132 protein-coding genes, 1 pseudogene and 1 riboswitch (2 of these 134 only partly in view) are annotated in these 113,608 nt (G+C 42.0%); of the genes and pseudogenes, 30 read left to right on the top strand and 103 right to left on the bottom strand.

Translation table 11 applies throughout. The features are described from left to right. The 19 genes from DBT49_RS02220 to DBT49_RS02130 all read right to left on the bottom strand — a co-directional run. Positions 1-1,176, bottom strand: partial view of an O-antigen ligase family protein gene (locus tag DBT49_RS02220; protein WP_070558627.1) — the 5' portion only. Its footprint begins 375 nt before the window's first position; only the first 1,176 of its 1,551 coding nucleotides appear in the window; the start codon lies at positions 1,174-1,176; its stop codon lies beyond the left edge, outside the window. Between the two features lie 4 nt (positions 1,177-1,180). Then, positions 1,181-2,281 (bottom strand): polysialyltransferase family glycosyltransferase, encoded by a 1,101-nt coding sequence (locus tag DBT49_RS02215; RefSeq protein WP_070558628.1) that lies wholly within the window; start codon positions 2,279-2,281, stop codon positions 1,181-1,183. Between the two features lie 4 nt (positions 2,282-2,285). After that, entirely contained in the window at positions 2,286-3,782 is a 1,497-nt protein-coding gene (locus tag DBT49_RS02210) for a lipopolysaccharide biosynthesis protein (RefSeq protein WP_070558629.1), read from the bottom strand. Positions 3,783-3,922: 140 nt separating this feature from the next. Next, on the bottom strand, positions 3,923-4,735 hold the full coding sequence (gene purR / locus DBT49_RS02205; protein WP_070558630.1) for a pur operon repressor: 813 nt from the start codon (positions 4,733-4,735) through the stop codon (positions 3,923-3,925). Positions 4,736-4,908: 173 nt separating this feature from the next. Next, a complete protein-coding gene (locus tag DBT49_RS02200) occupies positions 4,909-5,709 on the bottom strand; it encodes a metal ABC transporter permease (protein ID WP_070558631.1) in 801 nt (266 codons plus the stop codon). Continuing rightward, positions 5,652-6,362, bottom strand: a complete 711-nt coding sequence (locus DBT49_RS02195; protein ID WP_070558632.1) for a metal ABC transporter ATP-binding protein — start codon at positions 6,360-6,362, stop codon at positions 5,652-5,654. Before DBT49_RS02195 ends, DBT49_RS02200 begins: the two co-directional genes overlap by 58 nt. A gap of 13 nt (positions 6,363-6,375) precedes the next feature. Next, complete coding sequence (locus DBT49_RS02190; RefSeq protein ID WP_070558633.1) at positions 6,376-7,386, bottom strand: metal ABC transporter solute-binding protein, Zn/Mn family; 1,011 nt, start codon at positions 7,384-7,386, stop codon at positions 6,376-6,378. Positions 7,387-7,526: 140 nt separating this feature from the next. Continuing rightward, the gene (ispE, locus tag DBT49_RS02185) at positions 7,527-8,399 is read right to left on the bottom strand and encodes a 4-(cytidine 5'-diphospho)-2-C-methyl-D-erythritol kinase (protein ID WP_070558634.1); all 873 of its coding nucleotides are present in this window, start codon (positions 8,397-8,399) and stop codon (positions 7,527-7,529) included. 158 nt (positions 8,400-8,557) lie between these two features. After that, a complete protein-coding gene (locus tag DBT49_RS02180) occupies positions 8,558-8,791 on the bottom strand; it encodes a Veg family protein (protein ID WP_013668576.1) in 234 nt (77 codons plus the stop codon). A gap of 175 nt (positions 8,792-8,966) precedes the next feature. Then, a complete protein-coding gene (locus DBT49_RS02175; protein ID WP_070558635.1) occupies positions 8,967-9,668 on the bottom strand; it encodes an ABC transporter permease in 702 nt (233 codons plus the stop codon). Then, complete coding sequence (locus tag DBT49_RS02170; RefSeq protein WP_224786519.1) at positions 9,668-10,360, bottom strand: multidrug ABC transporter permease; 693 nt, start codon at positions 10,358-10,360, stop codon at positions 9,668-9,670. The genes DBT49_RS02175 and DBT49_RS02170 overlap by 1 nt, the downstream gene beginning before the upstream one ends. 49 nt (positions 10,361-10,409) lie before the next feature. Then, positions 10,410-11,171, bottom strand: a complete 762-nt coding sequence (locus tag DBT49_RS02165) for an ABC transporter ATP-binding protein (protein WP_070558637.1) — start codon at positions 11,169-11,171, stop codon at positions 10,410-10,412. 332 nt (positions 11,172-11,503) lie between these two features. Further along, positions 11,504-12,388 carry a 16S rRNA (adenine(1518)-N(6)/adenine(1519)-N(6))-dimethyltransferase RsmA gene (gene rsmA / locus DBT49_RS02160; protein ID WP_070558638.1) on the bottom strand — a complete coding sequence of 295 codons (885 nt, stop codon included), beginning with the start codon at positions 12,386-12,388 and terminating at the stop codon, positions 11,504-11,506. After that, positions 12,385-12,966 (bottom strand): ribonuclease M5, encoded by a 582-nt coding sequence (rnmV, locus tag DBT49_RS02155; RefSeq protein ID WP_070558639.1) that lies wholly within the window; start codon positions 12,964-12,966, stop codon positions 12,385-12,387. Before rnmV ends, rsmA begins: the two co-directional genes overlap by 4 nt. After that, a complete protein-coding gene (locus tag DBT49_RS02150) occupies positions 12,966-13,760 on the bottom strand; it encodes a TatD family hydrolase (RefSeq protein ID WP_070558640.1) in 795 nt (264 codons plus the stop codon). The genes rnmV and DBT49_RS02150 overlap by 1 nt, the downstream gene beginning before the upstream one ends. A gap of 116 nt (positions 13,761-13,876) precedes the next feature. Next, complete coding sequence (gene metG, locus DBT49_RS02145) at positions 13,877-15,877, bottom strand: methionine--tRNA ligase (RefSeq protein WP_070558641.1); 2,001 nt, start codon at positions 15,875-15,877, stop codon at positions 13,877-13,879. 108 nt (positions 15,878-15,985) lie between these two features. Then, entirely contained in the window at positions 15,986-17,248 is a 1,263-nt protein-coding gene (gene tyrS, locus DBT49_RS02140) for a tyrosine--tRNA ligase (protein ID WP_064292626.1), read from the bottom strand. A 330-nt stretch (positions 17,249-17,578) separates the two neighbouring features. Continuing rightward, complete coding sequence (mgtA, locus tag DBT49_RS02135) at positions 17,579-20,221, bottom strand: magnesium-translocating P-type ATPase (protein ID WP_070558642.1); 2,643 nt, start codon at positions 20,219-20,221, stop codon at positions 17,579-17,581. Between the two features lie 209 nt (positions 20,222-20,430). After that, positions 20,431-20,599: riboswitch (M-box (ykoK) riboswitch) on the bottom strand. Positions 20,600-20,733: 134 nt separating this feature from the next. Next, positions 20,734-21,360, bottom strand: a complete 627-nt coding sequence (locus DBT49_RS02130) for a cyclodeaminase/cyclohydrolase family protein (RefSeq protein ID WP_070558643.1) — start codon at positions 21,358-21,360, stop codon at positions 20,734-20,736. Positions 21,361-21,675: 315 nt separating this feature from the next. Here DBT49_RS02130 and glnA point away from each other — a divergent pair, with 315 nt between their 5' ends. Continuing rightward, the gene (gene glnA, locus DBT49_RS02125; RefSeq protein WP_070558644.1) at positions 21,676-23,013 is read left to right on the top strand and encodes a type I glutamate--ammonia ligase; all 1,338 of its coding nucleotides are present in this window, start codon (positions 21,676-21,678) and stop codon (positions 23,011-23,013) included. Positions 23,014-23,108: 95 nt separating this feature from the next. On the opposite strand, the gene DBT49_RS02120 is transcribed toward glnA, so the two are convergent. Together DBT49_RS02120 and DBT49_RS02115 are read right to left on the bottom strand one after the other, a co-directional pair. Further along, positions 23,109-23,816: a zinc metallopeptidase gene (locus DBT49_RS02120; protein WP_070558645.1), complete on the bottom strand. Its 708-nt coding sequence runs from the start codon at positions 23,814-23,816 to the stop codon at positions 23,109-23,111. 71 nt (positions 23,817-23,887) lie between these two features. Next, complete coding sequence (locus DBT49_RS02115; protein ID WP_070558646.1) at positions 23,888-24,853, bottom strand: alpha/beta hydrolase fold domain-containing protein; 966 nt, start codon at positions 24,851-24,853, stop codon at positions 23,888-23,890. 262 nt (positions 24,854-25,115) lie between these two features. Between DBT49_RS02115 and DBT49_RS02110 the strand changes: the two genes are divergently transcribed. Together DBT49_RS02110 and DBT49_RS02105 are read left to right on the top strand one after the other, a co-directional pair. Next, entirely contained in the window at positions 25,116-25,724 is a 609-nt protein-coding gene (locus tag DBT49_RS02110; protein WP_070558647.1) for a YkyA family protein, read from the top strand. Further along, complete coding sequence (locus DBT49_RS02105; protein WP_070558648.1) at positions 25,717-27,030, top strand: putative glycoside hydrolase; 1,314 nt, start codon at positions 25,717-25,719, stop codon at positions 27,028-27,030. The genes DBT49_RS02110 and DBT49_RS02105 overlap by 8 nt, the downstream gene beginning before the upstream one ends. Before the next feature lie 47 nt (positions 27,031-27,077). Here DBT49_RS02105 and DBT49_RS02100 read toward each other — a convergent pair whose 3' ends face one another. Together DBT49_RS02100 and DBT49_RS02095 are read right to left on the bottom strand one after the other, a co-directional pair. Next, the gene (locus tag DBT49_RS02100; protein ID WP_070558649.1) at positions 27,078-28,247 is read right to left on the bottom strand and encodes a pyridoxal phosphate-dependent aminotransferase; all 1,170 of its coding nucleotides are present in this window, start codon (positions 28,245-28,247) and stop codon (positions 27,078-27,080) included. Beyond that, entirely contained in the window at positions 28,244-28,738 is a 495-nt protein-coding gene (locus tag DBT49_RS02095) for an Lrp/AsnC family transcriptional regulator (protein WP_064292637.1), read from the bottom strand. The genes DBT49_RS02100 and DBT49_RS02095 overlap by 4 nt, the downstream gene beginning before the upstream one ends. A 214-nt stretch (positions 28,739-28,952) precedes the next feature. On the opposite strand from DBT49_RS02095, the gene DBT49_RS02090 reads away from it, so the two are divergent. Next, complete coding sequence (locus DBT49_RS02090) at positions 28,953-29,930, top strand: DUF1002 domain-containing protein (protein WP_070558650.1); 978 nt, start codon at positions 28,953-28,955, stop codon at positions 29,928-29,930. A gap of 386 nt (positions 29,931-30,316) precedes the next feature. Here the strand turns inward: DBT49_RS02090 and rlmH are convergent, their stop codons facing one another. From rlmH to DBT49_RS01915, 35 genes are all read right to left on the bottom strand, one after another. Further along, a complete protein-coding gene (gene rlmH, locus DBT49_RS02085) occupies positions 30,317-30,796 on the bottom strand; it encodes a 23S rRNA (pseudouridine(1915)-N(3))-methyltransferase RlmH (protein WP_070558651.1) in 480 nt (159 codons plus the stop codon). 377 nt (positions 30,797-31,173) lie between these two features. After that, the gene (locus DBT49_RS02080) at positions 31,174-32,457 is read right to left on the bottom strand and encodes a S1C family serine protease (protein ID WP_070558652.1); all 1,284 of its coding nucleotides are present in this window, start codon (positions 32,455-32,457) and stop codon (positions 31,174-31,176) included. An 88-nt stretch (positions 32,458-32,545) separates the two neighbouring features. Beyond that, complete coding sequence (locus DBT49_RS02075) at positions 32,546-33,376, bottom strand: MBL fold metallo-hydrolase (protein WP_013669254.1); 831 nt, start codon at positions 33,374-33,376, stop codon at positions 32,546-32,548. 19 nt (positions 33,377-33,395) lie between these two features. Then, entirely contained in the window at positions 33,396-35,054 is a 1,659-nt protein-coding gene (locus tag DBT49_RS02070; protein ID WP_070558653.1) for a DUF2207 family protein, read from the bottom strand. A gap of 15 nt (positions 35,055-35,069) precedes the next feature. Then, positions 35,070-35,969, bottom strand: a complete 900-nt coding sequence (locus DBT49_RS02065) for a two-component system regulatory protein YycI (RefSeq protein ID WP_070558654.1) — start codon at positions 35,967-35,969, stop codon at positions 35,070-35,072. A gap of 14 nt (positions 35,970-35,983) precedes the next feature. After that, positions 35,984-37,330, bottom strand: coding sequence for a hypothetical protein (locus DBT49_RS02060; protein WP_141745196.1), 1,347 nt, complete (start codon positions 37,328-37,330; stop codon positions 35,984-35,986). A 128-nt stretch (positions 37,331-37,458) separates the two neighbouring features. Then, positions 37,459-39,330, bottom strand: coding sequence for a cell wall metabolism sensor histidine kinase WalK (walK, locus tag DBT49_RS02055; protein ID WP_013669607.1), 1,872 nt, complete (start codon positions 39,328-39,330; stop codon positions 37,459-37,461). A gap of 6 nt (positions 39,331-39,336) precedes the next feature. Beyond that, entirely contained in the window at positions 39,337-40,044 is a 708-nt protein-coding gene (yycF, locus tag DBT49_RS02050) for a response regulator YycF (RefSeq protein ID WP_060777751.1), read from the bottom strand. A gap of 790 nt (positions 40,045-40,834) precedes the next feature. Then, positions 40,835-42,325, bottom strand: a complete 1,491-nt coding sequence (locus DBT49_RS02045) for a glucosaminidase domain-containing protein (RefSeq protein ID WP_070558656.1) — start codon at positions 42,323-42,325, stop codon at positions 40,835-40,837. After that, positions 42,322-42,681 (bottom strand): phage holin, LLH family, encoded by a 360-nt coding sequence (locus DBT49_RS02040; RefSeq protein WP_070558657.1) that lies wholly within the window; start codon positions 42,679-42,681, stop codon positions 42,322-42,324. Before DBT49_RS02040 ends, DBT49_RS02045 begins: the two co-directional genes overlap by 4 nt. Continuing rightward, on the bottom strand, positions 42,682-43,044 hold the full coding sequence (locus tag DBT49_RS02035; RefSeq protein WP_070558658.1) for a hypothetical protein: 363 nt from the start codon (positions 43,042-43,044) through the stop codon (positions 42,682-42,684). After that, positions 43,037-43,387 (bottom strand): hypothetical protein, encoded by a 351-nt coding sequence (locus DBT49_RS02030; RefSeq protein WP_070558659.1) that lies wholly within the window; start codon positions 43,385-43,387, stop codon positions 43,037-43,039. Before DBT49_RS02030 ends, DBT49_RS02035 begins: the two co-directional genes overlap by 8 nt. Positions 43,388-43,421: 34 nt before the next feature. Further along, positions 43,422-44,219, bottom strand: coding sequence for a carbohydrate-binding protein (locus tag DBT49_RS02025; protein ID WP_070558660.1), 798 nt, complete (start codon positions 44,217-44,219; stop codon positions 43,422-43,424). Then, complete coding sequence (locus DBT49_RS02020; RefSeq protein ID WP_070558661.1) at positions 44,219-44,539, bottom strand: hypothetical protein; 321 nt, start codon at positions 44,537-44,539, stop codon at positions 44,219-44,221. Before DBT49_RS02020 ends, DBT49_RS02025 begins: the two co-directional genes overlap by 1 nt. Next, on the bottom strand, positions 44,511-46,094 hold the full coding sequence (locus DBT49_RS02015; RefSeq protein WP_181646014.1) for a tail fiber domain-containing protein: 1,584 nt from the start codon (positions 46,092-46,094) through the stop codon (positions 44,511-44,513). Before DBT49_RS02015 ends, DBT49_RS02020 begins: the two co-directional genes overlap by 29 nt. Before the next feature lie 57 nt (positions 46,095-46,151). Continuing rightward, positions 46,152-47,351 (bottom strand): G5 domain-containing protein, encoded by a 1,200-nt coding sequence (locus DBT49_RS02010; RefSeq protein WP_258113487.1) that lies wholly within the window; start codon positions 47,349-47,351, stop codon positions 46,152-46,154. 59 nt (positions 47,352-47,410) lie between these two features. Further along, the gene (locus DBT49_RS02005; protein ID WP_070558664.1) at positions 47,411-47,701 is read right to left on the bottom strand and encodes a hypothetical protein; all 291 of its coding nucleotides are present in this window, start codon (positions 47,699-47,701) and stop codon (positions 47,411-47,413) included. A 6-nt stretch (positions 47,702-47,707) separates the two neighbouring features. Then, on the bottom strand, positions 47,708-48,151 hold the full coding sequence (locus DBT49_RS02000) for a carbohydrate binding domain-containing protein (protein WP_070558665.1): 444 nt from the start codon (positions 48,149-48,151) through the stop codon (positions 47,708-47,710). Further along, positions 48,151-50,172 carry a phage tail spike protein gene (locus tag DBT49_RS01995; RefSeq protein WP_070558666.1) on the bottom strand — a complete coding sequence of 674 codons (2,022 nt, stop codon included), beginning with the start codon at positions 50,170-50,172 and terminating at the stop codon, positions 48,151-48,153. Before DBT49_RS01995 ends, DBT49_RS02000 begins: the two co-directional genes overlap by 1 nt. After that, positions 50,169-50,885 (bottom strand): hypothetical protein, encoded by a 717-nt coding sequence (locus DBT49_RS01990; protein WP_070558667.1) that lies wholly within the window; start codon positions 50,883-50,885, stop codon positions 50,169-50,171. Before DBT49_RS01990 ends, DBT49_RS01995 begins: the two co-directional genes overlap by 4 nt. A gap of 2 nt (positions 50,886-50,887) precedes the next feature. Then, positions 50,888-55,987, bottom strand: coding sequence for a phage tail tape measure protein (locus DBT49_RS01985; RefSeq protein ID WP_111872380.1), 5,100 nt, complete (start codon positions 55,985-55,987; stop codon positions 50,888-50,890). A gap of 41 nt (positions 55,988-56,028) precedes the next feature. Next, on the bottom strand, positions 56,029-56,190 hold the full coding sequence (locus DBT49_RS01980) for a hypothetical protein (protein WP_168163174.1): 162 nt from the start codon (positions 56,188-56,190) through the stop codon (positions 56,029-56,031). Between the two features lie 41 nt (positions 56,191-56,231). After that, positions 56,232-56,588 carry a hypothetical protein gene (locus tag DBT49_RS01975; RefSeq protein WP_070558669.1) on the bottom strand — a complete coding sequence of 119 codons (357 nt, stop codon included), beginning with the start codon at positions 56,586-56,588 and terminating at the stop codon, positions 56,232-56,234. A 21-nt stretch (positions 56,589-56,609) separates the two neighbouring features. Then, a complete protein-coding gene (locus DBT49_RS01970) occupies positions 56,610-57,248 on the bottom strand; it encodes a major tail protein (RefSeq protein WP_070558670.1) in 639 nt (212 codons plus the stop codon). A 15-nt stretch (positions 57,249-57,263) separates the two neighbouring features. Further along, entirely contained in the window at positions 57,264-57,629 is a 366-nt protein-coding gene (locus DBT49_RS01965; RefSeq protein WP_070558671.1) for a hypothetical protein, read from the bottom strand. A 6-nt stretch (positions 57,630-57,635) separates the two neighbouring features. After that, the gene (locus DBT49_RS01960) at positions 57,636-57,992 is read right to left on the bottom strand and encodes a hypothetical protein (RefSeq protein WP_070558672.1); all 357 of its coding nucleotides are present in this window, start codon (positions 57,990-57,992) and stop codon (positions 57,636-57,638) included. Further along, complete coding sequence (locus DBT49_RS01955) at positions 57,974-58,351, bottom strand: phage head closure protein (RefSeq protein WP_070558673.1); 378 nt, start codon at positions 58,349-58,351, stop codon at positions 57,974-57,976. Before DBT49_RS01955 ends, DBT49_RS01960 begins: the two co-directional genes overlap by 19 nt. Continuing rightward, positions 58,326-58,652 carry a hypothetical protein gene (locus DBT49_RS01950; RefSeq protein ID WP_070558674.1) on the bottom strand — a complete coding sequence of 109 codons (327 nt, stop codon included), beginning with the start codon at positions 58,650-58,652 and terminating at the stop codon, positions 58,326-58,328. Before DBT49_RS01950 ends, DBT49_RS01955 begins: the two co-directional genes overlap by 26 nt. Positions 58,653-58,660: 8 nt before the next feature. After that, a complete protein-coding gene (locus DBT49_RS01945; protein ID WP_070558675.1) occupies positions 58,661-58,852 on the bottom strand; it encodes a hypothetical protein in 192 nt (63 codons plus the stop codon). 22 nt (positions 58,853-58,874) lie between these two features. Further along, positions 58,875-60,167: a phage major capsid protein gene (locus DBT49_RS01940; protein WP_070558676.1), complete on the bottom strand. Its 1,293-nt coding sequence runs from the start codon at positions 60,165-60,167 to the stop codon at positions 58,875-58,877. A 1-nt stretch (position 60,168) separates the two neighbouring features. Further along, a complete protein-coding gene (locus DBT49_RS01935) occupies positions 60,169-60,927 on the bottom strand; it encodes a head maturation protease, ClpP-related (protein ID WP_141745197.1) in 759 nt (252 codons plus the stop codon). Further along, positions 60,924-61,967 (bottom strand): phage portal protein, encoded by a 1,044-nt coding sequence (locus DBT49_RS01930; protein WP_256374762.1) that lies wholly within the window; start codon positions 61,965-61,967, stop codon positions 60,924-60,926. The genes DBT49_RS01935 and DBT49_RS01930 overlap by 4 nt, the downstream gene beginning before the upstream one ends. 146 nt (positions 61,968-62,113) lie before the next feature. Further along, complete coding sequence (locus DBT49_RS01925) at positions 62,114-63,781, bottom strand: terminase large subunit domain-containing protein (RefSeq protein ID WP_070558679.1); 1,668 nt, start codon at positions 63,779-63,781, stop codon at positions 62,114-62,116. Between the two features lie 19 nt (positions 63,782-63,800). Then, the gene (locus tag DBT49_RS01920; RefSeq protein ID WP_083300416.1) at positions 63,801-64,103 is read right to left on the bottom strand and encodes an HNH endonuclease; all 303 of its coding nucleotides are present in this window, start codon (positions 64,101-64,103) and stop codon (positions 63,801-63,803) included. 1 nt (position 64,104) lies between these two features. Continuing rightward, positions 64,105-64,446: a P27 family phage terminase small subunit gene (locus DBT49_RS01915; protein WP_070558680.1), complete on the bottom strand. Its 342-nt coding sequence runs from the start codon at positions 64,444-64,446 to the stop codon at positions 64,105-64,107. Between the two features lie 967 nt (positions 64,447-65,413). Between DBT49_RS01915 and DBT49_RS01910 the strand changes: the two genes are divergently transcribed. Then, on the top strand, positions 65,414-65,602 hold the full coding sequence (locus DBT49_RS01910; protein WP_070558681.1) for a plasmid mobilization protein: 189 nt from the start codon (positions 65,414-65,416) through the stop codon (positions 65,600-65,602). 336 nt (positions 65,603-65,938) lie between these two features. On the opposite strand, the gene DBT49_RS01905 is transcribed toward DBT49_RS01910, so the two are convergent. Both DBT49_RS01905 and DBT49_RS01900 read right to left on the bottom strand, forming a co-directional pair. Further along, positions 65,939-66,100, bottom strand: coding sequence for a type II toxin-antitoxin system RelB/DinJ family antitoxin (locus tag DBT49_RS01905; protein WP_168163175.1), 162 nt, complete (start codon positions 66,098-66,100; stop codon positions 65,939-65,941). Positions 66,101-66,113: 13 nt separating this feature from the next. Then, positions 66,114-66,350 carry a helix-turn-helix domain-containing protein gene (locus DBT49_RS01900; protein WP_070558682.1) on the bottom strand — a complete coding sequence of 79 codons (237 nt, stop codon included), beginning with the start codon at positions 66,348-66,350 and terminating at the stop codon, positions 66,114-66,116. A gap of 257 nt (positions 66,351-66,607) precedes the next feature. On the opposite strand from DBT49_RS01900, the gene DBT49_RS01895 reads away from it, so the two are divergent. Beyond that, positions 66,608-66,772, top strand: a complete 165-nt coding sequence (locus DBT49_RS01895) for a hypothetical protein (RefSeq protein WP_168163176.1) — start codon at positions 66,608-66,610, stop codon at positions 66,770-66,772. Between the two features lie 85 nt (positions 66,773-66,857). Here the strand turns inward: DBT49_RS01895 and DBT49_RS01890 are convergent, their stop codons facing one another. Further along, the gene (locus DBT49_RS01890) at positions 66,858-67,088 is read right to left on the bottom strand and encodes a helix-turn-helix domain-containing protein (RefSeq protein WP_070558683.1); all 231 of its coding nucleotides are present in this window, start codon (positions 67,086-67,088) and stop codon (positions 66,858-66,860) included. A gap of 253 nt (positions 67,089-67,341) precedes the next feature. Between DBT49_RS01890 and DBT49_RS01885 the strand changes: the two genes are divergently transcribed. The 6 genes from DBT49_RS01885 (at position 67,342) to DBT49_RS01860 (ending at position 69,911) form a co-directional block, all read left to right on the top strand. Beyond that, positions 67,342-67,848: an antirestriction protein ArdA gene (locus DBT49_RS01885; RefSeq protein WP_070558684.1), complete on the top strand. Its 507-nt coding sequence runs from the start codon at positions 67,342-67,344 to the stop codon at positions 67,846-67,848. A gap of 20 nt (positions 67,849-67,868) precedes the next feature. Further along, on the top strand, positions 67,869-68,171 hold the full coding sequence (locus DBT49_RS01880) for a hypothetical protein (protein ID WP_070558685.1): 303 nt from the start codon (positions 67,869-67,871) through the stop codon (positions 68,169-68,171). A 42-nt stretch (positions 68,172-68,213) separates the two neighbouring features. Next, entirely contained in the window at positions 68,214-68,540 is a 327-nt protein-coding gene (locus DBT49_RS01875; protein ID WP_070558686.1) for a hypothetical protein, read from the top strand. Between the two features lie 33 nt (positions 68,541-68,573). Continuing rightward, positions 68,574-68,837 (top strand): hypothetical protein, encoded by a 264-nt coding sequence (locus DBT49_RS01870; RefSeq protein ID WP_070558687.1) that lies wholly within the window; start codon positions 68,574-68,576, stop codon positions 68,835-68,837. Between the two features lie 97 nt (positions 68,838-68,934). Then, positions 68,935-69,642: a hypothetical protein gene (locus tag DBT49_RS01865; protein WP_111846116.1), complete on the top strand. Its 708-nt coding sequence runs from the start codon at positions 68,935-68,937 to the stop codon at positions 69,640-69,642. Positions 69,643-69,659: 17 nt separating this feature from the next. After that, positions 69,660-69,911 (top strand): hypothetical protein, encoded by a 252-nt coding sequence (locus tag DBT49_RS01860; RefSeq protein ID WP_070558689.1) that lies wholly within the window; start codon positions 69,660-69,662, stop codon positions 69,909-69,911. A 192-nt stretch (positions 69,912-70,103) separates the two neighbouring features. Here the strand turns inward: DBT49_RS01860 and DBT49_RS01855 are convergent. The 28 genes from DBT49_RS01855 to DBT49_RS01720 form a co-directional block, all read right to left on the bottom strand. Next, positions 70,104-71,530 (bottom strand): IS3 family transposase gene (locus DBT49_RS01855; protein WP_101560582.1). Its coding sequence is split into 2 segments (ribosomal slippage): positions 70,104-71,020 and positions 71,020-71,530, totalling 1,428 coding nucleotides; the frame shifts between segments, so codons are not numbered across the junction. Between the two features lie 284 nt (positions 71,531-71,814). Then, positions 71,815-72,069 carry a hypothetical protein gene (locus DBT49_RS01850; protein WP_070559431.1) on the bottom strand — a complete coding sequence of 85 codons (255 nt, stop codon included), beginning with the start codon at positions 72,067-72,069 and terminating at the stop codon, positions 71,815-71,817. Positions 72,070-72,239: 170 nt separating this feature from the next. Next, positions 72,240-72,503, bottom strand: coding sequence for a nucleotide modification associated domain-containing protein (locus tag DBT49_RS01845; protein ID WP_070559433.1), 264 nt, complete (start codon positions 72,501-72,503; stop codon positions 72,240-72,242). Positions 72,504-72,508: 5 nt separating this feature from the next. Next, positions 72,509-72,742, bottom strand: a complete 234-nt coding sequence (locus tag DBT49_RS01840) for a glutaredoxin family protein (RefSeq protein ID WP_070559436.1) — start codon at positions 72,740-72,742, stop codon at positions 72,509-72,511. A gap of 32 nt (positions 72,743-72,774) precedes the next feature. Next, complete coding sequence (pnuC, locus tag DBT49_RS01835) at positions 72,775-73,401, bottom strand: nicotinamide riboside transporter PnuC (RefSeq protein WP_070559438.1); 627 nt, start codon at positions 73,399-73,401, stop codon at positions 72,775-72,777. Then, positions 73,373-73,618: a hypothetical protein gene (locus DBT49_RS01830; RefSeq protein WP_070559440.1), complete on the bottom strand. Its 246-nt coding sequence runs from the start codon at positions 73,616-73,618 to the stop codon at positions 73,373-73,375. The genes pnuC and DBT49_RS01830 overlap by 29 nt, the downstream gene beginning before the upstream one ends. Before the next feature lie 4 nt (positions 73,619-73,622). Beyond that, the gene (locus tag DBT49_RS01825; protein ID WP_070559442.1) at positions 73,623-73,946 is read right to left on the bottom strand and encodes a hypothetical protein; all 324 of its coding nucleotides are present in this window, start codon (positions 73,944-73,946) and stop codon (positions 73,623-73,625) included. Continuing rightward, positions 73,939-74,361, bottom strand: coding sequence for a YopX family protein (locus DBT49_RS01820; protein ID WP_070559444.1), 423 nt, complete (start codon positions 74,359-74,361; stop codon positions 73,939-73,941). Before DBT49_RS01820 ends, DBT49_RS01825 begins: the two co-directional genes overlap by 8 nt. A 145-nt stretch (positions 74,362-74,506) precedes the next feature. Next, a complete protein-coding gene (gene dut, locus DBT49_RS01815; protein WP_083300471.1) occupies positions 74,507-75,163 on the bottom strand; it encodes a dUTP diphosphatase in 657 nt (218 codons plus the stop codon). Positions 75,164-75,246: 83 nt separating this feature from the next. Next, positions 75,247-75,465 (bottom strand): hypothetical protein, encoded by a 219-nt coding sequence (locus DBT49_RS01810; protein ID WP_070559445.1) that lies wholly within the window; start codon positions 75,463-75,465, stop codon positions 75,247-75,249. Continuing rightward, positions 75,449-75,850: a hypothetical protein gene (locus tag DBT49_RS01805; RefSeq protein WP_070559446.1), complete on the bottom strand. Its 402-nt coding sequence runs from the start codon at positions 75,848-75,850 to the stop codon at positions 75,449-75,451. The genes DBT49_RS01810 and DBT49_RS01805 overlap by 17 nt, the downstream gene beginning before the upstream one ends. Further along, positions 75,843-76,322 carry a hypothetical protein gene (locus DBT49_RS01800; protein WP_070559447.1) on the bottom strand — a complete coding sequence of 160 codons (480 nt, stop codon included), beginning with the start codon at positions 76,320-76,322 and terminating at the stop codon, positions 75,843-75,845. The genes DBT49_RS01805 and DBT49_RS01800 overlap by 8 nt, the downstream gene beginning before the upstream one ends. 2 nt (positions 76,323-76,324) lie before the next feature. Further along, positions 76,325-76,570, bottom strand: a complete 246-nt coding sequence (locus tag DBT49_RS01795) for a hypothetical protein (RefSeq protein WP_070559448.1) — start codon at positions 76,568-76,570, stop codon at positions 76,325-76,327. A 63-nt stretch (positions 76,571-76,633) separates the two neighbouring features. Beyond that, positions 76,634-77,107 carry a crossover junction endodeoxyribonuclease RuvC gene (locus tag DBT49_RS01790; RefSeq protein WP_070559449.1) on the bottom strand — a complete coding sequence of 158 codons (474 nt, stop codon included), beginning with the start codon at positions 77,105-77,107 and terminating at the stop codon, positions 76,634-76,636. After that, entirely contained in the window at positions 77,104-78,576 is a 1,473-nt protein-coding gene (locus DBT49_RS01785) for an ATP-dependent DNA helicase (RefSeq protein WP_111872420.1), read from the bottom strand. The genes DBT49_RS01790 and DBT49_RS01785 overlap by 4 nt, the downstream gene beginning before the upstream one ends. A 2-nt stretch (positions 78,577-78,578) precedes the next feature. Continuing rightward, positions 78,579-80,408, bottom strand: a complete 1,830-nt coding sequence (locus DBT49_RS01780) for a hypothetical protein (RefSeq protein ID WP_070559451.1) — start codon at positions 80,406-80,408, stop codon at positions 78,579-78,581. Between the two features lie 399 nt (positions 80,409-80,807). Next, positions 80,808-81,317, bottom strand: coding sequence for a DUF669 domain-containing protein (locus tag DBT49_RS01775; RefSeq protein ID WP_111872421.1), 510 nt, complete (start codon positions 81,315-81,317; stop codon positions 80,808-80,810). Positions 81,318-81,319: 2 nt separating this feature from the next. Then, complete coding sequence (locus DBT49_RS01770; RefSeq protein ID WP_070559453.1) at positions 81,320-82,018, bottom strand: AAA family ATPase; 699 nt, start codon at positions 82,016-82,018, stop codon at positions 81,320-81,322. Next, positions 82,015-82,521: a siphovirus Gp157 family protein gene (locus DBT49_RS01765; RefSeq protein WP_070559454.1), complete on the bottom strand. Its 507-nt coding sequence runs from the start codon at positions 82,519-82,521 to the stop codon at positions 82,015-82,017. Before DBT49_RS01765 ends, DBT49_RS01770 begins: the two co-directional genes overlap by 4 nt. Beyond that, complete coding sequence (locus DBT49_RS01760; protein ID WP_070559455.1) at positions 82,521-82,913, bottom strand: hypothetical protein; 393 nt, start codon at positions 82,911-82,913, stop codon at positions 82,521-82,523. Before DBT49_RS01760 ends, DBT49_RS01765 begins: the two co-directional genes overlap by 1 nt. 14 nt (positions 82,914-82,927) lie before the next feature. After that, positions 82,928-83,209, bottom strand: coding sequence for a hypothetical protein (locus DBT49_RS01755; RefSeq protein ID WP_070559456.1), 282 nt, complete (start codon positions 83,207-83,209; stop codon positions 82,928-82,930). A 62-nt stretch (positions 83,210-83,271) separates the two neighbouring features. Beyond that, positions 83,272-83,430 carry a hypothetical protein gene (locus DBT49_RS01750; RefSeq protein ID WP_168163195.1) on the bottom strand — a complete coding sequence of 53 codons (159 nt, stop codon included), beginning with the start codon at positions 83,428-83,430 and terminating at the stop codon, positions 83,272-83,274. Next, on the bottom strand, positions 83,427-83,753 hold the full coding sequence (locus DBT49_RS01745; RefSeq protein WP_070559457.1) for a helix-turn-helix domain-containing protein: 327 nt from the start codon (positions 83,751-83,753) through the stop codon (positions 83,427-83,429). Before DBT49_RS01745 ends, DBT49_RS01750 begins: the two co-directional genes overlap by 4 nt. Continuing rightward, complete coding sequence (locus tag DBT49_RS01740; RefSeq protein ID WP_256374777.1) at positions 83,741-83,866, bottom strand: hypothetical protein; 126 nt, start codon at positions 83,864-83,866, stop codon at positions 83,741-83,743. Before DBT49_RS01740 ends, DBT49_RS01745 begins: the two co-directional genes overlap by 13 nt. A gap of 14 nt (positions 83,867-83,880) precedes the next feature. Continuing rightward, on the bottom strand, positions 83,881-84,069 hold the full coding sequence (locus DBT49_RS01735; protein ID WP_070559458.1) for a hypothetical protein: 189 nt from the start codon (positions 84,067-84,069) through the stop codon (positions 83,881-83,883). 18 nt (positions 84,070-84,087) lie between these two features. After that, complete coding sequence (locus tag DBT49_RS01730; protein ID WP_070559459.1) at positions 84,088-84,327, bottom strand: hypothetical protein; 240 nt, start codon at positions 84,325-84,327, stop codon at positions 84,088-84,090. A gap of 89 nt (positions 84,328-84,416) precedes the next feature. Further along, positions 84,417-85,181: a phage antirepressor gene (locus tag DBT49_RS01725; protein ID WP_070559460.1), complete on the bottom strand. Its 765-nt coding sequence runs from the start codon at positions 85,179-85,181 to the stop codon at positions 84,417-84,419. A 16-nt stretch (positions 85,182-85,197) separates the two neighbouring features. Then, complete coding sequence (locus DBT49_RS01720; protein WP_070559461.1) at positions 85,198-85,428, bottom strand: helix-turn-helix transcriptional regulator; 231 nt, start codon at positions 85,426-85,428, stop codon at positions 85,198-85,200. Positions 85,429-85,583: 155 nt separating this feature from the next. On the opposite strand from DBT49_RS01720, the gene DBT49_RS01715 reads away from it, so the two are divergent. The 9 genes and pseudogenes from DBT49_RS01715 to DBT49_RS01675 all read left to right on the top strand — a co-directional run bounded on the left by DBT49_RS01715 (position 85,584) and on the right by DBT49_RS01675 (position 90,500). Then, positions 85,584-86,318: a helix-turn-helix domain-containing protein gene (locus DBT49_RS01715; RefSeq protein WP_070559462.1), complete on the top strand. Its 735-nt coding sequence runs from the start codon at positions 85,584-85,586 to the stop codon at positions 86,316-86,318. 13 nt (positions 86,319-86,331) lie between these two features. Continuing rightward, positions 86,332-86,511, top strand: a pseudogene (locus DBT49_RS01710) (hypothetical protein); the annotation flags it as partial. Positions 86,512-86,934: 423 nt separating this feature from the next. Beyond that, on the top strand, positions 86,935-87,486 hold the full coding sequence (locus DBT49_RS01705; protein ID WP_070559463.1) for a hypothetical protein: 552 nt from the start codon (positions 86,935-86,937) through the stop codon (positions 87,484-87,486). A gap of 62 nt (positions 87,487-87,548) precedes the next feature. Continuing rightward, on the top strand, positions 87,549-87,770 hold the full coding sequence (locus tag DBT49_RS01700) for a hypothetical protein (RefSeq protein ID WP_210386518.1): 222 nt from the start codon (positions 87,549-87,551) through the stop codon (positions 87,768-87,770). Positions 87,771-87,839: 69 nt separating this feature from the next. Next, positions 87,840-87,974, top strand: a complete 135-nt coding sequence (locus DBT49_RS01695; protein WP_256374778.1) for a hypothetical protein — start codon at positions 87,840-87,842, stop codon at positions 87,972-87,974. 153 nt (positions 87,975-88,127) lie between these two features. Continuing rightward, positions 88,128-88,331 (top strand): XRE family transcriptional regulator, encoded by a 204-nt coding sequence (locus DBT49_RS01690; protein ID WP_224785471.1) that lies wholly within the window; start codon positions 88,128-88,130, stop codon positions 88,329-88,331. 3 nt (positions 88,332-88,334) lie between these two features. After that, the gene (locus DBT49_RS01685; protein WP_070559465.1) at positions 88,335-88,841 is read left to right on the top strand and encodes a hypothetical protein; all 507 of its coding nucleotides are present in this window, start codon (positions 88,335-88,337) and stop codon (positions 88,839-88,841) included. Then, positions 88,834-89,235, top strand: a complete 402-nt coding sequence (locus DBT49_RS01680; protein WP_070559466.1) for a hypothetical protein — start codon at positions 88,834-88,836, stop codon at positions 89,233-89,235. Before DBT49_RS01685 ends, DBT49_RS01680 begins: the two co-directional genes overlap by 8 nt. 161 nt (positions 89,236-89,396) lie before the next feature. Next, a complete protein-coding gene (locus DBT49_RS01675) occupies positions 89,397-90,500 on the top strand; it encodes a tyrosine-type recombinase/integrase (RefSeq protein ID WP_111872422.1) in 1,104 nt (367 codons plus the stop codon). Positions 90,501-90,773: 273 nt separating this feature from the next. Here DBT49_RS01675 and DBT49_RS01670 read toward each other — a convergent pair whose 3' ends face one another. After that, positions 90,774-92,195 carry a LysM peptidoglycan-binding domain-containing protein gene (locus tag DBT49_RS01670; RefSeq protein WP_083300472.1) on the bottom strand — a complete coding sequence of 474 codons (1,422 nt, stop codon included), beginning with the start codon at positions 92,193-92,195 and terminating at the stop codon, positions 90,774-90,776. Between the two features lie 486 nt (positions 92,196-92,681). On the opposite strand from DBT49_RS01670, the gene DBT49_RS01665 reads away from it, so the two are divergent. After that, the gene (locus DBT49_RS01665; RefSeq protein ID WP_111872423.1) at positions 92,682-94,229 is read left to right on the top strand and encodes a ClC family H(+)/Cl(-) exchange transporter; all 1,548 of its coding nucleotides are present in this window, start codon (positions 92,682-92,684) and stop codon (positions 94,227-94,229) included. Between the two features lie 220 nt (positions 94,230-94,449). Here DBT49_RS01665 and DBT49_RS01660 read toward each other — a convergent pair whose 3' ends face one another. Then, positions 94,450-94,647, bottom strand: a complete 198-nt coding sequence (locus DBT49_RS01660) for a CsbD family protein (protein WP_070559469.1) — start codon at positions 94,645-94,647, stop codon at positions 94,450-94,452. Between the two features lie 187 nt (positions 94,648-94,834). On the opposite strand from DBT49_RS01660, the gene DBT49_RS01655 reads away from it, so the two are divergent. Then, positions 94,835-95,818 (top strand): biotin--[acetyl-CoA-carboxylase] ligase, encoded by a 984-nt coding sequence (locus DBT49_RS01655; protein WP_070559470.1) that lies wholly within the window; start codon positions 94,835-94,837, stop codon positions 95,816-95,818. Positions 95,819-95,918: 100 nt separating this feature from the next. Next, positions 95,919-96,473 (top strand): biotin transporter BioY, encoded by a 555-nt coding sequence (locus tag DBT49_RS01650; protein WP_013668916.1) that lies wholly within the window; start codon positions 95,919-95,921, stop codon positions 96,471-96,473. A 50-nt stretch (positions 96,474-96,523) separates the two neighbouring features. On the opposite strand, the gene DBT49_RS01645 is transcribed toward DBT49_RS01650, so the two are convergent. Beyond that, complete coding sequence (locus tag DBT49_RS01645) at positions 96,524-97,546, bottom strand: lipoate--protein ligase (protein ID WP_070559471.1); 1,023 nt, start codon at positions 97,544-97,546, stop codon at positions 96,524-96,526. A 182-nt stretch (positions 97,547-97,728) separates the two neighbouring features. On the opposite strand from DBT49_RS01645, the gene DBT49_RS01640 reads away from it, so the two are divergent. From DBT49_RS01640 to DBT49_RS01620, 5 genes are all read left to right on the top strand, one after another. After that, entirely contained in the window at positions 97,729-99,171 is a 1,443-nt protein-coding gene (locus tag DBT49_RS01640) for an RsmB/NOP family class I SAM-dependent RNA methyltransferase (RefSeq protein ID WP_070559472.1), read from the top strand. A gap of 73 nt (positions 99,172-99,244) precedes the next feature. After that, a complete protein-coding gene (locus tag DBT49_RS01635; RefSeq protein WP_168163196.1) occupies positions 99,245-100,087 on the top strand; it encodes a Cof-type HAD-IIB family hydrolase in 843 nt (280 codons plus the stop codon). A 66-nt stretch (positions 100,088-100,153) separates the two neighbouring features. Further along, complete coding sequence (locus tag DBT49_RS01630) at positions 100,154-100,936, top strand: threonine/serine exporter family protein (protein WP_070559474.1); 783 nt, start codon at positions 100,154-100,156, stop codon at positions 100,934-100,936. Next, positions 100,933-101,430, top strand: coding sequence for a threonine/serine exporter family protein (locus DBT49_RS01625; RefSeq protein WP_070559475.1), 498 nt, complete (start codon positions 100,933-100,935; stop codon positions 101,428-101,430). The genes DBT49_RS01630 and DBT49_RS01625 overlap by 4 nt, the downstream gene beginning before the upstream one ends. An 18-nt stretch (positions 101,431-101,448) precedes the next feature. Next, complete coding sequence (locus DBT49_RS01620; protein ID WP_083300474.1) at positions 101,449-102,456, top strand: alpha/beta hydrolase family protein; 1,008 nt, start codon at positions 101,449-101,451, stop codon at positions 102,454-102,456. Positions 102,457-102,572: 116 nt separating this feature from the next. On the opposite strand, the gene DBT49_RS01615 is transcribed toward DBT49_RS01620, so the two are convergent. Continuing rightward, a complete protein-coding gene (locus DBT49_RS01615) occupies positions 102,573-103,526 on the bottom strand; it encodes a nucleoside hydrolase (protein WP_070559476.1) in 954 nt (317 codons plus the stop codon). A gap of 184 nt (positions 103,527-103,710) precedes the next feature. Continuing rightward, complete coding sequence (locus DBT49_RS01610; RefSeq protein ID WP_070559477.1) at positions 103,711-105,129, bottom strand: leucyl aminopeptidase; 1,419 nt, start codon at positions 105,127-105,129, stop codon at positions 103,711-103,713. Between the two features lie 193 nt (positions 105,130-105,322). Between DBT49_RS01610 and DBT49_RS01605 the strand changes: the two genes are divergently transcribed. Next, positions 105,323-106,099, top strand: a complete 777-nt coding sequence (locus DBT49_RS01605; RefSeq protein WP_070559478.1) for an alpha/beta hydrolase — start codon at positions 105,323-105,325, stop codon at positions 106,097-106,099. Between the two features lie 70 nt (positions 106,100-106,169). On the opposite strand, the gene DBT49_RS01600 is transcribed toward DBT49_RS01605, so the two are convergent. The 9 genes in view from DBT49_RS01600 to cobK are tightly spaced (at most 39 nt apart) and all read right to left on the bottom strand, a layout consistent with a single transcriptional unit that may run on beyond the window. Continuing rightward, a complete protein-coding gene (locus DBT49_RS01600) occupies positions 106,170-106,937 on the bottom strand; it encodes a uroporphyrinogen-III synthase (RefSeq protein ID WP_070559479.1) in 768 nt (255 codons plus the stop codon). Continuing rightward, entirely contained in the window at positions 106,930-107,928 is a 999-nt protein-coding gene (hemC, locus tag DBT49_RS01595; RefSeq protein WP_070559480.1) for a hydroxymethylbilane synthase, read from the bottom strand. The genes DBT49_RS01600 and hemC overlap by 8 nt, the downstream gene beginning before the upstream one ends. Further along, positions 107,925-108,383, bottom strand: coding sequence for a precorrin-2 dehydrogenase/sirohydrochlorin ferrochelatase family protein (locus tag DBT49_RS01590; RefSeq protein ID WP_070559481.1), 459 nt, complete (start codon positions 108,381-108,383; stop codon positions 107,925-107,927). Before DBT49_RS01590 ends, hemC begins: the two co-directional genes overlap by 4 nt. Positions 108,384-108,422: 39 nt before the next feature. After that, positions 108,423-108,983, bottom strand: a complete 561-nt coding sequence (locus tag DBT49_RS01585; protein WP_070559482.1) for a cob(I)yrinic acid a,c-diamide adenosyltransferase — start codon at positions 108,981-108,983, stop codon at positions 108,423-108,425. Between the two features lies 1 nt (position 108,984). Further along, on the bottom strand, positions 108,985-110,493 hold the full coding sequence (locus DBT49_RS01580) for a cobyric acid synthase (protein ID WP_111872424.1): 1,509 nt from the start codon (positions 110,491-110,493) through the stop codon (positions 108,985-108,987). A 4-nt stretch (positions 110,494-110,497) separates the two neighbouring features. Beyond that, positions 110,498-111,205 carry a precorrin-2 C(20)-methyltransferase gene (gene cobI, locus DBT49_RS01575; RefSeq protein WP_070559484.1) on the bottom strand — a complete coding sequence of 236 codons (708 nt, stop codon included), beginning with the start codon at positions 111,203-111,205 and terminating at the stop codon, positions 110,498-110,500. Continuing rightward, on the bottom strand, positions 111,195-111,980 hold the full coding sequence (locus DBT49_RS01570; RefSeq protein ID WP_070559485.1) for a sirohydrochlorin cobaltochelatase: 786 nt from the start codon (positions 111,978-111,980) through the stop codon (positions 111,195-111,197). Before DBT49_RS01570 ends, cobI begins: the two co-directional genes overlap by 11 nt. 11 nt (positions 111,981-111,991) lie before the next feature. After that, positions 111,992-113,002, bottom strand: coding sequence for a uroporphyrinogen-III C-methyltransferase (gene cobA / locus DBT49_RS01565; RefSeq protein ID WP_070559486.1), 1,011 nt, complete (start codon positions 113,000-113,002; stop codon positions 111,992-111,994). Next, on the bottom strand, positions 112,995-113,608 hold the 3' portion of the coding sequence (cobK, locus tag DBT49_RS01560) for a precorrin-6A reductase (RefSeq protein WP_070559487.1). Its footprint extends 214 nt past the window's final position; the window shows 614 of its 828 coding nt (coding positions 215-828); the start codon falls outside the window, past its right edge; its stop codon occupies positions 112,995-112,997. Before cobK ends, cobA begins: the two co-directional genes overlap by 8 nt.

Below are 113,608 nucleotides of genomic sequence, written 5' to 3'. Positions count from 1 at the left end.
TTTGATCTCGCTTCTATCCAAGGTGGTGAGCTTGGTCATATCAACCTGGGCGGTAGCTTCTTGGTCTTTAATATTGCGGTATAAGTCAATGTCACTTAAACCGAACAAGAAATTTTGTGCAGCGGCCTTGACCCCGGCTTGCCAAATGGTAAAGCGCCCTGCTGAAACTTCAGCGTCCCCTTCATCGTGTTGAATACTTACGGGAGCGATAACCGTACTTTTATTTCCTCCAGCCTTGCTTTCCCCATGCCTCAAATCACTCCAACTGATTTCCCCAGTAACTAAGCGGGCAGCTGTTTGGGTCGTTGCTGGAATATAGGCTAAAATACTTTCCGCTTGATGTTCCACAGCGACAAAAAGAAAGAGCCCCAGCCCTGCCCCTAGGATAACCTTGCCCAGGCTTTTTAAGTTGGCTTGGTGTCTAACAAAGAGACGATAAATGGTATAGCAGGTGATGACTAAGCCAGCAGTTAAGAGGGTTAGCGTGGTGCCCCGCGAACTAGCTAGGACAAAATATAAATATTGAATAATGGCGTTAAAAACATAGAAAGGCTGGAAACTCTTCCAACTTGATCGCTTCAAGATATTATTCATTAAACTAGCTACAACACTTAACACACCAATAATCGACCCCATGTTAGGACTGGTGTAAAGGCCAAATAGGCGATTTTCAGTGAAACCTTGCCGCATCCAATTAATCCCAGTACCATCTAAAACCCAGTAGCGAATGTGAAAGGCAAAGAGCAATAGGGAAACAAAACCCAAAAAGCAAACGATACCGATAAAGACGTCGTTAAATCTTGCCATCCATTTTTTACTTGTTTGGTAATCTTCACTAGGATTAAAGGCATAGATCAGGAAGAAAGTTTGGGCCACATAGAACCAGTTAATTGCTGAATCAGGGAATTGATAAGTCAGATTCAAGAGGACCGAAATCGCAAAAGAGATTAAAAAGGCAAATAAAAAGGGCCAAAACTTTTGCTTAAACATTATCCGCCTGGTCAAGAAGTCCTTAGCCAATAAGTAAATCCCCCAGACAAAAACAATTTTCATGGGGACGTTCTCGATATCAAAACTGCTAGGAACTGCATATATAAGATTAATAATCAAAGTAATTATTTTAAATAAATGAACATTATTAATTATTGAAAAGATTTTATTAGCATATTCTTTCATTGAGCTATTGATCTCCTTTAATTTTAATCTCATACAATAAGTCTTCTAACTGCTTGCTGTTTTCAGGTACCTGTAACAAAGGCCCATAGATTCCCTTAAAATTCTTAGCCATAGACAAACTATTGGCTAATATTTTTTTAGTCTGCTCATCAACCCTTTTACCAATCGCATGATCAACCAGGCCGGCCAACATAATAATCGGCATCCTTTGTTGATAGAGTAAATAAGGTGAAAATACCGCGGTTGAATTCACTGCGGCTAAGGTCAAGTGGGAATGGTCTACAAACAAGAGAAAGATTTCCCAAGGCATGGTAGTTTGTAAATAATTCACCCGCCCATATTTATTTGCTTCAGAGCGAGGGTGTAACTTCACGTAGATCCTAATATTTAAGGAATCACATATGGCTTTTAAGTGGTTAAACAAGGTCAATTCATCGATTTGTGCCCCATCTTTTTTGAAGGGCTGGTCAAAATAAATGACACTTCCCTCAGTCACTTGGCTCATTTCTTCATCATAGGCTTGAGAAAAGATTGCCTTGATCAAGGGAAAAGCAGGATTCTTTTGGTCAAGAACAGGGATTTTTATCAACTCGCCTGAGAAATCATGCCACTGAACCAAATTGGGTTGATAGGCATAACAATTTTCCCATTGGCCATGAAAAATGGAATGCTTATTCAATTTCTTTTGCAAGGCATCATTGGCATTTTTGATTTCTATGGGTTTGGCGCCCAGATAAATCCCCATGCCATCTTCATAATAATGCAAGTGAAAATCATGACCTTTAGCAGCGAGGCTGCTATAGAGAAGGCGGCCAAAATAATTATCCCCCGGTAAATAAATATGGTCAAAATCATCTAGAGGGATCAAGTTCTTATTCCAATAAAGACGAGAAATTTTCGCCAATTTCCCGCCTAAGTTCTGATGGTTGATTTTAATCACTTCTAAGCCCTGGCCTAGCTTCCTGCTTATATCAATTAATAAATCAGCGTTAGCGAATTCGTTATAGATAAAGAGGGTCAGCTCTTCTCCAGATAAGCAATTCTTCCAGATATTAAGGCTATTGATAATATGAAGCGGCGTCCAAGCAACAATTGCATGTTTCATTAATCTAATCTCCTGAGTTTAATTTTTTACCAATAAAATCAGTGAACAAGGCCTTTATGGTAGGGATTTCTCTATAGACGAGTACGAAAGTAGTCACTAGGTAGAGAACAATCTTATAGAGAAGATTTTGCCAAATCAGTGGTCCAGTTGGGTGGGTAATATCATAAAACAAACCCACAGCGCTTACCAGAACTAATATAGCAATATAAAGCAACATATTTTTGATTTTAAAATTGACGGGTTCAATTTTTCTGGATAGGACGTAAATAATGATTGCGATTACGGTCCATTGGATCAAAAGCACGATGGCTGGGGTTAAGAGTCCTAGGTACTGGGTCAGTGTTGCGGTTAACAAGACACTTAGTAAACTCCCTGACAGGGTAGCAATAAAAATGTATCTAGTAGCCTTGGTATTATAGAAGAGTGTATTGACGTAGAAGAGGTAGACTGAACGGATTTGATAAGCCACCAGTATGATAGGAACTAGAGTCCAAGCCAGTAAATAGCCATCGGCAATAAAAATTTGGACAACCTCCTTAATAAATAAGGACATTCCCAAACTAATAATTAAATAAATCCGACTCAAGACATCCGCAAATTGAATGGCTTTTTTCTTGTGCTGACCACCCAGATCCATCAAGCTATAGAACCACGGAACATAGGCAGAATTGACACTATATTGCATGGTATCAATAATTAACATAAACTGTGAGGCTGTGGTATAGAGACCCGCACTGGCAGTCGACACCTGGTTATTAAGAAATAGTCGTGAGACAAAATCAGCAATTTGGGTCGACATCAAATGCGGCAGGAGTGGAATCGAATAGGAAAGCGCCTCTTTCAGGTAATTCCATTGGAAGTTAAAGCGGATGATGCCACGCTGATATAAACTAATCAAGGCATATAAACCAAAAGTAAAGCCGGTGATCAAGTAACTTAATAATTGCCCAGTGGCTCCCCATTGGAAAACGACAATAAAGAGAATATTACAAGCCACCATCATGGCAAAATTAAGCAAGCTGTTAATGGCATAGGCCTTGGCTTGTTCCATAGTCTGCAATAAGGTTTGATAAATATTATAAATCGGGTTAACAATAACGGTAATGATCCCCATAAAAATATAAGGATAAAAGGCGATCCCATCAACAAAGGGTTCAACCAGGATATCCTTAAATAGGATAATTAAGCCCCCTAAAAAGAGGCTATTGCCCATAATAAAGAGCATAATGGTCCCGTAAAAGGATTGTAATTGGGGCCAATTTTCCCGATAGCGGTAAAAATAACGTTGAACTGCACTATTTAGAGAAAAAGTGAACAATAAGGTTAATACCTGGGTCAATGAATTAACCACTCCAACAATCCCATAGTCTTCAGGAGTAAGGTATAAAGTATATAAAGGAAGTAAAATAAATCCAATCGCTTTTTGCAAAATCGAGGTGATCGAATAAATTCCAGAATTTATTAATACACTCTTTGCTGAAGAGGGTTGCTTCTTTGACATCACTTCGTCTCCTTTTTCTTCATCAAGTCACTATTATACCCTATATTAGAAGTAAAATAAAAAAGGGACAAGACTTTCTAATTGTTTTAAATAAAACTTTAGAAAGCTTTGTCCTAACAGTACATTGCTAATTATTCTCCCTAGTCAAACAATGACCCTAATTCAATCCCCGCTACATCTAAATTATCGTCTGTCTTTTTAACCTTGATGAGGGACTTATAGGGATAATCGATATAGTTCTTTTGATTATCAGCTTCGCCAAAGACCACCGCTCCGATGGTATGGCAGTCAAATTCTTCAACTAAACTGAGCATCCCATTCATGGTACCGCCCCCATTCATAAAGTCATCAACAATTAAAATATTTTGGTCGGCCGAGAGATTATTTTTGGTCAAGGCCATTTTTTTCACTTCGTCATTTCCCGTCACATAGGTTACTGAAACAGTAGACCCTTCCGTTAACTGGGCTTCCCGTTGAACGATGACAAAGGGAACATTTAAGAAATTGGCGACTGCTTGGGCCATGGAAATCCCCTTGGTTGCCATGGTCATGATCACATCAATAGACTGTCCATAATAAGCGGAAGCGATAATGTTACCAATATGGCGTAAATCATAGGGGTTGCCTAAAACGTCAGAGAAATAGAAATAACCGCCCGGTAAAATGCGTTGCTTATCAGTCAACTTAGCGGTTAATTGATTCATATACTCCATGGCCTTGTCTTTTTCCACTTTAGGGCGGAAAATGACACCACCACTGGCTCCAGCAATAGTTTCAACAATACCAATATTAGATAACTTAAATTGTTCAGCAATAATGCCGACATCTTCGGAAATGGATGACTTGGCTGCTTGATAGCGGTCAACAAAGAAGGGTAAGGAAATCGTTCGATAAGGGTTATTCAACAAATAATGGGTCATATCGACTAAACGATGACTACGCTTCATTTTCATACTTGTACTCCTTTACTTGCTAGCTTATTACATTATAAGCAAAATCAGAACAAATTCAAGAAATTTCCGTCGAAAGTCTGTTTTTTACTATAATTGTTTTTATATAACAGGAAAACGCCCATCACTTAACAATGGGCGTTTTATTATTGGACTCATCATAGAAACCGTTTTCTCTATCTTTTTACCAAGCGTAAGACAATACTTTCCAAGGCAAAAAGACAGACAAAGATAAAGGCAATCGTTGCTCCTGGAGGGGTGTCTAAGCCATAGGAAATCAGCAGACCTGAAAACATACCCGCTAAGGCAATGATAATTGCTAGGATAATCACACGATCAAAACTCTTCATCAAGCGCATAGCAATGGCCGCTGGCATGATCAGAATGGAAGAGACCAACAAAGTCCCAGCAATCGGCATCATAATGGAAATGGCTACCCCAGTCACGATCGAAAGCACCATAGAAATCAGGCGCGTAGGCAAACCCGAAGTATAGGCAATACTCTCATCAAAGGCTTCCACATAGAGGACCCGCTTAAAGGCGAAATAAGCAAGGAGAACAATGACTGCTAAGGCAATTAATAAGCGGACTTGTACAGGCGAAATAGTGACAATCGACCCAAACAAGTAGGCCTCGATACTGCTGGCTGATTCGACCCGTGACATTAATAGTAAGGCCAGGGCCATACCACCCGACATCAACATGGCAATGGAAATATCCGAATAGTTTTTGTAAACCCGGCGGAGATATTCCAAGGCCATGGCCGCGATCACCACCACTAAGATGGTCGTATAGATCGGTTCCACCCCTAATAAGAAACCTAAAGCCACCCCGGCCAGGGAAACATGAGCCAGGGTATCCGACATCAGGGACTGTTTTCTTAAAATAAGCAATAAACCCAATACCGGAGCGAAACAGGCTATGGCTCCACAGGCGATGAAGGCTCGGACCATGAAGTCATACTGAAACAGCGCCATGGTGACCCCTCCTCTCTAGTTAAATGAATGTGTTTATCGAAATAATCTTGTAAATGGATATCCTCGTGGGTCACCATGAGGATAGCTTTACCATGGCGGCGGGTATTGTGTTTCAATAAAGTGTAAAACTCTTCCCGTGAGGCCTTATCCATCCCGGTAGTCGGTTCATCCAGGACAAATAAGTCAGGATCCGTGGCAAAGACCCGGGCCAAGACAATCCGTTGCTTCTGACCCCCGGATAATTCTCCCACTTTTTCTTGGGCCTGTTCCCACATGCCTACTGAGTTAAGGGCCCGCTTAACGTGTTCATGGTCTTCATCAGTCAGGCGTTTAAACCAACGATCTTGTTGGTAACGGCCTGAGAGAACAAATTCATAAACTGTGCTGGGAAAACCAGCATTGAAGCTAGCCACCATCTGGGGGACATAGCCAATTTGTAATTTATTTCCATAGATATTGTTTTTACTGATCGTCACTTTTCCCTTGTCTGGTTGCAGTAGACCCAGGATATTTTTCAACAGGGTGGACTTGGCTGCCCCATTCTCCCCGGTTAAGATTACAAATTCCCCAGGGTCAACGGTAAAGCTGATATTGTTGAGAACTGGCTCACTATCATAAGAAAAGCGCAAGTCTTCTACTTGGATATAATGCATGCTAGCCTCCTATCTAATTAATGGTTAATTTTAAATGCTCGAGGTTTTCCCGCATCAAATTAATATAGGTATCGCCTGAAATCGGCTGGTCAGAACTGGCTGATTCGAGAGCATTGAGACTGGAAACCTTAACCCCAGTTTCCGCCGCCAAAGTCTCTGCGAGTTTGGATGAGGTGTTTTCTTGGAAATAAATCACCGGCAGATTATTTTGTTTAATATAATCAATCACCCCTGCCATGGCTTGTGGCGATGGCTCCGCATCATCACTCACTCCCGTTAGAGCAATTTGCTTTAAATTATATTCATCAGCTAAATACCCGAAAGCGGCATGGGCGGTCACAAAGGATTGATCGGGATGATTAGAAAAGGCAGTTTGATAGTCATGGTCAAGTGCTTCCAACTTCTCCAGGAAGGCATCGGTATTCTTTTGATACAGTTCAGCCTGGTCAGGGTCAACTTCTTTCATGGCGTCACAAATGGCTTGGGTCTGAATCATGGCATTTTTAGGACTAAGCCAGGTATGGGGGTCATATTCATGGGCATGGAGGCCGCCTTCTTCATGGTTATGGTCGCCTTCATGGTCATGATCATGATCGTGGTCATCTTCAGCCGTTAGGACCTCCCCTTCAATCGTTTCTACCGCTCCCGAAATGGGTTCAATATTGTCAGCGGACTCGACGACCTTGACCCGGTTAGTATCAATACTATTTAAACTACTTTCTACCCAAGCTTCCATATCATCGCTATTATAAACAAAGACATCCGCCTCTTGTAAGCGGGCCATATCCTTGGCACTGGGTTCAAAGTGATGGGCCTCTTGCTTTCCTGATATCATCACCTGGACATCAGCTTGGTCCCCAACTACCGCTTGGGTTAATAGCTGCATGGGATAAAAACTGGTCATCACAGTTAACTTGCCCTTACCGTTTTTATCTGCCGCTTCTTTGCCTTGGCTACAACCAAAACTAACCAGTAAAGCCAGCAGACTTAAGCAAAAGCCTATCTTTTTAATCATTGTTTTCATGATAAAGCCTCCTTACAAATCGTAACTCTTACGATTTAATATAGCACACATCCTCGCCAGCCGCAAGATAATCTCTCCTATTTAAAATAAAAAAAACTGGGGCTTTTGCCCCAGGTGAGCCCCAATAAAAGTAAGCAATCTTAACTAATATTTCTGAGATTTTGATTCATTCTTACCACATAAACCTCTTCGCAAAAGCCTTTTAGGCCATTATAAATCCGTTTAGCTTGTTGTTGCTGGCGGGTAAAGCCAATAATGGTCGACCCGCTCCCCGTCATGGTTACCCCTTGGGCGCCGAAATTTTGCATCCGTTCCTTTAAGGCTTTTAACTTGGGATAATAGCTAAAAGTAATGGCCTCTAGGGAATTGCCAACTTCTGCCATCACTTGTTGATAATCGCCGTTCTTAATGGCCTCGGTTACCGGACCCGCATGGGTGGAAAGCTTTTGGGGATGGTCTTTTAAGGCAGCTAACATCTTTGGGGTGGAAATAGAAAAAGCAGGTTTAGCTAGGACCAGCCAGCTTGAAGGTAAGGACGGTAAGGGTTCATAATTGCTGCCCGAACCGGTCATCCGACACAAGCCCCCTCTTAAACAATAGGGAGCATCACTATCAATGGTTACGGCAATATCCATGAGTTGGTCAAGGGACCAATCCAAATGCCAGAGGCGGTTTAGCCCGCGAATGACCGCCGCTGCGTCGCTCGATCCGCCCCCAAGTCCGGCTGAAACCGGAATATACTTGCGGATAGAGATAGTTACGCCCCGATCGAGACCGGCGAGTTCCCTCATTTTTACAGCAGCTTGGTAGGCGTGGTTACGTCGGTCCCGGGGCAGAAAATGTTGGTTAGACCGGATAAAAATCTCACCACTATCGTTTTCCTCAATGGCCAGGTAATCAGCCAGGTCAACTGAGGCCATGACCATATCAAAGTAAAAGCAGTCATCCTCTGCTTGATAGTAGATATCTTGGGCGAGATTAATCTTAGCCAGAGCTTTTTCTCGAATAGCCATTTTGCTTCACCCCTCTCTTTTACTGGTCTAATTATTCTTATTTTAACATGACTACTTGATTCCTCAACTGAGAAGGCAAGGGATAAAGAAAAGAGGTGTAAGTAGCATGGTTTTGCATGCTGCTTACACCTCTTCTCAATCACTAATTACGCACAATATTAGGGAAACTCAATTTCGATGCTTTCAGTTAATAAGTCGGTATAGCTATAGCATACGCGCTCAAACTGATTTTCATCTTGGTCGAGTTCAACAACAAATACGGCTGGAAAGGTATCACTTAAGATCCCATTACGGATAGTGATCCGTTTTCTCCCTGTTTGTTGCGTTACTTGGATCGGTTTACCAATATTTTCCTCTAAGCCTGCCTTAATACTTTGTAAATTACTTGGCATGCCATCACCCCTTGATAAGCCCATTATAACACAAAGTCAATCTTTTTACAATAGCACAATAAAAGCTTCATTGTCAAGGCCTCTAAAGCATTTTCTAAAAGGATTTATAAGGAGGATTTTCTCCTCAAAACACCAGCTAAAATCCAATCACTTGGAGGACAACTTCATCATATTCCTAACCTGCCATTAGCTGTTTTTTTAGCCCCTTTAAGCAGGAGTAGTTAAAAGCAAAAATGATAGCGATGTATACTAAAATGAATAAAACACTGGTCTCCCCCTGGTAAATCCCCTCTACCACTTGACCATAAGGGAAGACATAGCTAGCCTCCTTAAAGAGAGGTGGGTAAGCAGAAATAGGGGCAACCACACCAGCCATAAGCGGCAGGATGGCGGTAAAGAGGTTGGTAAAGAGATAGATATTATCGCGGTGGACACTTAATAAATAACCGGCAATCCCTAATCCTGCACTAAATAATAAGGAAAGCGGTAAAGCGGCCAGGCAGCGCCAAAAATATAAGTTGTCCACGCCAATCATCAGTAAGAGGCCGCCGTTGATCAAAAACATGATTAGACTTAACAAGAGACTAGTAGCAAACTTCCTACCCCAATAGCTTAAAGACCAGGGCTTATGGACCAGGACTTCCCGAAAAATTTGGCTTAAATAATCCACCACTAAAAGATAAGCCATGGTCGATAAGCAGAAGCTATTGGCCGACAAATAAACTGAGGCCATAGCCACTTGGGGATTAAGCCCCTTAGCATACTGTTGATTGAGGAGGAGGATAACGAGGATCTGAATAATCGGTAGGATCAGAAAATGGATAAGGATCAATTTCTTATTCTGTAAAAAGGGTAAGGATTTCATTTGAATCCGCATTAAAATCGCCTCCCTAAACCTTGCTTACGGGCTGACCTTAAGAGATAAGAGCCCAAAGTGACTGCCAGGACCAACCACAAGACTAAAGAAAAACCATAAGCCACTATCGATAAGTGGTCCCCCCGCCCTAAAAGGGCTTGAATCGGATAGATGATCGGAATCAGCCACTGGGTCCAGCTGATCCAATGACTGGCCAGGGCAAAAGTCCCCAGTAAGCCAGAAAGCAGCATGACAGGTAAGTGGAGTAATTCTTCATAAATAATTGCATTAGGGGTTAAAACAAAAAAGCCAGCAATGAATAAATCCATCACCACAGCGCCTAAAAAGAGCATCAGCACCTGAACTAGCATGGACAGAGTAAAGACTTGGATGCCCGTTTTAAAAACAAGGGCTAAGAGATAAGCTAAGGGAAAACTCAGTAAGCCAAAGGAGGCAGCTGGCAGTAATAAACTTAGTAAGGAATAGGCATCCCCCACTTGGGTGTTAATCAAATAAGGCAAGGTCCCTAAGTGACGCTGGTAGCCAATCGAACCTGTGGCGGTGGTGGCCGAAGTCCAGAGGCCAAAAACCCCACTCCTTAGCCACAAATCAGGGTCACTAGCGCTCCCAGACGCATAAAGGGCAATATACTGCAAACAGAAAAAAGTTAAGGTGCTAGTAATAGGCAGCCAGAAGAAATAAGAATTTTTCATATAGACTTTTAAGTGAAAGCTATACAGACGTAAAAAGCGACCCATGTAATCACCTCAATCGCGGCGCTAAGGCCAGATAGGATTCTTCCAGGGTAGCTGGTCGGTCAATATGTTCTACTCCCGACAATTTAACAATGTCTTTGACACTGCCCTGGTACTGGATCTCGCCCCTACCTAAAAGGATAATGCGTTTAGCTAAGCTCTCCACTTCGCCCATCATATGGCTGGTCAATAGGACCGCTAAGCCTTCTTGACTAGCCAAATCCCGAATGGTTTGATGGATGTCTTGTGAAATTTCCACATCAATTCCATTAGTTGGTTCATCGAGTAAAAGTAAGGCAGGTTTGCCCAATAAGGCCCGGGCAATATGGAGGCGTTGCTTCATCCCCTTGGAATAGTTTTCCACCGTCTTATTTTTTTGATCGGTTAGCTTAACGATGTCCAGGACACGGTCGACTTCAGACTTACGGTCCCTAGTAGGAATATTGGTCAAATCAGCAAAGAAGAACAGGTTATCTTGGGCTGAGACCTTATCATAAAAGCCCAAATCACCCCCAAAAGAGACTCCAATCAAACCATGGTGGGGATTGGCCAAGACATCAACCCCGTTGACAAGAATTGCGCCTGAACTGGGTAATAAATAGCCACCCAACATGGATAAGAGAGTTGTCTTCCCCGCTCCATTAGGCCCAATAATCGAGAGAATCTCGCCTTCATCAATGGTCAAAGACACATCTTTGACGGCCTGGAAGCTTTCCTTTTTATTTTGGAAAACTTTATTTAAGTGGCTAACTTCTAATACTTTAGGCAAATTACCATCTCTTTCCTACTCTATAACTTTTCAGTTTTAATTGTTATACATTTTATCATGGTCATTACATTAAATAAAGATTATCTTCGCTAGGGTGATGGGGTTACTTCCGGTTCCGTTAAATAAAAAAGTGGCCGGAACAAATGTCCTAGCCACTTATTAAAACACGAACTAGCTAATCAAATGTGCTCCACTCACACTTTCTAGTCGAGTTCAGACGCCAGACTTGAAGTTGCTTCAGAAAATACCAACACACAGTTATTCTGTGCTTATGGTATTTTCCTCCAGCAATTCAAGTCTCTGACGGCGTCCTCACATCCTTCTTAAAGCACTTATTTAAAACCAGCCTCATTCAAAGCATCACTTAAGCGACAGAAATCTTCAATGGTCAGTTGCTCAGCCCGGACCCTAGGATCAATTTCCGCGGCTTCAATGGCTGATTCTAAATCAGCTGGCTCTTGAAATTGCCCGGCAAAGAGGGTTTTCAAATTATTCCACAGGGTCTTGCGCCGGTGAGCGAAGGCCCCCTTGACGACCTTAAAGAACAAGTCCTCGTTTTGTGGTTGGACAGGAGGGACTTGCCGTCTTTTCAGGTGAAGGACAGCGGAATCCACCTTGGGCCGGGGTTTAAAGACGGTCTTTGGTACTTTGACAGCTATTTCACTCTGGCAGTAATAATCTAAGACAATAGTTAAGGCGCTATAAGCCTTGGTTCCCGCCTGAGCCGTCAGACGTTCGGCGACCTCATACTGCATCATGAGGGCAAAGTCAGAGACCTCTAAGTCACTTTCCAAAAAGTGAAAGATAATTGGAGTCGTTATATAGTAGGGAAGGTTAGCCACCACCGCTAGGCGTTTTGAATCAGGAAAATACTGGGCCACGCTAGCCTTTAAATCAGCCTCCAAAATATCTTGGTGGAGGACGGTCAGATTATCATAGTGTCCTAGTTCCGCTTCTAAGACCGGTAAGAGCCGGTCATCAACTTCAAAAGCTAAGACCCGGCCAGCACTTTCACAGAGAAATTCCGTTAAGGCTCCAATCCCCGGACCAATTTCAATAACATCAGTTTCTTGGTCAATGGCCGCGGCTTCCACCATTTTTTCTAGGATTTGGGGTTCCATAAGGAAGTTTTGTCCCAAACTCTTTTTGGCATCGAGCTGGTAACGGTTCAAAATGGCATTGGTCCGGCTAGGGGTAGCAATCCAGGATTTAGTCATAGCTGTTCTCCTTCTTCTCTTTTTTGATTATATTCTGCGACGACTTCCAAAACGGCTGCTTGAGAAATTTGAAATAGGGCCAGACGTTTGGCTAATTGCTTGCCATTACTATGACCAATTTTCAAACGTCTGGTCAGGTAGTCCCGTCTAGCCGCTGCGTCTTCTCCTCCTAAGAGACCCAGTGCCATCAGTTCAGCTGCAGTAAAAGGCGGTTGACTTTCACCACTAGTGGTTACCGTATAGACGGCACTCAAGGCCTGGTCGATGGCCGCAAAAGAGGCGTGTTCTACTCCCAAGCTACCCTTGTGCTTGGGCTTGGCATCCTGCCTTTCCAAGAAGGCGTGTTGGGCCTCGGGAACATCCCGCATAATGGTGCGACGGATTTTTTCCCCGGAAACATCTGGGTCAGTAAAGACAATAACCCCATATAGGTCCTGGGCCTGCTTAATTTTATCCATGGTTTCTTGGTTGATGGCTGAGCCATTGGTTTCGATGGTTTTCACCTGGTAGAACTGTTTTAAACGTTGGCTATCATCCCTGCCTTCAACAACAATAACCTCTTTTAAGCGTTTTTTCATTAGATTTTCTTCCAACCAGCTTCCGTCCATTCAATTCCAAATAAGCGACAAGCATTGTCATAGGTAATCTTAGCCATAGCTTCATAGCTAGTTTGTCTAAGATCAGCCAAACGATTGTTAACAAAGGAGATATTGGCGGACTCATTCCGTTGACCCCGCTTGGGCTCTGGGGTCAGGTAAGGGGAGTCAGTTTCAATCAAGAGACGGTCTTCGGGACAGTTTGCTGCCACGTAGCGGACTTCCTTTGTTTTCTTGAAGGTCATCACTCCAGAAAAAGATAGATGCATGCCTAAATCTAAGAAGCGTTTGGCATCTTCTCGACTTTCTCCAAAGGTATGCATAATCCCACCAATTTCCCAAATCTTTTCATCTTTGAGAATCCGGTAGACATCCTCTGAAGCATCCCGGTTATGGATAATCACTGGCAAGTGAGCTTCTCTAGCAATGGCAATTTGACGGCGGAAAACTTTTTCTTGAACTTCCAAGGGATCTTCATCCCAATAGAAGTCAAGCCCCATCTCCCCTACTCCAACTGCCTTGTCAGTATCTAGGGCAGTTAGGAGTAAGTTCTCAATGTCTTGATTATATTTGCCTGCTTCAGTAGGGTGCCAGCCATAAATACCGACCATATCCGGGTGTTTGGCCACTAAGGGTAGGCCCCGTTCAATACTATCTTGGTCAAAACCAACAATCCCCATGCCTGAAACGCCGGCTTGACGGGCCCGCTCAATGGCTTGGTCCTGGTCCTCGTCAAAGTCAGCCGTATTAAAGTGGGTATGTGTATCAAAGAGCATGATTAGACTCCTCTCTTGTCAATCAGGGTCCTGGATAAGAATCTATTATTTATCCAGGATTATTTTCATTTTCATGGAAAAGAGACTGTGGTCTAGTCACAGTCTCTTCCTCTTCATTAGCCCAGGAGGCTCCCATTTGGTAAGGATTCATCAACAAAAATCACGCGTAAATCGTCGCCATCTTCTGCAGAAAGAATCATGCCTTGGGAGATTTCCCCTTTCATTTTACGGGCTTTTAAATTAGCTACAATAATGACCTTCTTACCGATCAAGTCTTTTGGTTCTGGGTAAAATTCACGGATCCCAGATAAAATTTGCCGGTCTTGTTGGTCTCCGGCATCTAAGCGGAATTTCAAGAGCTTGTCGGCACCTTCAACAAAGTCACAGTCTTTGACTTCAGCCACCTTGAGTTCAACATCATCAAATTTATCGAATTTGATGGTCTTATCCTTAGCGTTAACTAATTCGGTTTCCTCAGGATCCCAGTCTTCTTCGTCGGTTGCTGGGGTAGACATTTGTGAACGAATATAGTCAACCTCTTCTTCCTTATCTAAACGTGGGAAGATGGGTTCTCCTTTAGCAATCACTTGGCCACCTGCTGGGTAGAGACCGATTTCTAAGGAAGCGAAGGAATGATCACTATCAGAAATCCCCAATTGTTCGAAGATCAACTTGGGGGTTTGGGTCATGACTGGTTGGATCAGAATAGCAATAATCCGCAGCGCATCGACTAAGTGATAAAGAACGGATTGTAATTCCGCTTGCTTACTGTCATCTTTAGCAAGAACCCAAGGCATGGTTTCGTCAATATACTTATTGGCCCGTGAAATAATCTTCCAAGTATTATCTAAGGCTAGGGAGAAATGGAAGTTATCCATGTTACCAAAGTAGGCTCTGACATTGTCTTCGATAACGGCTTCCAAGTCAGCATCATAGTCAGTCACTTGTCCGGGATAAGCACCAGCACGACCTTCTTGGTACTTATTCAACATGGAAATGGTCCGGTTCAGTAAGTTCCCTAAATCATTGGCCAAGTCAAAATTGATCCGGTTGACAAAATTGTCAGGAGTAAATACCCCATCCGAACCAAATTGCACTTCCCGCATCAAGTAGTAGCGTAAGGCATCGAGTCCGTAACGGTCAATCAGCATTTCAGGATAAACCACATTCCCCTTAGACTTAGACATCTTGCCGTCTTGCATCAATAACCAACCATGACCAAAGACTTGTTTTGGTAGGGGCAGGTCAAGAGCCATTAACATGATTGGCCAATAGATGGTATGGAAACGAACAATTTCCTTACCCACTAAATGGACATTGGCAGGCCAGAATTTTTGGTAGCGAGAGTCATCCTCTGAACCATAGCCTAAAGCGGTAATGTAGTTGGCCAGGGCATCGATCCAGACATAAATCACGTGTTTAGGATTAGAACGGACCGGAATCCCCCAAGAGAAAGAAGTCCGGGTCACAGCTAAATCTTCCAAGCCAGGTTTAATAAAGTTATTAATCATTTCCTTCTTACGGGATTCTGGCTGGATGAAGTCAGGATGGTCTTCATAGTATTGTAAGAGGCGGTCAGCATACTTAGACATCTTAAAGAAGTAGGACTCCTCTTTAACCAGTTCAACCTCGTGGCCGGAAGGTGCCTTACCACCAATGACCTTACCATCATCATCACGGTAGACTTCCGCTAATTGGGTTTCGGTAAAGTATTCTTCATCAGAAACCGAATACCAACCCTCATATTCTCCCAGGTAAATGTCCCCTTGGTCTAAGAGTTGTTCAAAAATGTCTTGGACGGCTTTGACATGGTAGTCATCGGTCGTGCGGATAAATTTATCATTAGAGATATCTAAGCTCTTCCACAACTTTTGCATGCCCTCAGCCATCCGGTCGACATAGGCCTTTGGAGAAATCCCTTCTTCTTCAGCCTTTTGTTGGATCTTCAAACCATGTTCGTCAGCCCCAGTAAGGAAGAAGACTTCATGGCCCATTAGGCGTTTATAACGGGCAATGGTATCAGCAGCAATGGTTGAGTAAGAATTACCAATATGTAGTTGGCCACTAGGATAGTAAATCGGGGTGGTTACATAAAAAGGTTCTTTAGTATTAGTCACGAATGAGTGCCTCCTTTAATTATTTCTAAATCAGTATAGCATAAAGCGGGTCGCCTTTAGAACGGATAGTTTATGCTAGTAAGAGCAAGTTTTTTGTATAGGGCCTTTTTAATCAACAAAAGTCATTAAGAAATATTTCTTCTTACCCCGCCGCACGACAATGTATTTATCTTCGATAGCATCAGCAGGTGAAATCTCATAATCAATGTCTTGGATCCGCTCGCCATTAATATAGATGGCCCCATTTTTAATGTCTTCACGGGATTGTCGCCGGGAGCTCTCTACTCCGTTATCCACTAGCCATACCGCTAAGTTAGCAGTCTCTCTAGGTACTTGGGCTCCAGGCATATTATTAAAGCCCTGTTCAATTTGCTTGGCACTGAGATTCTTAATGTCTCCTGAAAAGAGGGCTTCAGTAATACTTAAGGCATCGGCTAAGCCTTCCTCCCCATGAACAAAGAGGGTCATTTCCTTGGCTAAAGTCTTTTGAGCCTCCCGTTTATGAGGTTCGGTGGCAACTTTTTCGGCTAATTCAGCAATCTCTTCTTTTGACAGGAAGGTGAAATATTTCAAGTATTTAACCACATCAGCATCATCTTGGTTAACCCAAAATTGGTAGAACTCATAAGGAGAGGTTTTTTCAGGATCTAACCAAACGGCCCCACCAGCGGTTTTACCAAATTTTGTGCCATCTGCCTTCAACATGAGGGGGATGGTTAAACCGAAGGCCTTGGCTTCAGGGCCTTCCACCTTACGAATCAAATCTAAACCACTGGTAATATTGCCCCATTGGTCAGCCCCACCAATTTGTAAACGGACATCTTCTTCCCGGTATAAGTGTAAGAAGTCCATGGATTGAAGGATTTGATAGGTAAATTCAGTAAAGGAAATCCCGTGTTCGAGACGCGAAGCTACCACATCCTTAGCCAACATGGTATTGATATTGAATAATTTCCCATAGTCACGCAAGAAGTCTAGTAAGGACAAGTCCTTGGTCCAAGCATAGTTATTGACTAGGCGGAATTGGGCATTAGGATCCTTGAGGAAGAGTTTTTCCATTTGAGCGGTCAGCTTACGGGCATTTTCATTAACAACCTCCATGGATTGTAGTTGCCGTTCTTCACTCCGACCAGATGGATCACCAATCGAACCAGTCGCTCCTCCAATTAAGATCACCGGACGATGGCCTTGTAATTGGAAACGTTTTAACATGATAAAAGGAATCAAGTGGCCAATATGCAAGGAATCCCCAGTAGGGTCAACCCCACAATAGAGACTGATCGAATGGTTTTCAACATAGTCTTTTAAACCTGCTTCATCGGTTTGCTGGTTAATTGCGCCACGCCATTCTAATTCATCAATAATATTCATGGAACTACTCCTTCTTGTCTAATTTTAGTTTGTTTAAAGTTCTGTCAATTCTCTTATTAAGCAATAAAAAAAGCCCCTGCCAGACAGACAGGGACGATTGTTACCGTGGTACCACCCAAGTTGCTCAAAAGAGCCACTCTCGCGCGATAAGGTAGCGCCACCTAGCAATTCCTCTAACAAGTGTAATTCATCATTAACAGGTACTAGTTTCCACCAACCACTAGCTCGCTATCAAGTCAACTGTTAACCACTACTGGGCTTGTCTTGCTTAATATTCCTCATCAGTATAGGTAATTTCACCCGAATTGTCAAATCCAAGTCCTGGTAAACTTAGAGGAGTTTCCCATAGTGTTTAACGTAGAAATGTTTGACCAAGGTCACTAGGACCAAGTAAGAAATCACAATAGCCACCAGTAAGAGCCAAAAAGATCCGGGTAAGGGAGCTAGACCTAGATAAAATCCTAACTTGGTCCGTGGCAATAGGCTACCAAAGATGATCCCAATAGTTGTGATCGTGGTAAAAATAAAGGATGGCCGACTTTGGATAAAGGGCAGTTTTTCAGTCCTTAACATATGAAGAACCAGGGTTTGTGACCATAAGGAAACCACGAACCAGCCTGAATGGAAGAGGGCTTCAAAGATGGCTTGTTGTCCCGTCGACAAGGTCCAATAAGTTCCGTTTAGGACTTGGGGAATAATCCAATGGTAGAGGGCCACAAAGGAAAGCACATCAAAAATGGAAGAAATTGGGCCAAAGTAAATCATAAAATTCTTCACATGCGAAGCGTCCCAGTTCTTAGGTTCCTTCAAGTAGGAGGCATCCATGCGGTCCCAAGGAATGGAAATGCAGGCGATGTCATAGATCAGGTTCAAGACTAAAAGTTGGGTCGGCATCATGGGCAAGAAAGGTAAGAATAAAGAAGCCATCAAGATGGAAAAAGTATTCCCAAAATTTGATGAAGTCGTAATATTAATATATTTCATAATGTTCCCAAATATTTCCCGACCAGAGACAACCCCTTTTTCCAAAATCATCAAATCTTTTTCTAAGAGGATGATATCGGCTGATTCCTTGGCAATATCGACTGCAGTATCAACAGAAATGCCCACATCAGAAGTCGTTAAGGCAGCAGCATCGTTAATTCCGTCCCCCATAAAACCAACCACATGGCCGTTATCTTGGAGAATTTGGGTGATTTGAGCCTTTTGTTGAGGAGAAATTTTGACGAAGACTTGGTAGTCTTCCACCGCTTGGGCTAAGGCCTCCTCGTCCATGGCTTCCAGGTCGATCCCATTAATAATACTGTCTGCCGAAATTCCCACTTGACGACACACCGACCGGGTAACCTCTTCATTGTCACCTGTCAGGACCTTCACATCCACTTGGTGGTCAGCCAGAGCCTTGAGAGCCGGTTGGGTAGATTCCTTAGGTGGGTCAAGAAAGGCTAGGTAGCCGATCAAAAGCATGTCCGACTCGTCTTCAATGCTAAAAGCATCCACTGCTGGTGGGTTGGTTTTTTGAGCAATACCGATGACCCTTAGACCGTCTTCATTGAGATCTTTGACTTGTTGGCGGATTTCTTGACGGAGATCATCCGTTAAAGGAATCGCTTGGCCTTGTTTGAGGACTAGGGAGGAAATGGCTAGCATTTCTTCCACCGCCCCTTTGGTAATTAATTGACGTTTTCCCGCCTTATCTTCGACAACGACACTCATCCGCCGTCGTTCAAAGTCAAAGGGAATTTCATCGACCTTGTGGTAGTAGCTAGGATCCAGGTCCAGTTCCCGGTGGGTAGCTTCAATAATGGCCACGTCCATCAGGTTCTTCAAACCGGTTTGGTAGTAAGAATTCAAGTAGGCATGGCGGAGTACCCCACTGTCTTCATCGCCATCACAGTTCAAATGCATTTCTAAAACAATTTTATCTTGGGTCAGTGTCCCGGTTTTATCGGTACATAAGACATCCATAGCGCCAAAACTTTGAATGGCATTTAAGTTTTTCACAATGGTCCCACCCTTGGCCATGGTTTGTGACCCCTTGACCAGGTTAGTGGTCACGATCATCGGGAGCATCTCCGGGGTCAAACCGACCGCAACCGAAATCGCAAAGATCAAAGCATCTAGCCAATTCTTCATATGGATGCCATTAATCAGAAAGACTACCGGAACCATTACTCCCATAAAGCGCATAAGCAGGGTAGAAATTTTACTAATGCCGATATCAAAGTTAGTGACTTCTTCTTCGGTGGTCACGGTTTTTGCGATATCCCCAAAGAGGGTCTCCTCTCCGACGGCAATCACTAGCCCGACTGCACTACCGCTAATGACATTCGAGCCCATAAAGGCCAGGTTGGCCTCATCGACCACGGTCTCAGCATGGTCAGTAGCTTGGGCCATTTTTTCTACCGGATAGGATTCTCCAGTCATGGCCGCTTGAGAAACAAAGAGGTCCTTACTTTCAATAATCCGTAGATCAGCAGGAATAAGATCCCCCGCTGATAATTTAACCAAGTCCCCGCAAACAATCTCTTCGGTAGGAATTTCGTTGAAATCGCCCGCGCGTTTGACATTGGCAGTCACTTTAACCATTTCCTTCAAGTGTTCTGCCGCATCATTGGATTGCTTGGATTGGATAAAGGATACGGTCCCAGAAATAAAGACCAAGACTAGAATAATCACTGAACTAATGCAATCACGACTATCTGCCGCTGCAAAGACATAGTCAGTAAAGAATGAAATGATAGCTAGACCAATTAAAATTAGGGTAAAGGGGGTGAGATAGGCTTGGACAAGTTCTTCCATTAGAGAAGCTTTGTCCCCATAATCGATCACATTTTCCCCGTATTCTTCTCGCAAGGCTTGGACTTGGTCATCGCTAAGGCCGTTATTATCAATTTTATAGGTGTTAAAAAGTTCGCTTATTGAATAAGCAGCAAATTGCCGGTAGCGACCTTGGTTTTCAAATTTTTTCATCGTTATGCTCCTTTCTGTGGGAGCCTAAAGCTTAATCAGAGACCCTGGTAATGGCCTCAAGAGGTTAAGCAATAAACTCCCTTGCTGTCGACTTTCCGCTATCTGTTCTTGCTCTTCCTCCATAGCCATCACCTCCATCTTTTCCTTGGCAAAATAAAAAGAGCCCCTACCCAAGAAAGTAGAGACTCCATTATTAATAAGCTCAGTTGATTGAGTTGCTTCGTCTGAGTTTTAGCACTGTATAACGTAAAGAAAAATTTCTTAGCTACCTGGAGAAAGCCTTATTTCGACAATCTCTGTTTTACCCATTGGCGTCTCTCGACATTTTTGGGCGATAGCTTATGTTTATACAGGAGCCTCTGCCTAACACTTCGGTATTCAAATTTTCCACATAGTATAGTACACTACTTTTTCTTTATTTGCAAACTCTTTTTTTGCAATTTATCCGAGCATTAACACTTTATTAGACATGCAGTGGCTCTCAAGCTCCAAATTTAGCCAAGCAAGCTGACTTATTGTCCCTTACGTTTTTCAATTTCTTTAAGTAGGGCTTGGTCCAGCTTTTCAATCCGGTCTAAGAGAGCACTTTGTTTTTTAGCCAAAAATTGGGCACTGGCCTGGTCTTTAATTAAGGTCAAATTGTTTTCGACATTATGGTTAGAGCCCTTAAAGGCGGTCAACAAGTGGTCCCTTGCCACCTCAACGTCAGCTAAGATGCTTGGCTTAACGAGGCGAGCGACGTTTTCTAGTAGGGCCAAATCATCTACCACTAAGGCGATAACTTGCAGGGGTAAGTGAGTCGCTTGGATCAAGGTCACTTGGATTTGTTCGCTACGGGCTTGTTTTTCATCCTCACTACTTGCTTTTTGCTTGTAAGCCGCAAAGAGCCGGGCAGAGACCTTTTCGTCTTCGCGGGCAAAATGTAAGAAGCTGTCGCTGTCTCGGTCCATTTGATGGGCTAGGTCAGATAAGTTAGCCGCGGTATTGGCATCCTTGGAAAAGTCAGTCCGATCCAAAGTCACCTTAGCCGCCATGCTTGCCAAGGCACAAGCAAAACTACCAGTGACACAGGAAACCGCCCCACCGCCTGGGGCAGGTGCCTTGGAAGCCACTGCTTTAATTAATGATTCTAGTTCCATTTCAACGCTCACTCTTTTCTTTTTATTTGGTTAAATAATCAAACATTACCCCCAAACTCGTTAGGGGACAGGTAAATCACTTGCTATCCTATCAAGCATGTTTTCCTTATTTTAACCAAAATACCAGGGAAAGGCATTAGCTTTTTTAATTATTTTTACTTATTAATAATACCATAGCTGGATGTTATCCCTGACATAAGAAAAACTTTAGAAATTATGAATAATTTTTTCTTGTGATCTTATTTTACATGTGTTATATTTTCTTACATAGAAATCGATTAACTAAGCTGTTAAGAAGATTGGAGTTATAAAAAGATGAAACAAATTAGCGAAGAGCAAATCCGTTCCGATATCAAAAAAGAAAATGTCCACTTTCTCCGCCTCGTCTTTAGTGATGTCAACGGCACCCTAAAAAATGTCGAAGTGCCGATTAGTCAATTAGATAAGGTTTTGGATAATAAACTGATGTTTGACGGTTCTTCTATCGACGGTTTTGTTCGTATCGAGGAATCCGACATGTATTTAATTCCCGATTTAAATACTTGGTTAATCTTCCCTTGGACCGCTGGTGACAATAAGAAAATCGGCTTATTGCTCTGTGATATTTATTCCACAGACGGCACGCCCTTTATCGGTGACCCCCGCGGTAACCTGAAACGCTGTGTCAAACGTCTAAATGATGATGGCTTTAAGGAATTCAACCTCGGTTTAGAAGCAGAATTCTTCCTATTTAAATTGAATGACAGTGACGAACCAACGACTGAAGTCAATGACCATGGTGGTTACTTCGACCTGGCTCCCGTTGACCTCGGTGAAAATTGCCGCCGCGATATCGTCCTTACCTTAGAAGAAATGGGCTTTGAAGTGGAAGCCAGCCACCATGAATGTGCTCCTGGCCAACATGAAATTGACTTTAAGTATTCTGATGTGGTAGATGCTTGTGACAAGGTCCAAATTTTCAAATTGATTGTTAAGTCAATCGCCCGCAAGCATAATCTCTATGCCACCTTCATGCCAAAGCCCGTTTACGGCATCGCTGGTTCAGGGATGCACTGCAACATGTCCCTCTTTGATGATAATGGCAATACCTTCTATGATGAAAATAGCGCTGACGGCCTTTCCGAAACTGCCCACCTATTTGTTGCTGGGATCTTAAAACACGCCAAAGCCATCACTGCTCTAGGTAACCCAATCGTTAACTCCTACAAACGCCTAACACCTGGTTATGAAGCCCCAGTCTATATCGCCTGGTCCGCCCAAAACCGGTCACCATTAGTTAGAATTCCTGCAGCCCGCGGCAATTCGACTCGGATTGAATTACGGTCAGTAGACCCTTCTGCTAACCCCTACCTCGTTATGGCAGCTTGCATCTATGCCGGTTTAGACGGGATTGAAAACAAGCTCCCTGTTCCTGACCCCATTGACCGAAACATTTACAACATGACTTCAAAAGAGTTACGGGATTCTCATATTGAACAACTGCCTTCCAACTTAAAAGAAGCGGTTAACTTCCTCAAAGAAGATCAAGTAGTGCTCGATGCTCTCGGTAGTCACCTATCCAATAACTTCATTACAGCAAAAACCATCGAACACGATGAATATGAAACCCAAGTCACCCAATGGGAAGTTGAACGTTACTTAAAAGCTTACTAATCAAACCGTTTTCAAAAAGAAAGCGTGGCCACAAAATGGTCACGCTTTTTTAGTATCAAAATTTTCTTTAGAAAGAATAGCTTTCTAATTTCTACTTAGTCACGCCGGTTGCCACCGAAAAGAATAATAATCCGCAGGAGGGAGAGCAAGGTAGAAACTGTTCCAGCTACATAAGTGAGAGCGGCTGCTCTTAAAGTAGACTTGGCATAGGGTAATTCTTCTTGGCTCAGAATATTCATTTCATCGAGACAGCGAACGGCCCGTCTAGAAGCATCAAATTCAACCGGTAAAGTCACCAATTGAAATAATAAGGCCAAGGAAAATAGAGCAATCCCAATATTAATCAGGGTTTGGTTCATTCCAAAAAGTACCCCAAGTAAGAGGATAGGCATGGACAGACTGGAACCGAAGTTAACCACGGGAACGATTTTTTCCCGGATCCGCATAAAGGCATAGTTATCAGCATCCTGCAGGGCATGGCCGCATTCATGGGCAGCAACACCAATGGCTGAAATCGAGCTCTCTTGGGAAACTTGGTCCGAAAGATAAAGATTCTTATCACGGGGATCGTAGTAGTCCGTTAATTTCCCTCGCACCGTACTCACACCCACATGGCCAATTTGATTATGGTCCAACATCATCCGGGCCACCTGGTCAGCAGTTAAGCCCCGGCGGTTAGTATAGCGGCTATATTTATCAAAAGTTCGGTTGACATTCCAAGAGGCAATCCCAGCAATAATGGCACCGATGATTAACAAGATAATGGTAGGATCAAACATGTAGAATAAAGGAAATCCAAACACTTTTACATCTTCCTTTCTGATCTTTATTGACTATTATAACAAGAAAGCCAATAGATAACTATAAAAAAGTATTAAGGCAAGACGACTTTGGCAATTAAATCAATGACTTCATCCTGCTCAGGAATAGCCAAGAAATGGAAGTTGTGGGGCAAATAATCAAAAGCATAAAAATCAACCGCCAATCCCCTTGCCTTTAATTTCCGGTAAAAAGCCAAGACTTCTAAATATTGGACATCTTTCTTACCCATAAAGAGGTGGACCTTTGGTAAGGCCCCTGCTTGGTTGGCATCTAGGGCAATAATCCTACCCTCACTCGCTTGCCATAAACTAGCAATGGCTTGGTAATCAGAAAAGGTCATCAGGTAATCTTTTTGTTCCTCGTCTTGACTGCTAGTGATGCTATGTTTCGTCGTTACCCAAGGTGAAAGTAAAATCAAGCCTTCAAGGATGAGGTTACTACTGCTATCTCTTGCGATAGGTAAGGCAAATAACGCCCCAGTATCTGAAGCCATTAAATAGAGGTCTTCATCGGTATAGTCCAGACTAATTTCATCCAGTAAGCCCTCTAAACGGTCGACTTCTTCATCAAAATAAGCGTAGGAAAGGGGTTCAATATAGGGGATTAATAGGCGCAGCTGATTATCTTCAGCAAAATTTTCCAAAAACCGCCACTCCTTAGGCGAAATTGCTTCAATCCGATGGCCCCCATGGAAATAAACCACTAGCTTATCTGGCCGGTAGTTTTCTGGGCTGAGCACATAGGCTTTGCCATTTTGATAGCTTGAGAGTGAGATGTTCATGCCATGTTTCTTGGGATAGCTTAAATCTCCCTGCCGAGCAGTCTTCAACTGGTCTTCTAGGAATTGGCGGTAATCAGCCTCATCGGCATTTTTTAGCCGGTCTTTCAGCCAGTAGAAGTCCTCTAAGAGCCGACTCTTTACGCTCCGATCTTCTTGGTAAAGGGCATGATAAGCATAGCCCGCTAAACTGGCAACCACCGTTGCTGCATAAGCTAATAAACGTTTCTTTCTTGACATGGATGCTAACCTCTTTCTTTTAGCCCTTAAACTTACCTATTATTATACAATCAAAGCGCGGTCAAGGGCGATAGCCTAGGGCAATGTTATCAAAATGTTAAGCTTTCTTTTTGAATTTACACGAAGCCTATGAAGCGCTCACTAAGAGCAAATTGAGCTAAAACTCGGTGGAAAAGGGAAAATGAAGATGAGTAGGAAAGCCTTTCTTTTTTTGTTATACTGAAAACAGTTTTATTTTATTTATAAGAAAAGGATGAGAAATATGGTAAAGAAATTGGGACTATTGCTAGTCATGGTCTTTACTCTGGTCGCCTGTGGCAAACAGCCTGCCGAACAGTCGGCCCTAGAAAATATTGAAACCATTACTAGCCAACTGAATCAGATTCAAGCTCAGGAATCTGAACTGCAAAGTCACTTTGAAACAGATATCAGCCAGGACTCTTCGTTGAGTCGCTTGGGAGACAAAAATAGTCAAACAGGGAAGAACCTCAAACTACGCGAAGAAGCCACCCAAAAAGCCATCAAGGAGCTAACTGCCTTAAAACAAGTCAGTGAAAAAGTGGAAGATGAGGGCTTGCGCCAATCTCTCAATGAAACCGCAAGTCAAGTGGAACAATACCTCAATGACTATCAAAACTTCTTAGAAGAAGAAGACCAATATTATCAAGAAATTGGCGAAAAGGACGCCACCATCGACACCTTTGAGGATACCATGGCGGCCCTTAATGAAAAACATGTCAATTTGCAAAACCAATTAAAGAATTTAGAAAGTCAGCTAGAAAAGAGCCGTCAAGCCTTGCAAGATGCAAAAAACAAAGACCAAGCCCTAGCTGGCCCGTACACTCACAAAGGAGGTTATGACTTTGTCTAAGCAAGAATATCGTCGCCCTCCCCATAGAAGACGTTGGTTACAGATTTCTGCTGCTTTATTGTGTTTATTAGCCGTCCTCTTAATTATTGTTTTCTTTAACCGCGATCGCTTTCAAAATCAATCAGCCCAGTCTTCACAGACCAATAACACTAACCAAGTCGCTAAGGCAGAAAAAGCGGAGGTTAGCGACCAAGAATTACAAATCAATGAAGGTAACCAGGCCTTACTCCGAGTGCCCAGTGTTAAACCCGAACGCTTCTACAAGGCCAGTCAGGTCAACATTGCCTACCCTAAAGAAGGGGTTCGTGGCATCTACCTGTCTGCCCACGGTATGGGGACACCAAGTATTTTGGAGCGTAACATTAACTTACTTGATTCCACTGGCTTGAACAGTGTCGTCATCGATGTCAAGTCTGACTGGGGCTCAATCGCTACCCAGTTGCCAACCGATAATGACTTAGTTAAGAAAAATGAAGAAATTACCTTTAATGGTCAAGAAATGATGCAAACCTTTGAAGAGAAGCAAATTTATCCAATTGCCCGCATCACCACCTTCAAGGATACCTATGCTGCCAAAGCCCACCCTGATTGGTCCTTTAAGAAATCCAATGGTGAGATTTGGTCTGATGCCGGTGGCCAAACCTTCCTGAACCCTTATAACAAAGATGTTTGGGCCTATGTGGTCGACGTGGCTAAGGGCGCTGCTGAACTTGGCTTCAAGGATATCCAATTCGACTATGTCCGTTTCCCTGAAGGTTTTGAAAACTTTGGAACCAGCCTGGTTTACGACATGGGAGATTATGCGCATTATGGTAAAGATAGTGTCGAAGGCCGCTGCCAAGCCATCACCGACTTCTTAGCCTATGCTCAAAAAGAGCTCCGTCCCTATGGTGTCGATGTCTCAGCTGATATCTTCGGTTATGTCACCACCATTGGTTCAGCCCCAGGCATCGGTCAAGACTTTACCGACATTGCCAATACGATCGATGTGGTTTCTTCCATGATTTATCCGAGTCACTGGAGTAATGGTGACTTTGGCTTCACTGCACCTGACCTGGAACCTTACGGAGTTGTTGATAACTATATGGATGTCGAAGACCTTCGCTTAGAAAATATCGGTGGCGACCATGCCCATTCCCGTCCTTGGTTACAGGCCTTTACCGCTAGCTACTTAGCTAATGGAACTTACCAAGAATACACCAATGTTGAAATCGAAGAGCAAATCCAAGCCCTCCGTGACCATGGTGTTTACGAGTACCTACTCTGGAATGCCGCTAACGACTACCCAAGTAATGTCGATTACTAATTAAGAAAGCAAAAACACTTGTCCGAAAAGGGGCAAGTGTTTTTTTACTAGTCTTGTCTGAGTTTTTGGATAAAATGGTTAAGTTTTTCGACCGCTGCTTCTAGTTCATTCAAGGAATAGGCATAGGAGATACGAATATGCCCTTCACCACCTTCGCCAAAAGCCGATCCAGGAACAACCGCTAATTTTTCTTCATCTAATAATTTCAAGGCAAATTCTTCACTGGAGAGACCAAATTCACTAATATCGGGAAAAGTATAAAAGGCTCCTTGGGGCTCAAAGCAAGGGAGGCCCATGTCCTTAAACCGGGCCATCAAAAAGTTTCGCCTTTGTTGGTAAGACTGCCGCATCACTTGGACATCATGGTCGCAGTCTCTTAGAGCGACAATCCCTGCATATTGAGAAATGGTTGGGGCAGCCATAATGGTAAACTGGTGAATTTTTATCATTTGTTCCATAATCTCATGAGGAGCACAAGCGTAGCCCAAACGCCAACCGGTCATGGCAAAGGATTTAGAAAAACCATTGATGTAAATGGTTCGCTCTTTCATTCCTGGAAAAGCAGCAATTGACACCAAGTGTTCTTGATTATAATTTAATTCAGAATAAATTTCATCAGTGATGACATAGAGATCATGAGCCTCAATCACTGGAACTAAGGCAGCCAGCTCTTCCTTAGACATACTTGCTCCAGTAGGATTGTTCGGGAAGTTGATAATCATTGCCTTGGTTTGAGGAGTGATGGCGGCTTCTAAATCTTCCGGAGTCAGAATAAAATTTCGATCAGCCCTTAAGGTCACGGGAACAACGACACCATCAGCTAGCTTAATTGAAGGTGCATAAGAAACGTAGCTGGGATCAATACAAATGACCTCATCACCAGGATTAATAATCGCCCGGCACACCATATCGATGGCTTCACTTCCCCCCACGGTCACCACGATTTCTGAGCGGGGGTCATAATGCAGGTCATGTTTGACATCGATGTATTGACTAATGGCCTGACGCAATTCCATCAAACCGGCATTGGCTGTATAGTAGGTTTTGCCCTCACGAATACATTGCATGGCTGCTTGTCGGATAGGCATGGGGGTCATAAAATCGGGTTCCCCCACCCCCAAAGAAATAACATCAGGGATTTCATTGGCAACTTCAAAGAAACGGCGGATGCCAGAGGGGGCTAGTTGGACCGCTTTATGGCTGATTGACTGACTCATTGGCTAATCACCAACCGATTTCTACCATCCGTCTTCGTCTTAAATTGGGTTCCGTGGTCCTTATAGCGTTGCATGACAATATGGGTAGCAGTCCCTTGAACGTGGTCCAGGGTAGCTAGCTTATTGACAAAACCTGATATCCTATGCATGGGGAGACGCTTGGTTAAGACTAGATAGTCATAGGCTCCACTCATTAAATACAGGGCTTCTACTTCATCGTACTGACTAATCACATCAGCGACTTGTTGGTAGGAAACGCCCTTATGCAAGTTCACTGTGATTTCTATCATGGCTGACGCATACTCATTATCCGTCGCATCCCAGTTAACCATGGCTTGGATGCCAGAGAGGATATTAGCGTCTTTGAGCACAGCCTTCATCTCTACGACTTCATCTTTGCTTAAGGAAAGCATGTCGGCCAAGGTTTGGTCACTTAGGCTGGCATCTTTTTCTAATAAGCGTAATAATTCATGGGCTTTTTCTTTATTCATTGTCATCGCCTCTTTCATCTTCAATCGCTTTACAATCTTTTGATAGAACTATTTTAGCGCATTATGACCTCCTTAAAGCTTATTTATTTCTTAAAATAAAATTTTAGTCTTCGAGTAATTTTTTAACATTCCTTAGCCTCCCCTTAAGGAAAAGCTAAAAGATTATCTTTTTAGCCATGTTATAATAGAATTAACAATTAAGGAGGTTTTTCGAATGAATCAATTGAAACGTGGGCTCTTGGCCGTACTCGCTTGCCTAATGGCCATCGCCCTCTTCATTCCCCAAACAAGTGCCCAGGCAGCTATCAAAGAATCTATTTTTACTTATGGTGAGTCCCTCAACCAAAGCCAATTCCAAGAGACTCAAAAGCTCTTAGGGGTTGATGCCAATGCCCGGGCTGTCCAAGTGAATATTAATGAATTAAATGGCCTATTACATGATAATTACCCCTACTACCAAGTTTATTCATCCGCTTATATTGCCCCAGCCAAGCACAGTGGGGTTAACGTAGAAATCGTCACTCCAAAGACTATTACTGCCATTACGCCCTTACAATATGAGAACGCAGCCCTAACAGCCGGAGCAACCAATGTTGATATTAAAGTCGCTTCCGCTGTTCAAGTGGACGGTTCCGGTGCCTTGGCAGGTGTCTATAAAGCCTTCCAAGACAGCGGCCAAGCCTTAGATGGCAAGGCAGTTTCTGTCGCCCAAGAAGAATTACAAACCGCTTCAACCATTACTAAGGAAAACCAAAACAAAGAAAACTATTCCGACGAAACCTTGAATGCTGCCATCGCTGATATGAAAAACCAGATCCAACAAGCCAAGGAACAAAATGGTGGATCGATCGATGGCAATACCATCCAAGTCATCGTGAATAACGTCATCAATAATTACAATCTTAATGGCGTCCTTTCTGAAGAAAACATTCAACAATTACGGGACCTCATGACCAAATTTAGCCAAATCGAACTCACTGAGGAGCAAAAAAACGCTCTTTCCAACTTTGGACAAACCTTAAAAGAAAAGAGCGGCCAATTAGTGGATTCCGCAAAATCCGCTTGGGATAATATGGATGAGACTGATAAAAATGGAATTACCGATTTCTTCCACAGTCTCTGGCAAAGCCTCTTAGGCATCTGGGATTCAATCTTTGGCACTAGTTATGCCCAAAATAACCAAGGCCAATAAAATTTAATAGTAAAAAACAAGCCACTAGGCACTGGATAAGTTTACTTATCCACAGAGCCTAGTGGCTTTTTTTGACTTTTGTCACACTCTTTTCAAACCTGTTCCAAAAGTCAGCCCTGACCTCCACTTCATGCAGGGTGTGAGACTAGGCATTTAGGCTTGGATGATTGGAGCAAGTCAGAATAAAAGCGAAGCATTCGCTTGTTTCTGACTTGTGAAATCACTCCAAGTCTGCCAAGTCGAACCCAACTACGAACTATGTGCGATAGGCTTGCGCCTATCTTCCATAGTTTGCTCCAGTTGCTATAGCTGTTCGAAGCGCTAGCGAGTTACAGATATAGTATGCGGAGTGGTTCAGGGCTCTTTTTGACTTTTGTCACACTCTTTTATTTATGGTAGGGTTCGTGGTGAATAATGCGAAAGGCCCGGTAAATTTGCTCGCTAAGCACCAGACGCATCAATTGATGGGGAAGGGTCATCCGACCAAAACTGAGTAAAAGATCAGCCCTTTTGTTGACAGCCGAACTCGTCCCCAAGGATCCACCAATTACAAAGATAATCTCGCTCTTGCCATAGGTCAGGCAGTGATCAATTTGCTGGGCCAATTCTTCCGAACTTAAAGCCTGGCCCTTGATAGCAAGCACAATGACATAGGCCTGGGGAGAAATCTTAGCCAGTAGGCGTTGGCCCTCTTTTTCGATGATTTGCTGGTTTTCCAAGTCGCTGGCATTGTCTGGAGTGGGCTCATCCTTAACCTCAATCACTTCTAATTTCCCATAACGTTGCATTCGTTTTTGGTACTCAGCAATCCCCTGTTTCAAATATTTTTCTTTCAATTTTCCCACGCTGAGAATGGTAATCCGCATCTCAAGTCACCCTTTTCTTCAAACTTCCCTTCATCATAGCATAATTCCCCCTTTTCACAAGGACTTATCCACAATTTCCTCCACAAATCCACAAGTTGTTAATAATAAAGCCTATTATGAAGGGATTTTTACCCAGGAATTTCGACCTGTCCTAAGTTTTCACTTTTTATACACATAATTGCCCACATGAAAGAAGGCCATTATGACGGGACTTATCCACTTTTCAACAAAGTTATCCACAGTTTCACAAAGTTTTCCCCTGATCTTGTGCATAATACTTGGGGATTATGTTGATAAAGTCAAAACCAAGAACAAATAAAAAGCCCCAGTTTCCCTGAGGCTTAATTAACAGTCAATATTCAAAAAATCTTAGTCAACTAGGCATTATGGTGGTCTTGAGGCCGGAGTTGAATAGTAGTGGTTGCTTTCTTACCATTGCGGTAATATTCAATTTCAACCTTGCCATTAGGGTCTGAATTATAGAGAGCTTGACGTAATTGGGTCGTATCTTTAATTTCATGGTCGCCGAAGCGGGTAATCACATCATACTGCTTCAAGCCTGCTTGGTCGGCAGGAGAATTAGGGTCGACCTCCATCACTACTACCCCGTCCTCAACCGCTTCAGGCAATTTCAGCATTTGTTTTTGCCGTTCCAGCGGGAATTGGTAGAGACTAGCCATGCGTAGTCCCAGTCCTGGCCGGGTTACATGACCATCTTTTTCTAACTGACTAATAATTGTGGTCACGTCATTACTTGGGATGGCGAAGCCCATACCTTCCACTTGGGCGGTGGAAATCTTCATCGAGTTGATCCCAATCACTTGGCCGGCAGAGTTCACCAAAGCACCCCCTGAGTTACCTGGGTTAATGGCGGCATCTGTTTGAATAGCAGTCACGGTCCAATCACTTTGCCCGTCTTCATCTAAGTCGGTTGGTACTTGCCGGTTCAAGCCAGATACAATACCTGATGTCACCGTTGAAGCAAAGTCAGATCCTAGTGGCGAACCGATAGCAATGGCTGGTTCCCCCACCTTCAATTGGGAAGAATCCCCAAATTCTGCCACGGTTTTAGCATATTCAGCTGGCATGGCCAAGACAGCCAGGTCAGTCCAAGGATCGGCACCTACCAGGTCAACTGGCACTTGGGTCCCGTCAGCAAGGATAATCTCCAGGGCATCGCTCCCCTTAATCACATGGTTATTGGTAACGATATAAGCCTTATCGCCATGGACCTTATAGATGACACCCGAACCTTCTGAAGCGGTTTTTAGTTCATCACTATTGCGGCTAGGTTGGGTAAAGCCAAATAAGTCATAAACTTGGTTGTTAGGACGGGCCAAGTTCACCACAGAAACTACCGAGCCGGCAACCTTATCCACCACAGCAGAAACATCAGATTGAATCTCCACACTGGCTTGTTGGGTCCCTTGTTGGGCCTTATTTTCGCTCTTATTTTGGCTTTCGGCATTGACCTGGCGTTCCACCATGGTTTTCACTTCATTTTCGGAAACCTTATCTTGGTTGGCGTAGGCTGATACCCCACCCACTAAACCAGCACCAATTAGGCCACTGATAATAGCGGTTCCCCATTTGGAATTGATAGCGTTTTTCGTATCATCTTTTAAATTATGATTTTTATCAGGATTAACTTCTTTAGGCATATTTTTCCTCCACTTGTCATATTAGTTCACTTCAAGGATTTTAACTATCTTAGAATGAATATTTGAAAAATATATGAATATTTTCTCATTAAAGGGTAAATAGATCGGTAGGTTGGTAATGGTGGGTCTCATAAAGGTCAAAATCATAGCCCACCCCTAGGCCGTTCTCCTTTAAAATCGCCGTATTGGTCTCAAGGGCCAGGGCATTTAAGTTATTTTCCCTGGAAATATGCCCCAGGTAAACCCGTTTGGTTCGCTCACCTATCATTTTAGTCAGGGCTTCCGCCGTTTCGACATTAGACAGGTGGCCCCGGTCAGAAAAAATCCTTTGCTTTAAACGCCAAGGATACTTCCCCATTCTTAACATATCATTATCATAGTTACTTTCAATCATTAAGGCATCAGAATTGTATACCAGGCCAGCTAAACGATCGGAAACATAGCCTAGGTCTGTCATCATGGCGAATTGCTTACCATCCTTTTGGAAGGCATAGAACTGTGCATTGATGGAGTCATGACTGACAGGAAAACTCAGAATATCGACATCCCCAAAGCTAATCCGTTCCCCCGGCTCCATGATTATCTTTTGGTCAGCGTCTAACTTGCCACACTTCTGCTCGAGATAGGACCAGGTATCGGCATTGGCATAGATAGGAAGTTGGTAGCGTCGGGCCATAATACCGGCTCCCTTGGAATGGTCAGAATGTTCGTGAGAGATAAAGATGGCATCAAGGTCCTTGGCATCCCGGCCAATTTTCTGCAGCAATTCCTCAATACGCTTACCACTTAAGCCCGCATCAACTAAGATATTCCGCTGTGGGGTTTCAATATAAGTCACATTTCCTGTTGACCCACTGGCTAACATACAAATGCGCATGGTAAAATCTTTTTGCTCTGCGTCTTTGTCCAAAACATCCAAACTTCATTCTCCTCGTTTCTTACATAAAATCTTTTAATTGGTATTGGTTCACAGCATCTAAAGCCTGAGCTAAGTTGCCGCTTAGCGACTGGTTGGCTTTTTTCGCCTGCTTAACCAGTCGGTAGTTGTCCCCAGTCACAAAGCTGTAGAGGTAGTCCTTTTGACTGTAACCTAAGGACTGGTCTCGACCTTTAAGGCTGTTAAAATAAGTCTTCCAATATTTGGCAAGTTCTTGCCCCTGGGCATTATAAATCGGCAGGGTATAGCGCCTCAATAAGTAGACTCCCACTAAGCAAAAGGCCAGGGCTAAGAGCCAAATATGACCCCTATTTATCTCCCAGATCAGCCAAATCACTAAACCCGCTAGGACGATAAAGACAGCGACGTAAAGCCACCATAAAAAGCCATACAAGCGGCTTCCGGCCTTATCTAATAACTGCAGGTTCTGTTTGCGTTTTTTATCTAGCTTGCTAAGGGCATGCAACAAGTTGCGGTAGTTCCTGGTCTTGCCTTTCTTTTTCAGGCCCAGACTATATTTAAAGCTGGCAAAATCAAGATCCCCACCCTCCTGCTGCTTACTAAAAGCATCGAGAACAACTTGTTCATAGGGGTCATCACTTTGACTAGCCAAGACTTTAAAGTAAGGGTAGAAGCGGTCATCTGCGTTAACAAAACGTAAGGCTAAGTGTCCCTTAGCTACTAAGGATAAAAGAACCAGCCACAACTTATCATGTTGGCTGTAATTCTTCTTCAATAGTTCGCTAACTTCGACCGGATTGAGCTCATGGCTGTGGTTGACTTGCTTAGCATCAGCTGCTTGCCGAATCTTTTGCTTGCGTCTGAGCAAGAAGTAAGTGTAAAGGATCAATAAGGCGACTAAGGCTAAACTGACCCCCATCACTATCCAGTAACGTTGACGGTACCAAGCTTGTCTGGCGCCGATATGCTTATCAATCTCTCGGTTAATTTGCTCACCCTTAGAGACGGGGCCTTCCCCCTTGATATTAGGCATCAGGTCAGCTGGAAGCACCATTTGCACGTTTAACTTACTATCCGCGCTCAGATCTCTGACTTGAACTTGTAAGGTCGACTCATCCAGCCACTTTTCTTGGACATGGGCTGGACTAGCTAGCCAGGCCTTATAGTGGTTTTGGTCCACCGCCTGAGGAAATTTAAAGGTAATTTGAGCGGAATGGATATCGAAAGGCAAGAGCAAAAAGTCCTTTTGCATAATCACTTGATTGCCGTACTTAGTCCAGACATCCTCAATATTGGCAATATAATTCACAATTTCATCGTCGCCGGACATAGTATTGTAGAGGTCCACTTGGACATTATTGCCGTTTTGATGAAGGTCAAAGGTTCCAACCGTGTGGGACGTACTCTGAACAAAAGGAAAGGCTTCACTGGCTGAATTCATCCGCATATCTACATTTAATTGACGTAGATGACCACTTTCGCCTGTACTAATCACATGGCTTAATTGGTCGACTTGCTTATCAAACTGATAGCGAACCTGTTCATGTTCTTTAATGTCCCCCTGCTGGTCAAATTCCACCTTAACCTGGTAATCAGCAACTGAAATTCCTTGATTATCTGCTGCAAAAACCGAATCAGGAAGCAGGCAAAGCAGGCCTAAAAGGGTGATTAAGATCAGAGTTGGGAATTCTTTTTTCATAGCTTGATCTCCTTCCTAGGTGGCTTGACTATTTTGGCTACCCGCCTTGTCGCCATCATTGGTGGGATTAACCGGCTGAGAAGCGGGAGCATTTTGGACGATCGTCCCATTAATGGCATCAACAAAGGTGGTTTTAGTGGTATGGTCATCCAACTGCATCATAATGGCCCAAACCGGTTTAAAAACAATAATATCATCAACTGATAAAGTTTGCTGGTAACAAATATTGGCTGACAAAATATTGGCCTTGGAAGGGATCTCATTATAGAGATATAAGTTATCAATGGCATTCTTTTGAGTGATCAATGGGCGTTCTTCCCCTTGCGGACTCACGTCATGGACATGGCTCAATTCATAGGAGACGATTTCATTTTGATCATTTAAATGAAATAGTAATTCAGCACTAGAATCCATGGCCAGTTTGTCGGCATAGGTATTTTGCCCATAGTAAATAATTTTACGTTGGCGGTTATAGATCAAGAAGTGATATTCTTGCCCATGCTCAATCGCTCCAGAAGCTAACAAGTCCTCAATCGGCTTTAAGGCTTCTGGGGACAACTGGGTAGGGTTTTCCACATTGTTCTCTGTCAGCGCCGGTAACTTAATCGGATTTTTGAACTCACCATAGAGTTCCTCAGTCGAATCACGCCACTCTAACTTCTGTTCCTTGGTCCGGTCTCCTCCATCGGTGGATAGGCGACTTTGTTTGCCTGCGATCAGCGGCAACTGGACGTCATCTGAAGAAGGGCTAAAGTTCATGGTCACTTCATTATTCTTTAATTCCTGTTGGATATTAATATTGGACTGGATGGAAGTCGTCTCCATAAAACTCTTTCCAAAGAGAATATAGGCCAGAAAGATATTTAAGGCGAGAAAGACAATAATCAATATATTTTCAATTTGACGAAAATTCATAAGACTTCCTCCCTCTAACGGCTCTGAGCCTGGTTCATTTCTTTAAAGACTTCTTCATTATTACTATCAACTTCTGCTGGTTGGGCCTCCTGGTCGCTGCGATTGTGTTTGATATAGACCGGAACGTCATTTGCCGTATTCCGTGTCACATAAGCCTCATTTTTAGTCATGTCGACCAGTTCATCTAGCATAAAGTAGGTCCCATCCTTTTCAATCATCCAACAAGGCACCAAGGAAATTAAACGATTAGACTTGGAGCTAGGTACCCAGTAATAGCCGATATTTATCGAATCAATATCCTTACTGCTAATATGGTTGACTTCAAGCAATTTCATAATACTGGTAGCCGGTTGCATTTCAAAATTTTCCGTCAAATCATTCAAAGGCGTTTGAATATTGAGCGCTGAAAATTTAGCTTGCAGGGTATGGTCCTTAGGAAAACCAATTCGGATCCGTGAAACAAAATTAGACCCATAAATAGGAATACCGCCAACGACTTTTCTAAAGGTGACATTCTTTTCTTTATGGTTATATTGACTATAGATCCAGTTATCATTATTGGCCTGGATGCGTTGGAGGTCATTGTAGGCTTGTAAGATGACCGACAAGGGATCCGTATTTAGCTCGTAATCAACGGTTTGGTTGAATAAAATTTCAAAATTACTATTATTAATCACTAAGCCCTTGTTTTCGGTATAATACCGAGCTGACTCAACATCACTATAGTCATTGACTTGGTCAGGAAGGTTAAATAAGAGTTGCAAGTAGGCCGCATTGGATTGACGTTCCAAAATATAGGATAGGGCCTTGACCTCAACCTTGTCGTCAAGCAAGTAGTGGTAAGGAGTTTTCAAATCAACCCGCTTAACGGCCTTAAAACCATTCTTATTCTCATCGATACTGGTCTTTAAGTCATCAAAGTTAGCCGGCGCTTTTAAAGGCAGACTATAGACCAGGCCCTCTTCCCGGTCAATCAAGTAAAGAATTCGGCTATCCCGGGGGTAGGAGATGAGGTTGATGGGAATTTGTCCCAATTCACCACTAATCTCATCACTGGTCAAGCCCAAAAGTTGGAGAGGGATTTGATCAGCGTACTCCAGCTCGATCATTTCCTTATTATGACTTTCTTGAATATAGTCAGCCAGCGATTCTTTCTTGAGGCTGTCCAAGTCAAGCTTATCCACTTTTAACTGGGCCATCTTCTCATTAAAGTGGGTTAACAAATTAGCTTCCCGGCTTTGCCAAAAGCCTTCTCCATCAGTATAGACCAAAGAAACTGGCCGGAATACTTTTAAGAGCGGTGTCTTGTCCCCTGGATTAGCTATTTGAGTCGGGGTAAGGGCAGTGGTTTTTGCTTCCATTCCCTCATCCCCTGACCAATTACTAGATAAGTTAGTGAAAGGCCCAATAATATTAAGGGAAAAAAAGATACTGAGTAAGACTAAAAAGGTTAGGAGAAAATGAGGCAAGTTTGTCCAAAATTTTCGCATTATTCCCAATCATCCTCCCCCATATCAGGTTCAAAAGGCAGAGAAATAAAGAAGGTTGATCCCTTATTCTCAATACTATTGGCCCAAATTTTTCCGTGATGTAATTCCACAACTTCCTTAGCGATAGCCAGACCTAGACCCGAGCCACCTTGTTGGCGGGACCGAGCCTTGTCTACCCGATAGAAACGGTCAAAAACGTGTCCAAGAGCTTTTTGTGGAATACCTAGTCCTTGGTCTTGAACACTTAATATCGCCTCATTATGAGTCGTCATGAGACGGACCGTAATCGTTCCCCCATCCGGTGAATACTTGATGGCATTGTTTAAGATATTATCAATCACTTGAGTGAGGCGGTCTTGGTCAGCTTCCACCCAGATCGGTGACTTGGTTAATTCGCGTTGAATATGGTATTCTTCATTGACATAATCCTCTGATTGAATCATCATATCGAAGCGGTCCAAGATATGGTTGACTAAACCTTGGAAATCGATCAATTCCAGGTTCATTTCCTGACGATTAGAGTCCATCCGAGAGAGGTTCAAGAGGTCACTAATCATTCGAATCATGCGGTCCGTTTCCCTTTGAATGACACCGAGAAATTCTACCGCTAATTCAGAATCCTTAATGGCACCATCAGCCAGGGCTTCACTATAGGACCTGACACTGGTCAAGGGCGTCCGCAATTCATGAGAAACATTTGAGACAAATTGGCGACGGTCACGTTCAATCTTTTCATGCTCAGTCACATCGGTTAAGACCCAGACTAGACCACTGACATAGCCAGACTCCCTTTGAATAACAGATAACTCACCTTTAATAATCGATTCTTGGCCATCATCAGAAGTAAAGTGCATTAAAATATCACTTTCACTATTCAATAATTCACGGAAAGTATATTTATCCCTTAAATTGAGCACTTCCATAATGGAATGGCCCATAATTTCAGCTTCTTTTTTGCCGATTAATTCACAGGCCCGGTTATTGGTAATCATGACCCGGCTGCGGCGGTCAGTAGCAATCACCCCATCGGTCATATGTTTTAAGACTGAATCCAGCCGTTGACGTTCAGATTCCGTGGATTCTTGGGCTTCGCGCACTCGAACCGATAGATAGTTAATCGACTGGGCTAAGACGCCCATCTCATCATTACTATAGACCTTAACTTGGTCACTATAATTTCCATCAGCAATCTTTTCAATTTGATTGGTCATTTCTTGGACTGGGCCGGTAATCCCTCTAGAAATTAGGACTGCCAGTAGAATAGAAAAGACCAAGGCCAAGCCCGATGAAGTGATATAAATCAAACCAGTATTTTGCACTTGGTTGTAGACACTCTCAATGTTGACCGTCACACTTAAAACCCCGATCAAAAGACCGGAATTATCCGAAGAAAAAATAGGGACAACATATTGTTTAATTCGCAAATTTTCCTCATTGTCATACATTTCCTTACTTAGACTAGTGTTATTATAGAGGACTGTACGGATCATGTTATCGGTCGTTTGTTGGCCCACATTGGCCTGGTTACTGGGGTTACTTGAAGCAAGAATCTGCCCCTTATCATCCACCACCAAGGTTTCTAAAACATTGCTAACATTAAAACGACGCAATGAATTAATTAATTGCGCCTGTTGGTCACTCGTCTTATTATCTTCATTTTGAATAATGGGGCGAACGCTATCCTCCAAAAAGCCAATTTGCACATTCATTTGATCATCAAAGCTGCGCATCATTTCCTGTTCCAATTGTTGGATAAAATAAGCCCCGGCAAATTGCAAACCAAGTAACAAGAGCAAGATAATGACCAAAGGAATCTTTAAATGAATCGAATTAAGAAAGGAAATTTTCGATTTTTCTTGTTTTTCCTTCATTGCTTCCTACTCCTGGTCATTATCTTGGAGATAATACCCCACACCACGGCGGGTCATGAGTAATTTAGGATGGCTGGGGGTGTCTTCGATCTTTTCACGTAGACGACGCACGGTTACGTCCACGGTCCGAACATCGCCAAAGTAGTCATAGCCCCATACTGTCTGCAAGAGGTGTTCCCGGGTCATCACTTGGCCTAAGTGCTTGGATAAGTAATGGAGGAGCTCGAACTCACGATGAGTCAGGTCAACTTCCTTACCATTCTTAGACACATAGTAGGCATCTTCATGAATGGTTAGGTTACCGACATTTAATTCATTACTTTCTTCTTTTTCTTCTGCAGCCTCAACGTTAACCTGGGACCGGCGGAGGTTGGCCTTAATTCGTGCTGAAAGTTCCCGATTGGAAAAAGGCTTGGTCACATAGTCGTCGGCTCCCATTTCCAAACCGAGCACCTTGTCAATTTCTTCACCCTTAGCGGTTAACATGATGATAGGAACACTGCTGGTCTTACGGATTTCACGACAAACTTCCAAGCCGTCTTTTTTAGGCAACATTAAATCCAAAACAATAAGGTCGGGTTGGTAGCTGGCAAAGCTTTCTAAGGCCTCTTCGCCATCGAAAGCTGCCAGGGTATCATAGCCTTCCTTTTGAAGGTTGAAGGTAATGATATCTGAAATTGGTTTTTCATCATCAACGACTAAAATTTTTTTCATTATTAAAACTCCTTAAGTGTAACAGTTACAGCAGAGGACGATATGGCTAGAAGAAATCCATAAGCATCGTATGACTGGAACCCGTTTTAGTTTAAGAACTTCAATTTTCCATCTAAATTTCCCTATTTCCACCAATCTTAGTCAACCACTGCGACAGGGTCAACTGAGAATTATCAATAGAATACTCTCTAATTTATACATTATAGCCCAAAGTTTTCCTGATTGCCATACATGCCACTAATAGCGCTGTGTCAGCCTTTTTGATTATAACTTTTATATGAATTTATATACTTCTGTATAGTTTTGCTACTTTTTCTGCTACTTTTTTAGGCATTAAAAAAGCCCCTACAGGACAGGGGCTGGGGAGAGAATGTATTCAACCACTGAAATACATTCGCTATAAATACGCAGAAGAGACTTATCTCTTCAAGTAGTATATTACAATCTTTTTAAATCATTTTCAATAGCCTTTATAAAAGCTTAAAATAAAAAAAGAGAGGGCCCGTGAAAGGACCCTCCCCAGACAAATGGACTCCAACAAGCGAATTGCTTGCAAAAATATAACAATGGGAAGTGAAGGGCACAGGCCCTCTATTCCTCATCTTACATCTTTACTTACTGGATATCAACAGATACAAAAAAAGAGGACCCAGGTAAAAGTCCTCTTTAGACAAAAGGTGCAACAAGCGATTGCTTGTAGAAACATAATAGTTGGAAAGTGGAAGGATAGCCCCTCCAGTTCCAATCATACATTTTTATTTAATAAATATCAACAGGCCCCTTTGTATTCCTATTCTTCTTTCTTGTTAATGACATAAACCACATCATCAAGGCAAACTTTGTTAGGAGCTAATTCAGGGCGATCACCACCAACGGGTTGTTCTTCCACGGGTTCAATGACCTCTTCATCATCTTGACTTTCCACTAACTCGTTAACCTTTTCTTGCACGCTAACAGCGCTATAACCCGCCTTATGAAGCTTCTCAGCACGTTCAGGGTTATTGCCCCACTCGCCATCTAAGACTTGTTGTGCGACATCATATTCACTCACATAGTCGTCTAGATTCACAATGTCTCGTGCCCAGACGTTATGGGTGCTATCACCACTTTTAATGGATACAGAACCATCAGTGTTTAAGGCGTCCACTGTCCATTCTTTCTCAAAGTCATCAGCGGTCATGGCATGAGCTGGTTCAACAAAAGCAGGATTTTTAGCTTTAATGTCTACTCGTAACTTCACTTTATCACCCACAGCAAATCCTGTTTCACGACCATCACTATCAGCCTTCACAGCATAATGTCCCTTATTAGGTTTCTTCACGCTATCCTTAGTGTCATACTGTGGACGAGCATAACCCACAATGTAGCTAGCGTTATACGGATAGGTCACACGGCGAACCGCTGGTGGATTCCCAGTATTCCCTTCAATTGTGTGAACATTCACCCCATCAAAGCTTTCGACAATCCCAATATGATCTGCCCAGCCTGCGCCATAACCTTGCCAGTCATAAATGATAATGTCGCCTGGTTGTGGCTTCACTCGACCTAGCCAGATTCCTTTTTGTTTCAGGATTACTAAGTGACGTTGCACGCCACATTCACGACCAATCAAGTGGCTACCTTGGGTGACATCAAACAAGTGGGTGACGAATACATCGCACCAATCATCATGATAAGTAGCGGTATGACCTACAGGTTTTGGACTGACCTGGTTATACATGTCCACAATATTCTTATGGGTTTGACTATACTTGGTTGCCCCTAATAAACTTTGAGCATAATCAATGACGTGTTCAACTAACATGGGTTCCTCTGGCATTGAACGAACTCCTTTCTCGACATCAAAACGTTTCAAATTATAGGTGTTTAGGATATTTAATAACTTGCTGGCGTATTTCGTATCAGTCGCATAAGTGCCTTGTAATGCTCGGCATTGGTCTTCAGGGGTTTGAGCTGCCACCACGCCGCTATAAATTTGGGTGAGACCTGGTGTACTAGTGAATAATTCATCATGATCTTTCACTGATGCTTCCATGTCTTTATACACTCGGAAGTCATCGATCACTTGGTAGTAATTCCCTGCGCCATCATCTTCTAAGGTGTTTAAAGAAACACCGCCGCCTTTAATACCAAAGAAATTATTATATTTTTTCGCCAAGTCCGATTGCCCATAGCCGCTTTCTAGGCAAGCTTGAGCAATAGTGGTACTAGCGAATGTGTTCTTGTTATAGCGTTGAGCATAAGGCGCGATCTGATTAATGAAATCTTCTTTATAACTCATTTGGATAACTTCCCCTGTTCTTTGTCTAACTCTAATACAGCGGATTCAATGGCGGTCTGTAACTCGGTAAAGTTAATATGCACGCCCTTGTTAGCGAGCAACACTTCAGCCCGATTAATGGCCATCTCAAACTTTTCTTTCCCTGCTTTTTGCCAGCCCATCTTTTCAGCATAGGCCACAGCGTCAGAAATGACTTGGCTGATAACTTTTTGCTGTTCCCTGGTGGTGTTAGCTTCATAATACTGTTTAGCATAGCTTGCCACTTGTTGTGCCAAGTAAGCCAAGAATACCCCAACAATGGATAACACTGCTCGGGCAATGGTGGTGATTACATAACTATCTAGTACATCAAACATTTATCTTTCTCCTTTCAGGCGATCTTCGATTTGTGCGATTCGGTCTTGTAGATCGTCAATCGTCTTTTTAAGTGCTTTGTTTTCTTTGCAGAGCCTTTTATTTTCCTCTTTGAGTTCATCGTTCTCTGATTGTAAATCATCACGTTCTTGGTCTAACTTCTCGTTTTCTTTTTCTAATTCAGCGACCTTGGCACTGAGCTTTTCGATACGATTATCTAGGCGCTCGATTTCTCCAGTGAGCCTTTCATTCAAGGTATCATAGGTTGATAAGCGGTTAGCGCCTACGTCTGATTGATTTTTAACCCAGTAACCAAACCATGCGACAGACGCTGAGATTAGGGCAATTAGAATGTCTTTATCCACCTCGCCAATCACCCGTACTTAGTGTGGCTAAAGTCAAAAGACTAATCCCTAAACACAGTGCCCAGCCACCGTTTTGTACTGGGTGAATGACATAAAGTGCAGCAATCCCTGCCCATAATGCAGCAATGCCAATAACGCTCCATGACTTTCCTTTAGGTCGATTGGTCGAGTTTGACCAAATTAGCCAAGTCGGTAAAACGAAACAAGCTAAAATTAAAAGCCACCTCGTTGGCGGCTCAATTAAACGAATATAGGTGTTTCGCTGTAGAATCAACGAGATCCCAAAGAGGACCGTTGTTAGTGCTAAAGCATAAGTATAAGCGTTCTTCCTTATATTTTGCATTTCTCACACTCCTTCCTAAACACAAATAGAGTAACTACTGAATGATCTTCCAGTTTTCAGGTGAGTCATCAGGACTATAGGCGTTGTCATCTACAATAGATTCATACACTTCTCCATTAAAGATTACTTTATCTCCCTGACTGTATGTGTCGTGGTTACCAGTGGGTTGGACAAAGTCTTTAATCACCTCTGTACCGTCATCTAAGCTATCCTGTTTGACTTCTGTGTAAAGAGCTGGTGTATCGCTTGGCAACCAGTCTGCTTGGCTTGTGTGATCGCTGAGAACTTCGTATTGCGTTCCATCAAAGTTAACGATCATGCCCTCTGTATAATCAGTGTCTGGTTCCCAATCAGGGTATTTGCTTTCAATTTCTTCTTTTTGATCATCAGTTAAATCTTTAGCGTTAATCAGTTGTTTCAAGTTTTCGGTTTCGATCTCAACAGTGGATAGGCGTTCGTTAAGTGATTCAGTCGCTTGACTGACAAGGTCTTCCAGTTGGCTTTGTACCTTAGTAAGCGCTTCATCACTCACTGTGGCTAAGTTATCTTTAAATTCTTGCAAAGCACTGGTGGCCTGATCTACTTGGGCTTGAGCCTTCTCGACAATCTCTGTTTGGTATTGTTCAGGCTTTAAATTGCGATAATGTTGCTCGAGTGCTTGCTTCACTTGATAGTCTTCACCATATTCAGTGACATCGTCTGGCAAGGTAACGCTTAGGTTTCCTGTTTCATCACCACTTAATTGCACGGTCACGATGCAGCCCTTTTGTTCGGGTGAGTTTGGATTAGGATACAACTTGTAGCTATTCAAATAGGTATAGGTTGTGGCCATTATTTGTCATCTCCTTTGTCAATAATTGGTTCGAGCACGAGTAAATCTGCGACTGAAATCTCTAGCGGTTCAAGATCTTTTTCATTAATCTTTGGCAAAGAAACATCTTGTTCAACTTTTAAAATTTCCTCGTTCTCTTCGCTTTCTTTCACCTTTCCATCTTCCTTAAACTCTAATGATTCAATGACAGTCCTTGCTTCTTCGCCAACTGCCTTGGTTAACTTTAATAATTTAAATTTAAAAGCACCCGCAATCTTTTGTTGAGCGAGTGCTTGTAAAACGTTGTGAATGTTAATAAGTTCCACATTGTTTAATTTCATTTCGCAATTCCTCCATCTCTTGTTCCAGATTTTCTACACGTTCAATCAATTCTTGGTTAGTCAATAAGTTGAGGTAAGTCACATCGCTTTGTTTAATGGCTAAGTAATGATTACCGCCACCACTAAAAGTTGTCGCTTCCCCAGCATATTGAGCAATGATCCCAAACTGCTGGCCATCAGGTTTCCCTTCGTTATGTTTATTTTCTTTATCCCATTCAAAATCAATGACGTGTTGCTGCTTCGTCCATTCGATCCCTTTGCGGTGAGTTTCTCGGACATTCTTCTTAAGCCTTATATCAGATTCACCCACAACATCATAGCCGCACATATCCAAGTTGTTATAAAACTCTGCCACACCAGGATAGAATTTATAACCTACAGTATCTTGTGCAACAATGTTAACGCCCCATCTTCCGCAAACATTTAGCCATTGCTTCTGGTTAGTTCCATTAGTCGGTTCATAGACTTCTGTACCACTAGTTCTAAACTTAATACCACCAGAGTTTTCAATATCATAGGTATGCATATTAATGTTATTGCGCATATCTAGCCAACTATCAATCGCTACTGAACGTCCAGTGCGTTCCCTATTGTCGCCAACGGTCATAATTCGAGTGTAATGTTTATCAGAGCTATTATATTTCTTTGACCATGACATATATCGATTAGGTTGAATTTGGAAAGAGATCCCTTTTAAGCTAGGGTCATCAGCATCTTGGGCGGCACCAATATTTCCTATGTGACGAACCCCGTCATAAAACTCCATACCGTCAGATCCTAACCGCATATATTTTCCACCCAGCTGATTAATGACCATTCCCTGGCTATCAACCGTGGTATAAGAGTTGATCCCGTTCCATAACGATTTAACGAATTGTGACGTTAAACCTGTAATACTGTTAACACTCAAGCTAGAGACTTTAGCGTCTGTAATGGCTGCGTTAGCGATTTGAGCGGTACCAATGGTCCCGTTTCTAATATGAGCAGATCCATCAAGGGTGAAGTCGCCATGCACGGAAACGTCCCCATCTAATGCAATATGTTCTCCCTGAAGCCTTAGGTTACTATCATCTAAGTTGATTTGACTGATCAAGTCGCCTGTACTATTTAGATGGTTAACCGCCCATGAATTAGCGGTCTGATTAACAATTGTGTTGCCATCGACAATATCATTAATTCTACGACTAAAGGCGTATGAGGTTTGCGCTTGTTCGAGGAACGTTCCCACCATAGCGTTTGAAATTGAAAGGTATAGCCCTAGATCACTTTCCAACATGGACGTGCTGGTTCCTTGCTGGTTGTCAAAGTATTCGGTTAAGGTGCTTCGCAAAGTATCTTTAGTCATGCGAGTAATGTCGCCGTTCTCATCAGTCACAAATTGTTGTAGATTATCAATGTGACGAAAGGCAGCACCTAGCATTGATTCCGTATTGGTGTTTTCTTCATAATCAGTGAAGCGTGAAGCTTTTTCAACTTGTACTTGTTTCAGCACCCAGTCACCGATTCCACCACCATGTTGATAAGTGAAGGTGTCGTTCTCGTTTTTAGGACGCACTACATCGACATGACGCTGGTGTTCGGTCTGAATTGCTTTATTAAATAACTCGACCATCTATGCACCTCTCAATTCATAGACATGTAATGTGTATGATGGATAAGTGGTAGAAGTGTTATAGGAAAGTCCTTCATCGTAACCACTAGCCATTAAGTTACTACCTTTTTCAATGATTTTATTGTTATAAGAATCACCATAATCTTTGCTATCGTATAACCCTGAAGGCATTCCACTACCATAAGCATAAAAGGAAGCATATTTTGAAATATTGGTTCCTCCGATAAATTCAATTAGATAAAACTTATCGGGATCTGGTCTAGTTATCCAAGGCTGATAGTAAAACATCAGGCCTTTGACTGGTAAGAAAGAAAGGATATTCCCAACAATCTCCATCTCTTCTACGTAAAGTCGATATTTTAAAGTACCCATGTCGTCACCAATAGATAACCCTCTATCATAAGTGCTACTATATAACTCACCACCAAATGCACCAGCTGGGAGATCTGAAGCTGGACACAACAAATCTTTTCCATAAATTCCATGTCTGTAAACGTTATCAGTTACCTGTGAAGTGTCGACATTAGCGCTAACTATATAAGGGGTATCTGCACTAGGCTGTTCTTCCCAAGTTTGAAACCAGCGTCCAGATTCGGAACCATATGCTGTGCCAAGAATGCTTCGTTTCTTCGTACCATAATAAATGATGGTGTTCTTAGCAGGATAGATGACTTCAGATCTTGGGTTACGTGAACGTCCAGTCTTGGACCCATTCATGAATTCATAGGATTGGATATAGTCTTTACGCCCTTCGTAACCTTGCTCAGTTCGGGTTTCGCCTTCATACATATTGCTGTCAGGTTGACGAACAGTGGTGAAGGGCAACCATTCAGTTCGTTCGACTTGTTCAACCCACATGACGTGAGCGGTTCCTTTGGTATAGATTTCCTGAACCATAGGTGTAGTGACTTGATTAGAATGATTCCGTGTTTCACCTGTAAATTCACCATCAATGTATTCCTCTTGCCAATAATAAGTCTGCTCGCCTACTGATCCTTGACGAGTGACAGCACTATCATCAGGTCGCACGTTTTTATCTTCAACTGTTTTACGCGTAACAGGAATCTTTTCAGTACGGCTCTTGTCCTTCCAAACACCAGGTTTGCGAACCAATTGGAAGTTTAGGTTATGTGTTGGTGTGCTAGGGTTCAGATGGACTTCCCGTTCTTGTGTGTAATAAAACTTTTTACTGACTTTCACTTTATAAGGTTTGTCGCTATATTTTCGTTTATATGTAGGCAAGTGTTATCCTCTCCTTTCTAGCCACCAGTTACTTGAATTGTTGCTGCGGTATCAACCGTCACGTTAATCGTGCCTTGACGGGTTGTTAGGGTTAAAGGGTGGTGAGTATCTTCAGTCACTCGAATTCTTTTCGTGTCATTTTCATACCAGTCGCTAGTCACAGTAATGGTGTAGTCACCCCATTCAGGGTGATCTTCAAAGGTGTCGTCATAATAAACATTCTGAACAACTTTATCTCTTTCGTTGCTGTAACTATGCGTTGGGTACTCTTTATGATCAGGCGTTACCTTCACTTGAATCGGTTTCAATAATCATCACTCCTTTTTAGCAATCGATAGATTTCTTAGCCATAATTCATCACTAGGGTCGGAAGTTCCTGAAAGCGAAACATAGAATTGAATACAGCTATTACTATTGGGTTGTCGGGTTGGCGTAAATGTGACTTCGTAAGTTTTCCATTCTGAAGTTATCCAAGTGCGTTCGATATCTGCAACATCATAAACGGAAGGTAAGTCACCAAATTGGATTATTAAATCATAGTTATCTTTCGAATGTTTAGCTTCAAATCGTAAAATATATTCTTCATTTAAATCAAACCTTAATTGGTTGAAACTATAATTTATTAATCGGATCCAAGTTGGCGATTTCTTATAAAGCGACCTTCCGTAAATGTAGTTGTCATTTTTACGCACATCCACACCACCGACTCCTTCCCAGTTATTACGATTATTAAGTAATATTCTGCTTTTTGTAAGCATTAGGTTGCCCCCCCAATTTTCTCGAGAGTTACCCAATGCACGTTGGATTTTCCTTTTTGATCCCTAGCCATTGCAAACAATTTTATTGTTTTATGATCGTGCCCCCACTCATTTACCCTGTAATTAGGTTGATAACTAAACGCTATTGAATAATAATTCTGATCATTATTAGCTTGATCATTCTGTTGATTCCAAGAGGATGAATCAAAAACAGCTAACCTATCTTTTGTTTTGGGTAGTGTTATAAAAGCATTCAACCGATATAATCCACCAGCTATTAATGGTTCGGATAAACGTACATTAGCAATGTTATAATCTTCATTTACCTCATCTACTTTGCTAACCAAATTGTCCACGCACACATGGAATCCCACACTTGCTTTAGGACGTTCGACAAATTCAGGCACATAGGAAATGGCATACTCATTACCCAGCGACCAGCCTTCGCCATTATGGCTAAAGGTTTCTGATTGTTCTTCTAAGGTAATGACTTGGCGGTTACTAGTGATTTGATCAGTTTCAGGTTTGCCTGTTTCATCATCGAAAGTGAGTAAGCGGTTCTTGGAATACACCCATTTACCATCGTCACCAACAATGTTATATGTAGCGTCCACACGGTCACCAAACTGTTTGGTTCGTTCAGCAACCTCTCGCATATCATCTAACATCTTCTCGGCGTTCTTCCGATCTTTTTCAGCTTGTTCAGCAATCTTCTTATTTTGTTCTTGCATTTCATTAAGCTTGCGTTCGAGGAACTCTGTGCCCTTGTTGAAGGGGTGTTCCACCCAGTCCGCTAGTTCTGCGTCCCAGAGATAGAAGCCACCTTCTTCGTCAAACCAAATATCGCCGTGTTTAAATTGGCCAGTGGGTTCATACTTGGAGTAAATCACTTTGTTCCCCATACCGTTCAGCATGACATGCGTGGTGGTTTCTAGGCGTTCGTTCACATTGGAAGTAATATTATTAATCTCTGTCTTGAAATTACTTAATACTCCCTGTGAAGCGTCCCCTAGTTCGACCGAGATATAATCGCCTGTGTAGCCGTCCATCTTGTAGCCCACCATGCGAATCTCATCATCGACATCGTTGGCCACGTACTTCAAGACGAGGCTGTCTCCCACGTTCAGTTCTTCATTCTGAACAATGTTCGTGCCTACCTTAATGTTCCGCTTCGGCTTGTCAATATTCTCTGTGGTGAACTTGCGCTTGAGCCAATCCTCTAATTCCTTAATCGTACGGCAATCATTATTGGTATATTGCTTTTCAAAGATGATTCCGCTGTAGGCCCCAATTAAAGGACTTTCGACCATAGTTTGAATCGAGCGTTTGTTGCGTTCGCCTGTGGATTCCCCTTCGACTTCCTCGTCCCATTCAGCTTTTCCGTATAGACGAGTGGCAATCCCTTCAATGGTTTCTTCATCGACAAACTCGTTAATGTTTTTGCTTTCATACAATAACAATTCACGATTGCGACCAAGGCGGTTATACAAGCGGATATCATAACCGTTAATGTATAACTCGCCATTCCAGCGATTAACGATATCTTTTAAGACATCAAGGGCTTGGTACATTTGATTGGAATTATTTTCTCGCTCGTTACTATCTTGGGTGTGATAGTCGTGCTTATCCATAATGTCCGTTGTGAATGTGAATGGTGTGTCGCTAATAAGCGACTGCTTAAAACTATTCAAGGCAAATTGACCAGGCGCTTGTTTGAGCGTTAAGGGCTTGACCAGCTTGTTACGCATATCAGCAAACAACAAAGCCCATGCTTCAAACTCCACACAATCTAACCGCTTCGTGAGTTTCACAATGCGGAAGGGTTGCATGGCGTTATCTGTATGGGCTGTAATGATCTTATCTTTTTGCACGCCTTTTTCTTTAAGGTAAGCGATTGGAATTTTCCCTGTCACAAAGTACTCGGTATTAATCCCAAACTCGACCACCACGTCATAGGCCTGCGGTAAGGGTGTGCCGTTATATTTAAAATCTCTTGTGTCGCCATCGTAAAGATAAATCATAGCCAGCACCACCTTTCTAATACATCAATTTGTTGAATGCCCTCACCTAACTGAACACGATACTTGCCATCTTTAGGAATAATGAAGAACTCGCCACGCATCACCCCATTGACTGTGCTGTACTGGTCGAACACATTCTGTTCTAAGTACTTGCATTCAATAATGAGCTGCCCTTGTATTTTGCGTAAATACACCCTCTGATCCCCAATGGCAATCGAGGTTTGTTTATTGCTGCTACCATACACAGTGATACGAGGAAACATCGGGGCATTGGTGTGGTTCGTGATCGTGCTCCCGTTGGTGTAAGTTACCGTCTTAGGATTATGTTCAAAGCCAAAGGGTTGACAAGCGAACTCAATCTCAATGCGATAGCCTGTCACGCTGTCCACCAAGCTGTGGTTCATATTGACATCAAGAATTTCATAATAGACATCAGGTTCATCAGCCGCCACCAGTTTGCCTTCATCACTCGCCCACATCTTTAACTGACGTAAATCTTTTAATGTAGCGGTTGGGCAATATAAGACATACTCTTTAGTAATGGCTTCCCACGCATTCACGGTACGCTTTAATGCGCCTGACGAAAAAGACGTCTCGATTAATTCATTTTTCTTTTTAGAATAACGAAAGCCGTCATTCTGTTCGACATAAATAGGAAACGGCATATCGGTTGTCGATACGCCGTTCACTGTTAAGGCATTAATTCTTACCACGTTTAACCCCCTCTCATGTTCATAACACTTTGTCGTTCCATCTGGTTGTTCATCATGCTATCAATCTCGCTATAAATGACACGTCCCACTTCGGTCTTGTCCATTTCTAAGACGTGACCTTGAGCGATCATTTGAATTAAGGTTCTTAACAGATCATTGGTTTCAGTCATATCAGCTTGACCACCATTTTGATTTAAGACCTGTGTCCGTTGGCGTTGAGTAATTGGTGTGATTGACACTTTCCCTTGAGCGATTTGGAAGATCTCTGGGCCAGCTTCACCCACCAATCCCATGTAGCCATCATACGGATTTTGGATCGTACCACCTTTAGCAAACTTAGGGAGTTGATCCAGATAAGGTCTTAACTTCTTATTGGTTCTCGCTGATTGTCTAAAGGCTTGACGAGATGGCCAAACCCGTGATCCTTTTGGTAAAGGTTGCAATTCGTCATGGTCACCAGAAACACCAAATCGACCATCTGGTGTTAAGTAAGGTTCTTTTCGGCCACCATCACCAAGCAATCGCATACCTGTCTTTGGAATGTAGTAAGTCCCTGTTGCAGAACGACCAGTAATGAAGTTCCATGCATCACCGATCTTTTGGGCGAATACAGAAATTGTTGCCCTGAAACCATTCCATCGACTAGCTGCATTACCAGCGCTGTTGATTTGATCTCTTGTTGTGAGTGCGTTTGTTTTGGTAGGAATGTCAGCGAATTGATTGTTTGCGATTCGAGCAGCTAAGGTCGTGTCATCTAACAGACCTGTTGTTTCAAGAGCGTTCGTGTCGGTTGGTATATCAGGCGCTTGACTATCTAGTTTTTGCGCTGAACCCGTTGTGTTGTCTAATTGACCTGCCGTATTGTTAGCGTCAGTAGAAGTCCCGACATGAGGGTTTTTGCTTCCTAAAACGTCTGCTGAACCAGTCGCTTGATCTAATTGCGCCTTAGCGTTTAAAGCATTGGTGTAGGCGCCAACGTAAGGGTTTTTACTTCCTAAGATATTTGCTGACCCAGAAGTGCTGTCTAGTTGCTCCTTAGTACCCAAGGCATTAGTTGACGTTCCAACATAAGCTGTTTTAGAATCTAATTCTTCAGCGGTTTGTCTAGCTAAGTCCAACTCAACTTGTGTGAAAGTAGCGTTCGTTGTAGTAGCAACGATTGGGTCTGTACCATCGAGTTGTGTTGCTTTTTCTTTGGTGGAATCTAAATTAGCGTTAGCTTCTTCTGTCCCTGATGAAGAAACATTCACGTTTTTATTAGCTTCGTCAGGCGTGCCGTTAACTTCGTTTTTGTACTTGTTAAGACTTTCAGCGGCTTCATCGACACCCCACTCTTTAACGGTAACTTGACCGTCTTTTTCTTCCAGTTGTGTGCCTGTCCACTCTTGGATCAAGTCTAGCAATTGATACTTAGCGTCAGGGGCTGTGGTATCAATTTGAGCGACCTTTTCCATAAACTCGCTATCATTCCAAATACGTTGGAAGCCATCAAACTTCATGACTTCATCATCTAGGTTCGATTGAGCAAGTAACATTTGGGTCTTAGGATCTAAGTTATCCCAAGTGCCTTTTGCTTCGAGAATCTCTTGGATCTTCAAGCCAGCGTTAGTTTGGGTTAACATCATTTGGGTTGGGAAGTCTAGCCCTTCCCAAACACCAGCGGCTTCCAGTGCTTTTTGGATTTCTTCAGGAGCGTTAGAGTTAACAATTGCGTCCTTTTCTTCATCGAGCAAATTGTCCCAGATCCCTTGAGCTTTTAACCAACCTTCAACGGCTTCACCACTGTTGTCAGTCATTAGCGCTTTACGTTCATCAAAGCTGAGTTCATACCATTTGTTTTCAGCCATCACAATGTCAGCGATAAACTCGGCTTGGTTGCTGTTCAAGTCAGCGTTCTTCATGACAAAGCGTAAGTCGTTCCAGCCTTCTTCGGTTTGGATAAACTCGCTTAGTTTTTCCTTAGCGTTACTATCTAGTTCAGCAATTTTGTTTTCAAGCAACATGTTATTCCAGACATCGTTGGCTTCTCGCATAGCGTCAGTGGTTTCTTGAGTGGATAGAATAAACGCTTGGTTATCAGAGGCCGCTTCTTCCTTGATTCTCTTGGCGTTGTTCTTAGCGTCTTCAAGAGTTATGCCATACTCGCCCCAATGCTTCTCAAGCATTTTAGCAATTTGAGCTTCATCAGTACCGACTTCTTTCAAAGCTGCATAGAATTGAGTAGCATCCGCTAAGGATCTTGCGTGATATTCACTTCTTAAAACCTCTAATGCGCCTAAGCGATCTTCCTCGCTTATCTTCCCTTCTTCAGCCAATTTGTTAATCTGATCCATTTGTTCTTTGTAACTATCTGTCACAATTTTTTGCCGCTCTGTTGCTTTAGTAGCCATAGTTGTCAACTGGATATCAGTCATGTCTTCCAGTTGGAGGTTATATGCTTTAAGCATATTCAGCTTTTCTTCTTGAGTAGCTTGTGTATTAGCAACTTCGATCTTATGCATTTCTTGAGTGGCTGCAGCAATGTGATTCTTTTCTGCTAATGATAGCTCTCTTTTTTCTTCAGCCGCATTTTGATAAATTCGTTGAATATCATCATTGTAACTTTGGACCAAAGATTTTTGGCTTTCTAAGCTGGCTGTTGTGGCCTCTTTAGAACTTTGTAAATAAGTTTGAACGGAACTTGACAACTCACTGAAAGACTTTTCGGTCTCGTTTATACTATTTTCTAGACCTTCAGTAATGCTGCTTGCTAGATCGTCATAGGCTTCTTTTGCTTGTTGCGCACCTTTTTCAGCGTTTTGTGCCATGGTAGCATGCGCTTGAGAAACGTTTTGTTCGACTTCGCTGAATTTAGTCATTACTTGGTCGCCAGCTTCACCGACATCATAGCCCCATTGTCTAGTGCGTTCTCCTGCGTTGTAAGCTTCTTCACCCCATAACTTCCAAGCGCCAACGCCTAAAGCTAAGGCGCCGATAGTTAAACCGATTGGTGAAGTCAGTGCGCCGACCACTTTACCTAGTAAACCAATTGATCCTGCACCAGCCTTTGCAGCACCACCAGTGGATACCAGTTTGCCACCAAACTTTCCGAGGACACTTGCACCAAGACTGAATGCTTCATTACCTAATTCAGCTTTAGCTTGTGCGCCACCAAGCTTTCTCGTGAACCAACCAACGGCTTGACTAGCGCCACCGAGCACTGTGGTTAGTGAACCAAGCGTACCTAAAACTGGGCCAGCCGCTGCGGCGATACCTACCCACTTAAGGATATTTTGTTGCTGTTCATCTGACAGTTCGCTAAAGCTTCTAGCGAGGTCAGCAACCTTTTCAGCGACTTCGGTAATGATTGGAGCTAAGGCTTCGGTAATTTCAATACCAGCCGTTTCTAACGCACCCATCATTTCTTCAATCGATCCTGCCAAGTTATCATTCATGGTGTTAGCCATGTCTTCAGCAGCACCCGTTGAGTTTTGAAGCTCGCCTGTTAAGTTAACAAGTCGTCCTGATCCTTCTTTTAGTAAGGTATTCATGGCACGAGAACCTTGTTGACCAAAGATGGTTTGCAGGTAAGCTTGTTTCTGAGCGTCTGTCATGCCATGTAAGGCACCATTCAACTCATCAATAATTTGAGGAATTGGTTTTAATTCCCCTCGTGCGTCCGTAAAGCTAATCCCTAGTTCGTCCATGGCTTTTGCTGCAGGACCAGTGACATTAGTCATGGAAGTCAGCATACGGTTGAATGACGTCCCAGCGGTTGATCCTTTCAAACCATTGTCTGATAGAATACCAATCGCTGCTGCCACTTCTTCAATAGACATACCGAGGTTACTTGCTGTTGGAGCGACATACTTGAAACCTTCAGCCATATCTTTCACTTCGGCGTTTGTGCTGACCGCTGCTTGAGCGAACACGTCAGCAACATGAGTGGCATTCTCAGCTTCGATCCCAAAGCCGTTCATCGCAACCGCCATGGATTCAGCGGCTAAGGCCACGTCTTTTCCTGATACCGCTGCTAAGTCGAGGACACCAGGCATAGCTGAAATAACTTCATTAGCGTCAAACCCAGCTTGTCCAAACAGTTCCATCGCTTGAGCAGATTCAGTCGCACTAAAGACGGTATCTGCCCCTAACTGTTTAGCGGTTTGGGTTAGGCGTTTCATGTCTGCGCCACTCGCTTGGGTTACAGCACCTACTCGGGACATTTGTTGTTCAAAGTTGATCCCTGTTTCAACCGCTCGTTTACCTAAAGCGACAATAGGTGTAGTCACTCCAGCCGTTAAGGCAGCACCCCAACCCATCATCTTATGACCAGCGGTTTGAAGTCCTGACCCTAACTTGTCGAAACGTTGTGAAGTTTCAGCTAAGCGACCACCAGCTTTGATATAAGCTTGCTGTTGCTTTTCCATCTCACGGGTTAAGCCAGCAATTTCAGCCTCGGCTTTAGAGGAAGCCACGGAAATATCAGCGTATTCTTTTTCAAGTTTGTCTGTTTCCTTGGCTGTTTGGGCTAAGGCTTTTTCTTGTTCCTTTAACTCGGCTGAAGCTTCATCAAGTGCTTGCTTCGTTTTCTTAACTGTTGGCTCGAGTTCTTTACACTGGGCATTATACTTACGCCATTCCTCTTTACTTTCTTCTACCTCGTCAGCTTCTTTTCCTAATTCTTGTCTTAACTTTTGAGTGTTATTATGAGCTTTCGATTTCTTGGCAGAAACTTCATCGTATTCTTTTTTGATCTCGGCGTATTCTTTTTTGATCTCGGCGTATTCTTTACCAAGCTTGTCGACTACTTGGCTTTGTTTTCGAACAGAGCTGGTTAACTTTTCAACGTTGGTATTATTCCCTTTAATCGTTGTGTTAATGTCTGCTTGACGTTGCTTGAGCCGTTCGAGTTGCTGGGTGTAGTTCTTGACCTGGTTGCCCATGGCCTTCATGTTTGCTGTGAAGCGGTCAGTCGTGCTGCTTCCAGTGTGTAGCATATTACGAGCTTGTTTGATTTCGTTAGCAAAAATCTTGGTATCACGAGAAGCTTGTTTCATGGCAGAAACATATTCCTGTGTCCCTTCAGCCGTAATACGAACACCAATACGTTTTAATTCCGACAATATTTATCCCCCTTTCTTTAAGTAATAAAAAAAGAGGTAGACTATAAAAAGTCTACCCCTCTCACTTCGCCATAATCTTTCGTGTTATTATCTTCAGCTTGTTGGTTGCCTTCGACATTACCGTTAGTATATTTTAGGCGAGCATTGATCAGGCTAGCGATACTGATTAAATCGTTATCGAATAAGAATTCATCTTGCGACATACTAAAGTGTTCTTTGCAATAAGCATATAGGAAGTCCCAATCTACTTCTCGATCTCCGTTTCTCGGTTCGCTTGCTGTGCCATCTCTAGATACTCCGCCCTTGATGGATAGGCAGCTTTGATAAAATTTGTGTAAAACTCATTCGTCATTTCAGGCGTGGTGTTTTCAGCCACTTCTTCCACAGTGACGTCCAAACCGTTAGCGATTAGAATAGCGGTCGTGATTTCCAGAACCGCCATGTCTTCGCTGTCGTCCAGTTTGCGGTTAAATTCTGATTGTGTCATACCGAACTTGTCTTGTAACACCAACCAAAGATAGTTATTGGCTGTGTATTCTCTTTCCTCGCCAGTAAGATCTGACTTAAAAGTATCTAACTTATTCTTAAAAACATTACTCATTAATCAGTCCGCTCCTTTCAATTAAACAGTTGGTACGGATCCACCAGTGGTGGCTTCCGCTAAGCTTTCAGCGTTGTAGAATCCTTGATCTAATAATTTTTCACGATCATATTCAGAACCTTCTGCTGATAGGTCAGCTTTCAAGTAAACGTTCTCTGCGCCACGTAAAGCGAGGGCGTAAGCAGAAATACTGAAAGCGGTAATTTGCGCTTCTTTGGTTTCAGTTTCAGTGGAAGGGTTTAATCCCACAGGTTCTAACTTGCATTTAGGGAAGTTAACAATCACTTCATTACCGTTTTCGTCAGTCATTGGGAAAGCGAAACGGAAGAACTTAGTGATAGGCTTGGTATTAAATGCGTATACCCCTTCACCTAATTTTTCAGCACCTGTCGCTTCTTCAGCAAACCCTTCTGGTAAGTAGGCTGCGTTCAAAGTCATGGTTGCGTTAGTCATTTTCCCTAAGTCCGAGTGCAATTTATTAGATAAGTACACAGGACTTGATTCATAAGTTAATTCAGTTTCAACGGATTCTAATGATGGTACAGATTTAGTGTTGCCTTCATAAGTAGGTGCTTCGGTTTCAGTTTCTTCGGTTTCCATAAAATCAAAGTAACCATTACCTAATCCAGTCATTAGACCGCGTTTAGTAGTAGTTGCCATATTAATGTATTCCCCCTAAATTCTATATAATGTTCTTTTGACGTTATCAACTAAGGTATGCTCATAACCAAGAGCGGCTGGTCGGATATGCGGTCGGGGTGGATCTTTATAAGTCCCTATTTCGTGGAAGTACAAGTGGAGGTTAGGGCGAGATCCCCAACCCACTGTACGTGTATAAACAGTCGCTCGATCCCAATTAATCCCAGCGACCCCTTTACCTGTTTTGTATAGCCCCTTAGCTGAAGCTAAACTCTTGCTTCTTTCACTAATATCTTCCCCAGCCTTATCTAAGACTTCGGGGATTTGCGTTGCATTCTTCGCTAAACTTTCAAACATTTCTGCAGCTTCATCAGCGCCGTTTTCTTCAATATCAACGTCCATGCTTGATCACTTCCTGACGGTTAAGAAATAGTGATACATCGAGAAGTTCTCAAGTGTTTCATCAATAATGTTTTCCATCCAATCAGTTGTGTATAGACCATTATTCTCGAGCACGCTTTCAATTTCATACAAGATCCCTTCGCCTTCTTCCTCAAGGTCTAAAGGGATTTGCGAGAAAACATCAATTTGATAAAAAATAACACGGTTCGCTTTTTGATTACTTAAGCGGCTCGTGTTATTAGAAACGTTGGTATATCGAATGACTGGTGAGCCTTTTGGTGTGTAACCATAGGCGATTGGATAACCTAGTGGTTCTAACAAAGACATAATCTTTTGTTTTAGTGTCACCTTCCACTCACCCATTCTTTTTCTTCTGACATTAAAATTTCTAATTCTTGGTTAGGAAAATCGGGGTAAGCTTTTTCAATGTTGTAATACTTCCCTGCGATCTTCGCTGTCATGCCTGCGTGAATTCCTTGAATATAAGGAATACGCACTTGAATATCTAAATCCACATCCAGAGCATGAAACTGGAAGCGGTCATTAGTATTAATCGCTGTAATCCTAAAAGGGTATCTGCCAATCACATCTTCTGTAAATTGGTTTGGGATAGGTGTGTTAAACTTATCGGTTTTCGCCACCTTGGTCACAATGTAAATAAAGCCGTCAGTAAAACTGTTTCTAACTCGCTTAATATCATTGCCCACGTTCTTGTGTAGCATTCAGTTTCTCCTCCCTATCTTCCACCAATAGATTAAAGCCAAAGGCATTTAAATCAGGTTTAAAGTTTTGAAAGAACAATTCACTAGCGTTGGCTCGAATATAACGAGCTGCGTCATAAACCAACATTCTTCCTGTTGGGTGAGTATCCATTTCAAAGTCTTTACTATATGAAACAACGAGTGAGTAAGCATTCTCTAATAACTGTTTGAGTTCATCGTCTGTCTCAATGCCTAAGCCTTCAGACTTAACGTAAATGGATTTGAATTCATCAACATGTTGATAGGTAATGTTCTCACTCATCGCAAAAACTACTCCTTATCTAAGGGGGCAATAAAGCCCTGATCCACCAACATATCAATGCGTTCATCAGAAACCTCCAAGTTGACGGCTGGGAATAGATCTCCTTCCTTGTACAACCGCCCTTTAGGTTCAGCCTTTAACGTATTTGTTTTGTCATGGAAAGCACTCATTACTTGATACTCTTCTTTAATTTTAGCCATTCAGTAAAACCCCCTTTATGCTCTAAACTGTTGGCACTTCATCGTCTCCGCCTTCACGGAAACCACCAGTGCCGTTACCAATCTCTGCGCCAGTCGAGTTGCCGTCACGATCTAAAGCATGAGACCCTCTGTTCGCACGAGGTGAGAAGGTGTCTTGGGAAACCACTTCTGCGTCTGCTTCATCATCTGGAACAGTAACGCCATCAATATTAGCAAGGTCAAGAACCACGAATGCGTTAGGGTTCTTAGGAACACCAGCACCAAAGAACTTGGCAATGTAAAGATCCATGTCTTCGATTGCTAAGGTTTCTTCATATTTTCTGATTTCAGTTTGCCCTGCTACGGCTAATAGGTAGTTTTGAGCATTTCCAAGCACCGCTAGGTTTTCAGGAACAGCATAGGATTGAATCACATTTTCTCCGTAAGGTAATGCTAATTGTTGCCATACCCCTGTCATCGTATTCTGGAAGAATAGGTTAGGTGCTACCTTAGTTTCGTAGGTCACTGGGTTAATGATTAAAGAGATCTTGCCGTTAATCATTTTGTTGCGTGCAAGTAAAGCACGAGGGCCAGCAAATGATTTTGGAGTTAAGTCGTTAAGTGCCACAGTTGGTTTTGCTGGATATACCCCATCAACCGCATTGGATAATTGTCTCATCATACCGATTGGTTTTAACTTCCCGTCACCATTCACCACAGCGTCTTCTAAGGTTGCTGACATGGTTTCAGTTAAGAAGTTAATCACATATTGTGCCAACCAGTTCGCCCCTAATTGGAAATACCCTTTAGGTAATGCAATGAAGCCAGAGAGTTTACTTGCGGTAATATCTAAGACCTTGATTGCCCCAATTAAAATTTGGCGAATGTCAGCTGGAATGACGTCCCAAAAGGCGGTTTGTTCGGCTGGGTCACCATAAATATATTTAATGGCTGCTTCCGTGTATTGAGTATCAATTTCTGAAAGCAATGGGTGGTCATTAGTTAAGTCCTTCATCACGTCTTCAATGATGGTGGTTGGGAAGGTTTCTTCTAGTCCTTCGATCTTTTGTTTCTCAACCGCTTCAGCAAAGAACTTCCGTTCATGAGTGGTTAACGGTTTGCGTAAACCACGTTGTGCTAAAACATATTGGTCATTATTCATTTGATTGACATGGTTTAATTCTGTTTTTGCGGTTGTTTGCATTTCGTCAGCTAAGGCTTCGGAAAAGTTGGCAAAGGATTGTTCCATCTGCCCTTCATCATTAGAAGCGATTGCTGCGTATAAATCTTTAACAGCCGCTTGATAATTTGCGGATTGCTTATCTTTAAATTTCATTCTATTTAATTCCCCCTAATTTCTTAAATCCTTGTGCGAAAGAGATCTTTTCCTCTTTGTATTCATTAAAAAAAGCACCTTCCTTTTCGGGATCAGTGCTTTCTTCTTTGTTTTCTAAATAGGCGTGTGCCACCACCTTCGCTAAATTTACTGGTGGGTCATCGCTTTCTGCTTCGTCTTCCTCGTTTTCGATTTGGTCTTGGTTAGCAAAACCATAAGTCTCTGCGTCCTCAACGGTCAACCAAGTTTCGTTGTTCATTAGATCTGTGAGTTCTTCAGTTGTGCCATTAAAGTGTTGCATATAAATATCTTGATAGGATTTAGTTAAGGACTGTAAAGCGCCAATCGCTTTTTCAAACTCTGGAACACCTCCCATAGCGATTGTCATCGGGTTGTGAATCATTAAGGTTGATCCAGAAGGCATGGTTAAATCACCAGATAAAGCAATGACACTAGCAGCGCTGGCGGCGATCCCATCAATGACCGTATGAATGGTGGAGAAGTTATCTTGTAAGTAATTACGGATAGCTACCCCTTCAGTGGCGTTACCACCATAGGAATCAATGTGAATGGTTACTTCATCACTATCAATTCCTTCAGCCGCTTCCTTAACAGTTTGTAAGGTAAAGCCTTCAGTCCAGAAGCCACCACCCACATCACCATATAAATATAAGGTGTTAGTCTTCGCCTTCGCTTGCACTTTCATCTGAATCGGATTGTCGATCATCATCTTTAGAAGTTTCTTGTCCAGTTTCGTCACCCCCCTTTAACACTTTCAATGTTCTTGGTTAAGTAGTATTCATCAAGTTCAGGAACATCAACACGTTCAAAGCCAGCCATCTCACGAACATCGTTAGGACTAAATACGCGTGACCCAACCATTTTCTCAATAGCGTTCGCCATGCTAAATGCGTCAGTGTATTGTAGGCGCATAACATTAGGGGTCACTCGCTTGCCTTGCTTGTATTCCTCTGGTGTGAAGAACTTGGAATTGATTTCCCGAGCAATGAGTTCGGTAATGGGATTGATAACATTTAAAATGTACTGTCTTTGGTAAAAATCAATGTTGGTCTTGGACGATTCCCCATATAGTAATGACGGGTGAATCCCTAAGACCTGAAGCACTTCATCTAAGTAGTGGTTCGAAACATTAATAACCTCATCAATTCGAGAGACGTTTCGTGAATCTTGTGACGTTTCGGTATATTCCAAGCCGTCAAGTTCAGGCACGATCGCCACATCACTGGTGGAATATGATTTATAAATTTTGTCAATGTATTCTTGTAAGGTTTCGGCTGCACCTTGCCGTTTAGACATCATCCCGTCAATCTTGACCTTCCCACGCACTTGGTTAGTACGCATGGCTACATTGACTAAGCGTTCAAACAAGCGACCATAGGTGTTGTTCAATTGAGTAACTAAAGCACGAATGCGCTCGTTGTCTTTTTCAAAAAGCAATACATCACTAGCAACAAAGGATCGCTGATATTTATAATTCTTAACGACAACATCAGTAAACACATCGTCCACCAAGGCATACTCGTTTTTGACATAATCATCAGCGACCAGCAATTGATCATCATCACTCATGACCACCAGTACTTCGCCATTGTCATAAAACAAGCGGTAAACAATATCTCGCCAGAACTCTGAAGCGTTCTGATTATTGTTAGGCTTGACGTTAAGGTGATAATAGAGATCATCTTTTTCTCGCTCGTCCCCATTCATCACGACCCATTCCACCATCTCCAGCGAGCGACTGATCATGTTAAGTGCGGCCTTGATGGATCGTTCTTGGATTAAGACTTGCTCTTGTTCTTGGTAAACTAAAGTAATTTCTTTAATAATGTCGGCGTCTTGGTTTCGGGTAAAGTAATTAAAAATGTTATCAACTATATTAGCTATATGACTTCCTCCTTTCTATTTGGATTAGACGGATCACCTCCTTAAAAGTTAAGGCCTGCCAGTAAGCTAATATCTGGCGCTGCACTAAGGTTGGTGTCAGCGTAAGCAAAGGCATACAGTAAAGCCATAAAGCCATCAGTCTTACGCCTGATCTCTTCCTTCTTCTCATAGATCTTATTGCCTTGTTTGTCGTAAGTGACATAGACGTTATTGGTGTACCATCTCATCATGTAATCATCGCCCCATGCAATCTCATGGCTAGCAAACACTCGGTCAACCTTATCGGACACCATGGACAAACGGGCTTTCGGGTTCTGAATATAGATCACTTCAAAGCCAACTTCTTCTAGTGGCACTCGCAAGGTATTGAGTTTATGCTTGTCGACCACAATGGTTGTCAGTGACGGGTTCTCGTCACGCATGGCCACGAACCAATCCACAATATGATCCACACCAATGAGCGGTTCATCAACGATTGTGAGTAACCCTTGGGCTTCCCATTCAGCGATCGGGGCTTTTAAGGTAAATTGCCTTAAGAAGTTAGCGTTCACAAAGCTATGGTGCTTCCAGATATATTCCCCGTTCTCGTCCATAAACAAAACACCACAAGCTGTAAAGTCACGGGATTGCGCAAAGTCACAACCGCCAATGGCTGAATAGTCTGTGGTGTCTGGATAAGGACGTGTCGCTGCCACCAGGTCTTCTCTAGGAATGGCGGTATGGTTCATGTCCTCAACTAAGGTATTCATATTTTTAATAATAAATTTGACTTTATCAGTTTGCCCTGAACGAATGCCATAGTACCGTGAGCGCACTTGGCGGTATAGGCCTTTAGCATAATCAGTGCGAGGGTGACTAAACATAGGGTTTGCTTTTTCCCACAGATAATAGTCGCCTTCATCGTGCGTGTTCATTTCATCAAGATCATCGAGTTTACAAATGAATGGGAACATGCGAGTGTACTTATCTTCGCCTGACAGAATCCCTTTAGCGATTTCCATCTTACTGTCGTACACCCCATCACGGATAAAGCCGTTTGTTCCGATATAGATAGAACGATAATCCTTCACCTTACCAGATCCTGATTCAAAGACTTCCAACTGGTCGTTCGTTAAGTATTGGTGATACTCATCAAAGACCACCAGCCCGTCCCGTAAACCATCTTTCGTGTTGGCATTGCTGGTACGGTACCTAAGAACTGAATGATTGGCTAAGCCTTCGATCTGAACCTTGGTCTTACTGAAAAATTGCTTCCAGTATTCTTCATCACTATCGAGCATGTCGTAAATCTCATCGAATGAGACCTTCGCTTGATCTTCCGAGTTAGCCACAATTGACACATTGTATTTACGCACGTCATATAAGGGACTAATGAAGTAAGCAATTAAGCCACTGACTAGCCCGTTCTTACCAGCCCCACGAGCCATAGTGAGCATGAAACTATCATAATAAATGTGACTGTCGCCTTCCTCATCAATCATTAGGAAGAAGAAGGGAATGATAAACTTTTGGAAATCAGCTAATGGGAAGAAATTAGTCTCAATGAAGTCGATACAATCAGCGATCTTTTCATCATCGAACCAAACATTATCCTTAGATAGAATGTCACGCTTTAGGTGTTTTAAAAGATCCACCCGTTCTTTATTTAGGCGGATCTCGCCATCTTCATAAAGTTGATAATATCTTTCCACCAGTGGGTGTGTAGCCATTAGCAGACCTCCCTTCTAATCAATACCATTCATCATCAGCCCAACGATTCGGCTTGAAGTTGCCTGTGAATACTCGGTCGTGTCGGACTTCGTGGCAATGGAAGCAGAGGGTTCTTAAGTTGTCAGGATCGAGTGCATACTCGGGATAGTCAGCCAGTTCTTTAATGTGGTCGACCACCAGTGTTGTGTCAGGATCTGTGATTAATCCTCGCTCTTTACAAAACAGACATTCATAATGATCTCGCTTGAGAATCTTAAGTCTTAAATGCCGCCATTGCTTACTGTTATAAAATCTATTGCGTTCTGATCGGGTATCAAACATCTTAACCACGCCCCAGCATTCTCGCCTTAACATCATTCATTTGAGTGACCTTGCCCTTCTTGGTGGGGGCTTTGGTTTCTTCCTCATCAATGAAGTTAATGGCTTTCTCGAGCTTGGGTAATTCTTTGTTGAGCTTGATCCAGATCTCGGTAGCGGGATTAGATTTTCTGAACTCTTGCTGGCCGTTCTTTGTGACGGTGGTCAGCCCTTCTTTACTGATCTCAGCTTCGAGCTTCTTGATATATCTGACCATCTTGACATAGCGTTCCACCTTTTCCACTTCAACGGTATCGTTCGGATCTATGCGAGACATCATTTGTTTCTTCAAATCGGATACTCTCATCTAATCACCACCTTCATTTTTTGACCCCCCTAGCAAATTTTTGAGCTCCCCATACATGGGTAAAAAAAATTTTTTTGCGGAATCGAGAGCCGCCTCCCGCTGTGGAAAAAAGTATGTGAAAAATTTCATCAACCCGGGGGTATATAAATTTAAATTATATAAAACTAAATAAAATGAAGCCAGAACGAACTGACTTCACCGTAGACAAATCAATTTTGTAATGGGTTTGTGCTTATCGCATTTATCTACACTAGCATAATAACAAGGATCCCAATGAATTAATATGTAGTAACCATGAACTCTTATGTAGTAACGATGAACTTTACTGTAGTAAGTATGAACATTTATGTAGTAACTATGAAGTATTGTTCGCTTTTTATAGAATGAAGACAAATAAAAAAGCCGCACGAATTAACGCACGGCTGAAGAATATTTGTGTTAGCGATGACAATTATTACTTTTAGCGTATGGGTAATCATCGTAACATTATACATTATAGTACATAATAAAAAGCCTATCAACTTTAATTACTGATAGGCTTAGCTGTGTAGCGCCTTTGCTATATAACAGAGAACCAACTTCAGATAATAAACTTAATTAAAAGTATCATAAAATAGAAAGACTTAATAATATATAGCAAAGTGCTAACACCTACACTATATCATAAAAATATATTTATTTAATAAAAAAGCACTTGACTAATTAGTAGTAGTTACATACAGTGATATCGTAAGTTGATTTATTTAACTTACAAATAAATAACCACCTTCTGGTTAAAAGGAGGTGAGACTATGAGCAGGCATAAGAAAAAGCCTATCAGTGCGAAAGATCTATTAGACTTAATAACTGCCATTATTAAGTTGATCAAATCACTGATAGACTTAAACTTATAGTCTTAATGGGTGCTAGATTCTCTAGTGCCCTTTGGTTATTTATATTATACCATAAAGAAAGAAGATGACAACCAATGACCGAACAGCCTAAGAAGAAGCGCAGACCTGGTCGCCCTGCTACTGGTCGCAAGCGTGATAAGACTTTAAACATGAAGTTTACAGAAAAAGAAAGAGCCTATCTAAAAGACCAAGCTAAACAGCTTGATCTCTCCTTGTCTAATTACGTCCTAAAGTTAGCTAAATACTATGAAGATAATCATTAGTCTACATATAATGTAGGCTATTTTTTATACCTCATCCATCAATACAATAAAAATGCCTATTAGCGATCACAACTAATAGGCGTAGCACCTTTGCTATAACTAATCTTAAACGAAAGACTACAGATAATAAGCTTAGTAACAACATATTGAGAGAGAGTAGCAAGGTGCCAATAACTACACTATATCATAAATATAAAAGAAAAAGCCAATAAGTTTAGATATACTCATAGTTTATAGGGATTGTCACGTCCCTACCTTTAGGCATATTTTTTTGAAATAGAAAAGGTGACAACCAATGAACGAACAACCTAATAAGAAGTATAGTAGGCTATTTTTTTATAGCTTAAGATCAAAAGGAATACCTTGGCAAGCGTTAACCTTTTTAAAGTACATTGTGATAGCTGTATCCAAGTCAAGGCCTAGATCATCTAAAATTGATTGAACGCTTTTTAATAAATCCTCGTCAATCTCAACACTAATAACGGATTCTTTAGACAATCTGATCACCCCCTTATACCCTATCTTTAGTATTTGTTTGACCTAATATATAGTCAATGCTAACGCCGTATAGCTTAGCTAACTTGGCCAACGGCTCATGTCTTGGTAGTGCCCGTGAGTTTTCCCAAGATTTGGCCGACTCATAGCCAACGCCGATTATATCAGCTACATCTTGTTGAGTATAATTCTTTCCTTGTCTTAATTCTTTTAGCCGATCAGAAACCAGGCTTTTATTAATTAAATCGCCCATCTTATCATCTCCTTTACATATAATTTAAATACACTTTATTATACTATACAATAAAAAAATATATATTTAAAGCCTTTATATAAAAGGATTCGCGCAACTTAATAAAAATGATTTCAAAAAGATTCGCAAAAGCACTTGACAGTTAATTAAATTACATGTTACTATAAAGACAAGTTAAGGGACGGCAAACAAGCCAGCCCTTAAAAAAATAAACGTTAAGTGTAAATAAATTACATATAAAGATAGGAGAATATAAAATGAAACAAGTAAAACAATTAATTGAACAACTCAAAGACATTGATGAAAGAGAATATGAAGACGCATTCGATTGCTTAGAAGAAGCGCTTGATCCTAGCAACCCCGACTATACAATCGATATGTTAAAAGAGGATATTATTTGGGTTATCAAAACAAGCAAATAAAAAAAGGCACTTAGCAAATAATGCTAAGCGCCTTTGGTGAGAAGCCCCTCTAAATTAAGAAGGTTCATTAACACCATAACAATAATTAATAACGTTGTCTAGTGTTGGTTTGGCCAAGTATGTAATCGATAGATACTTGATACAAGCTGGCCAACCTAGCTAGTATTTCATGTTTGGGTAGTGTCTTTTCTCTTTCCCAATTATTAACGCCTTCATAACTAACTGAAAGAAGGTTAGCCAATTCCTTTTGAGTGTATCCTTTAGACTTTCTTAATTCCCTAAGTCTATCAGATACAACAGATTTATTTATCATCATATAAATCTCCCTCCCGTCTTTAGAAGACTACTTTAATAAATATTATCAGATATCCTTTATATTGTAAAGCCTTGATAATAAAGGTTTTAACACAATAAATTAAAAAAGATAGAAATATTTTCTAAAATTCCTTGACACGTCTTATTAAGCCGTGTTATAGTAAAGTCAGTAAGGGAGATAAGCCAAAAGCTTCTCCCTAAAAATACAACGATTAGACGTCTTTATAAGACGCATTTAGAAAGAGGTTATAAAAATGGAACAAGAAATTAGAATTTATCTCACGAACTTAGGCAAATACAATGAAGGTTACTTGATCGGCGAGTGGATCACCCTACCAATTTCAGATGATGAACTCGCTGAAAGCTTTGAGCGGATCGGAATTAATGAACACTATGAAGAATATTTTATAACCGATTATGAAGCACCCTTTGAAATAGGCGAATATACCAACTTAGAAAGCTTAAATAACTTAGCTTGCGAACTTGAAGACATTGAAGAGTATGAGTTATTAGAACAATACTTTGAAGAATACCCTGACGATCGTTTGTATGACATGGATGAACTTGATGAAATTCTTTACGAATTTACCCCAATGGATATCGTTCGAATGGTTCACTTTGGTGATTTCAATTTCAATGATGATTATTTCACCTTTGACGGATATGGAAATTTGGAAAGTGTATCTAGTTACTCAGCAGATAAACACAACGATTATATTATCAAAGATCAATTAAACAACTTAGTTAATGAATATATTTAAAGAAAGAAGGAACTAAAAAAATGAAATTAAAAATAGGTCAATTACTAGTCGCCTTTGATGAAATCGCCATTAACCCGGAAAAAGATCTACTGATCCAAAGTGATGGATCGGTAGAAACTTACCATGAAAGTTATATAGAAAAACCTGATTCTATCTATGAAATAGACGGAACAACCCTATATGATTCGCTAGTTGATTATGACCTAATCGCCTTAGACGAACCGCACCAAATCACTATAAATGATCTTGATGACATGAAAACATTCATCAGCCTAATTATTTACGACTTAGAAGAATACACGGGAACAGAAGTTACTTTATAAGATAAGCACTCACCACCAGTGGAAAGAAAGAAGGAACTCATAATGAACTACTTATTAACAATTGAAAAACAGTACGGACGAAAAGACACAATCATTTCAGACGGTAACCTTGATCAAATTAAAACCGATTTAATTAATTACTTTATTGAAACTTTTGAAGATGATACTGAACCGCCTTTTTACATAAAAGAAGACGTTCTAGATGCAAGACCTAAAGACTTATTAGCCATCATGGATTGGCTTGAGTGGTCGCTAGTAACGGGTAGCTTGCATCTATACACCTATACCTATAAAGAGCCTAACCCGTCTTGTCCGATCTTTACCTTTTACAACAATAAAAAGGAATTGAAGTTAAGCGAAACCGTTTAAACCACCAGCGATGAGATAAAAGGAGAAATTAAAATGTTTAACGTATATGAAAACAACCAAGGCGACTTGGTGTTAATTGTAAGAGGTACTGAACAAGCGGTACTAGCTTACTTTAGAAACGAAACCAATTTCAAAGCATGGACAAATTGGATCTATGAAAATGCTGACGATCAAGAAAAGAATAAGATTAAACAAGCCTATCAATTGATTAATGAAGCGGATAGCATAGAAGAACTAGAATACATTTTTGATACCTATCTAGATTATAGCTGGTGGAATTTAATTATTGATTACTAACAACTAATTCGAAACTAGGTGAATAGCCTAGTCTAAAGGAAATAGGCACCCTTTACTGAAGAAATAGCCTGACACATTATAGAAAGTAGGATAAAAAATGACTAAACAAGTATATTTTGAAATGGTAACCGATGATGATATTGTTTTTTATAACGGCTATGAAAACGTTTATTTCTTTGATAGCAATGAGCCTTCTATAATGGAAATCTTAGAACAAGGGCAAAGCTTGTTAAAAGATTTCAAGGCCATTGAATTAACTACTGAAGAAATGTTATTCAACTATCTAAAAAACTTACACCCCTACCTATCCAATGAAGACAACTTGAAACGATTTTTAAAGGCCTACTTAAAAGCAGAAGGCTATGAAAAAGAAGATTTAGAACGAGAAATAAGCGACCTATACGACTTTGAAAGTCAAGAATTTGTTGACGTCTTAGAAGAATACGGCTTTACCCGTGAAGGTTTAGCGGCGACTAATGGGTTAAGTTATGGCCTTGTAGGTTTTTCAGATTGGAACCCATTCATCACCTTTGACAATATGCCTATTAGCTATGTAAACGATCTATGGGAAGGAACCAATTTCTACGGCCTAATCGCTTACAATTCAGAAGGAAACGAAATGGATTCACTATGGAACAATTACATAACTAGCGATGAAGATCTAAAAACAGCTATTGAAAGCAACTTTGTAACGGACGACGAAACAGAAGTTTATCTAGTCGACAACATGGAAAGCGCCTATTTTGACGCTTTCCCTAAAGTTGAAAAGATTATCCACGAAACATATAGCTTTAAAGCGTCATAAGAAAAGAGTTAATAAACATGGAACAAAAGAATATTCTTATTGAAGTAGAAAATTTATTAAAGCAAGAAACAACCAAGATCAGCAAACAAGCTTTAAAAGAATTAGATGAAGAAAGAATATTAGCAATTATATTAAATCCTGGTAGTAATCATTTCTGGTTTGAAAGCTTAATATATAGCCCGGCGCCCTTAACCAATGCTGTTTATGATTACCTTAATCGATTCATCAAACGTAAATTAGGATATACACAATTGAACGACTGTGTTTAAACTAAAAGCCCTACTCATTATGGTGACCCCAATAAGTTGGACTTTATATATAGTGAGTTGGCCTTTGGCCAGCTCTTTTTTGTTGCTTACAGTTCTTGCTTATTTCTTGCCGACACATTTACTCAGAAATTTAAACTTGTCAAGAGGAAGAGCGTAGCGGCTCTTGATAAGTTTAAAGTTTATGTGTAATCATTAAGCGGCGAAAGAAGCGTGATGAAGACGAAATTCTATAGGACTCCTAAAATCTAATTTTTCTTTGATTCTTTCACCATTGTAATAGATTATAAAATCTTCAATCGCTTGTGCTAATTCTTCAAAGGAATGATAAGTCCGACCATAGTAGACTTCTTGTTTTAGTAGACTAAAGAAATTCTCCATTGGCGAATTATCTAAGCAATTTCCTTTACGAGACATACTTTGAAAAATTCGGTGATCCTTCAAGAGCCGGGTGTAACTTTTCATTTGATAGGCCCAGCCCTGATCAGAATGAAAGGTTCTTCTGTATGGACATAATTTACTTGCTTCAATGGCAGCTTGTAGCCCCTCCAACATGCTTTGTCCATTAGGCTGATGTGTTATCTTAAAAGAAATAATTTCTCGATTAAATAGATCCATGTAAGGATCTAAATAGAGTTTTCCAGTTTGATAATTCCCAGAATCATCGGCATAGTAGTATTTAAATTCTGTTGTGTCTGTTGTTATTTTTTGATAAGGAATGGTCGAATCAAACCGCCGGTTGATACGATTTGGCGCTATCTCTCCAATCGTTCCTTTGTAGGAATTATATTTTCTTGTCTTTCTAGTATAGCTAGTGACCTGTATCCCCATAATTTTCATTAGGCGTTGAACTTTGTTTTTACTGACCTTATAACCACGGGAAAGCAGTTCAGCTCGCATTCTTCGATAACCATAATCCTTATGGGTTTCTCTGATGTCTTTCATTTCCTCTTTTAAATCGGCATCCTTATCAATTTCCTCATCTTTATTTTTCCAATAAAAGTAGGTCGATTTAGGAAACTTTAAAACGCTAAGAATATCTTTTAAAGCATATTTTTCATCATGGAGACGTGTGATTTCGGTCACTATTTCTTCTTTTCTCGCTTGACTCTTTGAGCCACACGTCTCCTCAATCCTTTTAAAAATTTGTTCTCAATTTCTAAATCCGTAATCCGTTGTTCAAGTTCCTTTATTTTTGCTTCACTTAACTGATTGGTTTCGCTGCTATCCTTTATTTGATTGATTTGTGATTTCTTTTTAGACACTTTAGGTGGCCTTCCTTTCCTCGCGGAAAGGCCATCAAGTCCTCTTTCATGATAAGCTCTTCGCCAATTAGCGATTAGACTTGGATTATTCATGTTTAATGAATTGGCCAATTCGCGATAACTCATTTCCGTACTTTCATACAATTCTATCGCATTTAATTTGAATTCAACAGTATAAACCTGTTGAGTCCGCCTTTTCTTTAAACCATCTACACCAAATTCATAATAGTTATTAACCCACCTTCGTAAAATAGAAGGATCTATTCCTGCTTTATTAGCTAAGGTTCGATAACTTCCTTTTTTCGCAATATAGTCTCCTACTAAATTCAGTTTAAATTCTAATGAATATTTAGACATAAAAATAACCCCCAAAAGTTGAATTCTTAGTCCAACTTTTGGGGGTCACTACACATTCGATAACTTCCTTTTTTCGCAATATAGTCTCCTACTAAATTCAGTTTAAATTCTAATGAATATTTAGACATAAAAATAACCCCCAAAAGTTGAATTCTTAGTCCAACTTTTGGGGGTCACTACACATTTCGAATAGGGCTTTTTAATATTTAACGTACATTTAACGCTTTTTATTTATAGCGTAAGGTATTTATACTATCAAAGGGTTAGAACGTCTAAAATCACCCTTATTTCTCTTCTGACGGCATGATAGCATCTAAAGCTTGCAAGGCATAGCCATGTTGTCTAATCGTCCATTCATAGGTTTGATCTAAGTCGTAAGCAATCTCTTTATAATCCTTATATTCAAAGTAACGCATGTAAAGAATATCTACATAACTATCTTTGTCTAATTGATTGATAAGATCGAGGGCTTTTCCTTTATACGAAAAATACTCTTTAACCTCTTCGCTTAAATCTTCCTCTAGCGTTAGAAGCGCCATAATGCCTTTATCAGCGTTATTCTCTCTGCTGGTACTAACGGACTCTTGGGTATAGTCAACCGCTCTAATGGACGTTATCGTGCTTCTAAGCTCGTTTAGCTCGTCAACCTTATGATGGCACCTACGATCTAACCGTTTAATTTTCTTCAGATAAGCTTTTGCTTGAATACCTAGTCACCCCTTTGATTGTCAAGCCACATGATCGTCATCACGCTATAATTGGCAAGATCAATTAAAGTATCACGTATGGATTCGTCTTTAACCTGCTGCTGGTCACTATTAATTAATTCACTAAATCGATTATACTTGTCCCCTAACCTGATCGCACTGGCCACCAGTCCGAACTGATCCATTGACTTATCAAAACTATTGCCATAATCATGGTTCTTGCTTTCGTATAGCTTAGCCATTTCATCGGTGATTGATTCAAACATGGTTGTCACCCCTTAATCAAGTCGTCAATTGCTACGGGATTAAAACCAACAATGGCACGTTCCCAATCGTCATTAACCACCACGATTGGCACACCCATAATGCCTTTAGATTGGACTAAGTCCATCGCTTCTTGATCCTCGTCTAGGTTAATTACCGTATAGTCTAGCTTATTCATATCTAAATAATGCTTTACCATATCACAACCGCCACATACTGTTTTGCTATATACCTTAATCATTATTAATGTAACACTACCTTTCGTTTTCTTTTTTACATGCCCCAGTTCAACCAACCACGCACGGCATTCAGTGAGAACACAAAATACATAATGGCCATTTGCGGAACGCCCACGCTTAAAAATAAACTCATTGAGACGACATTTGTAACCAACCATAGGATCCAGCTCGATCGTTTACGCTGTACTACTTGCATATATTGGGCAATGATGGCGGTCGCATTGTTAAAAGCGTCCCAAAAGATATAGACACCACCAAGCCACCAGCTCAAGCCCCCAAGCAGGAAAAAGCCAATAAAGATAGCAAACAAAACCATTCGCCAATTAGTATGCTCGTCAATCTTGACTAAGCCATCACGGTCCTTATGGTTTTCCCATTCTCGATAGCCAAAGAATTGAGTGATCAAGTAATAAAGGCTGGTAAACATATCGCCATAAATTTTGCTACGCCCTGCCACAATAGCGGCTGACAAATTTTGAATACCATTAAAAATAAAATTTCCTTGCCATTTCTTGGCTAAACCAATCACGCCTATAAGCCCTAAGTAAGAAACCAAGTTAGGCAAATTAAACCAACCATTTTGAAATGATCCCCAAACTGTAATGACCACCAGTGCGAGGTCAACTATGATATTAATTGTTTTCTGATTCTTCATTTTCATCGAAAATCGTTTCCCACCCTTTCGCTATATTATTCCATGCTTCTTGAACATCGATAGAATTTGGAATGGCTCGAAAGCTTTCTCTTTTTAGCCACTGAATGACCGTGTAAAGATCCACATACCTTTGTACCTTTTCTAGGTTTTCTTCACTAAGTCCAGAAAAGTCAATCTTGTATAATTCTTTCTTTAAAATTCTAATCGCTTCTGCTTTATTCATTTTTTTACCTCTTTCTAATGCCAAAGATTTCTAATACACCTTCTTGAGTTGCTTCAGATAATTTATCGGTTAACCACGTTATGCTTGATGAGTTAGGGAAATCATTAATAAAGTTTGAATTAGCGTTTTCAATAACAGAAACAATACGTCCGCGAACATGGTCGTCCCAATTTTCGTTAATTTCTCTATCGATAAATTCATACTTGCTTTCCCGTTCATCTTTCCCTTGAATCCATTCAATGGCTTCTAAAATTTTAATGCCTCTTTTTAAATCATCGCTTTCTTTTGATAATTCAAACAAGGTGTTGAGCACTGTATATTTATTCATATCCCATCACCTCGGGGTTCTCGTACACGTTAGCAATGATTTCAAAATCACCAAAGAACTCTAAAGCTGTTTGGTAATCATCACTTTTGTCAAGGGTCATATAAAAACCAACGTGTGGATAAAGATCAGGTTCGTTGGAAAATTCCTCCCAATGTTGGGCTGAATATTCACCAAATTTAACAAGAGATACTGAACATAGACCATAATCTTTGACAATATCGCCTTCGTATAAGTCAACGCCGTTCATATCTGTTAATCCCGTCCATCTCATCAGGATAATGTCGTCAAAACTTAGGGTATTATCTTGACAGCCACAACCATCAAAAGTGTTAATTTCTCCATAGTTAAAATCCATGGTATTAACGGGTTCCATTGTTTGTGTAAGTTTATTCCACGCTCTAAATTTAGGAATCATAAAGCGTCCCTCCATTCAATTTGTCTGCCACAAAACGGGCAATAGTTATATGTGTTCCATTCCATAGACGTTAGCTCGTATTGCCATTCATTGCACGAAACTAAAAAATCAAGTTTTTTATACCTAAGCCATGGACATGTTTTACTCATACGCCCGTGCTCCCAAAGCCACCAGTGTTGCGGTCAGTTTGCGGTAGCTCGTCAACTTCTAATACTTCGAATGCTGGTAAGGGTTGAATGATGAGTTGGGCAATCTTATTACCTTTGTTAACGGCATAAGGACAAACAAAGCTACACATGACCTTGAGTTCCCCTGTATAGCCGCTATCAATAATGCCTTCGTGTACTCTTAAGCCTGTGTGACTTGTTAAGCCGCTTCGCCCTACCAATCGTCCGTAATAACCGTCAGGAATTTTAATCGCTATTCCTGTTGAAACGGTTTTAGGCATAATACTATTCTCGTCCGCTTCAAACTTTTGATCAGCATAGATATCAAAACCAGCGTCTGTTTCATGAGCCTTGGTGGGCAATTTAGCGGTATTTGTTAGGCGTTTAACCCTTAGTATCTGTTCATCGTCCCTTACTTCATAACCGTTCACAATAGCTTCCAGTAAGATCTTTTGACGCTGAATATTTTCTTCTTCCTCGCTTGAAAACAACCAAGCTTCCAGTCGTTCGTCAATTGGGTCATAATGATTGTTAAAAAAGAGATCCTTTAAGGTAAAGCCTTGTTCAAAGCCACCTTCGAAACGGTTCTCGATCCATGTCGCCACCACTTGTGGGACAAGTATTTTGTTACTCATCTGCTATCACCTCGATTTGAATATAGCTTGGAATGTGACAACCTTTTGCATAAACGCATGTGTAATTAGCGATAAAACTCGTTTCAGGGATAGTCAATTCCAATTGTAAGATCATCTATAATGCCCCATTCATCTCTTCCGTCTTGGATAAAGGTCACGTCATTGAATTCTGCTTCAATTTCTCTAACGAAATCATTTGACAACATACCGTTATCGTCATGCAAGTATTCCATAATTTTTATTCGCTCGTCTTCACTTATGTTGGATTCATAGTGGTAATTAAGGTCAATCTTCAATTTCATCATGTATTCCCCTAAATAAATGTCTTTTGATTCGGTCTCTGCCCACTTTATCGATAGCGTCTAAAGCTTCAGTTTCTGTTAAAAATAAAGGAGTATTTGCTGCGGCATAAGGAACGGTATCCACAAACAGTTCTTCTCTTTGATAGTCGAAAGCGATTATAGAATAGAAATCTAACTTATAAAGGGTAGAATCTTTATTGATTGTTAGGTCTTCCAACTCTTTCATCACGTCTTCAGCGGTTTCGATCTCGTAACCATTCTTTTGTGCTTCGTGTAGCAATTTTGCTCTATCGTTATAATCACTTTGGTCCACCCAATGATTAACTTTTTCTTGCATTTCTAAGTATTCCGCCACGATTTGTGGCACTTTTACCTTTTCACTCATCATCAATCACCCCAAACAGAAAATCTTTTATGCGTTTCCCTCCAACTAAGTCGACCGCTTGCCATAATTTTTCTTTGCTAGAAAACATAATGGCATTAGCGACAGGATAAGACATTTCTACTGAATACAAACCTTCATCTACACAAGCTAATCCATAAGCGTATTTATTACCCCAATCATAATCATCGTCTACGTCTGATAAAGCTTTGAGTTCGTCTGCTACGGCGTCTTTCTCAAGTTCGTATTGGCAGTGGTCTTTAGTCGGGTAAGTATTTCCTTCTTTTAAGCGGTCATAATCAGTTGGGTCATTATCCCAAATCATTGGCATAACCACTTTATGGATATACCAGTACTGATCACCTTGCTGTGGGATATCTCCACTGACTTCCAGTAGGTTTAGAAACTCTTTGGTTCTCTCGACTTTTTCTTCGTATTCTTCTAAGCGTTGGTTCAAGACTTCATAGTTATCCATCACTAGTTCCTCCATTCTGTGGCGACCAGTTCTTCGCCTTGATTTGTTTCAATGCGATAGATTTGTAAAGTGCGTTTGGTGTAACTATCACCCGTTATGTCGTATTGACCAATGAGTTCGGGTTGGCTAGTGACTTCCAGTGGGTGTTGGTCTTTGAAGAATGTTGTTAAAAGCAAAACAATGAAAGCAAGCATTGTAAAAACACCACAAGCCGCAAAGAAATAAAGAACTGGGTTTTTATCTTCCATGTCTGTTGCCTCCTTACCCGATCATTTCTTCGACTAGTTTCTTGAGTTCTTCTTTTGTTAAGGTCATTCTGGTACTCCTTCCCAATCTTGTAGGCTAAAGGCTCGTGCGAAAAGGATGGCTTCGCACTCGTCTTCAGTCGGTTCTATGTCATAAAGGTCTTTCACCATGGCTATGGCTGCTTTCTTAGCGTCTTTGCGCTTACGGGCTTTAATGCCCACCAACTTGCGCCATTCGCTCGCTTTTATCACATTCACGAAATACCCTTTTTCTTCTAAACAAATTTCTAATGTGCCTTCCAGCTTGGCTAGTTTCTCGTACACTACGGGGTTACGCTGTACCTGTATGCCTTCAATAAACACAAAGCCTACCTCGTAATGTTCGCAAAGCCACATGGCCTTGCGGATTATTTCTCTAATGCGGTCATTCACTTCGCCTACGGGTTTAATCACGTCATAAGCGATAATGTCTGCACTTCCCATCTCCATCACGCAAAAACCAGTTGCTGTTGTGGACTGATCAAATGCGATTAACTTCAACTAATAAACCTCCAGTCGTCCTGTGCTAAGTACTCTGATTTCAAGTCCCCTATAATGACTAGCTTTTTCTTGGCTCGAGTGATTGCCACGTATGCCAAGTTACGGGTGTCGAGATCGCTTGGTTTATAGGCCACCACGTCCCATTCGCTGCCTTGTGACTTGTGGATCGTTAGTCCGTATGCGAGATCGAAATTGTAAGCCAAGTCTTGCGGCGTGTTAAGCCGTACTTTTCTTCCCGTTGTCTTGCTCTCAATGAGGTCATAATCAATAATCGTAAACAGTTCACCATTAAAGTGTTTTCCCTTCTTGTTCGTTTTAGCAATGATCTTGTCGCCAATTGAAAACTCGGGGTAAATCGAGGCAGGAGCGTCTTTAAGTTTTTGTTGCTCGTTAGTTCCTTTCACGTCTGCATTAGTGAAAGTGAGTAAGACCTCTGCTCCTTCATCTTCAAAAGCAGATTGGATCGTGGGTGCAAAGACAATGTTTGGGGTATTCATATTAGCGTTTTGTGGAATACCAATAACTTCTTTGCCTAAAGCGATAATGTCCGCCGCTTCTGACCGTCTATTTTCTTTGAGTTCGCTAACCGTAACGGATTGTTGCAAGAGTTCAAAAGGACGTCCATACTCGATCGGCGGTAATTGGTTCTTATCTCCTACAAACACCAATTGCTGGTTCTTATAATTATTGATTAGGCCTTTAAAGAGTGGGGTTGATAACATACCGCTTTCATCAATCACGATAGCGTCACAATCTTCGGGTTTATAAATATAGCTATGGATGGTTCGAACCGTGACGTTGTCCTCCAGCTTCTCTTGCAAGGCTTCCTTGGCTTTATGGGTAGGCGCCAGCACCACCACTCGCTGATCGTTCTCTTTGAGTTGATTAATGATATTCGCTGTGACAAATGATTTCCCTGTCCCTGCACCACCAATTAAGCATGAGACCTTGTGTGTGACGCATGTTTCTAGGGCTTCCATCTGTTCGTTTGAGCGTTTCAATAGGTCAGGAAGTTCAGCGGTGTAGATGGTATTATTAACCTTCTGGTGGGCAGGTAAGTTACGGATAAACTTAGCAACCGCCAGTGTGTCGTATGTGGTATAAGTGTTAGGCGCTTTATACAAGACCACGCCTGTGCCCTCCAGGTCTTCTGTGCCTAAGTCGAGTGAAACATAGTCACTACTTCGGGCAAGCATGAGGGTGGTCACGTCATAGAACACTCGGGCTCGCCGCTCTTGATCTGCTGTGTAAGGGATCTCATAGCGGTCGAGGGCTCGCTTGGTTTGCTTGAAGCCATAACGCTCGAGGTTCATAAAAGCTTTGAAAGGCTCGATTTCTAGTAGACGGTGAAAGAACTCTAGGGCGTTATATTCGTAAGCGGGCTTAGGGTATTGAAAAGCATTGCTGGCATAAGCATAGGTGTACGTTCGTTCGATATTGTTAGTTAGTGCTTTTGAAAAGTCATACACGATTAGTTCTCCTCTCTACAAATGAGTGCGATCTCACGGTCATCCAGTCCGTCTGCTCGCATTTGGTCTTTAACAAGGGCTTCCAGGTCGAGGGCTTCCTTAAACCATAGTTCATACTCAGGATTGGCTTGGGTATCTCGTAAGTATTTAATAACTTGATAATAAGTTTCGTTACGTCTGCCTTCTGGAACACCATTGGTGAGGACCTCTTTGAGCAGGCGTGCTTGGGCATGATCGAAATCAATTAGTGATTTGTTACTGTCTTTGAATTGCACCACGTTCGCATGGTGTTCAGATTCATCTTCATCAGGTTGGAACTGATCCACATTAACGAGTGTGCCCACCACGGTTGAGATATCTTTTTCAGCTAAGGGGTAACCCATGAGTTGTGAGATCTTAGCGCTTGCGGGGTCAAACTCAAGACTTAACATGTCTGCCACACCCTTGACCGTGTACTTGTACTCTTTTTTAGTCATGTCTTTGTCTGCCATGAGAATGATTCGCCAGCGCTTCTCCCCATTGAAGTAATACTTAGGGGTTGGATACACTAAACCAAAAAGATCTAAGGACTGTAAGCGGTCTTCAATCGATTCTCGGGTGTAGTCGCCATCGTCAATATCAATACTGATTAGGCGTTTACCACCAACGTAATTGCTATCATTGCGTTCATCATCTTTGAATACGCCATCGAGGAAATAACAGAGATTATGTTTCTTAATCTCCTTGTATTCTTCTTCAGTGTTAGCTTGCGATAGCAACTCGATTCCTTGCACCTCGTTCTCAATGTCGTCTGTCGTGCTAATAAAGGATTGCAAGGTTTCATTCTCACTTCGTGCCATTTGCTTACCGATATAGCCTGTCTTGAGATTAAGGGTGAATTCTTTGAACAGGATCTTGTTAAGCTGTTCTTCCTGTTGTTCGGCAAAAGCTTGCTCTTGTTCCTTCTCGACTTCCAGTTCTTCTTGGAACAATTGCTCTTCATCTTTATAGTCAAACCCTTTAAATTCAAAGGCTTCATCAGGGATCACAATCCAGCGTGCATTTTCTTGGTGATAACGCTTATTACTCTTGAATTGGGTAATACCTAGCTCTTGAGTGTCCTTAAGAACGTTAGCGAGTTCGTTTGATCCTACAATCTCCTTGAATTCTGTTGGCTTTACATACCAAACATTGCCATCTCTACGCCACACTTTTGACATTAAGCGACTTAGCGCGTCCAATATTTGTTCTTCACTGACCGCTTGTTGCTGATACATTGCAAACATCATGCGTTTAGCTGGCTCGACATATTTAATCTCATCAAGTAACACCAGTGGGTCAGCATTCCGATTTCTCACTTGAACAAAACCGAGATTCGTTTGGAAACGGAATCTATGGCCTTCATACTGTAAATTAAGCGAAGGGTCGTCCAGGATCACAATGCTAGGTTTTAACCAATCCGTCTTATTCTTTCCCTTCCCTACTGAACGAGTGGCGTTAGCGTATACCATCATCTGTTCTTCAAATGCATCAGCCACATTTAAATCAAGGGACTTCCAGGACGAGTTTTCACCTTTTCTTACTGTTGTTAAGTAATTAATCTTCTTAACCAATAGCACTTGCTTACCATCTGTTTCTTCAATAAAGTTTTGCGATAAATATAAATTTGAAAAGATCGCTATATCATCTTTCTGTAAACCCATGGCAAGCAATAATTCAAAGGTTCGATTATAACCACCCATGGCTAGAAACAAGACTTCAGGATTAACAATCTTAGACATCGTTCCTTTCTTGATTCGTTCATAGACACGTTTCAAATTTTTTCTCGATTTATCAAAAATGATTTCTGCCACTTGCTTTCTTCTCCCCTTTCTGCTATTCTAAGAATAGAAATTAAATAAGAGGCCGATTTATCTCCTCTGTCCAACTCACAAAAGTTTGTGAAGTTACAAAAGGACAGAGGGGATATTTTTTTATATATAATACTAATACCCTATTTATTAGGTGTAACTTTGTAACATGACCCCTCATAATGCTGTCATATCAATGGATTTGGAAGTTACACTAGGTGTTACAGGGGGTGTTACAGTTACAAAATAAAGATCGTTTTCATTACGATTTATGTTATTTTTTACTTTTTGTAACACCCGCTGTAACCTTTTGTGTAACATGACGTAACTCCTTGCGCCCCAAGGGATTTGCCCTTGTTTTTCAAAATTTCACAAAGTACCCTTGTAACATGGTTTTATAACTTAAAATGGAAGTTCTTCCTCGCCAATTCCTCCGAACGGATCCTCAGGTTCGTCAGGAACGGGTTCGAATTCATAATTGCGGTACGGGAAATCTGGATTTTTTTTGTTCTTAGATAGGCGTAATTTCATCAGAACCTGGTTGCCTACCCCACGATCACTAAATGCTTCAGCGGTTTTCACTTCATCATTCAATTCAGATTCAGCCGCTTTAATGTCTAGCAACTCATTTAGTTTTAATAAGATACGTGCGTTTTTCTTCTTAACAAAGTCTGGCACCTCATCTTCAAAACTTAGGCTTAGAAACTCGATCGATCCTTTATGCTCGCCTGATACGACTTCTAAGTTAAAAGTGATTTCTGATTGACTAAGTTTTTCATTGTAGCGTGTGCCCGCTGATTTCAAGCGCACCACATAGTCACCTGACGGTAGGTCTTCAAAATCGGATACGGTATCTTTCTTAGGGTCAAAACCTTCGTTCTTAACTTCTTTTAATGTGTCTAGTAATCCCATAATTAATCTTCTCCTTCTTGTTCTTGTAATAACGGTAGTAATTCCATTTGTTTAATCGCTTTACGGTCGCCTAGCAATTGGTCTTTTGCTCGAGTAGATTCGCTAGGTTGTAAAATGATTATGCGTTCTTCACTGTCATCTTTGCTGTTCTTATACATTACTAATCGCCCGACCAAGGGTATGATTCCCATGCAAGCGTCTAAGTTTCTAACGTCTGGTTGTTTCTGTGTGTACACACCACCACTTTCTCTTGTAATTTCCTTGTCCTTTTCATGGGCTAGGAATAATAAATTCTTTTGCAAATTCTTTAGTTCGCTGATTAGTTCAAGAATGATTCGATCGAACACGCCGTAATCCTTAAGTTCAGGCATGCCACTGGTGGTCTTTCTTGCTCGTTCATTGAGCCAAAATTTCTGGAAGGTGGATAAGTTATCAATGACCACATTGTCATAGTGATCCACATGCTTGATTAAAAACTTCAGGAAATTCTCAAGTTCCTCATTAGGCTTGTCAGCGTCCATATAAAGCACGGTAACGTTGGGCAAACCTTCCAGTACCTGATACATACCATCGACCGAGAGAACCAGTGTATTGCCCTTTAGCGAGCGAACCATGTAGGTCTTACCCTTACCAGGCTCTGAATAGATCAAGGCTGTCCAAGCATCAAGGCGTTTGATTTCTTCGGCTTTTAATATTTTCATCGATATCTCACGCCCCGATCCTGCTCGATCGTGACCCCATCAACAGTTTCACCTTCGTGCATTTTCAGGTAATCGAGGACTGACTTCTTATCGACTTTCGGTTTTTGCGGAACCAGGAAGTGTTCAGGGATCGCTTCTTCATCAGTGACCACCACGCGTTTAGGATTGTTTTGCGTCCAGATAGTGAAGATTGGTGTCTTGATCTTTTGCTTGCCTGTGGCTTCCATTTCCTCTTGAAGGGTCTGTTTCATACGTTTTATGTTTCGCTGATAGGACTGCTTCCGTTTGGTTAAGCGATCGATCTCGTTCTTCTGTTTCTCCATGTCACCTTCCAGTTCGGTGATGACCTTGATATACCCTTCCGCCTTGTCCTCAAACACGTCATTAATGCTGTCTAAGGTGTCTTGATACATTTGATAGGCTTCTGGGTCATTCTCAATGTCTGTGGTCTGTAAGAGGTCTAAGAGGATCTGATAGCGTTCGGATAGTTCATAGATATTCATTAGTTACCCATCTCCCTCATCAGTTCGTCTAATTTTTGAAGGAAATCGACTTCCTCGCATAAATGTTCATGCTCTGTTTCTGGTTCTGCGACATCCATAGGGTTGCCATCTAAATCAGTGAATTCAATCGTGATATTAGCCACCACTGGTTCATAGCCCAATAGATCAGCGATTTTCCCAAGATCTTTTAATCCATGCTCTCTCATCAATTCAATAGCTTTTTCAAATTCTTCTATATCGTTGTATGCATAGGCTTTCTTAGCGTCCATAATGCTGTCAGCGTTCATAATATCGAAAGCGACTGAATTTTCTTTTAATTGAATATCGTTTAAGTAGCTACCGTCTTCTTTATCAACAAAGATAAATTGTTTTTCTTTTCGTTTATTAGTCATGAATCATTTCTCCTTTATTTCTCTGGCATAGGGAACAGTTCAACATAATCGTTATCGTCATGTGGATCAGATTGCGCCACGTCAACCGCCAAGTTATATTCTTCCTTAATGGTTAACTTGTAATACTGGTTGTCTGAAGTGACCTTATCTTCTAGGATTTGCTTCATGATTCTGCCTAGCTTTCGGCCATCATCAGTGATCGTGTCGAGATCTGCTTTGCGTTTATCTAAAATATCTTGAGCTTCCTTTTCTGTGGAACAATAATATTCCGTGGTTTGGTTTAAAACTTTAATCATTGATAACAACCTTTCCGTTATTTGTGTTATACTAGGGATAGGTTTCAAGAGGGACGACTTTCTTAGTCGTCTTTTTTTATACCCAGAACTTCATAACGAAAGCCTTGCCGCTTTGTCCAAAAATTATTTTCAGTGACAAATAGTGTGGCTTCGTCACGATCGTCAAAGCTAAACTCTTTAATAACCTTCCCGTTCTTCTTCTTAACAACAATTGTTTTCACTGGTCGCACCAACTTTGATAAGCTTCTGCCAACTCAAGGGCTGCTAAGATAAAACTCTTATTCGGGTCACTCGCTAGTTCAAGGTGTTCTAACCATTCCTTGAAACCTTCAACGCTGTCATAGTTTTGACCTTGAATAATGTGCGAAACAGGTATCCCCACTTCTTTTGAAACCAACTGAAGAAATTCTTCGCTAGGTTCTTTGAGACCTTTTTCGATATCATTAATCAAGCTCGGTTTCACACCTAAACGCTTAGCAAAACTTTGAACACCATGGCCTTCTTCCAGGCGAATGAGTTGAATATTATCTCCTACATTTGACAATCGTCTTCACCCTCCTCGCCTTGCATTTTTGCATAGTAAGCGCGAACAATACCTAGGAAGTAACCGTTAAAAAACATGGATATGATTAGTAAAGATACGATAAACGGTGTCATGGTCTCACCTCTTTCTACTCAAACTCAAATTCAAATTTCACGTTTTCAATCTCTTCAATTGTTTCTGAAAGCTCTTGAGATAACCTTGCAGCTTTATCTACTAACTTTGAAAGCTCTTCAGCACCATTTACTTTTATAGTTACCCATTCACCTTTAGCTAATGGTGAAACATTCTTATCGGTGTCAGGAATTTTCTTTCCCATTGGTTTACTCATCTCTTTCTATTTAAACTTCTGTTCGTCCATATATCTTAGATAATCAACAAAGCGACTAATGATCACGACTGTGGTTCGCTGCGTTGGTTTGATGACTCCGTCAGAGAATTCTGGATTGTGATACATAGCGTTCACATACTTAGCGGCTTGTTGTCGACCAATGCCTTGAAAGATATAAGGAATTTCTGACGTGATACAGGCATACACCAGATTCTTGTCAGGCACTTCAATTTCAGCTAGGTTCATAATTAGTTCACTCCTTAAGGTATTTATTTCAAATAATCGTTAGCAATGTGTTTTTTTATTCTTCTCACCCCTTACATCTACGCCGTTAACTAGCAGACCTCCATTTGTTTTAGAAACCGATTAATGAAATAGGTTTGCCCCTTGCCTGTAACCTTAGGTGTTTTTGTCACGGTGACTGTGCCGTTAGGGTTATTAATGGTGCGTTCTTTAATCTCAAATAGGCCCAGCTCCATGCTCTTTTGCGTTGGCATGTTGCGATCTGTCCCCTTACGTGCGATAAGATATCCTTTATCTCTTAACCATTGGAACAATCGATTTTGACCAGTTTCCACACCATTTTGTTTTAGAATCTTGGCGAGTTCTCCAACTAAAATAGACGTGTGGCTCGTTTCTACAGCGTCAGCAAATAATGCTTTGGGTTGCATCTCTTTGATAACGAGGTCTTTTTGTTTGAGCTGCTCGCCTGCTTGAAGCAACAAGTCAGCTAATGCGTTAGGGTTGTGTGTAATGTCATAAGCTTTTTCATCGGTCATATACGCCCCATGCTTACGGATAGCTGGTAGCACCTCGCTAGTCACCCAACGTTTAAATCGCTTAGCGCTTGGCAGCTTCGATTTTAAGATTAGGCTGTACAGGCCTGATTCGTTGATCAACCAACCTCCACGCTGTCCTAAACTCGATAACGATTCGTTATTCAGTTTGTCTTCCTTGTCTACGTGGTCTCGCAAAGCTTTGCTTGCGTTTTGATAACCGAGAATATTCGTCACATCTTTGCCTACAAAATAGGGCTCGTTATCTATAACTAGTGTTCTAACCTGCTGGTCTTCAAATTCAAATAATTTTAGTTCATTCATTTTGATTAACTCCTTTTTATGTCTTCTGTCTATCATGTTGAACATTATAAGTAAAAAAAATATCAGACACCTCAATATCAAATGCCTTAGCCAACTTTTTTAAGCTTGCTGTCGAAGTTTCTGTTATAGCTCCGCTTTCCAAACCAGCAATGAGTGCTCTACTAACATTAGATATTTCAGAGAGCTCTTGTTGTGTCCAGCCTTTTTCGTTTCTTAACTCTTTAATCCTATAAGAAACATTGTGCATATCTCCACCGCCTTTCCTTCAACTTGACTTTAGTCTAACATGTTAGACGACAGCTGTCAATCATGATGAACAAAATGTTGAAAAATAATTCCCATCGTGATATCATATGTCTAAAATGTTAGACTTTCATTATAAATACGTGAGGAGAGAAAAAAATGCATTTAGGGGAAATAATAAAAAAGTATCGTACACAAAATAATATGAGCATGGACTCATTTTCAAAAAGATCAGGTATTTCAAAAGCTTACATATCTGTTTTAGAAAAGAATAAGGATCCACGAAACGGAAAGAAAGTCACACCTTCCATTCCAATAATAAAGAAGGCAGCAGAAGGTATGGGTGTTATGTTTGATGACCTTTTTAACCAATTAGATAATGAAGATACAGTTTCTTTTAAACAAAGTTCATCTACCACACTTGACTCTGTTACTGAAACAACATCAAAATTAATAGAACGCCGTCAGCAAAAGGTTCTGCACTACGCTGAAAACCAGCTCGAACAACAGAATACAGTTAATGAAGAAAACGAAACCTACACCTTACGTAAACGCCCTTCCGCTGCTGGTTCAGCCATTTATGTTGATGATGATGAATATAATTATGAAGTCGTGTCAGCGTCTGTTGTGCCTAAAGGTGCAGACGAACTGGTGGAAATTACTGGTGATAGTATGCAACCGCTGATTCAAAAAGGTGATGAAGTATATATTCGCCACCAGCCTACTGTTGAGAATGGTGAAGTCGCTATCGTGAGAATCGCTGATGAAGGGGTTACTTGCAAGCGAGTTTATACGAATGAAGACGGAATTATTTTAAGAAGTGAAAATCCTAAGTATGATGATATGCATCTGGAAGCTAATCAGGTAACAATTTTAGGTAAGGTTATTTTATAGGAAGGAAGTAATTATGAAGTTCGGACCACGAAAGCCCGACATGAAGAAAAGTATATCTGCACGAACAACTGGAAAAGCAAAAAGAACTTTAAAGAAATCTATTGACCCTTCTTATGGTAAAAAGGGAATGGGCTATATCAAGAATCCTAAAAAGGCTGCTTATAACAAATTGTATAACAAGACTACCTATTCTCCCTTAAGAAGCCCGTATGTTTCATCAAGTGATAGTGACGGCATTGGTTGTTTACTAATAGCAGCCTTTGTTGGAACACCAGCAACTTTTGGATTGTTACATATTACTTCAGGTTTCTTCCAGTTGATATGTTTATTAGGTCTTTTATTATGCTTAGCAATTGATGCCCTGCTTTTGATTTCTGGTTATTATTTCTCCGCTGAACACCCAGTGATTGCATTTGTTCTGTTTTCTATTATTTCATTTTTCTGGACGTTAGTTTTCGGACTAGATACTTTTATTAGATTTGTTCCCTTAATAGCAATTTGGGCAACCTATGTAGGAGGAATAAGTTTAAGATATAGACAATAAAAAAGTCCCACTCTCATAATTTTTGCGAATCAAGAGTGGGCGAGGTCATTTATAGAAAGGAGCATTTGGTGCTTGAGGCATGTAATTCGGCTTTTAACTATTCTATTTGTTGGAATTGCTCTATATAGCAAGATTATAGATCGCCCTGTTCAACCCTGGCTAATCGCAGCGGGAATCACGTTTATTGTTTCTCTTGGCTTAACCCTTATTGCTGATAACCTTAGTTATAACCCTGACGGTCCTAAGGAAACCAGCTATAAACTCATGCAAGTATTAGAGGTTGAGCCTGATGAGATAACCGTTTCGTACACAGCGTATTTTGGTGAGTTTTATAAAGATTATAACTTTGATAAAAAAGCCCGTATGCGAGTAAATAATGATGAGTCAAAAGTGCTGGATATTTACTTTTTTGATATAGGGGATGAATCAGTTATAGAGGTTCTAAACGACTTAAACTATCCCGTATCAAATCAATTAATTGAATCTTTAGAGCAAGATAAAGGGGTTTTACTAAATAAAGAAAAGGAAGTAGGGGTTCTCATACGCAGCCGTCCCTTTGATAAGAATGATTTAAAGATTATATATGATCCCCAACTTTATGAAATTGAAGAAAAATTTTATTAGTAACATAAATAAGGAAAGGTGATTGTGTGAGTACGACAACCGGTGTTCGGCTGAAGCAAATAATGTCAGAAAGAAATCTAAGACAAGTGGATATTTTAGAAAAGTCTAAACCGTATCAAGAGCAACTCGGGATCTATTTAAATAAGAGTCATTTTTCTCAATACGTTAATGATAAATCAAGTCCTGATAAACGAAAGTTATATTTGCTAGGCAAGACCCTGGACGTCAGTATGGAATGGCTAATGGGATATGATGACGTTCGCAAAGAAAGAAACAATGTATAAAGAGCCCAATCTCTTGATCACTACTATAAATAGTAGTATGATAATAGTAGAAGGTCAAGGAGGGGTGCAATGAAAATAACTCAAGCTGAATATAGGAAGAAGAAAAAAAGAGCAAAAAGAAAAGACACCATTGAACTAGCCGCAAAACTAATCACAATAGTGTCTACCGTATACAACTTAATCCACTCGCTACTTAACGATTAAATTGTGAAGGGAAGTTGACCTTCCTTCCCTTTCATTTTAATTGATTGAAAGGAAGATTGCAATGAATAAAATCAAAAAGCAAAATTTAAGAATTACTTTTTGGCTTATCCTATTACTCATTAATATTATTATTTGGTTAAGGAGATTATAATTATGGAAATTTTATCAAAGGAGGAGCTCTACCATCTCATCACTAGCGAAAGTCGCTATCGCATCTCTAAAGAAGTAGGCATCAGTCAAAACACCTTATCAAACTATGCAAACAAAATAACCCCCATTGGGAAGATGTCATTAGATAATGCCATTAAACTCACAGAATATGCAAAGAAGTTAAAAAATAAAATAGATAGGAGATAGAAAATGGCTCATTATAATTTTACGCCTGTTATTAACTATGTAGGGCTATATGATCACGTTAATACCACCCCTTCACATAGAATTACTTCGATCTTAAATATTGATAACATTTCCAGTATATTATTAGAAGTCGGGCTAAGTGCTTTACAGTACACCAAGCACCCTGAAGAATCAATTGATTTTTTTCTAAATGTTTCACTCATATATACTCTAGGTGATAAAGACCGTATCATCCTTAATCATCTATCATATAACATTTCAGAGAAAACTTTGATTGATGGCAATGAAAAGACTAGTTTACTTATCCGATTGCTGGATAATGATTTAATCAAAAAATACAAAGAAGAAATTATTACTTTAGATTTAAAGAGTTCTTACATAGAAGTAGTTGTATTCTACTCGTCTGAGAAAATAGAAACTATGGAAGAATATATAGAAGCAAGCTCCGTTTCTAATAATTTCTTATATAAAACAAAGTTGCCTATTATAACTGGTGATGACTATGAGTAATAACATTGTTGATTTTCCTGATAAAGATGAATTTCAAGCCAGAAAACTTCCTGAAAATGATAAAATAGACTTGAAGGAGGACGAGGGTATGGATAAATTTGATATTCTTTTTAAGGAATTAAAGGATGATATGCGTGAACGTGAAGAGCGCTCAGAAAAACGATATCAGGAACAGAAAGAATTATTAGCGAATAGCGTAGAAAAACAGTTAGATTCTCACTTTAACTCTATTGATGATCAATTTAATTCTTTAGAGAAATCTGTGGCAAACAACCGTGAAGAGGTTATCAAAACTAAATATAGTGTATGGCTAGTGATAGTCGGAACAATCGGTACGATTATCGTTGCTGTGATTAATCAACTTCCGAATATTATAGATGCTTTCACAAAATAGCAATTTTGTTGACAATAAAAAAGCCCCACTCTCATAACTTTGGCGAGTCAAGAGTGGAGCTGAGATAAAGAAATATTAAGAAAAAAATCCAACACTTAAGGAATGTAAAAGGTAAGTGGGCTTTTTTTCTATACCCAATTTTAACATAAGGAGTGATAAAAGTGTGGGTTGTACAACAAAATAATGGGAAATTTAAATACACCGAACGTTATAAAGATCGCTTGACAGGTAAAACCAAATATGTGTCCACCACCCTCACTAAAGATAGTCCACAGGCACATAATACAGCGAAACAAATTCTCGGTGAAAAGATTCATAAGAAACAAACAAGTTCGTCTGACATTGGCTTTTCTAAACTAGCGCACAAATGGGTGGAAGTCATGAAACAGTCAGAATTAACCTTAGCGACAAAGTCGATTTATGAATCACAAGTCAATGTGTTAGTAAGGAAATTGGGTGACACGAAGATTAAAAAGCTAACCGCTCCTTTTATCAATAATATTTTATTGGGTTATCTAAATGAAGGGCAAGCTTATAATACATTATTAATGCGCTTGAATGTGATTAAACTCATTTTAATCTTTGGATATGATTATGGTTTCTTTGATAAGCGATTCCCTGTTGAAGATCTCAAAGTGCCTAAGATTAACATGCCTAAGAAAACAGCTTTAACAGACAAATACTTAGAACCTGATGAAGCGGAAAAAGTTTTTGCTGCACTGGAAGACCGTAACCTGATGCAATATGTATATCTATTTAAAATTCAAATGTATACAGGGATGCGTTTCAATGAAGCAACTGCTCTATCACTTCCACAAATTGATTTTGACGATCGGAAGATACTTGTTAACCGCCAATATATTTATCCTAAAAGAGATTACGATTTACCTAAAGGCGGCAAAATTAGAACCACGGCTTATAACCTCCAGTTGGCTAAACTTTTTGACGAGATATTGGAACGCAGAAAGGGTCTGATTAAGTTACATGGCGAGACCGACCTTTTGATATTCAAACCTAATTTAACGCCATACACCTTAACCAGTGCCAATGATTATTTAAAAACAATAGACTTTCCAAAGAAAATCACAACACATATTTTTAGGCATACTTACATCACACGCATGGTTGAAAATTATGTGCCAGCAAAATTAATCGCCAAGCAAGTTGGCCACGAGGACACCACAATGATTGATCAAATTTACGGTCACTTCAGCCCAAAAATGAAGGACGATTTATCCAATAAAATTAATGAAATTGAGTTCTAAATGCTACTTTTTTGCTACCTTTCGCGATTTGAAAACTATGAAAACTTGTCGTATCAATGGTTTTAAGGCGTTCCTTGTATAATTATACATTATACCGTGAAAAGGGTGAAAAACCAATGCCAGCCCTTTTATTTCTGACCTCTCACATGGCTTCTAAGCAAAAAAGCGAGTCTTGGTGATGCCAAAAGCTCGCTTATAATCATGTGTCTGCCACAAAAATTGACTAAATAAAAAACGAGTGGGGTAAACACTCGTTTTTTATTACTTGTTTAATTAGAAGTGGATGTAGGATGACGCTGCTGCAGAACCAGCATCAACGGTACGGTAAGTCACGTTTGGTGAACCACCGAAGTTCATTTCTGAAATACGGATGGAACCATCTGGGTTAACCCCTTCAACAAAGGCAACGTGGCCATAACCAGAGGCACCTGCAACCCCGGCTGGGAAGGAAACCACAGAGCCGACGGTTGGTTTATTTGATACGGGGATACCATGATTACTTGCAGTATATGCCCATTGGTTAGCGTTACCCATAGGACCAGGAACTGGTTTACCTAAGGCATGTAGACGGTTGATGACATAATAAGTACATTGTCCCGCTGGAGCTAAACCACGTGGGTCAACACTCCCATCGTAAGCAGATAAGACAGTCGCATTGTTTGTGCTTACTGGTTGAGCTTGAACTTGGGTGTTGGCTGCTTGGTAAGTTTGGGCTTGTAATTGAGCCTTTTCAATTTCAGCTTGTTTAGCAGCTTCAGCGGCCTTTTGTTCTTCAGCTTCCTTAGCAGCTTGAGCGGCCTTTTGCGCTTCAGCTTCCTTAGCAGCTTGGGCAGCTTTTTGGGCTTCCGCTTCTTTGGCTGCTTGTTCTGCTTGAGCTTGAGCAGCCTTTTGCGCTTCGGCTTCCTTAGCAGCTTGGGCTTGCGCTTGTTCTGCTTGAGCTTTTTCAGCAGCTTCTTTGGCTTGAGCAGCTTCAGCATCTACAGCTGCTTCTGCTTTTACTTCTTTGGCTGGAGCTGGGCTAGCTACTTCTGCTTCAACAACTTCTGCTTTAGGAGCTACTTCAGCTTCTGCCACTTCTGGAGTTGCTGGTGCTTCAACTGGGCTTGCGCTTTCTTCTACGTGACCTTCATTAGCAGTCACTTCAGGAAGTTCATAAGCGATTTTTTCTTCAACCACTTGGTCTTGAGGAGCTGCTTGGTATTCAGCAACTGGCGCTGGGCTTTCTTGTAAAGCCACCTTCACTTGTAATTGTTGACCAATTAAGATTAAATCCCCTCGTAAACCGTTCAAGTCACGAATGGCTTGAGCAGTGGTGTTAAACTCAGCAGCAATCTTGTTTAAAGTGTCTCCAGCAACAACAGTATAAACGCCATTAGCATCTGAAGTTTGGCTAGTAGTGGTTTTTGCAGCTGGTGCTGGTTTTTCAGCTTTAACTTCTTTTTTATTAGAAACTTGAGGAGTTTCTGCAGAAGGAACGTCTAAGGTTTCCCCAGCAAAGATAAGGTTAACATCTTCAATGTTGTTACCGTCACGTAATTCTTCAATAGTGGTATTAAATTGAAGTGCTAATTCAGATAGAGTGTCCCCTACCTTAATGGTATATTCAGCCGCGTCAACATTTGGAGCGATAACAGCTGCCAAGGCCGCCGAAGTCAGTACAGATGTTCCTAACATGATTTTCTTTGTCTTTTTCATAATTCTGTTTTACCCCCAGAAATTTTTAAAATTTATTAAAATCTATTTATTCACAATATCTATTATATATGCTGGGGAATTTTTTTGGGTAACAAGTCGATTACAAATTATTTCATTTTCGCCTTCTTAGTGAAAAATTAAAAGCTTATCTTTTATAGGCCATATCTTTTTAAAGAATTATTAAATATTGCTATGGCCGCTTTCCTGGGGGACTTTTTTCTTCAAGTCGTTTTTTGAGAGAAATTATTCCTTAGCTCTGTAATATTTCTGTAATATACTTTGTAATATTGAAACATTTCCTGTCTTTTTTGCGAAATAGATCGATGCAATCCAGGGCTTTTCCTCATTTTATTTATAATTAGCCTGACTTCTCCTCAATCGTTCTGAATACCTCTAAGTGAGATTCTTCATGTCGTCTTGATAGCCTTGCTATAATGGAAGTGATATCGTCTGAGGTGATTAACTCTCTAGAAAGAAGGCTGAAAAGTGAAAACAAGTCCATTTAAAGCCAATAAATTGCAGACCGAAGTGGCTAAGTCACACGCCCTCTCAATCATCGAGGCCATTGCCGTAGGAGCCTTAGCGGGATTCTTCGCAGTCCTCTACCGCTATTTATTAGGCTATGCTTCCCAGTGGCACACTTGGCTCTTTAGCCAAATTCATTTAAGCTTTATCGCTATAACTATTATTACGGTCATCCTCATGGCCTGGGTTACCGGCTACTTATTAAAACGGTCCCCCCTCTCTGGAGGCAGTGGCATCCCTCAGGTGACTGGGGAATTGCTGGGGCAATTTAATATGCCGGTTCTTTCCTTATTATTGTCAAAATTTGTAGGGGGTCTTTTTGCCATTATTAGCGGGATGTCTTTAGGACGCGAGGGCCCTTCAATTCAAATCGGGGCGGCTGTGGCTAAGGGTTACAGTAAAAAGCGCCAGACTAGCCCCGAAGACACTCGCCTCTTAATTACCGCCGGGGCCGCTGCCGGTTTAGCAGCTGCCTTTAATGCTCCAATTGCGGCGAGCTTATTTGTATTAGAAGAGATTCATAAGAGTATTTCTTCCTTTATCTTAATTCCCGCCCTGATTTCAGCCATCTTAGCTGACTTGATCTCTAAATCGCTATTTGGTTTACAACCCTCCTTTGCCCTAAAAACACCAGAAAGCTTTCCCTTGAAACTTTATTTTGCTCTTATCCTTTTGGGGATAGCCTCTGCTGTTATCGGCTATTGCTTTTCCAAGTCACTTTTAGCCTTGCAAACCACCATGCAAAAGTTTTTTCCAAAAATAATTCACCGGGTGATGGTCGGTTTCCTATTGGCTGCTTTAGTTTCCTATGGTTTTTCTTGGATAACCGGGTCAGGGCATGAACTGGTTTTTGACTTTATCGCCCAGCCCTTTTCCCTGAAGTTCCTCCTAGTCATTCTCTTTGCCAAGATTTTTTTCACCGCTTTTTGCTATAGCACAGGGGTTCCTGGTGGGATTTTTCTTCCCACCTTAGCCATTGGTTGCCTCAGTGGAGCCAGCGTTTTTATGCTTATTCAACTTTTTCTTCCTATTGATTCAGCCTTATTAACTAATTTCATGGTTTTAGGCATGGTTGGGGTTCTAACGGCTGTGGTGCGTTCCCCCTTAACTTCTATCATTCTCGTAGTGGAAATGGTAGGCAATCTCAACAACCTCCTACCCTTGGCCATTGTGGCTGCCCTTGCCTATATCATCTGCGAAAGACTGGGCCTGGCACCTATTTATGAAAGCCTTTATGAACGGATGCAGGACAAAGCAGCGACAAAACTCACCAAGAAAAAAATTAGCCTGACTTATCAAGTGAGTGTCCTCTCCCAATTCAACCAGCTAGCCGTCAAAGCCTTAGCCTTTCCGCCTAGTGCCCTGCTCTTAAATATTGAACGTAAGGGGCAAAGTATCACTCCACATGGTGATACCACACTCCAAGCCCTAGATACGGTCAAGATCTTGTTAGATGAAGACGATTTAGCCGCTAGTAAAAAATATATCCACTCTATGAATAAAGATTAACAATAAGTAGAGTGTGACAGTCACACCAAAGGACGAAATCGCTGGAGAAAACTGGGAAAAGCTCAGTTATAAGGATGAGAGGACGCCGTCAGAGACTTGAATCGCTACGCATACTATATCTGTAACTCGCTAACGCTTCGAACAGCTATAGCAACTGGAAGAAAAAGAGCCTGAGACTTTTGTCCCAGGCTCTTTTAAATGATAAATTTATCTGTACTTCTTATTCTTTGTCTTCTGAAAAGCTATTCTTAACTCCATCAACTGCTCCCTTTACGGAGTCCTTCACATCGTTAACTGCTTCTTTAGCTTGGGCAGATAGATCTTCAGTCTTGCCTTCGTTTTCGGTTTCTTTGTCATCAAATACTTTTCCAGCGGTTTCTTTAACTTTACCCTTAATTTGATCAAATTTTTCTGACATAACTTTTCCTCCTTTTATCTTATATTCCCATTTTAACACGATCAAAGAGGTCTTTAAAATGATATGGTTAGCCTATCGCTTGCGTCACCCTTTATTAAAAATAAGTTGACAAGATTATCCTGATCTTTGTAAAATATAAAATGCTTATAGCTATTCGTTAAGATTATTCAGAAAGGAAGATACTTGCATGACAACCAGTCAAGCGGTTTTAGAACAGCTTATGGTAGCGCCCCTTAGTGGCCAGGTCCTAGCCGACCAACTCAACCTCTCCCGTAATGCAGTATGGAAGGCGGTTGAAAACCTGCGTAAGGAAGGCTTCGTCATCGAATCTGGAAAGCAAGGCTACCAGATTCAAGCCTTACCCCAACGGCTAAACCAGAGTCTATTGACTTATTACCTGGACCAAGGGGAAGCCAAGTGGAAGCTCATTCTTTTAGATGAAGTTGGGTCTACCAATGAATATATCAAGGCCTATAAGAGTCAACACCAAGATGACTTGGTTATTTGTGCTAGTCAAAAACAAACAGCCGGCAAGGGACGTCTAGGAAAAAGTTTCTATTCTTCCTTAGAGGATGGCTTGTATGTCAGTTTGGCTCTGAAGCCCAATTGTTCTAGCCCAGCTGAAGTGCCTCTCTACACCCTCTTAGCGGCCAGTGCCGTGATCGACACTTTGGGGAGTTACTTAGCTGAACCCATCCAGGTCAAGTGGGTTAACGATCTCTTCTACCAAGGTCACAAGGCCGCCGGAATCCTTTGCGAAATGGTCTCTGACTTAGAGATTCCTAGTGTGTCTTATATTGTCATCGGTTTGGGTCTGAATTTAGCCGGTGACTTGTCTAAAGTGGCTGATATTAGGGAAATTGCTGGGACCTTTTTTGGAAAAGACTTGCCTAAAGACTTTAATATTAACCAATTCTTAGCTGACCTGATCCAATGCTTTATGGCCTACCATCACCACTTTGCCCAAGGTGAATTTCTAGACACCTATAAGAAACACCTACTGGGTCTGGGTAAAGAAGTAAGTTACCAAGAAAACCAGGTCAATAAAACTGGAAAAATAAAAGGGATTAATGAACAAGGCCAGCTCTTAGTGGAAGATAGCGCTGGAAACATCCATGCCCTAGTCAGCCCCAATATTCATTTTGGGAGTCAACAATTCGTTAGCGACTAGCTAGAAGCAAAAGCCTATTAACCCAGCTTAAATCTCTGGTTAATAGACGCAGTGGCTCAAAGGCCCTGTTAATCGATCTTTGCATAAGGAGAAAACAAAAATGAAAACCAAAGAAATTACTCGTATTGCTTTGATGATAGCCCTGTTGGTTATCGCTTCTCAGTTAACTATTCCTATCGGGATTGTTCCCTTTACCCTTCAAACCTTTGCGGTTAACTTAATTGCCTTATTTTTAAAACCTAAGGAAGCCTTTCTTACCACCCTGCTCTACTTGCTGGGCGGCTTAATCGGATTACCTTTCTTTGCCGGTTTCCATGGCGGCTTCCAAAGTGTTCTAACCCCTTCCTTTGGCTTTATTATTGGCTTCCTTGCTGCCGCTAGCCTGGTTTCAACCTATTTAGCTAAGCAAGCCAATCCAGGGCCTAGAGAATACCTCATTGCCCTAGTCATTAATTACTTAGTGACCAATTCAATTGGCTTTGTCTATATGGCCTTTATTTTAAACAGCTATATGGGCAAGGGCCTTTCCATCGGTGGGCTTTTAGCCATTGGGATCACTCCCTTTATTCTGGCTGAAATTCTCAAAAGCGCCCTGGCCTTTATCTTAGCCCTGCGTTTACGTCCACTCTTAAAGCGCAGAAACTTACTTGACTAAAAAAAGTGTGACCAAGTTGATCAACTTGGTCACACTTTTTTCTATTATAATTAATCCAAGATAAGAGAGACTAAATCCTCGATAGCAAGCTTGCCAATGTTATCTTGGTAGTTGCCGGCTTTTAGTCCTGCAGCAATTCCAGCTTGGTCATAAGTCATTCCAATCATAGCTTGGTCGACTTGGTCTGGTTGGCCAAAACTCATATCTCCATAAGTCTTGAAATCAGTAATAAGTCCATCACTAATATTAAAGTTAAAAGCCACGGTGCCTACCCCAGGGTAATAAGCTGTCTTATAGTAATGGAAGCCAGGATTGGACCCATAATTCCATTCGTCCTTGCCATAAAAATCAGCCACCCGTTGGTCAATAATCGCCCAGTCCTCATCGGTTAGGGTATAGCGTTGGATAGAATCCAAGTCCTCTGTATGGAAGATTTTTTTAAGCAGGGCCTCTTTAAAGGCTTCTGTAGATAAGTCAGCTAAGTCACCTTTTAATAGAGGTTTGAGGTTAGAGACCCGTTTATCTACCGACTTGACCCCTTTGGTTTTCAACTTATCTTGGTTAGGGGTCAGCACCCGCCCTGCTTGTTGGGTATCCAAATCATATAAGAGGGTTCCACCAGCTGCCAAGGCATTTTCTACCTTGACCATGGACATGCCAGAAATTTTTAAGTCGTCCACCACAATGTCGTTACGACCTTTGATTTGGACCCCTTCAATTCCTAGAGCAGTCAAGGCATCAATAATCGGTTGGGCATAGTAAGAAAAATCACCATAATGTGAGGTATCGCCAACGACAATATTCTCAAAGACAATGTTGCCATAGTCTTGATAAACAGCTCCCCCACCACCCGTACGCCGGACTAAGGTGATATCATTCTTTTCTAAATAGTCTAGATCAACTTCTGCATAGGCATTTTGATTTTTACCGATAATGACACAGGGAGCATTAATATACATAATTAAACCGTGGCCTTCAAGGGCTAGATCATTGATCAGATAATTATCCAGCGATTGGTTAACAATAGGATCATAAACCGCTTGACCATGGCGTGACGTATCAATAAAAAACATGGAAAGATCTTCCTCCTTATTTATTTTCTAGCCTCTAACCGGGGTATTTTTTAAACATTTTACACTTTAAATTATAGCATAGAAACCGCCTTCTTTTCTGTTCCTTTGTCCCTTGAATTCTTATTGGAGCATGGCTCATTCTATGGTAATATGCACTTATTAAGCCAGAAAGGAAAATAACCATGTCGCTAGCTTTGGAATTTATCGATAAATTTAACCAGCTCCTAGGCGATGAAGCCGCTGACTTCTTCGCCGCTCTTAATAAAGAAGAGGCCCAAAAAGCCTTTCGTATCAACCCCCTAAAAGCCAAGGCCCAAGCCATTTGTCAATCTTACTTTGCAGAAGAATTAACCCCCTGTCCTTATAGTCCATGGGGGTATTTAGGTCAAGTCGACGGAAACTCTCCCCTCCATCAAGCTGGACTGGTCTATAGCCAGGAAGCTTCAGCCATGGCGGTTGCTAGTGTGGTCCAAGCCCAGCCGGGAGAAAAAATCCTTGACCTCTGTGCCGCACCAGGAGGAAAGTCTACTCAGATTGCTGCTGATATGCAGGGTCAAGGGCTCTTGGTCGCTAATGAAATTATTCCGAAGCGGGCCAAGATCTTAGCCGAAAACATTGAAAGAATGGGCATTTCCAACGCGCTGGTAACCAACCACGATCCCGAAAGTCTGGCTGCATATTTCCCGGGCTTTTTCGATAAGATCCTGGTTGACGCCCCCTGTTCCGGTGAAGGCATGTTTACCAAAAGTCAAGCGGCTCGTGAGGGCTGGAGTAAAGAGACGCCCCTCCTCTGCCAAGAGCGGCAAAAGGAAATTCTGAGCCAAGCAGTTCGAATGCTAAAAGCAGGCGGTCAATTAATCTATTCCACCTGTACCTTCTCCCCAGAGGAAAACGAAGAGATTATTGCCTGGCTATTGGACCAAGGGGACTTTGACTTAGAATGGATTGACCAATTTCCTGCTGAAACGATCTCTAGAGGCCGAAGTGACTGGAGTCAATCTGCCTATGATCTCTCCGCCTGTGTGAGAATTTGGCCCCATCGTTCCATCGGCGAGGGCCACTTTATTGCCCGGCTCAAGGCCAAAGACAGTCTTAATACTGACCAAGTAGTACCAAAAGCTAAGAAGAAACGTCCTAAAAAGGGCAAAAGACATGCAGGTAAGGCTAAAGCTTCACCCTACCGCTTATTAGAGCCAGAAGAAAAGAAAAATCTCGCTGCCTTAACCCAAGCCTTCCCTAATGAGGACTACCAAGATCGAGAAGTGATTGCTAAAGGCGACCAGGTTTGGCTCCTCCCTCCTGGCCTCACTTATCAGATGCTGATGGAAGGCCCCCTCAATCAATTACACAGTCTCCGTCTGGGTCTCCACCTAGGGAGCTTACTTAAAAATCGTTTCCAACCCAGCTATGCTTGGGCCATGGCCTTGGCTCCCAAAGCCACTTATCCTCAAATTGAAATCAGCTACGATGACTGGGTAAATTATGTTCAAGGTCTCACCTTAGCTTATCCTGGCAACCAAGGTTGGGTCCTCTTAGTTTACCAAGGGATGGTCATTAGCTTTGGCAAACAAGTCCAAGGAACAGTTAAAAACTTCTTTCCCAAAGGATTGCGTTTTCACCCATGACAATGGGAAGTCAGAAGCGCTTCTGCTATACTAGGGGCAAAGAATCGGATTTTGACAAAGGAGGATGACTTACTTGATTAAACTATTTGTCACTGATATGGATGGTACCCTACTCAATGACCACCATGTCATTTCTGATGCTAACCGTCAGGCGATCTTGTCCTTAAAAGACCAGGGAATTGAATTTATGGTAGCTACCGGACGGGGTTATCACTCAGCCCAACCTTTACTAGATATGCAAGACTTACGCTGCCCGATGATTAATTTAAATGGGGCAGTTTTTACTGACATTAATGGTAAAGCCAGCCAGCAAAAATATTTTTCCGGTCAACTCCTTAGTGAGCTGCTGGATTACTTTAACTATTACAGCATTAATTATTCCATTATGACCCAAAACCAATACTATCTCTATAATCCAGAAACTTTTATCGACCAAATTAAGGCCATTAGCCAGGGCGACCCCAAGGCCATGGCAAGTGCGGCCCAATTTATCTTTGATACCAATTATATCCGTGATATTAGGGACTATATTAATGGGGAAAATGAGCCTGCCTTAAAAGTCATGGTCTTTTCTGAAGACCATGCTATTCTCCAGCAATTTATTGAGCATTTCGATAGCCATCCAGAATTAGCGGTCTCTTCCTCCGGTCCCGATAATTTAGAAATTACCCAGCGTGATGCCACTAAGGGCAATGCTTTAATGGCCTATGCCCATTCCAAAGGCTATCAGAGCGATGAAATACTCACCATCGGCGACTCTCATAATGATATTTCCATGTTCCACCCGGTCAAATATTCTTATGCCATGGCTAATGCCAGTCAATTGGTCAAAGACCAGGCAAACTACCTAGCACCTAGCAACAAGGAGGATGGGGTCGCCCAAGTGATTGCTAACTTACTTAAAGAGCGACACTAACACTCGGATCAGGCCACTTAACCTTCTGCCAAGTACAAGGGCAAATACCATTAGAAAGTGATGTCTATGGGGCAACAGCAAGTCAAAAAACTCTTAGAATTAGCCTTACTTGCCGGACAAATTATGTGTGAAAGTCAGGCAGAATCTTATCGGGTAGAAGATACCATGAATAAGATTCTTAGTCTTTCCCAGGCAGCTTTTGCGGTCGGCTGTTCTTTTTCAACCAATTTATTGGCCATTATTGACGATCCTAAATTTGAGAGCGGGGCTTTTGTGGGAGTGAAACGGATCACCAGCCACAGCAACAATCTCAATAAAATTGGTCAAGTGACCCGGATAACTGATTATTTCGTCCAAGGCCAGCTAGACATTGACCAAACTTATACCCTCTTATACAACATCCGTTCGGGTCGTAACCTCTATAATCCTAACCGAATGGCCTTAGGAATATGGGGAATGACTTTTTGCTTTACCTTTCTTTTTGATGGTGGTCCCTTTGAAGGTTTAACAGCAGCTATTAACGGCCTAGTCTTGGCGCTTTTATTTCTAGGTAGTAACCGCTTTAATTTTGGAACTTTCTTTACCAATGTCATTCAAGCAAGCGTCGTCACTCTCCTGCCCCACCTCTTTCAAATGTATCTGTGGCCTGATTTAGCCAGCGGAACCGTGGTGATCGCCTCTCTCATGCCCCTAGTGCCAGGAACTCCCTTCACCACCGCTGTCCGTGACCTTTTCCATGAGGATTTCATTGCCGGCTCTTCCCGTTTAGTGGAAGCCCTCCTCACTGCAGGTAGTCTAGCCTTGGGTTCAATCATCGCCTTTCTTATCTTAGAAGGAGTCTTTATATGATTGCTTTATTTCTTTACCATGCCTTTTTTTCACTGACCGTAGGCTTTTTTTGCGCCTATGTCTTTGAGGTTCCTAAAAGAATGATTTTCCAAGTCTCCTTGATTGGGATGTTTGGCTGGTTAACCTACTACTTCACCCAGGTCCTAGCAGGATCGAGTCCGGTCTGGTCCTCTTATTGGGCCAGCCTAGTCATTGCCGCTATGTCCCAGTGGGCGGCCAATCGTTTCCACCAACCGGTGACCTTATTTTTCATTCCGGGTTTTATCCCCATCGTCCCTGGTGGGGGACTTTACCGGACTGCCCTCTATCTTTTTCAACGCGACTTTGACTTATTTTCTAGTCAATTGCTAGAGACCTTTATGAGTACCGTGGCTATCGGATTAGCTATTTTTACCGTTTCTAGTATCACTTACCTAGGGAACCGGACCACTTCAGCCAAGTATATTCGCCGGGATAACCGTAAACGCGTGCGGGCCTTATTCCGTAAGCATTAAAAATAAGGAAGGATCATAATGACAATAAAAAAATTACTCCTACTCTTAATGACCGGTCTGCTCTTTGCCTGTGGACAAAAGCCAGACTCTACTAACCCTGAGCAGGCTAGCCAGGAGGACCAAACAGAAAGTAAGTCCCCACAAACTGAGCAAGAGGATGAAACACAGCCAGCCAGTGACCCAGCGACTGAACTGGACCAATTAACCGTTTTGAGTCAGACTGAGGACTATGTTCAATATGAATTAAATGTCATGCGGGATGGTTTTAAAATACACGGTAAGCTCTTCTTGCCCAAGGGCGACCAAGAATCCTGGCCGTTAACTATCCTCGCCCACGGGATTAACCAAACCGATTTAACCACCACCCCTTACGCCACTCATTTAGCGAAACGTGGGGTAGCTGCCTATGTTTTTGACTTTATCGGTGGGGCTCCCCTAAATAGTAGTGATGGCGACTTTTCCGATATGACCGTATTAACTGAGTTGGCTGACCTGGAAGCCATTTACCAAAAGCTCACTAACTATAAAGCAATTGATTCCAGTCAAACCTACCTATTGGGAGATAGTCAGGGCGGTCTCGTGGCTACCATGATGGCAGCTAAACACCCCGAGGATATCCAGGGGATGATCCTACTCTATCCTGCCTTCAATATGCCCAGCCTAGTCCACGACTTTGTCCCGGACAAAGAAGAAATTCCTGACTCCATCGATATCATGGGAGTATCGGTTAGCCGTTACTATATCGAAGACATGCTTAAGGTGGATGTGGAGGACATCACTACTTCCTATCCTGGCCCAGTTCTCATTGTCCATGGGGAAGATGATGTTCTCGTTCCCCCAGTCTATGCCCAAAAGGCCGCTGAGCTTTTTCCCAAGGCTCATTTAGAAATGATCCCTGGCGGTAAGCATGAATTTTCCGGCTCTGACTTTATCAAAGCCCTCTCCTATATCGATAAGTTCATGGTCAATCAACTCGGCGATGAACATTACCAACTCACTATCGACGAAGAAGAGCAAGCCAATTAAGGCTAAATTGATGGAGGACACTCAGATAAATAAGCAATTAAAAAGTGCTAGTATCAACTTCTTAAAAGACTTAAGAGTGATACTAGCACTTTTATTTTATTGGATCGTATTTATTTTTAATGCTCTTTAAAGAGCTGGGTCAAACGGGTCATAAATTCATTTAAGAATCGGTCCACATCAACCGCCACGGCTACTCGGACACTAGGATTAGGATCATTTAAACGGTCATTATCGCCAATAGTCCGTCCCCGACTTTCGCCTTCAGTTTCAACCTTCATGGCTAAAGGTAGGCAGTCAACTAAGTCTCCTTGAACGGCAACCGCCACGGCTAGTGGGTCATGGAGGGCACAACCTTTTAAGTGGGGCGAGGTGACTTCGTAGGATTTAATGTAATAGTCCACAATATCAGCCATCTTCTCCCCAGCCTCAGTGCCTAAGTCCCGCCAAATTTTGGTTTCCTTATAGGTCAAGAGGGTGCGTAAGGTCACGTCTAATCCCACCATGGTGACCGGTAAGCCCGACCGGAATAATTTATCAGCGGCTGCGGGGTCTTGGCTAATATTAGCCTCTGCAAAAGGCGACACATTACCGCATACTGTCAAGGCTCCGCCCATAATAACAATTTCACCGACTTGGGATAAGCTATCGAAGTCCTTATCAATGGCTGCGGCTAAGTTAGTCATAGGACCGGTAGCGACAATTTTCAAATCTTTTCCATACTTTTTAGCCGATTCGAGGATAAAGTCAACCGCATTGCCAGCGGCTTGCTTAACAGGCCGGTCACCCAAATCAACCTCACCCAGACCATTTTTACCGTGGATCAGAGCTGAGACTTCTTGCACTTCAAAGTCTTCCTTATCCGAGGCATGGTCTAGGCCGGGGTAAACTGGGACCTGGCCTTGACCAAATAAATCCAATAATTGACTGGCATTTTTCAGACCTGTTTCCATCAACACATTGCCATAGGTCCCCGTGATACCAAGCAAGTCGACTTCTGCTGAGGCACATGCATAAGCAATGGCCAGGGCATCGTCAACCCCTGTATCTAAATCCAGTATCATTTTTACCATAGAAGATCCTCCTCATTAAATCCTTCAACTGACGTCACTTCAATTTTACCCGCTTTACTCTCATTTTTAAAGCTTTAGGCCAAAGTGGCTAAAAAGAAAATCGGCCCCTTTAGCCATGGAAGACTATGGGAGGCCGATTACCATTAGATTAAGCCAGTTTCATTACTAGCAATAACATAGACAGCTACTTGGTTTCAGCTTGTCCTTTAACAAATTGGTATAAGGTTTTGACTGGAACACCGGTTGCGCCTTGAGGGAGGTAGCGGTAGGCTTTTTCCCCGAAGGCAGGGCCAGCAATATCCAAGTGAACCCAGGGCTTGCCTTCCACAAAGTGTTCTAAGAAGACCCCTGCAGTAATGGTTCCCCCATTGCGTCCGGTAGAGTTTCTTAAGTCAGCATTGGTGCCCTTAACGGCTTCTCGTAATTCTTCTGGTGCCGGTAATTGCCAAATCGGTTCACCAACACTGTCAGCAGCTTGGTCTACTGCTTGGAAGAGATCTGAATCATTGGTCATCGCCCCAGCTGTCCGTTCACCGAGAGCGACTAAGCAAGCCCCCGTTAAGGTTGCTAGGTCAATCACACATTCACTATTCACTTTAGCAGCTGCATAGTAAATTGAATCCGCCAAGGTCACCCGACCTTCAGCGTCAGTATTCAAGACCTCAATCGTTGTTCCCTTCATGGAACCAATAATGTCCCCATTTTTATAGGAGCTGGCAGAGACCAAGTTTTCCGTGATAGCCGCCACACCCACAACGTTTTTATTGACCTTGTTTTTGGCTAAGGCGTAAATACTACCAATTACAGCGGCAGCCCCAGCCATGTCATCCTTCATATCGATCATGGAGTTGGCTGGTTTTAAGGCATAACCACCGGAGTCATAGGTAATCCCCTTGCCGACTAAGGCGATGGCTTTTTCTTCTGGGCCTTGGGGGAGATAGTTCATCACGAGGAAGCGGGGTTCATTGACCGAACCGGCATTAACCGCTAGGAGGGCTTCCATGCCCAAGTCTTCAATTTGCTGTTTATCAAAGATTTCCACTTCTACCCCGAGCCCAGTTAATAAGTCCTTGGCTTGGTCAGCCATTTGCGCCGGGCTGAGATGGTTAGAAGGGGTATTGACTAAATCGCGGGTCGCATTAATTCCTTCAACTAAATGGGTCACTTCCTCAACGACTTGGTCAAGATCAGCGACTTTTTTAGGCAGATTAATCTTCGCTAGGGAAGTTGTAGCTTTGTCACTGAGGTAACGGTCAAAACGATAGTCGCTTTGTAAGAAACCTTCAATAACCCCTTCTAGGGCAGCACGGTCCGTAGCCGCAAAGGAAACATTGGCTGCTTCAACCTTAGCTGCCTTTAATTCCTTAGCTGCTAAGAAAGCCGCCAGCACATAGTTATCGCGTTGAGGCTTTTCTCCTAGGCCGACTAAAACTAAGTTTTGGCTATTAGGACCTAGTGAGCGATAGACTTGCTTAGCTTCGCCCTTAAAGTCCAGTTGGTCTTTTAAATAGTCTTGGGTGGCCTGGTCGACCATGTTTAAGTCCTGACCAGCCTCCACTAAGTAAACATGATTGGTAAAATTTTCATTGCTGACAAATTTCATCACTCATCCTCCAATTCTTCATTACTTCTGTCAATGCTTTCATTATACCAAGTTTACTTATTTTAGCTAGGTTTAGCGGTTAATTTAGAGAGATCAATCAATAAGATTTGATCTAAGTGCCCTACCGGATCAATCGCCTTTACTTGGTCTTTTAGTTATAATGATAATAAGAAAATATTCAGGAGGTATTCCCATGACTCTTTTACAGACCACGCTTTACTCAGACAGTTTGCGCATGGATGTCCATGTCAATATCATTTTCCCTCAAAACTGTGCCCGGACTCCAGAAGATAAACGCCAAAGCTTAAAACCCCCTTACCGGGTCCTCTATCTCTTACACGGCCTATCCAGTAATGAGGATGGTTGGCTCCGTTTCACTTCCCTAGAACGCTATGCTCGTGACCTGGACTTGGTCATTGTCCTACCTACCACCCACCGCGGCTGGTATATCAACAATGCCATTGGTTACCCCTATAGCAATTTCATTAGTGTCGAACTGCCTGAAATCATCCAAACCATGCTTCCGGTGTCAACTAAACGGGAAGACACCTATATTGCTGGTGCTTCCATGGGCGGCTTTGGCGCTTTGAAGGCGGCCTTCACCTATCCGGAAAAATATGGCTATGTGGCTAGCCTATCGGGAGTCACCGACCTGGTCAATGTCTTTGCCCAAGGGCCTGATCCTGAGTCTCCTTTCGAACATCAAATGCTCTTTGACGAGGAGTCTCCCGCCAAAACTGACAATGATATTTATTACTTGGTCCAACAAACCATTGATAATAAAATCGACTTACCTAAAGTTTATTTGACCTGTGGCACAGAAGATGACTTAATCGAACAAAACCGTCACTTCAAGGACCGCTTTGGCGATGTTTTAGAGCTCTCCTACCATGAGAACCCTGGAGAACACGGTTGGGACTACTGGGACCCAGAAATTAAAAAGGTACTCGACTGGTTACCTACTATTTAAAAGGGATGACTTAAACTATTAAAAAAGCAGCCTTGCTTAAAGGGAAGTTTCCTTAAGCTAGGCTGTTTTTTTATGTCTTGTAAGTGATCAGACTCTCTACCAAGCCAGCAAAATTCGACTGGTCGGCTTCATGGTAGGGGTTAAGTTGGGAGCTACTTTTAAGGATAGATTGACTAGCCAAGGGACCAATTGTCCACAATTGGATGGCAGACCTTTTCTGCTCTAAGACAGGCAAAGACACTAAGTTCACCATGGCTTGCCAGGCACTGGCGCTCGCGATGGTTATAGCTAGGGGCGCTGCTTGGCTAGCCTGGCTGATGGCGGCTTGGAGTGATTGACCAATTCTCCGGTTGACTTGTTTTTGATAAACGATCCACTCCTGAATACTTATATCAGGCAGGTAAGTTTGCCCTAGAGCCTGGTACTTGCCCTGGCTTTGGGGACTAATGGGAACAATAAGGCGGTCAATCCTAGGCTGGTAATGGTCCTTGATTTTGTTGAACTGATTAAAGGCTTCTTGACTGGTCCCCCCATGGGTCAGGGCTTGGCAAGCAATGGGGTAGGTTTGGCTAAGGTAGCGTCCCGTTTGCTGGCTACTGGAAAAAAAGTAATGTTGACTTAAAGGAGCACTAGGGAGTAAATGCTTAAAAGCAGCTTGGCCAGCCATGCGACTAACAAAGAAAAAGGCATCTCCTTGTTGAAGCTTTAAGTCACTCACCTGGTCGAGAGGCTCGAGTTGGATGACCGGCAACCAGTCCGGCTGGTAGCCCGCTTGCTCTAAGCGAGCTGACTGCTTTTTAGCCAAGGGGCGTGAAGCCGTCCATAGAAGTCTAGTCATTGCCGTCACCTTGGTCTAACCATTTTCCTGCTCCTTGGTCCAAGAGGTCTTGGTAAACCGCTTGGCCTAGGGCTTGGGCTTGGTCTAGGGGAGCTTCTAATTGGCTACGAACCAAGGCTAAGCCGTCCTGACGACCAATCATGGCGGTTAATTGGAGGACTTGGTCCTTCATTTGACCATAGGCGCCCACCGGATAGTTACAATCAGCCCCTAAGGCTTTGAGGACCACCCGTTCACAAGCCACTGCCTGGTGGGTTTCGGGATCATCAATGGCTTGGAGGACTTGTCTGGTTTCGTGATCATCACTCAGGCATTGGACTGCCAAGGCCCCTTGCCCCACTGCAGGAATCATTTCATCCAGGCTAAAGGCATGGGCCTGGAGTTCATAGTTATTGAGGATATGGGCCTCACTATTGGCTTCTTTTTGGTTAAAGCGCTGGGAGTCAAAAGGATAGTCAAGGAGCTGCAAGCGTTTAAGGCCCGCCGTAGCGAGGACCAGGGCCTGGAAATCGCCACGAGCAAGTTTATCCAAACGACTATCAATATTCCCGCGAACATGGACAATCTCCAAATCTGGTCTTAGGGCGTGCAGTTGGGCCAAGCGGCGTAAACTCCCTGTCCCTACCCTAGCACCTTCAGGCAAGTCGCGCCAGTCCATCCCCTTAGCAGTCAGGATCACATCTCCAGGGTCTTGGCGCTGAGGAATAGCAGCCAAGACCGTCCCTTGGGCTAATTGGCTAGGGACATCTTTTAGACTATGGACAATAAAATCGACCTGGCCTTGGACTAGGGCCTGCTCAATCCAGCGGACAAAGACCCCCTTGCCCCCAATTTTAGAGAGGGGGGAGGACTTATCCTTGTCTCCCTTGGTGGATAATTTGACTAATTGAAATTCATCCTGCGGGTAAACAGCCTCCAAAGCCCTGACAACTTCTAAACTTTGTTGCATGGCTAGCCGGCTGCTTCGCGTTCCGATACGATAAGTGGTCAAATCCAATTCTCCTTGTCTTTTAGATAAGATGCAATACTTTCTCCCAGGGCCTTAGCCCCTGCTGGTGACTGTCCTTGACTGGAAATGGCAATCAAGTAGCCCTCATGGTTAATGGTTTTCATATTAAAGAAGTTCGACGCTCGCTTGTTCCCAGTCTGGTTGATCAATTGCCCTGGCCCAAGTTCTTCCGCAATCGCCTGGTTGACCTCTGAATGATCAGTACAGGCAAAGACCATCTGATAACCCTGTAAATCTACAGGGCCCTGGTAGGCTTGCTGCAACCAGATCACTTGCCCTTTACTGACCCAGTCAGCAATCCGCTCAGTCACTTGAGGAGCCAAGACCGTAACCTGTCCCGCTTCCTTTATAAGTCCCTGTAATTTTCGCTCAGCGATCCTCCCACCACCAATGATGAGAACTGACCAGTGACTGATATCTAACATGACTGGATACATGGTTAAGCTCCTTTATGACTCTTTTGTTCCTGGACTACCTTATGAAAAAATATCGCGACTATTTTTATAGGGGACCTCCTTATAATTCTCATAATGGTTTAAAGCCCGGGCCAAGCTAAAGAAATAGTCTGATAAACGGTTAATATAAGGCAAAACTTGGGGATTATAATCCTGGCTTACTTGGCTAAATTGAACCAGTTGCCGTTCTAAAGTCCGAGTTTGCGTTCTTAGCATATGACAGAAGCTAGCAGCCTGAGTGCCCCGGGGGAGGACAAACTTTTTAATGCTGGGGGTTGCTTCAGTATAATCATCAATCCAAGCTTCTAACTTGTCAGCCAGACCACTTTTTACCTTATAGGGACGTTCTTGGTCTAGGGTAGCATAATCACTCCCGCAATCAAACAAATCTTGTTGGATAGCCAGAAGTTGGCTTTGAACCTGGTCATATTTGGGATCGACCAGGGCGGCCAGGTAGCCCACACTGGCATTTAACTGGTCAATCGCCCCATAAGTTCCTACCCGCTCAGAAGCCTTCGAAACACTGTGGCCTCCGTACAGTCGGGTCATGCCCTGGTCACCGCTTCGTGTATAAATTGCCATCTTATTCTTCTCCTTCAATAATTCGGTCTAAGGCTTCCTTATCAATATGGTCAAGAACATGGTGGGCGAGTTCCTGGAATTGTTCCTCCATCACTGCTGCATAAGTTTGGGGAAGCTGGCCTTGGAGTTTGACGCCTTTCTTCTTAGCCAATGCCTGTAAATAAGCATAGGTCCAGGCAGTATTGTCAAATAATCCATGTAAATTACTTGCAATTAAACGGCCCTCTTCTAAGCAATAACCTTCATTTCCCGAAAAGCTTGTCCCGTTGCGTTTAACTACCCGGGCAAAGGGGCTTAAGTGGTCCTGACTTTGGATAGTATAGATCCGGACTTCATAGGCCGCTAAGGCATAGCCCTCTTTCTCGCCAGCTTCATGGAGCGGATAAGTCGTTTGACATTGGGTCTGGTAGACCTCATGAGCCCCAGTTAAGGTCGATTGGTAGGGGAAAATATCCAGACCAGGGTAGCTGTTGCCAGCTTCATCGCTTAAAGTCTGACCCAAGAGGGTTTGCCCTGCCCCTAAGGCAATCAAGTGACTGCCCTTTCCTACGGCTGCTTGAATGGCTCTTGCCAAGTCCCGGTCTTCTAAGTCTTTTAAGGCTCTGAGAGGATTGGCCGTCCCTGGAATAATGATCAGGTCCGGTTGCCCGACTTGCTTAGCCTGTTTAGCATAACGCAAAGACACATCTTCAAAAAGCGATAAGCTATTCAAATCAGTGAAGTTAGCAATCCATTCCAGGGCAATCACACAGACATCAAGGGCCTTAGAGGCGTCATAGCTGGTCTGTTCCATATGTAAGTCGCAGGAATCTTCACTCTCAATCACATGGGGTAAGTAGGGAACTACTCCAATCACTTTTACCCCGGTCAGGTCTTCAATTTGTTCAATACCGGGATCAAGCAAGGAGACATCGCCCCGAAATTTATTAATAATAATGCCTTTAATCCGCTTGCCCTGGTCTTTTAATAAAGCGATGGTTCCATAAATCGACGCAAAGACTCCGCCCCGGTCAATATCAGCCAGTAAAATAACCGGGCTATCAGCAATCTCTGCCATCCCCATATTCACAATATCATGGTCATTGAGGTTGATTTCAGCAGGACTGCCAGCCCCTTCTAAAACGATCAGGTCATTTTCCGAATCTAATTGGGTCATGACCTCTTTTAGCATGGGCTTTAATTGAGGTTTGAGTTCGTGGTAATCACGCGCATTGAGGTCTCCGTAGACCTGGCCCTTAATAATAATCTGTGATTGGGCATCTTGGCTAGGCTTCATCAAAATCGGATTCATCAAGACGTCAGGTTCCCGGCGGCAGGCATTGGCTTGCACCACCTGGGCCCGGGCCATTTCAGCCCCGGTCTTCGTAATATAAGAATTTAGGGCCATGTTTTGTGATTTAAAGGGGAAGACCCGCAGTCCTTCATTAGTATAGATCCGGCCAATGGCTGCTGCCATGAGGCTCTTACCGACATCGGAAGCGGTCCCTTGGATCATTATATGTTTAGCCATGAAATCAGGCCTCCTTTGACTTACGGACGATCATAGTCGAAAAGTAAGAAATCTTCTCATCACCTTGCCAATCACTCAAGTCCCGATAGACCGTCTCCGCCTCCATGGTGGCTTGATTAATAATTTGGGCCTGGTCGCGGAGCTTTTCTTCATCGAGGAGGGCTAGGATTTTCTTGAGGTGACGTTTGATCTTCATAATAACGATGGTGTCAGCATTTCTTAGACTCAGACGAATGAGGTCGGTAGACGTTGTCGCTGGTAGAACGGTAAAACTTTCTTCATCAATCACCAGAGGAACTTGGAGAGCTGCCGCCATGGCTTGGTAAGAAGTTATCCCAGCAATCACCTCCACAGGGTAAGCCTGCCCTAAACGTTCTTCCAGATAGGTAAAGGTGGAATAGGTTGAAGGGTCCCCCAAGGTTAAGAAGGCAATGGACTTGCCTTGGTCAAGGTCCTGGGCCATGGCTCGGGCTACTTGGTCCCATTGCTTGGTCTTGACTCCCCGATCCTTAGTCATGGGAAAATGGTAAGTTTTTACCGGACTATGGCTAGGGATATAAGGCTCAGCAATGGAAAAGGCCAAGCTGGCTTGACCTTTTTTCCCGGTAGGAACATAGATAATATCGACGGCCTTAAGCTTTTCAATGGCCTTTAGGGTCAAATAGCCCTTATCCCCTGGTCCAACACCGATTCCATATAATTTAGCCGGCATGGTCGTCCTCCATCAATTCGCCTAAGTGTTTGAGATAGAGTTGACGAATGGCTGGGTCTTCTCCTAAACCCTCCAAGTGGATCATGACATGGAAGCCATAATTTTCAAATTGGGTTTGCCAGGAATCAGGATCCTCCGAAGCCATATCATTATGGGCATGGTCACCAGCCACCAGCATGAGGGGCCGCAAGTGGACGGTTTTGACGCCTTTTTGCCGTAAATCCCTGATAAAGTCTTCCTCCAATTCGGGATAACTTTCCACACAGCGGACATAAGCCGGCTTATCGGCTAACATATAATCGAGGGTCACATAGCTAGTAAATTGAGGTGCTTGGGTCCCATGGGCCATATAAACCATAACTTCATCTTGGGCGAGCTTTTGGATATCTTGGTCCAAAACTGAGAGCAGGTCTTGGTAGTCTGCATAGATATCTAAGAGCGGACGGGCAATCTTCACTTGGAAGTCTTGGTCAGCGGTTTCTCTTTGAGCTTGGTAAATTTTGTCGACCTCACTCCCAGCAATCACATGGAGGGGTTGGACGTAGACTCTTTGATAGCCCTCTGCCTTTAAAGACTGTAAGGCTTCTAAGGGAGATAGCCGAGTCAAACCTTCATGTTCCTGGATGCGTTTGCGCACAATGTTTGACGTATAGGCCTGGTAAATGGGCCAGTTGGGATAGGCAGACTTGAGCTCTTGATAAATGGTTTCAATGGTTAATTCACGGGTCTTTTTAAAAGTGGTCCCGAAACTTGCTAGTAAAATGGCACTTTTCATATTGAACTCCTTTATTGTTTACTAAAATGATGGATAAAATCATCAACACTGCCGTGGAAATGTAGGGTTTCCGCTGCCAATTTTTCTTGCCAAGGATTAAGGAGGTCTTGGCTAATCATAATGTCGGCCTGCTTGAGGGCGGTTTTTGCCAGCTCTTGACGGCTACTTTCAGCGGCTGGGTCAGGATAAAAGATTAAATCAGCCCCCAAATCTTCCAAGGCCAGGCAATCGGTCAGGGGCGTCTGCACAGACACAGCAATCTGGTGTCCAAAAAGAGGGGCTTGACTGAAGAAGTCGAGTTTTTGCTGGTCAGTCACCACCTCCCCGAGAACAAAGAGGGCGGGAGCCTTGATCTGGGCAGCTTGACAATCATCAAGCATATGGCCTAAGTCAGAGACCAAGTAGCGCTCTTGAGCTCTTCCTGCCCACTCAATAGCTGCCATAGGCGTTTTTTCATCCAGGCCAGCTCCGATAAGACCACTAACAATGCCTCCTAGGGCCTTTACCGCCATTAAAAAGACTGCCGTTCCCCCACTGTCGACAATGGCCTGATAATCTAAGTCGGTTCGCCCCGCTCGGCTCTGACCGGTATAGATGTGTAGGGAACTTGACTTATCCCGGTAAGTAGCCGGAATACCGGCATAGGCCAAGCCGGCAATGGCTGAAGTGATACCGGGAATGACTGCGAAATTCACGCCCGCTTCTGACAGGGCCATGGCTTCTTCCCCACCCCGGCCAAAGAGATAGGGATCACCACTTTTTAAACGAACAATAACTTGGTATTCCTGGCTAGCTTGGATAAGTTGCTGGCTAATCTCTTCCTGAGAATGAGAGTGATTCCCCGGCTTCTTGCCCACATTAACCAAGAGGCAGGAACTTGGGGCGACTTGCAGCAGATTTTGATTAATGAGCCGGTCATAGAAGATAATATCGGCCTTTTTCAGGCAATCGTAGGCCGCTAAGCTGAGGTTGCCTAGTCGACCTAAGCCGGCGCCAACTAAATACACTTTACCGCTAGTCATCACGATTCTCCTTACTGTGGCCATCATCTGCTGACGATTGACCTTCTTTTAATAATTGACGGCTTAGGGAAAGGACCTCATCAATGGCATGAGTTATTTTGGGATAAGCCACATAAGGCCGGGTAATTTCAATCACATCCATGCCCCGGTCTAAGGCAGCCGAAACCTTCTCATCCATCCCGCCGGCCTGGCCACTTTCCTTGGTGATCATGATCTGGGCATTGACCTTTTTATAGAGCTCAGTATTTAAAGCCTTAGAATAAGGCGGCTTAATGGCGTGAATTTGTCCCGCTGATAGACCAGCTGCTTCGCAGTGTTTGACCACGGAAGCGACAGGAAGGACGCGCACAACTAAGCGCTCAGGCCCTAAGACTTGGGCAAAATCACCTACCGTCTTCGACCCAGTCGCTAGGTAGATATGGTCCTCAACACCATGGTCTTTTTCTTGCCACAGGCTTTCAGCTTTTTGACAGGCTTCTACTAAAGAAGTCACTTGCTGGATGCGAGGGTCTGCTTTAGACAAGGGACGTTCGAAACGTAAGTAAGGAATCCCTACCGCCTGAGCAGCAGCAATGGCATTCTTGGACACCAAATCAGCAAAGGGAT

Source organism: Aerococcus mictus, assembly GCF_003286595.3.
Classification (GTDB): domain Bacteria; phylum Bacillota; class Bacilli; order Lactobacillales; family Aerococcaceae; genus Aerococcus; species Aerococcus mictus.
Note: the sequence above shows the minus strand (reverse complement) of the source record. Positions and strands in the feature narration are given on the sequence as shown.

What these genes read in the sequence shown, in the direction of transcription:
- DBT49_RS01890 (WP_070558683.1), bottom strand. Translation starts at nt 67,088, where the DNA reads ATGATGATAAATAAATCTGTTGTATCTGATAGACTTAGGGAATTAAGA.
- DBT49_RS02060 (WP_141745196.1), bottom strand. Translation starts at nt 37,330, where the DNA reads ATGGAAGCAAAAACCACTGCCCTTACCCCGACTCAAATAGCTAATCCA.
- DBT49_RS02200 (WP_070558631.1), bottom strand. Translation starts at nt 5,709, where the DNA reads ATGGCGCTGTTTCAGTATGACTTCATGGTCCGAGCCTTCATCGCCTGT.
- DBT49_RS02080 (WP_070558652.1), bottom strand. Translation starts at nt 32,457, where the DNA reads ATGCCTAAAGAAGTTAATCCTGATAAAAATCATAATTTAAAAGATGAT.
- DBT49_RS02175 (WP_070558635.1), bottom strand. Translation starts at nt 9,668, where the DNA reads ATGCGGATTCAAATGAAATCCTTACCCTTTTTACAGAATAAGAAATTG.
- DBT49_RS02195 (WP_070558632.1), bottom strand. Translation starts at nt 6,362, where the DNA reads ATGCATTATATCCAAGTAGAAGACTTGCGCTTTTCTTATGATAGTGAG.
- DBT49_RS02130 (WP_070558643.1), bottom strand. Translation starts at nt 21,360, where the DNA reads ATGGAACTAGAATCATTAATTAAAGCAGTGGCTTCCAAGGCACCTGCC.
- DBT49_RS01690 (WP_224785471.1), top strand. Translation starts at nt 88,128, where the DNA reads ATGGAAATTTTATCAAAGGAGGAGCTCTACCATCTCATCACTAGCGAA.
- DBT49_RS01775 (WP_111872421.1), bottom strand. Translation starts at nt 81,317, where the DNA reads ATGGGATTACTAGACACATTAAAAGAAGTTAAGAACGAAGGTTTTGAC.
- ispE (WP_070558634.1), bottom strand. Translation starts at nt 8,399, where the DNA reads ATGGCTATTCGAGAAAAAGCTCTGGCTAAGATTAATCTCGCCCAAGAT.
- DBT49_RS01895 (WP_168163176.1), top strand. Translation starts at nt 66,608, where the DNA reads ATGAAACAAGTAAAACAATTAATTGAACAACTCAAAGACATTGATGAA.
- DBT49_RS01865 (WP_111846116.1), top strand. Translation starts at nt 68,935, where the DNA reads ATGACTAAACAAGTATATTTTGAAATGGTAACCGATGATGATATTGTT.
- glnA (WP_070558644.1), top strand. Translation starts at nt 21,676, where the DNA reads ATGAAACAAATTAGCGAAGAGCAAATCCGTTCCGATATCAAAAAAGAA.
- rsmA (WP_070558638.1), bottom strand. Translation starts at nt 12,388, where the DNA reads ATGACTAAATCCTGGATTGCTACCCCTAGCCGGACCAATGCCATTTTG.
- DBT49_RS01830 (WP_070559440.1), bottom strand. Translation starts at nt 73,618, where the DNA reads ATGAATAAAGCAGAAGCGATTAGAATTTTAAAGAAAGAATTATACAAG.
- DBT49_RS02115 (WP_070558646.1), bottom strand. Translation starts at nt 24,853, where the DNA reads ATGTCAAGAAAGAAACGTTTATTAGCTTATGCAGCAACGGTGGTTGCC.
- DBT49_RS01755 (WP_070559456.1), bottom strand. Translation starts at nt 83,209, where the DNA reads ATGATTAAAGTTTTAAACCAAACCACGGAATATTATTGTTCCACAGAA.
- DBT49_RS01840 (WP_070559436.1), bottom strand. Translation starts at nt 72,742, where the DNA reads ATGATTAAGGTATATAGCAAAACAGTATGTGGCGGTTGTGATATGGTA.
- DBT49_RS01655 (WP_070559470.1), top strand. Translation starts at nt 94,835, where the DNA reads ATGACAACCAGTCAAGCGGTTTTAGAACAGCTTATGGTAGCGCCCCTT.
- DBT49_RS01700 (WP_210386518.1), top strand. Translation starts at nt 87,549, where the DNA reads ATGTCAGAAAGAAATCTAAGACAAGTGGATATTTTAGAAAAGTCTAAA.
- DBT49_RS01640 (WP_070559472.1), top strand. Translation starts at nt 97,729, where the DNA reads ATGTCGCTAGCTTTGGAATTTATCGATAAATTTAACCAGCTCCTAGGC.
- pnuC (WP_070559438.1), bottom strand. Translation starts at nt 73,401, where the DNA reads ATGAAAATGAAGAATCAGAAAACAATTAATATCATAGTTGACCTCGCA.
- DBT49_RS01740 (WP_256374777.1), bottom strand. Translation starts at nt 83,866, where the DNA reads ATGACACCGTTTATCGTATCTTTACTAATCATATCCATGTTTTTTAAC.
- DBT49_RS01860 (WP_070558689.1), top strand. Translation starts at nt 69,660, where the DNA reads ATGGAACAAAAGAATATTCTTATTGAAGTAGAAAATTTATTAAAGCAA.
- DBT49_RS02040 (WP_070558657.1), bottom strand. Translation starts at nt 42,681, where the DNA reads ATGTTTGATGTACTAGATAGTTATGTAATCACCACCATTGCCCGAGCA.
- DBT49_RS01875 (WP_070558686.1), top strand. Translation starts at nt 68,214, where the DNA reads ATGAACTACTTATTAACAATTGAAAAACAGTACGGACGAAAAGACACA.
- purR (WP_070558630.1), bottom strand. Translation starts at nt 4,735, where the DNA reads ATGAAAATGAAGCGTAGTCATCGTTTAGTCGATATGACCCATTATTTG.
- DBT49_RS01870 (WP_070558687.1), top strand. Translation starts at nt 68,574, where the DNA reads ATGTTTAACGTATATGAAAACAACCAAGGCGACTTGGTGTTAATTGTA.
- DBT49_RS01585 (WP_070559482.1), bottom strand. Translation starts at nt 108,983, where the DNA reads ATGGCAATTTATACACGAAGCGGTGACCAGGGCATGACCCGACTGTAC.
- DBT49_RS01805 (WP_070559446.1), bottom strand. Translation starts at nt 75,850, where the DNA reads ATGAGTGAAAAGGTAAAAGTGCCACAAATCGTGGCGGAATACTTAGAA.
- DBT49_RS01715 (WP_070559462.1), top strand. Translation starts at nt 85,584, where the DNA reads ATGCATTTAGGGGAAATAATAAAAAAGTATCGTACACAAAATAATATG.
- DBT49_RS02045 (WP_070558656.1), bottom strand. Translation starts at nt 42,325, where the DNA reads ATGAGTTATAAAGAAGATTTCATTAATCAGATCGCGCCTTATGCTCAA.
- DBT49_RS01940 (WP_070558676.1), bottom strand. Translation starts at nt 60,167, where the DNA reads ATGAAATTTAAAGATAAGCAATCCGCAAATTATCAAGCGGCTGTTAAA.
- DBT49_RS01610 (WP_070559477.1), bottom strand. Translation starts at nt 105,129, where the DNA reads ATGAAATTTGTCAGCAATGAAAATTTTACCAATCATGTTTACTTAGTG.
- rlmH (WP_070558651.1), bottom strand. Translation starts at nt 30,796, where the DNA reads ATGCGGATTACCATTCTCAGCGTGGGAAAATTGAAAGAAAAATATTTG.
- DBT49_RS01615 (WP_070559476.1), bottom strand. Translation starts at nt 103,526, where the DNA reads ATGGTAAAAATGATACTGGATTTAGATACAGGGGTTGACGATGCCCTG.
- DBT49_RS01680 (WP_070559466.1), top strand. Translation starts at nt 88,834, where the DNA reads ATGAGTAATAACATTGTTGATTTTCCTGATAAAGATGAATTTCAAGCC.
- DBT49_RS01910 (WP_070558681.1), top strand. Translation starts at nt 65,414, where the DNA reads ATGACCGAACAGCCTAAGAAGAAGCGCAGACCTGGTCGCCCTGCTACT.
- DBT49_RS01825 (WP_070559442.1), bottom strand. Translation starts at nt 73,946, where the DNA reads ATGAATAAATATACAGTGCTCAACACCTTGTTTGAATTATCAAAAGAA.
- walK (WP_013669607.1), bottom strand. Translation starts at nt 39,330, where the DNA reads ATGAAGGAAAAACAAGAAAAATCGAAAATTTCCTTTCTTAATTCGATT.
- DBT49_RS01760 (WP_070559455.1), bottom strand. Translation starts at nt 82,913, where the DNA reads ATGACTAATAAACGAAAAGAAAAACAATTTATCTTTGTTGATAAAGAA.
- DBT49_RS01960 (WP_070558672.1), bottom strand. Translation starts at nt 57,992, where the DNA reads ATGGGTGAGTGGAAGGTGACACTAAAACAAAAGATTATGTCTTTGTTA.
- DBT49_RS01670 (WP_083300472.1), bottom strand. Translation starts at nt 92,195, where the DNA reads ATGAAAAAGACAAAGAAAATCATGTTAGGAACATCTGTACTGACTTCG.
- DBT49_RS01955 (WP_070558673.1), bottom strand. Translation starts at nt 58,351, where the DNA reads ATGCTACACAAGAACGTGGGCAATGATATTAAGCGAGTTAGAAACAGT.
- DBT49_RS01920 (WP_083300416.1), bottom strand. Translation starts at nt 64,103, where the DNA reads ATGTTTGATACCCGATCAGAACGCAATAGATTTTATAACAGTAAGCAA.
- mgtA (WP_070558642.1), bottom strand. Translation starts at nt 20,221, where the DNA reads ATGAAAAAATTTGAAAACCAAGGTCGCTACCGGCAATTTGCTGCTTAT.
- DBT49_RS01730 (WP_070559459.1), bottom strand. Translation starts at nt 84,327, where the DNA reads ATGAACCTAGCTGAAATTGAAGTGCCTGACAAGAATCTGGTGTATGCC.
- DBT49_RS01645 (WP_070559471.1), bottom strand. Translation starts at nt 97,546, where the DNA reads ATGTTTTTTATTGATACGTCACGCCATGGTCAAGCGGTTTATGATCCT.
- DBT49_RS01820 (WP_070559444.1), bottom strand. Translation starts at nt 74,361, where the DNA reads ATGATTCCTAAATTTAGAGCGTGGAATAAACTTACACAAACAATGGAA.
- rnmV (WP_070558639.1), bottom strand. Translation starts at nt 12,966, where the DNA reads ATGAAAAAACGCTTAAAAGAGGTTATTGTTGTTGAAGGCAGGGATGAT.
- DBT49_RS01965 (WP_070558671.1), bottom strand. Translation starts at nt 57,629, where the DNA reads ATGGACGTTGATATTGAAGAAAACGGCGCTGATGAAGCTGCAGAAATG.
- DBT49_RS01650 (WP_013668916.1), top strand. Translation starts at nt 95,919, where the DNA reads ATGAAAACCAAAGAAATTACTCGTATTGCTTTGATGATAGCCCTGTTG.
- DBT49_RS01900 (WP_070558682.1), bottom strand. Translation starts at nt 66,350, where the DNA reads ATGGGCGATTTAATTAATAAAAGCCTGGTTTCTGATCGGCTAAAAGAA.
- DBT49_RS02110 (WP_070558647.1), top strand. Translation starts at nt 25,116, where the DNA reads ATGGTAAAGAAATTGGGACTATTGCTAGTCATGGTCTTTACTCTGGTC.
- DBT49_RS01580 (WP_111872424.1), bottom strand. Translation starts at nt 110,493, where the DNA reads ATGGCTAAACATATAATGATCCAAGGGACCGCTTCCGATGTCGGTAAG.
- DBT49_RS01695 (WP_256374778.1), top strand. Translation starts at nt 87,840, where the DNA reads ATGAAAATAACTCAAGCTGAATATAGGAAGAAGAAAAAAAGAGCAAAA.
- dut (WP_083300471.1), bottom strand. Translation starts at nt 75,163, where the DNA reads ATGAGTAACAAAATACTTGTCCCACAAGTGGTGGCGACATGGATCGAG.
- DBT49_RS01880 (WP_070558685.1), top strand. Translation starts at nt 67,869, where the DNA reads ATGAAATTAAAAATAGGTCAATTACTAGTCGCCTTTGATGAAATCGCC.
- DBT49_RS01980 (WP_168163174.1), bottom strand. Translation starts at nt 56,190, where the DNA reads ATGTCGCAAGATGAATTCTTATTCGATAACGATTTAATCAGTATCGCT.
- DBT49_RS02065 (WP_070558654.1), bottom strand. Translation starts at nt 35,969, where the DNA reads ATGAATTTTCGTCAAATTGAAAATATATTGATTATTGTCTTTCTCGCC.
- DBT49_RS02095 (WP_064292637.1), bottom strand. Translation starts at nt 28,738, where the DNA reads ATGAATAAAGAAAAAGCCCATGAATTATTACGCTTATTAGAAAAAGAT.
- DBT49_RS01685 (WP_070559465.1), top strand. Translation starts at nt 88,335, where the DNA reads ATGGCTCATTATAATTTTACGCCTGTTATTAACTATGTAGGGCTATAT.
- DBT49_RS01925 (WP_070558679.1), bottom strand. Translation starts at nt 63,781, where the DNA reads ATGGCTACACACCCACTGGTGGAAAGATATTATCAACTTTATGAAGAT.
- DBT49_RS01995 (WP_070558666.1), bottom strand. Translation starts at nt 50,172, where the DNA reads ATGATTTATCTTTACGATGGCGACACAAGAGATTTTAAATATAACGGC.
- DBT49_RS02030 (WP_070558659.1), bottom strand. Translation starts at nt 43,387, where the DNA reads ATGCAAAATATAAGGAAGAACGCTTATACTTATGCTTTAGCACTAACA.
- DBT49_RS02210 (WP_070558629.1), bottom strand. Translation starts at nt 3,782, where the DNA reads ATGTCAAAGAAGCAACCCTCTTCAGCAAAGAGTGTATTAATAAATTCT.
- DBT49_RS01950 (WP_070558674.1), bottom strand. Translation starts at nt 58,652, where the DNA reads ATGAGTGAGAACATTACCTATCAACATGTTGATGAATTCAAATCCATT.
- DBT49_RS01765 (WP_070559454.1), bottom strand. Translation starts at nt 82,521, where the DNA reads ATGAATATCTATGAACTATCCGAACGCTATCAGATCCTCTTAGACCTC.
- DBT49_RS01915 (WP_070558680.1), bottom strand. Translation starts at nt 64,446, where the DNA reads ATGAGAGTATCCGATTTGAAGAAACAAATGATGTCTCGCATAGATCCG.
- DBT49_RS02180 (WP_013668576.1), bottom strand. Translation starts at nt 8,791, where the DNA reads ATGCCAAGTAATTTACAAAGTATTAAGGCAGGCTTAGAGGAAAATATT.
- DBT49_RS01975 (WP_070558669.1), bottom strand. Translation starts at nt 56,588, where the DNA reads ATGAGTAATGTTTTTAAGAATAAGTTAGATACTTTTAAGTCAGATCTT.
- DBT49_RS01720 (WP_070559461.1), bottom strand. Translation starts at nt 85,428, where the DNA reads ATGCACAATGTTTCTTATAGGATTAAAGAGTTAAGAAACGAAAAAGGC.
- DBT49_RS01600 (WP_070559479.1), bottom strand. Translation starts at nt 106,937, where the DNA reads ATGACTAGACTTCTATGGACGGCTTCACGCCCCTTGGCTAAAAAGCAG.
- DBT49_RS02215 (WP_070558628.1), bottom strand. Translation starts at nt 2,281, where the DNA reads ATGAAACATGCAATTGTTGCTTGGACGCCGCTTCATATTATCAATAGC.
- cobI (WP_070559484.1), bottom strand. Translation starts at nt 111,205, where the DNA reads ATGCCGGCTAAATTATATGGAATCGGTGTTGGACCAGGGGATAAGGGC.
- DBT49_RS02100 (WP_070558649.1), bottom strand. Translation starts at nt 28,247, where the DNA reads ATGAGTCAGTCAATCAGCCATAAAGCGGTCCAACTAGCCCCCTCTGGC.
- DBT49_RS01850 (WP_070559431.1), bottom strand. Translation starts at nt 72,069, where the DNA reads ATGGCGCTTCTAACGCTAGAGGAAGATTTAAGCGAAGAGGTTAAAGAG.
- DBT49_RS01845 (WP_070559433.1), bottom strand. Translation starts at nt 72,503, where the DNA reads ATGTTTGAATCAATCACCGATGAAATGGCTAAGCTATACGAAAGCAAG.
- DBT49_RS01660 (WP_070559469.1), bottom strand. Translation starts at nt 94,647, where the DNA reads ATGTCAGAAAAATTTGATCAAATTAAGGGTAAAGTTAAAGAAACCGCT.
- DBT49_RS02170 (WP_224786519.1), bottom strand. Translation starts at nt 10,360, where the DNA reads ATGAAAAATTCTTATTTCTTCTGGCTGCCTATTACTAGCACCTTAACT.
- DBT49_RS01795 (WP_070559448.1), bottom strand. Translation starts at nt 76,570, where the DNA reads ATGGAAGATAAAAACCCAGTTCTTTATTTCTTTGCGGCTTGTGGTGTT.
- DBT49_RS02150 (WP_070558640.1), bottom strand. Translation starts at nt 13,760, where the DNA reads ATGCTCTTTGATACACATACCCACTTTAATACGGCTGACTTTGACGAG.
- DBT49_RS01630 (WP_070559474.1), top strand. Translation starts at nt 100,154, where the DNA reads ATGGGGCAACAGCAAGTCAAAAAACTCTTAGAATTAGCCTTACTTGCC.
- DBT49_RS01945 (WP_070558675.1), bottom strand. Translation starts at nt 58,852, where the DNA reads ATGGCTAAAATTAAAGAAGAGTATCAAGTAATGAGTGCTTTCCATGAC.
- DBT49_RS02090 (WP_070558650.1), top strand. Translation starts at nt 28,953, where the DNA reads ATGAATCAATTGAAACGTGGGCTCTTGGCCGTACTCGCTTGCCTAATG.
- DBT49_RS01590 (WP_070559481.1), bottom strand. Translation starts at nt 108,383, where the DNA reads ATGTATCCAGTCATGTTAGATATCAGTCACTGGTCAGTTCTCATCATT.
- DBT49_RS02025 (WP_070558660.1), bottom strand. Translation starts at nt 44,219, where the DNA reads ATGGCCACAACCTATACCTATTTGAATAGCTACAAGTTGTATCCTAAT.
- DBT49_RS01800 (WP_070559447.1), bottom strand. Translation starts at nt 76,322, where the DNA reads ATGGATAACTATGAAGTCTTGAACCAACGCTTAGAAGAATACGAAGAA.
- DBT49_RS01620 (WP_083300474.1), top strand. Translation starts at nt 101,449, where the DNA reads ATGACAATAAAAAAATTACTCCTACTCTTAATGACCGGTCTGCTCTTT.
- DBT49_RS02070 (WP_070558653.1), bottom strand. Translation starts at nt 35,054, where the DNA reads ATGAAAAAAGAATTCCCAACTCTGATCTTAATCACCCTTTTAGGCCTG.
- cobA (WP_070559486.1), bottom strand. Translation starts at nt 113,002, where the DNA reads ATGACTAGCGGTAAAGTGTATTTAGTTGGCGCCGGCTTAGGTCGACTA.
- DBT49_RS02190 (WP_070558633.1), bottom strand. Translation starts at nt 7,386, where the DNA reads ATGAAAACAATGATTAAAAAGATAGGCTTTTGCTTAAGTCTGCTGGCT.
- DBT49_RS01810 (WP_070559445.1), bottom strand. Translation starts at nt 75,465, where the DNA reads ATGAAATTGAAGATTGACCTTAATTACCACTATGAATCCAACATAAGT.
- yycF (WP_060777751.1), bottom strand. Translation starts at nt 40,044, where the DNA reads ATGAAAAAAATTTTAGTCGTTGATGATGAAAAACCAATTTCAGATATC.
- DBT49_RS01970 (WP_070558670.1), bottom strand. Translation starts at nt 57,248, where the DNA reads ATGGCAACTACTACTAAACGCGGTCTAATGACTGGATTAGGTAATGGT.
- DBT49_RS02020 (WP_070558661.1), bottom strand. Translation starts at nt 44,539, where the DNA reads ATGAAATTAAACAATGTGGAACTTATTAACATTCACAACGTTTTACAA.
- DBT49_RS01725 (WP_070559460.1), bottom strand. Translation starts at nt 85,181, where the DNA reads ATGAATGAACTAAAATTATTTGAATTTGAAGACCAGCAGGTTAGAACA.
- DBT49_RS01605 (WP_070559478.1), top strand. Translation starts at nt 105,323, where the DNA reads ATGACTCTTTTACAGACCACGCTTTACTCAGACAGTTTGCGCATGGAT.
- DBT49_RS01625 (WP_070559475.1), top strand. Translation starts at nt 100,933, where the DNA reads ATGATTGCTTTATTTCTTTACCATGCCTTTTTTTCACTGACCGTAGGC.
- DBT49_RS02000 (WP_070558665.1), bottom strand. Translation starts at nt 48,151, where the DNA reads ATGCTTACAAAAAGCAGAATATTACTTAATAATCGTAATAACTGGGAA.
- DBT49_RS01570 (WP_070559485.1), bottom strand. Translation starts at nt 111,980, where the DNA reads ATGAAAAGTGCCATTTTACTAGCAAGTTTCGGGACCACTTTTAAAAAG.
- DBT49_RS01735 (WP_070559458.1), bottom strand. Translation starts at nt 84,069, where the DNA reads ATGGGAAAGAAAATTCCTGACACCGATAAGAATGTTTCACCATTAGCT.
- tyrS (WP_064292626.1), bottom strand. Translation starts at nt 17,248, where the DNA reads ATGAATATTATTGATGAATTAGAATGGCGTGGCGCAATTAACCAGCAA.
- DBT49_RS01770 (WP_070559453.1), bottom strand. Translation starts at nt 82,018, where the DNA reads ATGAAAATATTAAAAGCCGAAGAAATCAAACGCCTTGATGCTTGGACA.
- DBT49_RS01885 (WP_070558684.1), top strand. Translation starts at nt 67,342, where the DNA reads ATGGAACAAGAAATTAGAATTTATCTCACGAACTTAGGCAAATACAAT.